This is a genomic window from Microbacterium sp. MTN4-26 (assembly GCF_042846595.1).
In the GTDB taxonomy this organism is placed as follows: Bacteria; Actinomycetota; Actinomycetes; order Actinomycetales; family Microbacteriaceae; genus Microbacterium; species Microbacterium luteum.
Map to the genome: position 1 here is coordinate 55,287 of NZ_BTGO01000010.1, position 95,006 is coordinate 150,292.

Genomic DNA, 95,006 nt, shown 5'->3' on the forward strand with positions numbered 1-95,006 from the left:
AGGCCGAGCCCGACGGCTCCGACCGTGGTGACCACGGCGACGATCGTGGAGTTGAGGACCTGGTTCCAGAACAGGCCGCTCGAGATCACGCTGAGGTAGTTCTCCAGCTGCCACGGCGAGGGGAAGCCGGCCGGGTCGACCGTGATCTGCGAGTTGGACCGGAAGCCGCCGATGATGATGTACGCGACGGGACCGAGCATGAGCGCGATCACGAGGAGCGCGATGAAGTACACGGAGGGCGGGCCCCACGGCAGCGAGGCGCGCGCGCTGCGGCCCCGGCGGCCGGGTACGCGCGTTGTGATGGCCATGGTGCTCACGCGGCACCCCTTTCCGTGATCGCGCCCGCGGTGTCCCGGCGCAGCACCCAGCGCTGATAGACCAGGGCGACGATCAGCGAGATGGCGAAGATGACGACGGCGACGGCGTTGCCGTATCCGAAGTTGCCGGCGTTCCGGCCGGTGGCGACCATGTAGATCGCCATCGTGTTGGTGCCCGCGACCGACGAGACGTACTGGCCCCAGATGATGTACACGAGATCGAACAGCTGCAGGGCTCCGATGATCGACAGGAAAGCCCAGATGCGCACGGTCGGCCCGAGTAGCGGGAGGGTGATGCGGCGCTGGATCTGCCAGTACGAGGCGCCGTCGATCGCCGCCGCCTCGTAGAGCTCCTCGGGGATGCTCTGCAGACCCGCGAGGAAGAGGATCACGGCGAAGCCGATGTACTTCCAGGTGAGGATGGCCATCAGCGTCCAGATCGCGATCTGCGGGTCGGCCAGCCAGTCCTGCGCGAGGAATCCGAGCCCGAGGTTCTCCAGAGCGGCGTTGGCGGCGCCGTTCGTGGCGAGCATGAGGCTGAACCCGGTGCCGACGACGACCTCCGCGATCACGTAGGGCACGAAGATGAGCACCCGGATGACGGACTGACCGCGCATCCGGCGATTGAGCAGCAGGGCCAGGAGGAAGGCGACCGGTCCCTGCAGGACGAGCGACATCACGACGATGAACGCGTTGTGCCCGAGCGCGGCCTGGAAATTCGGGTCGCTGAAGATCGTGACGTAGTTCTGCAGGCCCACGAAGTCGGTCGCGGGGCCGAAGCCCGACCAGCGGAAGAAGCCGTAGTACGCGGCCATCGCGACCGGCAGCAGCACGAACCCGGCGAAGAAGACCACCGCCGGGCCCGCCAGCAGCAGCACCTCGATGCGCCCGGCCCAGCTGAGGCCGCGGCGTCGCCCGCCCGCGCGTGGGGCCGACGGGGGCGGCGTGCTGCCGTCCCCGTCGGCCTGCGCGAGATCGGCCTCGACGGCGGACATCTCGCGAAGCGACATGATCAGCCCTGAGCGCCGGCGGTGTTGACGGTGTCGATGAACTGCTCGGGCGAGCTGTTGCCCGCCAGCATGTCGACGACCGCGACGTTCAGCGCGTTGCCGACGTTCTGACCGAGCACGGTGTCCAGCCACTGCGACACGAACGGCGCGCTGTTGTAGGCCTCCAGGATCTGCTGCAGGTACTCCTCCGTCACCGCTTCCTGCGCGACGGTGTTCACCGGCGGGGACTGATACGCCTCGTAGTACAGCTCCTGCTGCTCGGCACCGGCGATGAAATTGAGGAAGTCGGCGCACTGGTCCGGGGCCTGAGCCGAGCACGAGTAGCCGTCGACCCCGCCCATCATCGAGCCGGGCTCACCGTCGCCGCCCTCGATCTCGGGGAAGGGGAACCATGCCAGGTCGGGCAGGGGCTGCTCGTCCGGCGTGAGCGAGGCGATGACCCCGGGGTTCCAGGCGCCCATGAGCTCCATCGCCGCCTGCCGGTTGGCGATCAGACCTGCGGAGCTGCCGGCGCCCTGCTGCGCGGCGGTGGTGAGGAATCCCTCGTTGAAGGGGTCGATCGCGGCGAAGGACTCGAGGTCCTCGGCCGCGCGTAGCCAGCACTCGTCGCTGAAGTCCTTGCTGTCTCCTGTCGCCTCGATGACCTCGGGGCTGCACTCGCGGAGGGCGAAGAAGTAGTACCAGTGCGCGGCGGGCCAGGCGTCCTTGCCGCCGAGCGCGATCGGCGCGATGTCGGTCTGCTGCAGCTGCTCGACCGCGTCCTCGAGGTCGTCGATGGTCTCGGGCGTCGATTCGATGCCGGCCGCGGCGAAGGTATCCTCGCTGTACCAGAATCCTCCCGGCAGCACCGACAGCGGCATCGCCCAGACCGAGTCCTGGTAGGTCTCGGCGGCGAAGGATCCCTCCGGGATCTCCGCGCGGACCTCATCAGAGATGCGGTCGGTGAGATCCATCAGCTGGCCGGCGTTGACCATCGCGGTCATCTTGCCGCCGCCGCGCTGGAGGAAGAGGTCGGGCGGGTCGCCGGCGTTGAGGGCGGTCTGCAGCTTGCCGTCGAGGTCTTCGTTCTGCACCGCCTGGATCTCGATGGTGACGCCCGGGTTGGCCTCTTCGAAGGCCGCGGCCGCGTTCTCCCAGTACTCCTGACCGGGACCGGTCGTGGAGTTGTGCCACAGGGTGAGGGTGGTGGTGCCGTCGGCGGATCCGCCGTCGTCGCCGCTGCACGCCGCGAGCGTGACCGCTCCCAGGGCGAGTGCCGCGGTACCCGCGAGGACTCTCTTCGCGTTCATGTGATTCCTGTCTCTCTTCGTTGAGGGCGCCTCCGCCAGTGGGGGCGCGGGATGGGTGCGGGACCATGTTGTGACCGACGATAAAAAGTGTCAAACGTTTTCGAAATCATTTTCCATCTGGGTAAGCTCGCCCGTGTGAGCCGCCGTCCGACCATCCACGACGTCGCCCGCGAGGCGGGGGTGTCGGTGGCCACGGTGTCGAAGGCGATCAACGGTCGCTACGGCGTGAAGGCCGCCACCGCCGATCGGGTGCTCGAGGTCGTCCGCCGACTGGGATACGAGACGAGCCTCGTCGCCAGCAGCATGCGCGCGCGCACGACGGGCGTGATCGGCGTGCTCGTCGCCGACTTCGAGCCCTTCAGCGCTGAGGTGCTCAAGGGTGTCGGGGCGGCGCTCCGGGACGGTCCCTTCGACGTGCTCGCGTACAGCGGGGCGCGGCACGCCGGCGGCGAGGGATGGGAGCGGCGCTCACTCAGCCGGCTGAGCGGAACCCTCATCGACGGGGCGATCATCGTCACTCCCACGGTGACCAACATCTCCGCCGAGGTGCCGGTGGTCGCCATCGATCCGCACACCGGACCCGCCGATCTGCCGACGGTGGAATCCGACAGCTTCCGCGGCGCCCAGGAGGCGGTGCGGCACCTGGTGGAGCTCGGCCACCGGCGCATCGCGTTCGTCGCGGGACGCCCCGACCTCCGCTCGTCGATCGCACGCGATGCCGGCTACCGTCGCGCGCTCGCCGATGCGCAGCTGCCGTTCGATCCGTCGCTCGTCGGTGAGGGTAGCTACGAGGAGGACACGGTCCGGGGCGTCGCGGCGGCGCTGCTGCAGCGTCGCGACCGGCCGACGGCGATCTTCGCGGCCAACGACGTCTCGGCGATCGCCGTCACCGAGGTCGCCGCGGAACTCGGGCTCAGCATCCCGGGCGACCTCTCCGTGGTGGGGTTCGACGACATCCCCGACGCGTCGCAGCGCTCGCCCGCCCTCACGACCGTGCGGCAGCCCATGCAGCGGCTCGGCGGGGAGGGGGCGCGCCTCGTGCTGGCGCTCATGTCCGGGAGCGCGCCCGAGGCCACGCACCTGCGGCTTCCGACCCGCCTCGTGGCCCGCGCCACCACCGCTCCGCCGGCGCGCTGACCCCCGCCCGTCGAGCCGGCGTCAGCGGCGGCGCCACCAGCGGCGGCGACGGGGCGGAGCGGATGCGGCGCGTGCGGATGCCTCCGCCCGAGCGGCGCGGCGTTCCCGCCAACGGCCCACCTCCGCGTCGACGTCGCGGAGCGCCGTGACCACCGGCGGCCCGCCGAGCAGCTGCATCCGGGCATGCCGCACGCGGCGGTTGAAGTCCTCGAGGTGCTCGCGCACATCCTGCTCCGACCCCATCGCGTCGAGGCGGTCCTCGAGCTCGAGGTCTTCGACGCGCAGCATGATCGCCGGCGGCCCGAGGCCGGTCAGCCGCTCCGACTCGATCTTGCGGCGGATCCACCAGTCCGGATCGTTCGGGCGTCCGAGGTCGAGTGGCTTGCCGGCGCCGGGGAGGTCGTCGAAGTCGCCGCGACGGATCGCCTGCTGGATGGCGACCTCGACGAAGGCCGCCCGATCCGAAGCCGTCGGCGTGGCAGCGGAAGTCTCCGGCGCGGACTCGGCTGTCTCCGGCGTGGACTCGGTGCTCTCGCTCTCGCCCGAGATCCCCTGCTCGCGCGCCCACTTCTGCGTGCGGTAGCGCGCGGCATTCTCACGGGGGTCTTCGCTCACGATGTCACCTCGTCGACGCGACCCCCGCGGGGTCGGCCAGGAGCGGGGCGAAGGCCGCCTCGGCGGCGCCGATCAACAGGCGATCCTCGGCAAGGGCCGCGGTGCGGATCTCGACGTCGTCGGCCGTGGCCGGCATGCACTGCGCGCGCATCGCCTCATCGAGCGCGGCCGGGTCGCTGTCGGCCAGCGTCGCGAGGAATCCGCCGAGGATCACCACCGAGGGGTTCAAGACGTTGACGGCGTTTCCGAGGGCGGTCGCGAGGATGCCGCGCTGGCGCGCGATCTCGTCGCGCACATCCACCTCGGACGAGGCGGCGAGGGCTGCGGCGAGGGTCGGGTCGTCGGCGGAGGGGAGGCGTGCCGCGGCGAGCAGTCGCGCCCGGCTCACCTCGTCTTCGAGCACGCCGTCGTCGGCGCGGCGATGGGTCGCCGAGGCGATGCCCGGGCGATTCTGGCCGAACTCGCCGGCGTAGCCCGAGGCGCCGCCGAGGGGCATCCCGGCCACGATCACTCCGCCGCCGATGCCCGAGGCGCCGCCGTTGAGGTAGACGAGGTGATCCACACCCACACCCGCGCCGAAGCGGTGCTCGGCGATCGCGCCGAGCGTGGCGTCGTTGTCCACGGCCGTGGGAAGACCCGTTGCCTCTTCGACCAGCGCGCGCAGCGGCACATCCCGCCAGCGCAGGTGCGGGGCGTGGCGCACCACCCCGTCGGAGGCGCGCACGAGACCCGGCGTCGCGACGCCCACCCCGACGAAGCGCGCGCCGGACAGGTCGCCGTCGCCCCAGCGGTCGAGAGCCTCGGCGAGCTGGTCGACCGTCGCATCGGGCGTGGGGAGGTCGAGTGCGTCGATGCGCTCGCGTGCGACGACGGTGCCGTCGAGGGCGACGGCGGCGAGGGTCAGGGCATCGACCTCGGGGTTGGCGGCGAGCACCATGACGTCGGGGCTCGCGGCGACGACGGGCGACGGGCGCCCGACCCGCTTCGTGGGGTCGGGAGCGCGTTCGACGACGAGTCCGAGGTCGACGAGCTCCGCGGCCAGGGCGGCCACGGTGGAGCGGTTCAGGCCCGTCGCGGTCGTCAGCTGGGAGCGGGACAGGGCGCGTTCACGGTGCACGAGCTCGAGGAACCGGGCGAGGTTGCCGCGGCGCATGTCCTCGACGGTCGACACGGCGCTCAGCATGTCGATGAGCCTAGCCGCCTCGACAGGCGCGCCAGACGTTGACCCGCGGGCACGGGTGATATACGTTGTGACACGCAACATTTACCTCACTCGACGTGGAGACGACATGCCCACCCCCACTCCTGCCGACAAGTTCACCTTCGGCCTCTGGACCATCGGCTACAACGGCACCGACCCCTTCGGCGGCCCGACTCGTGGCCCGCTCGACGTCGTGCACGCCGTGGAGAAGCTCGCTGAGCTCGGCGCCTACGGCATGACCTTCCACGACGACGACCTGTTCGCCTTCGGCTCCACCGATGCCGAGCGGCAGGCGCAGATCGACCGGCTGAAGGGTGCGCTGGAAGCGACCGGGCTGACCATCCCGATGGTCACCACCAACCTCTTCTCCGCTCCGGTGTTCAAGGACGGCGGCTTCACCTCCAACGACCGTCAGGTGCGTCGCTTCGCCCTGCGCAAGGTGCTGCGCAACCTGGACCTGGCCGCCGAGCTCGGCGCGAAGACCTTCGTCATGTGGGGCGGCCGCGAGGGCGCCGAGTACGACACCGCGAAGGATGTGCGCGCCGCGCTGGAGCGCTACCGCGAGGCCGTCAACCTCCTCGGCGACTACGTCACCGACAAGGGCTACGACATCCGCTTCGCGATCGAGCCCAAGCCCAATGAGCCGCGCGGCGACATCCTGCTGCCCACGGTCGGTCACGCGCTGGCCTTCATCGAGTCGCTCGAGCGGCCCGAGCTCGTCGGCCTGAACCCCGAGGTCGGCCACGAGCAGATGGCGGGTCTGAACTTCACCGCCGGCATCGCGCAGGCGCTGTACCACGGCAAGCTCTACCACATCGATCTCAACGGGCAGCGGGGCATCAAGTACGACCAGGACCTCGTCTTCGGTCACGGCGACCTGCACAACGCCTTCTCGCTCGTCGACCTGCTCGAGAACGGCGGCGTGAACGGGGGCCCGGCCTACGACGGGCCGCGCCACTTCGACTACAAGCCCAGCCGCACCGAGGACGAGACCGGCGTCTGGGACTCCGCGGCCGCGAACATGCGCACCTATCTGCTGCTGAAGGAGCGCGCCGCCGCCTTCCGCGCCGACCCCGAGGTGCAGGCCGCGCTCCAGGACGCGAAGGTCGCCGAGCTGTCGCAGCCCACGCTGAACGCGGGCGAGACCTACGACGACCTGCTCGCCGACCGCTCGGCCTACGAGGACTTCGACGCCTCGGCCTATCTCGACGGCAAGGGCTTCGGGTTCGTCCGGTTGCAGCAGCTGGCGACCGAGCACCTGATGGGCGCCCGCGGCTGACACCCCCAAGGGGTGTCCCTTCCCCAAGGGGCCCCCTTTCCCAGGGGGTGTCCCTTTCCCAGGGGGTGTCCCTTCCCCAAGGGGCCCTTCTCCCAGGGGGGTGTCCCTTTCCCCAGGGGGTGTCCCTTTCCCAGGGGGCCCTTCTCCCAAGGGGGTGCCCCTTCACCTCTACACCCCGGGGTGTGTCCCACTTTCTGTCGCCAAGGCCTGCGAGAACAACGGAAATTGGGACATTGGATGGCGTTGGGACACAGGATGGCGTTGGGCGTTGGTAGTGGGGCGATGAAGACGGAGATGGAGCAGCGATGGCGCTTGTGATGGGAGTCGACTCGTCGACCCAGTCGTGCAAGGTGGTGGTGACGGATGCCGCCAGCGGGGCCGTCGTGCGCGAGGGGCGAGCGGCGCATCCTGACGGCACCGAGGTGGATCCCGCCGCGTGGTGGGACGCCCTGCGAGAGGCGATCGTCGCCGCCGGCGGCATGGGCGACGTGGATGCATGGAGCATCGGCGGGCAGCAGCACGGCATGGTCGCCCTCGACGCCGAGGGCCGGGTCATCCGTGATGCGCTGCTGTGGAACGACACGCGTTCGGCGGATGCCGCCGAGGCGCTCATCGACGAGCTCGGCGCCGATTCGCTCGCCGAGCGCACGGGGCTCGTGCCGGTCGCATCGTTCACGATCACGAAGCTGCGGTGGCTGCGCGACGCCGAGCCCGAGAACGCCGCGCGTGTCGCCGCGGTCGCGCTGCCGCACGACTGGCTGACGTGGCGCCTGCGCGGGTTCGGGCCCGCCGGCGAATCGGCGCAAGGCCCGGTGCTCGAGGAACTCGTGACCGATCGCTCGGATGCGTCCGGCACCGGGTACTGGAGCCCCGAGGCGTGGGCGCCGGCCGTCGACGGTTACGACCGCGACCTGTTCGTCTCGGCCCTCGGCCACGACGCCGTGCTCCCTCGGGTGCTCGGACCGGCCGAATGGGTCACCGACGCGGACGGGCGCCGCGTCGCTCCGGGGGCCGGTGACAACGCCGGTGCCGCCCTCGGGGTGGGCGCGGCCACCGGGGATGTCGTCGTCTCGATCGGCACCTCCGGCACGGTCTTCGCCGTCAGCGCCTCGCGCACCGTCGACTCCTCGGGGACCGTCGCGGGCTTCGCCGACGCAGACGGCGGCTTCCTGCCGATCGTGGTGACCCTCAACGCCGCACGGGTTCTGGATGCGATCGCCCGGCTGCTCGGCGTCGATCACGCGGAGTTGAGCGACCTCGCTCTGGCCGCGGAGTCCGGCGCCGGCGGACTGACGCTGCTGCCGTACTTCGAGGGCGAGCGAACCCCGAACCTGCCGGACGCGACCGCATCCCTCACCGGCATGACCCTCGCCTCGACGACGCGGGAGAACCTCGCCCGGGCGGCGGTGGAGGGCATGCTCGCCGGCCTCGGCGCGGGACTCGACGCGTTGCGCGCCCTGGATGTTCCGCTCGAGCGGGCCCTCCTCATCGGTGGCGCGGCGCAGTCCCCCGCGGTGCAGGCGATCGCGCCCGGGATCCTGGGTCTGCCGGTGGAGGTGCCGCCGCCGGGGGAGTACGTAGCGCTCGGCGCTGCGCGCCAGGCTGCTCGCGTCGCGGAAGTCTGACCGGGCGGGCGTTCGGGCGCCACCCCTCCCGCGGCTGTCACCCCGCGGAGTGGATCGTGTAGGCGCCGTCGACGGGATACACGCATCACCCGATGCCGGGACGCATCCGGCGCTCCTACCGTCGGGACCATGGACCTCGCGATGATCTCGGGCACGGTGTCGACCGTGCTGTTCGCGTGTGCCCATCTGCCGATGGTGTTCAAGGCGATCCGCTCGCGCGATATGCGCTCCTACAGCGCCGCGTCCCTCGCGGTGGGCAACGTCGCGAACCTCGTCCATACGGTCTACGTGCTGAGTCTGCCCGTGGGACCGGTGTGGTTCCTGCACGGCTTCTATCTCGTGACGATGGGTCTGATGCTCGTGATGTGGATGCGGTTCGGCCGTTCGAGCGCGGACCGGCCGACGGCGGTACCATTCGGCCATGACGGACACGAGCGCCGTTCTCACCGACGCCCGTCAGGCGTTCGCGCGTCGCGAGTGGCGGCGCGCGCGCGACGCGTTCGCCGCCGCCCGCGCCGATGACGCCCTCGGCGCGGCGGATCTGCGTGCGCTCGCGTCGAGCCAGTGGTGGCTCGGTCAGTGCGAGGACTGCATCGATCTTCTCGACGAGACGTTTCGGAATCAGCGCGCCGCACAGGATGCCATCGGCGCGGCGCACACCGCGCTGACTCTCGCGCTGCTGCGCATCACCCGCGGCGAGGTGACAGTGGGAACGGCGTGGTCGCGGCGCGCGGCTCGGCTGCTGGAGGACGTGCCGCCGCGCATGGAGCACGCCTACCTGGCGTACCTCGATGCGAGTCTGGGCATGTACGACGACGGCGAGCCGTGGTCGACCGGCAGCGTGGCGAGGCTGGCCGCGCTCATCGATCTCGTCGGCGATGACGACGTCGCAGGCGTCTCGGCTCTCGCCGCTGTCGTGGCCGGGATGCATGACCTGCGTCGCGGTGATCCGGAGTCCGGGTTCGCTCACCTCGACGAGGCGATGCTGTCGGTCACGTCGGGGGAGATCGAGCCGGAGTGGGCCGGGGACATGCTGTGCACCACCATCCACACCTGTCACGAGCTCGCCGACTTCGGGCGCATGGCGGACTGGACGCGCGCGACGGAACGGTGGAGCGCCGACTACGGCGCCGATGCGGTGTACGCCGGGGTCTGCCGCGTGCACCGGCTCGAGCTCCAGTCGGCCGAAGGGGACTGGGCGGGCGCCGAGGACGCGCTCGAGCGCGCATGTGCGGTGCTCGAGCGCACGGATCCGTGGGTGGCGGGCGAGGGGTGGTACGCACTCGGTGAACTGCGTCGCCTGCGCGGCGACGGCGAGGGAGCCAGGCGCGCGTTCGCGCTGTCCCGCGCGGCGGGTATCGACCCCTCCCCCGGGGAGGCGCTGCTGGAGCTCAGCGAGGGCCGCGTCGAACCGGCATGGGCATCGCTGTCCGCGTCCCTCGCCGGCCGGGACCGGCTCGCGCGCACACGGCTCTTGCGCGCGGGTGTTCAGATCGCGCTGGCGCGTCGAGACGCATCCACTGCCGATGACCTGGCCGACGAGCTCGAGCGCACGGCGCGCGAATACGGCACGGAGGGATTCCGCGCATGGTCGGCGCATGCGCGCGGGATGGTTCTTCTCGCCCGGGGGCGCCCGACGGAGGCCCTGGCGTCACTCCACGAGGCGCTCCACCTGTTCCGGCGCCTGCGACTGCGGTGGGAACAGGCGCACGTGCTGACATGGATCGCCGATGTCCACGCAGCGACGGGCGATGTCGCGGGAGCGCAGGCCAGGGCGGATGCGGAAGCGATCGTCGCGGAGATCGGGGCCCGGCCGATCGCCTCCCTGCTCGCACCGGAGACGTCGGGGCCTCCCGCTCCGCTCACGGTGCGGGAGGCCGAGATCCTCGCACTCGCCGCGCGGGGAGCGGCCAATCGCGACATCGCCGGGGAGCTCTTCATCAGCGAGAAGACCGTGGGCCGGCACCTCGCGAACATCTACCTGAAACTCGGCGTGAGCTCGCGCACGGCCGCGGCCGCTTGGTGGCACGAGCATCGCTGACGCCGTGCCCGGGGATCATGCAGACGGGCGCGGAACTGCATGATTCTGCCGATGAGGGGTGGGTACCGACGCTTCTAGATTCGACGCATCAATGGTCTCGATGACAGGAGGACACCATGTCCACAGCGGTGAAGGATGAGCGCAGCGTCTCATCGGAGGTCGATGCGTTCGCGGAGAAGGTGATGGCGGCGGCCCTGGGGTGGGTCGACCTGATGGCGATCCACCTCGGTTCGCAAGCCGGGTGGTACGACGCTCTCGCGAAGGCGGGGCCGATGGATGCCGAGGAGCTCGCCGTGGGGACCGGGACGAGTCGCCGATATGCCCAGGAGTGGCTCGAGCAGCAGAGCGCGGCGGGCATCCTCGAGGTGGACGACCCGGCAGGACCTCGTGTGCGGCTCGCGCCGGGGGCCGCGGAAGTGCTCACCAATCGCGGGAGCTTGTCGTATCTCGAGCCGCTGGCTCGCATGCTCGCCGCCTCCGGTGCTCAGATGCCGCGGCTCGTCGAGGCCTACCGCTCGGGCTCCGGGGTGAGCTGGGAGGAGTTCGGCGACCATGCGCGTCAGTCGCAGGCCGATATGAACCGGCCCTGGTTCGACGCTCTGCCTGAGGTGATCCGCTCCGTCGATGGGCTGCACGCGCTGCTCTCGCGCCCCGGTGCCCGGGTCGCTGACATCGGATCAGGGGCGGGCTGGTCTTCGCTGGCGCTTGCGCGTTCCTACCCGGAGGCGACCTTCGACGGCTTCGACGTGGACGACGCGTCGGTCGAGATGGCACGAGAGAACGCTGCCGAGGCGGGGCTGGGCGATCGGGTTCGCTTTCAGAGGGCCGATGCCGCCGATCTGGCCGCTCACGGCCCGTTCGATGTCATCTTCGCCTTCGAATGCCTGCACGATATGCCGCACCCGGTCGACGTGCTGTCCGCCGCTCGTGAGGCCGTCGCCCCGGGCGGTGCGGTCGTCATCATGGACGAGGCGGCCGCGGAGACCTTCTCCCCCGAGGCCGGCGACCTCGAGCGCCTCCTCTACGGGTTCAGCCTGTTCGTGTGCCTTCCGGATGGACTGAGTCATCCCGGAAGCGCCGGCACGGGCACCGTGATGCGCCCCGACACCCTTCGCGGGTATGCACGCGCGGCTGGTTGGGACGATGTCGAGATCATCGTCCCCGAGTTCGGCCTCTGGCGCTTCTATGCCCTCGGGTGAGAGCTAGGCGGTGGACCAGCGGGCCAGCCGCGCGACGAGGTCCCGGTGGCCGGTGGAGGAGTAGGAGCGGGCGTCGTGGCCGAGCACGTCGACGGCGACCCGGCTCGCGGCATGCGTGCGCACCCACGCCGCCGGCATCCGTTCCCCGTCCACGTCGAACTCCGCCACGACGTGGCGCTCGCCTATCGCCTGCAGGCGGGAGTAGCGCTCGTCGTACACGTCGAAGTCCTGCACCTCGCCGCCGTCGGGGAGCGACAGCATCCGCACCCGAACGTCGCCGATCGGCGGGTGCCACGACAGCTCCGGCACCCACATGCCGCCGACCGCCGCTGCCCAGTGCGGATAGTCCCGCATCGACGCAACCGCGCAGTGCAGCGCCAGCACCCCGATTCCGCGGTCGAGCGCCTGCGTGAAACCGTCGACGGATGCCGCTGACGCGGGCTGCCCGCCCTCGCCGCGCCACGGGTCGCCGGCGTTCACGACCAGCAGGTCCACACCCTCGAGGTGGGTCATCGCCCGATCGACATCGTCGTCGACGGAGACGTCGAAGCCGGCGTCCGTGAGGATCGCCGACAGCTCCGGAGTGGTCTCCGGGAAGGGGTGCCACGGATCGGCGTAGTCACCGCTGCCGCTGGCGATGAGCGCTTTCACGGATGCCTCCTGGTCGACGACGATGGGAGAGGGTTTTCCATCGTACGGCGGTGTTCCTGGGCATAGTGTGGTGCCGATGACTCCCGCTGAATCCGATTCCGCCCGCCCGTCCGTCCCGCGCCGCCGCGGAAAGCAGATCGTGCTGGAGGTGGTGCGGAGCGAACCGCTCACGCCTCACCTCGTACGCGTGCATCTCGGCGGCGAGGGCTTCGACGAGTTCATCGCCGAGGCCGATCCGGACAAGCTGGCGTGCACCGACACCTACGCGAAGCTGCTGCTGGCCAAGCCCTCGCTCGGGCTCACCCCTCCCTACGACCTCGAGGCGCTGCGGGCGGAGCTGCCCCGCGAGGACGTGCCGTCTCGCCGCACCTACACGATCCGTGACGTCGACGAGGCGGCGCGAACCATCGCCATCGACTTCGTGGTGCACGGCGATGAGGGTCTCGCCGGGCCCTGGGCGTCCGCGGCGCGCCCCGGCGACCGCCTGTCGCTGTCGCTTCCGGGCGGCGGATACGCGCCGGCCGACGGCGACGTCACCCACGTGATCGTCGGTGACGACTCGGCCCTCCCCGCGATCTCGCGCGCGGTCGAGGCCCTTCGCTCCGACGCGCGCGGCGTGGTGATCGTCGAGGTCGACGACGAGCAGTCGCAGCTGCCGCTGACCGCCCCCGCCGGCGTCGACGTGCGCTGGCTGCACCGCGCTGGTCCGAGCGGTTCGGCGCACCCCGGCACGCTCCTCGTCGCCGCGGTCGAGGCCATGGCCCGACCCGACGGGGCCGTCGACGTCTTCGCGCACGGCGAGCGCACGGCGATCAAGCGTCTCGGCGCGATCTTCCACGGCGAGTGGGGGATCGGCCGGCAGGAGATGTCGGTGTCGGCCTACTGGGCGCACGGACGCGCCGAAGACGCCTTCCAGGCCGAGAATCGCGAGGCCGTCGGGAAGATCTTCGCCGACTGACGCGTCGACAACACAGGAGATCGGCCGCCGCCGCGCCTCTCTCGGCCGGGAACACAGCAGTGTGGCCGGAATCTCCTGTGTTGTTCACCGGGGGAAGGCGAGCGTTCCGCCGGGGCGTGTGCCAACCGGGCACAATGGGGCCGTGCCGCACGACGAGATCGACGAGGTCGCGGCGGAGCTGTACGCCCTGCCGCCCGACGCCTTCACTGCGGCCCGAAACGCGCGGGCGGCTGCCGCGGGCGGGGAGGCCGGCCGCCGCATCAAGGCGCTGCGCAAGCCCACCGTCGCCGCGTGGGCGGTCGATCTGCTCTCCCGCGAGGGAGATCTCGGCGAGGCGCTCGAACTGGCCGCCGCCCTCCGCGAGGCGCAGGACGACCTCGACGCCGCGGAGCTGTCCCGCCTCGGCAAGCAGCGCAGGCAGCTCGTCGCCGCCCTCACCGCGCAGGCGGTCGCGCTCGCCGAAGACGCCGGCGTTTCCGTGAGCGCCGCCGCACGCGACGACGTCCAGAAGACCCTCAATGCCGCCGTGATGGATGCCGCCGCCGCCGCGGCGGTCAGCACCGCGCGGCTCGTGCGGCCGTTGGAGGCGACCGGGTTCGGCTCCGTCGAGCTCGCCGATGCCGTCGGAGGCTCGATTCCCGGTGCGGCTGCGAAGCCTCCCCGCGACGATCTCGCCGACCGCCGTGCGCGCAAGGCCGCGGAGAAGGCGGCCCGCGAGGCCGAGCGGGCGGCTGCCGACGCCGACCGCGAAGAGGCGAAGCTCACCGAACGGCGCGATCGCGCTCAGCAGAAGCTCGATCACGTGCGCGAGCGCCTCGATGATCTGCGTCGCGACATCGCGCGTCTCGAGCAGGACGAGACGGACGCCGACCGCACCCTCGCCGACCTCGAGGCGGAGCTTCGCGCGGCGACTGCCGCGGCGCGAAAGGCGACCGCCGCGGCAGAGAAGGCTCGTCGGTCCTTCCCAGAACTCTCGTAGTCGGCGCCCCTACGGTGAGGGCATGGCGACGCCCCGATCCGCAGCGGCCGACTCCGACGACCTCCCCGTGCTGCTGAGTCCGTCCGAACTCCGCACGGCGAGGGACGAGTTCCAGCAGTTCCTCATGGAGTACCGCTTCGGCATGCAGGAGATCGAGACGAAGATCGCCATTCTGCGCGACGAATTCCTGCAGCTGCACGACTACAACCCCATCGAGCACGTCTCGAGTCGCGTGAAGTCGCCCGACAGCCTGGTCGACAAGATCCGGCGCCGCGAGGTCTCGCAGGACTTCGCCTCGGTCCGCGAGCACATCACCGACATCGCCGGCGTGCGCATCACCTGCAGCTTCGTGACTGACGCCTATCGGCTGTTCGACCTGCTCGCCGCGCAGGACGACATCACCGTGCTGCACGTGAAGGACTACATCGCCGAACCCAAGGCGAACGGATACAAGAGCCTCCACGCCATCCTCCAGGTGCCGGTCTTCCTCTCCACCGGGCGCATCGACGTTCCCGTCGAGGTGCAGTTCCGCACCATCGCCATGGACTTCTGGGCGAGCCTGGAGCACAAGATCTACTACAAGTACGACCGCCGCGTTCCCGCGGAGCTGCTCGATGATCTGAAGGATGCCGCGGACACGGCCGCCGAGCTCGACACGCGCATGGAACGCCTGCACCGTGAAATCAGAGGGTCCGGGGAGATCCGAGGGTCCGGGGAGGTCCGTGGTGCCGTGGAAGAGTCGGACGCACCGCGCCCCGCCCGCCCTCCGATCCTCCGCCACGCTCCGGTGCTCGACGCCTGAAGCGCGCGGGCACGCGGCGAAGGGCGGGCGACTCGCTAGGGTGAGGCCGTGGACGACCTTCAGCCGCAGACCCTGGTGATCATCCCGCTGCTGGCGGTGCTGGCGCCGCTGTTCGCGCGGGGTCTCGGTCGCTGGGTGCGGGTGCCGGTGGTCGTGTTCGAGTTGCTGCTCGGCATCCTCATCGGGCCGGCCGTGCTCGGCTGGGTCGGGGAGTCCGCGTTCATCGAGCTCATGAGCGATTTCGGACTCGCGATGCTGTTCTTCGTGGCCGGCACCGAGATCGAGTTCGGTGCCTTCCGCGGGCGTCTGGGTCGCCGGGCAAGCCTCGGGTGGATCCTCAGCCTCGGCGCCGGCGTCTTCGCCGCACTCATCCTCAGCCCCTGGGAAGCGGCTGTCGTGATCGGCATCGCGCTGTCGTCGACCGCGCTCGGCACGCTCCTGCCGGTGCTGCGGGATGCGGGGGAGCTGAAGTCGCCGTTCGGTCAGGCGGTCGGCGCGGTCGGCGCGCTCGGCGAGTTCGGACCGCTGATCGCCATCTCGCTGTTCCTCGGCAGCCGCGACATCGGCCTGTCGACCCTGGTGCTGCTGCTGTTCATGCTCGTGGCGGGTGGGGCGATCTGGCTGGCCTTCCGCATCCCGCACGGCGCGATGCACCAGGCGGTCAGCGCGACGCTGCACACGTCGGGACAGTTCGCGATCCGGGTGATCCTGCTGATCCTCGGCGGTCTCATCTCGGTCAGCGTGCTGCTGGATCTGGACTTCCTGCTGGGGGCGTTCGCCGCCGGCATCGTGTGGCGCCTCATCATGCGCGACGCCGACGAGGCCGATCGAGAAGCGGTCGAGAGCAAGGTGGAGGCGGTCGCTTTCGGCTTCCTCGTGCCGATCTTCTTTCTCTACACCGGTGTCACCTTCGACCTCCAGGCGCTGCTGGCCGACCCGATCCTCTTCCTCGGCCTGCCCGTCGTGCTCCTCGCGCTCTTCGTCATCCGCGGTCTGCCGTCGATGCTCGCCGCGCCCGTCGGCTCGACCGGCAAGGATCGCCTCGCGATGGCGTTCATGGGTGCCACGGGCCTTCCGATCATCGTCGCCGTCACCGCCATCGGACTGGATGAGGGCCTCTTGACGACGGTGCACGCCGCGCTCCTCGTCGGCGGCGGCATGCTGTCGGTGCTGCTGTTCCCGCTCATCGCGATGCGGCTGCGCGGCGAGCGGGCTGCGCGGATCGCCCCGACCCTGGACGACATGGCGTGAGCACCAGCGCCCTGTTCGCCGACGCCCGCGACCGGCTCGCGGGACTGCCGCGCGAACAGCTCGGCGAGCTCGTCGAACCGCGTCGCGTGCTCGGGGTGCGCCGTGCCCCGCGGATCGCGCCCCGTGATCAGGCGTGGCACCTGGGGGTGCTGCTGGTCGCCGACGAGCACGTCTCGGCCACCGGCGAGATCGTGCGCTCCCGCGAGGAGGCACGGCGCGGATTCACCGCCGAGTCGCAGCGGGACCGCGCCGCGCTTCAGGCGGCGGCCTTCCGCGGCGGCTTCGAGGAGGGCATCGCCGTGCACGTCGGCTGGCGGGTGCTCGACCTCGCCGCGGTGGATGCCGGTGGGTCGTCGGGTCCGCTGGCGATGATCGGCGGTAAGCCGCACGTGCGGTGGAGCGCAGCGGCCGGATTCGTGCCGCTGGCCGGCTACCTCGACGAACGGATCGGGCTCCTGGCCGACCCGCCGCGCGGGGCATCATAGCGACGAGAGGCCGACTCCGGGAGGACCCGTTCGCGACGCACGCATCCTCTAGGGTTGAACTCCCGAACTCGAGGTGGTTTTTCGTGCAGACATGGCCCGGATCCGCATATCCGCTGGGTGCGACATTCGACGGTAACGGCACGAACTTCGCGCTGTTCAGCGAAGGTGCCGACAAAGTCGAACTGTGCCTGTTCGACGACGACGGCACCGAGACGTGCGTCGAGCTGCTCGACGTCGACGCGTTCGTCTGGCACGCGTACCTGCCGAACGTGCAGCCCGGGCAGCGCTACGGCTACCGTGTTCACGGCCCGTACGATCCGGCCAACGGGCAGCGCTACAACCCCAACAAGCTCCTGCTCGATCCGTACGCCAAGGCCGTCGACGGTCGGGTGAAGTGGGGACAGTCCGTCTTCAGCTACACCTTCGGCGACCCGGACTCGCGCAACGACGACGACTCGGCGGCCGACATGATGAAGGGCGTCGTCATCAACCCCTTCTTCGACTGGCAGGGTGACCGGTCGCCGAAGACGCCGCTGCACGAGACGTTCATCTACGAGGCGCACGTGAAGGGGCTGACGCAGCTGCACCCGTCGGTGCCGGAGGAGATGCGGGGAACCTACGCCGGGGTGGCGCATCCCGCGGTCATCGACCACCTGCAGAAGCTCAGCGTGACCGCGATCGAGCTCATGCCGGTGCACCAGTTCGTCAACGACTCGACCCTGCAGGAGAAGGGGCTGTCGAACTACTGGGGTTACAACACCATCGGCTTCTTCGCTCCCCATCACGGCTACGCCTCGACGGGCGTCAACGGCCAGCAGGTGCAGGAGTTCAAGGCGATGGTGCGCTCGCTGCACGAGGCGGGCATCGAGGTCATCCTGGATGTGGTCTACAACCACACCGCGGAGGGCAACCACCTGGGCCCGACCCTGTCGATGCGCGGCATCGACAACGAGGCGTACTACCGGCTCGAGCAGAACGACAAGCGCTACTACACCGACTACACCGGCACCGGCAACAGCATGAACGTCGGCAACCCCCACTCGCTGCAGCTGATCATGGATTCGCTGCGCTACTGGGTGCTGGAGATGCACGTCGACGGCTTCCGCTTCGATCTTGCCTCCACGCTCGCGCGCGAGTTCTACGATGTCGACCGCCTCTCGACCTTCTTCGAGATGGTGCAGCAGGACCCGGTGGTCTCGCAGGTGAAGCTCATCGCCGAGCCGTGGGACGTCGGCCCCGGCGGCTACCAGGTCGGCAACTTCCCGCCGCAGTGGACCGAGTGGAACGGCAAGTACCGCGACACCGTGCGCGACTTCTGGCGCGGCGAGCCGCAGGCCCTGGGCGAGTTCGCCTCGCGCCTGACCGGCTCCAGCGACCTGTATGAGCGGTCCGGGCGCGCGCCGGTCGCGTCGATCAACTTCGTCACCGCTCACGACGGCTTCACGCTGCGCGACCTCGTGTCGTACAACGACAAGCACAACGAGGCCAACGGCGAAGACAACCGAGACGGCGAATCGCACAACCGGTCCTACAACCACGGCGTCGAGGGCCCGACCGACGACCCGGAGATCCTCACGCTGCGCGCCCAGCAGCAGCGCAACTTCATCGCCACGATGATGCTGAGCCAGGGCGTGCCGATGCTCTCGCACGGCGACGAGCTCGGCCGCACGCAGTTCGGCAACAACAACGGCTACGCCCAGGACAACGAGCTCACCTGGATCGACTGGGATGCCGTCGACCAGCCGCTGGTCGAGTTCACCGCTGCGCTCGCGCGCCTGCGCAAGGACCATCCCACCTTCCGGCGCACACGCTTCTTCGACGGACGCCCGGTGAAGATGGAAGAGGGTCGGCCCATTCCCGATGTGGTGTGGCTGCGGCCCGACGGCACGCTCATGCAGCCGGAGGACTGGGAGTCCGGGTTCGGCCGCACGATCGGGATCTTCCTCAACGGTCGCGGCATCCGCGAGCGCGACAAGTGGGGCGAGGAGATCACCGACCGGCACTTCATCGTGCTGTTCAACGCCGGCGACGAGCCCGTCGACTTCAAGATCCCGGCCCCGCGCTACGGGCCGGAGTGGGATGTCATGGTCGACACGGCGGGGGAGTGGGCCAACACCGACCCGCTCGATCCCGGTTCGCGCATCCCGCTGCAGCCGAAGGCGCTCATCGTGCTGCGCGAGCACGACCTTCCCGACCCGGAGGTCGATCACTCGGTCGCGGCCTCGCTCAGCATGCTCGTGCATTCGCGCACCACCGAGATCCCCGTCGTCACCCCACCGTCACCGTCCGCGGCCGCCTCGGTCGACGACGAGGGTGACTGACGGATCGCACCGGACCGGAAGAGGACTGCCATGCCCGCGCATCCCGTGTCGACCTATCGGCTGCAGATCCGCGCCGGTTTCGATCTCGACGCCGCCGCGGCGGTGACCGGATACCTCGCCGACCTCGGGGTGGACACCGCCTACGTGTCGCCGTTGCTGCAGTCGACGCGGGGCAGTGACCACGGTTACGACGTGACCGACGTCACACGGGTCGACGCCGACCGCGGCGGACCCGAGGGGCTCGCCCGCTTCTCGGCGGCCGCCCGCGATGCCGGGCTCGGCGTGCTCGCCGACATCGTGCCCAACCACATGGGCATCTCGCAGCCACGCGAGAACCCGTGGTGGTGGGATGTGCTCACCCACGGACGCTCATCGGCGCACGCCGACGCGTTCGACATCGACTGGGAGGTCGGCGAGGGCCGCATCCGCGTACCCGTCCTCGGGGCGCCGTTGGATGAGGTGATCGGCGACATCCGCATCGATCCCGCGCCGGCGCCGGAATCGCCGACCGGGCTCGCACGGTACTTCGAGCACATCCTGCCCCTCGCACCCGGCTCCGTGGGCGAGGGCGACGACCTCGCCACGGCCGACGGGGTGCGATCCGTGCTCGAGCGGCAGCACTGGGAGCTGCGCTTCTGGCAGGACGAGGCCACGGACCTCAACTACCGCCGCTTCTTCGCCGTGACGACGCTCGCGGCGGTGCGGGTCGAGCGGCCGGAGATCTTCGACGCGACCCATGCCGAGGTGCTGCGGTGGGTGCGGGAGGGCCTGGTCGACGGCCTGCGCGTGGACCATCCCGACGGCCTCGCCGACCCGGGCGGCTACCTCGCGCGGCTGGCCGAGGCCACCGGCGGCGCCTACGTGCTCGTGGAGAAGATCCTCGAGCGCAGCGCCCACGAACCGGGCGCCGAGCCGTCCGAGGCGCTCCCGGCCTGGTGGGCCACCGCCGGGACGACCGGCTACGACGCGCTGGCCGAGATCGACCGGGTGCTCGTCGACCCGAACGGCGAGCAGCCTCTCACCGCCCTCGACGGCGTGCTGCGCGGCACCGTTCCGGTGTGGGGCGACATGATCCACGACACCAAGCGCATGATCGCCGACACGATCCAGGTCTCCGAGATCCGCCGCCTCGTGCGGGGCCTGCCCGAGCCGGTCGCCGACGCCGAAGACGCCCTCGCCGAGCTCCTGGCGTGCTTCCCGACCTACCGGTCCTACCTGCCGGCCGGGATCGAGGACCTCCACCACGCCGCTCGGGAGGCGGAGCGCCGTCGTCCCGACCTGGCCGACGCGATCCGCACCCTCGTCCCGGTCCTCTCCGACGCCACGCTCGAGGTCACTCGCCGCTTCGAGCAGACGACCGGCCCGGTCATGGCCAAGGGCGTCGAGGACACCGCGTTCTACCGCTACACGCGGCTGGGCTCTCTCACCGAGGTCGGCGGCGATCCCGTCGTGTTCGCGCTGTCGGTGCCGGGGTTCCACGCGGCGTGGCAGCGCCGTCAGGCGTCGTGGCCGCACGCGATGACGACGCTGTCGACCCACGACACCAAGCGCGGCGAAGATGTGCGCGCTCGCCTCGACGTGCTCGCCGAGGTGCCGGGGCGCTGGGGCGAGGTGCTGGATCGCCTGCGCGAGGTCGCCTCGACCGGGAACGGCCCCTTCGACAACCTGCTGTGGCAGGCGATCGTCGGATCCTGGCCGGCGACGCCCGAGCGGCTGCACGCCTACGCCGAGAAGGCGGCGCGCGAGGCCGCGGAGCAGACCGGCTGGTGGCGCCCCGACGAGATCTTCGAGCAGCGCATGCACGACCTCGTCGACGCCGCGTTCGGATCCGCCGGCGGTCTCGTCGAGGCCTTCGTCGACGAGATCGCCGAGGCCGGGTGGTCGAACTCCTTGTCGGCGAAGCTGCTGCAGCTCGCCGGTCCGGGTGTGCCCGACGTCTACCAGGGGTCGGAGCTGTGGGAGACCTCGCTGGTCGATCCCGACAACCGGCGTCCGGTGGACTTCGCGCGGCGAGCCCGGATGCTGGCCGAGCTCGACGCCGGGTTCTCGCGCGGCGAGCTGCCCGCGGTCGATGCCGGGGGTGCGGCGAAGCTGCTGGTCACCTCCCGGGCGCTGCGCCTGCGCCGGGAGCATCCGGAGCTGTACACGCGCTACACGCCGATGACGGTGGTGGGTGAGGCCGCCGACCACGCGATCGCGTTCGATCGCGGTGGTGCGATCGCCGTCGCGACGCGGCTGCCGGTAGGCCTCGCCGCCCGCGGCGGCTGGGGCGACACCGCCCTGATGCTGCCCGACGGCGCCTTCGTCGACGCGATCACGGGCCGGCGCATCGCGGGCGGCGCGAGCGCGCTCGCCGACCTGCTGTCGACGTACCCGGTCGCTCTCCTGGCTCGCGAGGTGTCCGGTGGCTGACATCGAGTGCACGAGAACTCGCCGAGTGCACGCCTTGTCTGCGCAGATATCTCGTGCTTTCGGCGAGAAGCCGTGCACTCGAGGGGGAATGAGATCATGAGCGTCGAGGTGTGGGGACCGCGGGTCGAGCGGATGCGGCTGCGCCGACCGGGAAGCGGCGACGTCGAGATGACCGCCGCCGCCGATGGCTGGTGGACGTGCGACGTCGACCTCGCCGACGGCGAACGGTACGGGTTCGTGCTCGGCGACGGGGATCATGTTCGCCCGGACCCGCGTTCGAGGCGTCAGCCCGACGGTGTGCACGGACTCTCTGCGCACGTCGATCACGAGGCGCTGACCGCCGCGGCACCGCACCTCACCGACGCGATGTGGACCGGGCGACAGCTTGCCGGAGGCCTGGTCTACGAGATGCACGTCGGCACCTTCACCCCCGAGGGCACCCTCGATGCCGCGGCCGGTCGCCTTTCGCACCTGGTCGACCTCGGGGTCTCGCATATCGAACTGCTGCCGGTCAACGGCTTCAATGGCGTGTGGAACTGGGGCTACGACGGCGTGCTCTGGTACACGGTGCACGAGGCCTACGGCGGGCCGGCGGCGTATGTGCGCTTCGTTCAGGCCGCCCACGCCGCCGGGCTCGCGGTCATCCAGGACGTCGTCTACAACCACCTCGGCCCGAGCGGCAACTACCTGCCCGAGTTCGGTCCGTATCTGCGCGACGCCGAGCGCAACACGTGGGGCTCCAGCGTCGACCTCGACGAGCCCGCCGTGCGCGCCTACATCGTCGAGAACACCCTGATGTGGATGCGCGACTACGGCGTCGACGGACTGCGGCTGGATGCGGTCCACGCGCTGAAGGACGCGCAGCCGGTGCACATCCTGCGCGAGCTCGCCGAGGCCGCCGACGCCCTCTCGGCCCATCGCGGCGTGCCGCTGACGCTGATCGCGGAATCGGACATGAACGACCCGACGCTGATCCTGCCGCGAGAAGCCGGCGGCTATGGCCTCCACGCGCAGTGGAGCGACGACTGGCACCACGCGGCGCACGTGGCACTCACCGGCGAGACGGTCGGATACTACGAGGACTTCGCGGCTGTCGACGCGCTGACCAAGGTGTGGACGCGCGGGTTCTTCCATGACGGCACGTACTCGTCGTTCCGGGGACGCGAGCACGGCCGGCCCGTTCCCGCGGAGATGCCGGCGTGGCGCCTGGTGACCTTCGCGCAGGACCACGACCAGATCGGCAACCGCGCCGCCGGCGACCGGCTCAGCCAGTCGCTGACGCCGGACCGCCTGGCCGTGGCCGCGGTACTGACCCTCACCGCTCCGGGCACCCCCATGCTCTTCATGGGCGAGGAGTGGGGCGCGTCGACTCCGTGGCAGTTCTTCACGTCGCATCCGGAGCCCGAGCTCGGGGAGGCCACCGCGAAAGGCCGTATCGAGGAGTTCGCCCGCATGGGGTGGGACCCGGCGACGGTGCCCGATCCGCAGGATCCCGAGACCTACCACCGCTCTCACCTCGCGTGGGAGGAGGCCGGCGACGGCGAGCACGCGCGCCTGCTCGCGCTCTACCGCCGCCTCGCGCGCCTGCGCCGCGAGCGACCGGAGCTCACCGATCCCGATCTCGCCGCGCTCGGCGCCGACCTCGTGGTCGACGAGGGCCCCGGCAGCCGCGCCTGGGAGCTGCGCCGTGGTGCGCTGCGCATCCTCGTGAACCTCGCCGGGAACCCGTGGACGACGCGAATGGAGGAAGGCGAGGTCGTGCTGCTGAGCACGTCGCCCGCCGTCACCGAGGAGTCCGGCGGCATCACCGTCCCCGCCGACGCGGCCGTCATCATCGGCCCGCACCGGCCGGGGGATGATCGCGCCTGACACAGCTGCGCGGGCGGCGCAAGCCTCTGAGCGGATTCCGGACGGGTTCCTACCGTAGGGGCATGACCTCGCCGCAGCCCGCATCCGAGACCACCGCGTCTGCCGCCGACCTCGTGCGGCAGATCGGGGTGATCGCGGCGACGGTGTTCATGCTGATCGCCGCAATGGTGGGCACGGGGCTCTTCGGCGGAACGCCCGTGCAGGACCTGCAGGGCGGCGCCCTCGACGCCGACGCGTCATATCTGGCGCCCGCCCGCCCGGCGTTCCAGATCTGGAGCGTCATCTACCTCGGACTCATCGCCTACGCGATCTGGCAGGCGCTGCCGTCGCAGCGGGCGAGCATGCGCCAGCGGTCGATGGGCTGGTGGATCGCGGTGACCGAAGTGCTCAACGGCCTGTGGCTGGTGACCGCTCAGTTCACGACGTTGCTGCTCACCGTCGTGATGATCGCCGTGCTGCTGGTCGCGCTCGGCTTCACCTTTCGGCGGTCGGTCGCGACCCGGCTTCCGCGCGGCGGGGTGCTGGATGCGGCCCTCATCGACGGCGTGACGGGCCTGCACCTGGGGTGGGTGACGCTCGCCACGGTCGCCAACCTCACCGCTTATTTCACCGCGAGCGGCGTGCGCGTGGACGCGCCCGATGTGTGGGGCATCGTGGTGCTGCTGGTGGTCGGTGTCATCGGTCTCGGGATCGCGTGGGCCAGCCGGTGGCGCATCGCGCCCGGTGTCGCCATCGCGTGGGGGTTGACGTGGCTGGCCGTGGCCCGCTTCACCGGCGAACCGTCGAGCGAGGCGATCGCGACGGCCGCCCTTCTCGTCGCCGCCGTGGTGCTGGTGGTACCCGCCATCATCGCGGGACTGCGGCTCCTGCGTCCCGAGCACGACTGACCGTGATCATCGTGACGCAAGGCCAGCCACGGACTTCCTGACAGACCGCGGCGTCGGCCGCCGCGCGGCTCAGAGGGCGATGCGCGTGGCGAAGGTCCGCAGCAGCGTCAACGGCGCGTCGAGCTCGGCCGGGCGCACGCGATCCGCGATGACATCGAAGTCGTCGGCGTCGAAGTAGCCGTCGTTGCGGTAGACGGTCATCCGCTCGATGAAGTCCGCCGGCGTGGGCTCGGGATGGAACTGCGTGGTGTAGACCCGCTCCCCGACGCGGTACGCCTGCACGGGGCACGCGGCGCCGGCGGCCAGATGCACGGCGCCCGGCGGCAGGGTCTCGGTGCCCTCCTTGTGGGCGGTGAGTGCGGTGAAGGTCTCGGGCAGGCCGTCGAAGAGCGGGTCGGCCGCGCCGGCATCGGTCACCTGCACGGGGGTCGGTCCGGTGTCTTCGGGGAAGGCGCGGCTCACGGTTCCCCCGAGCATGCGGGTGACCACGCCGATGCTGTAGCAGGTGAACAGCCCCACCGGTCCGCCGTCGGCCGAGGCGCCGACGATGCGCTCGAGGTCGGCCTCCACGCGCCGCTGCACGTCGGTCTTCGTGTCTTCAGGGTCGGTGACGTTGAACGGGCTGCCGCCGACGACGAGTCCGGCGTAGTCTCCGAGCATCGCCGCATCCAGCGAGGTGCGCACGAGGTCGAGCTCGTCGAGGGCTCCCGACTCGAGCCCCATGGCGCGGCCGAACGACCGCGATTCCGCCTCGGCGGCCTCGCGCTGCGGGCGCGCGCAGACATAGAGAATTCGCGCGTTCGACATCTGTCGATTCTCCCATGTATCACCGAGCGACTTTCGCCCTCTCCGGTGTTGTGGACACAATGGGCTTCATGACGCATGCGGGGTCTGGGGCCTCCGTCGAGTCCGTCGATCAGCCACGGTGGGAGAGAGCGGCCGCTTTCTTTCGGCGTTGGCGGGACGGCGACCGTCGGGCGATGGATGAACTGGTGGCGCTGATGACGCCGGTGCTGTGGCACGTGGTGCGCGCGTACGGGCTCGACGCCGCGCTCGCGCAGGACGTCGTGCAGACTACGTGGCTCACCCTCGTGCAGCGGCATTCCGCGATCGCCGATCCGAGTGCCGTGTCGGGTTGGCTGACCACGACGGCGCGCCGTGAGGCGTGGCGGGTGGGCAAGCAGCAGCGTCGCGCCGAGGCGACCGAGGCCGAGAACCTCGAGCCGCACCTTCCGGTCCACGAATCCGCGGAACAGACCGCGGCGACCGACGACGAGTCGCGTCGCCTGTGGCAGGCCGTGGCACAGCTCAATGAACGCTGCCAGCGGCTGCTGCGCATCGTCGCATTCGACGACCGCCCCGACTACGCCCGCATCGCCGCCGACATGGCGATGCCGGTCGGATCGATCGGACCGACTCGCCGGCGCTGCCTCGGCAAGCTCCGCACCCTCTTCGAGGGCGCCGGGGAAGAGGAAGACGCACATGGACACTGAAGACTTCGCCGCAGACGCGGCGCTGTTCGCGCGGCTGCGCGCGACATGGGATGACATCGACCCGATGCCGGCCGACATGATCGATCGGATGGTCGCCGCCGTGGCGGTCGCCGACCTGTCGCGGGAGTACGCGCTGCTGACCCTCGTGGAGGGGGCCGTCACCGGAGCGGTGCGCACGACGCCCGCAGAGACCGCGACCCTGCAATTCAGCCGCGGCGACACGACCGTGCTGCTGCACGTGAGCGTGACCGCCGCGGGCAATCGGCGCATCGACGGCTGGGTCGACGCCGAGACGCTCGCGATCCGGCTCGTGCAGGGCGACGCGGATTGGGCGGCCGACCCGGCCGAGCACGGCCGGTTCGCGTTCGAGGAGATCCCGCCCGGCATGACGCGTCTGCGGATGGCCGTGCGCGGCACGGACGGAGCCATGAAGGAGTTCGAGACGCCTCAGTTCGAGGCCTGAGAGCGGTGGATGCGCCCGCATCCGCCGAGTGAGATCGCCGTGCGCGGCGAGAGAGAGCAGGGGGACGCATGGCCGACACCGTCGATGAGCCCGGGTGGCGCGATCGGATCCAGGCCGGCAGGCCGCGCGGCGTGCCCCTCGACCCGGGCGTCGAGCAGGTCGAGGGCGTCGATCCCTATCCGACCACCTATGCCGCCGATCATGTGCTGCTGACGGAGGGCGCGCGGCTGCTCGAGATCCTCGAGATCCTCCGATCGGCCGGCGCCTACTTCGGGTGGGGCGTGCGCGTGGAGAGCATCCGGGGTGATCGCCAGACCGACGCCGAGGCGGAGGAGCGTGCGAGGGTCGCCGAGGAGGAGCTGGGGCTCCCCCTCGTGCTCCTCGGCGTCATCTTCCCCGACCCGAAGCCCGGCCGCGACGATCAGCCGGTGCCGCCGGTGGATGCGTGGCGTCTGCTCCAGCGTGCGCGGGCGATCTACGGCAAGGACCTCAGCGGCGTCGCTCTCGACCACGTCATCAGCGTCGACCCGTCCGGTTCGACGAACCCCTACGGCTCCACGAACCCCTACGGTTCGACGAACCCCTACGGCTCCACGAACCCCTACGGTTCGACGAACCCGTATGGCTCGACCAACCCCTACGGTTCCACCAACCCCTATGGGTCGACCAACGCTCCCGGTCCGGGGGCCTACGCCTACCCCGGGTCGGGTGGGCGTGAGGTCGTCAGCTACATCGGCGATCCGCCCCGGCGCGACGACGAGACCGTCCGCGGGCGTCGCCCGGTGGTGGCCTACATGGACACCGGCTGCGGAAAGCACGCGTGGCTGCCGCCGTCGATCGTCGATCGCGACCCCCACGTCAACGGTGTGCCGATCGGGATCACGAATCCCGCCGACGATCCCGAGGCGATCGGCGACGTCTCCGGACCCTACGACGGCTTCCTCGACGCGGCGGCCGGTCACGGCACGTTCGTCGCCGGGGTCGTGCGGCAGATCTGTCCCGACGCCGACCTCATCTCGATCCGCGTTGCCGACAGTCAGGGCACGTTGCTGGAGGGCGAGTTCCTCGAGGCGGTGCGCGCGGTGGCGGAGCTCGTCATCCGCGATGCCCGGGGTCTTCCGGGCGGCCGCCCCATCGATGTGCTCAACCTGTCGCTGAGCTACTACCACGAGACTCCGGAAGACGGTCAGTTCGACCAGACCCTCGTGCGCTACCTCGTCGCCGCGCGGCGGCACGGCTGCGCCGTGGTGTGCTCCGCCGGCAACGACGCGACCTCTCGCCCGGCCTTCCCGGCGGCGCTCTGGCGGTGGCCCGACGCCGAGTTCGTCGTCGATGATCCGTCCGATGCGGCACCGCACCTGTCGGTCGGCGCCCTCAATCCGAACGGCAAGACCGTGGCGCTGTTCAGCAACATCGGGCGCTGGGTGCGGGTCTACGCACCGGGCGCCGCGGTCGTGAGCTCCGCCCCGCCGTTGAACGGCGGAACCCAGGCCGGCACCCGGAACGACCGCTTCGGGCTGCGACGGGAGACGATCGATCCCGATGACTACACCGGCGGCTTCGTCATGTGGAGCGGCACGTCGTTCGCCGCGCCGTTCATCGCGGGGCTGCTCGCCGAGCGCATCGCCGACGGACTCATCGACGGCACCGCCGACACGTCGGTCGCCGCGCGCGTGAGCGCGCTCGAGAAGGCCGGATCCCGCGCCCTGCGGGAGTGGGACGGGCACCGCCGCGCGCCCGCCTGAGCCGCCCGGTCACCCCGCTCTCTGCCGGCGCGGTGACCGCGTCCGCCGCGACTACGGCATGATGTCGGCGTGGGCACGGACGCGACGCAGCTGCATCAGCGCGCCGTCGCGCAGTGCATCGACGGCCGCTTCGCGGCGGCGCAGCGCACGCTCGACCGGGCCGAGCGCCTGACCGGCGACCGCGACCTGCTCGCGCGCATCGCCGGAACCCGCGCCATCGCCCTGCAGCGCACCGGCCGCCCCGTCGCGGCAGAAGAGGTGCTGCAGAACGCTCTCGCCCAGCCGGGACTCAGCCCGCACACGGAGTCCATCCTGCTCGGCCAGCTCGGCGGTCTCGCCACCTACAACGGACGACTCGACGATGGCGAACGCTGGCTCGGCGATGCCATCGACCGGCTGAGCGACGATCCCGTCGCCGCGTCCCGCATCCGCATGAACCGCAGTCTGGTGCGCATGCAGCAGCGGCGTCTGGCCGAGGCGGCGGATGACCTGTCGGCGGCGGTGTCGGTGTTCGCCGAGCACGGGCTCGCCACCGACGCGGCGCAGGCGCGTCACAATCTCGGATACACCGCGCTGCTGCGCGGCGACCTGGTCCGCGCGCTGCGAGAGATGACAGACGCGCGATCGGATGCTGCGACCTCACCCGTCGCCGAAGCGATCGGCGACATGGACCGCGCCGAGGTGTTCCGGGACGCGGGGCTCACGACCGAGGCAGAGGAGCTGTTCCGGCACGCCGCGGCGATCTTCGGCGCGCGCCGCATGCCGCAGTCGCGAGCCGAGGCGGAGTTCCACCTCGCGAGATCGCTGCTCGCACACGACGGTGCGGCCTCAGCGCGGGTCGCCGCAGACGCCGCGCGACGGTTCCGGGCACTGGGTAACGACGCGTGGGCCGCCCGCGCCGAAGCGGTGCGCCTGCGGGCGCGCCTCGCGGAGAGACGGCCGGGCTCCGGGAATCAGCACCGGCCTCCCGCCCCGGCAGCGGCGGAAGATGTCGCGGCGTCGCTCGTCGTTCACGGCTTCCGCAGCGAGGCGGTCGCACTTCGCATCGCCGTCGCACGTGCCGCCGTGCGTGCGGGCGACCCGTCCGCCCCGGCGCCGCGGGTGCCGGCATCCGCTCCGATGGACCTGCGGCTGCTCTCCGACGAACTCAAGGCCACCCGCGCGGCCGCACGCGGACGCCCGACCGAAGCCCGCCGACACGCGGCGGCGGGGCTGGATCGCCTCGGAGCGTGGCAGAGCTCGTTCGGCAGCATCGATCTGCAGACCTCGGTCGCCATGCACGGGGCGAGCCTCGTCTTCGCCGGGCTGCGTTCGGCGGTGAGCTCGCGCGCGCCCGAGGTGGTCTTCGAATGGTCCGAGCGCGCACGGCATCTGAGCCAGCAGGTCGTTCCGCTGCGGCCGCCTCCGGACCCGCAGCTGGCCGACGCGCTCGCCGAGCTTCGCATGCTCCGTGCGGAGAATCCCGCCCGCGACTGGCTCTCCAGCCCTCGCGCGGCACAGTTGCGTGACCTCGCCCGCGAGCGGCAGTGGACATCTGTCGGCGCGTCTCGCATCGACGCGCGGGTCGACCTCGCGACGCTCTGCGACGGCCTCACCGCCGACACCGCGCTGCTCGCCTACGTCTACACGGGGCGCGAGATCGTCGCCGTCGTGTGCGATGGCTCCCACGCCGAGATCGTGTCCCTCGGCGACGGCGACGAGGTGCGCGACCTGCAGAAGGGGCTGCGCGCCGATCTCGATGTCGCTGCGGCGGTGCGCACGGGGCCGATGGCGGCGGTCGTGCGCCGGTCTCTCGACGCGCGACTGGCCGCCCTGTCGGCCGCCCTCCTCGACGGGCCGCTCCGGCAGACCTCCGCCCGCCGCCTCGTGGTCACCGCGCCGGGACTCCTGAACGCCATCCCGTGGGCGATGCTGCCCGGCATGCGCGGGCGTGTGTTCACCCTGGCCGCGTCGGCCTCGCAGTGGCTGCATCGGCGTGAGGCCGTGGAGCCCGCCGTCGCGCCGACCGTGGAGCCCGCCGTCGCTCCGGCGGCACCGCTGAGCGCGGGGTTCGCAGTCGGGCCACGCGTCGCGCGCGGCGGAGAGGAAGCCCGAGTGGGCGCCTCAGCCTGGTCCGGTGCCCCCGTCATCGACGGCGGCGCCGCCACCGTTCAGGCGATCACCGACCTGGCCGGCGAGGTCGACGTACTCCACGTCGCCGCGCACGGCCGTCACGCGGTGGACAACCCGATGTTCTCCGGTCTCGAACTCGCCGACGGCGCCCTCTTCGGCTACGACATCGATCAGGTCTCCCGTGTGCCCGCGACGGTCGTGCTGTCGGCGTGTGAGGTTGGTCGATCGTCCGTGCGATGGGGCGAGGAGGCGATCGGCATGGCGCGGGTGTGGCTCCACGCCGGGTCGGCATCCGTCATCGCCGCGCCCGTCGTCGTGGCTGACGACATCGCGTGCGAGCTGCTCGGCTCGATGCACGCCGAGCTCGCTAGCGGCCTCGCGCCGGCTGAAGCGCTCGCAGCCGCATCCGCTCGGCTCGACATGGTCTCGCCCTTCCAAGCGCACGGTACCGGATTCTGAGCTGAGACGGCGACGGCCCGCGACCGAGACCGCGACCGAGACTGCGATGGGTCGGCCGATTCGCGCGGAAAGAATTCTCACGGCGATGTATCAGCGATCGCCCAGGATGCTCTAGATATGCGAAGTGGTCGTGTTGGGTCGGCACCGGGGGGCGCCGACCACTGGGGGCACGAAGAGTTCCCCGCTTGTCGGGGCTCGCGGGGATTCACGCCATTTCCGGGGGATGCCGTTCGCACGTGTGGCGGCATCCCCTGTTCTCGTGCCCGGGCGCTTTTCGGTGTCGCCGTGCCACGGGTTGCGCTTGCCGTGGCGAGGTGCTTCGTGACGCTGCTCAGACCGGACGCTGTTCAGACCGGGGACGGTGCTCAGACCGGGGACGGTGCTCAGACCGGGGACGGTACTCAGTGGCCGGCCGCGGTTCTCAGCCGCGAAGCGATGCTCAGAGTCGGGGCGCTGCTGGGACGCGGGACGCTGCTGGGAGCGGGGACGCTGCTCGGACCGGGACGCGGTTCAGGCCCGGCCGCTGCTCAGCTGCGGGACGAGTTCGCCGTGCGGCCGCGCACGATTCCCACGAACGCGTCGACCAGCGGGGTCGTGCGGTCCGCCACCCATGCGAGGGCGACGGTCGATTCCGGTGCGCCCTCGAGCCGGCGGTGCGCGACGTCTTTGCGGTGATGCAGGCGCGCGAGCGACATGGGAACGATGACGATACCGACCCCGGTCGCCACCGTGGCGATGGCGTCCTCGGTGGTCGTGGGCGGATCGAAGGCGGGCGCCGCGACGCCCGGGAACATCTCCTGCCGGATGCCCAGCGCGTCATCGCCCGGGATGATCAGCACTTCGTCGACGAGGTCGTCCGGGGAGAGCACGTCGGCAGCAGTGAGGTGCGAGTCCGCCGATGTCGCGACGACGGGCACCTCGTCGTAGAGGGGGATCACGTGGAGGTCGGACCGGTCGATCGGCAGGCGCACGAGCGCCGCATCCACCCCGCCCGAGATCAGCGCGTCGCGCTGTTCGGCGACGTCGAGGGCGCGAAGCTCGAGCGGGTTCCGCGGCATGCGCTCCTGCCAGGCGTCGATCCACTTGCCGGGCGTCGCCCCGGGGATGGCGCCCAGCACGAACGGGCCGGGCGTGGGCGCGGGTGACCCTTCGTCGCGCCGCGCCGGTGCGGAGCTGCGCGCGGTCCGCTGCTTGGGCGACCGCGCGGAACGGGTGTTCGGTCCCGAGGGTCTCGCGCGTCTGGGCATGGAGCCACGCTAGCGCTCGCGCAACGCTAGGGTTCGATCATGATCGCGATCCTCGCCACGGTGTTCGGGGTTCTCGCCGCGCTGCTGCACGTGTACATCTTCGTCATGGAGTCGGTGCAGTGGACGCGGCCGCGCATCTGGAAGCGCTTCGGGGTGCGGGATCAGGCCAGCGCCGACGCGATGAAGGGCATGGCCTACAACCAGGGCTTCTACAACCTGTTCCTCGCCGTCGGTGCGGTCCTCGGCGTGGTGCTCTTCTGGACCGGAGCCGATGGCACGGCCGCCGACGTGGCGGGCCGCACGCTCGTGCTGTTCAGCCTCGGATCGATGACCGCGGCGGCCCTCATCCTGCTCAGCACCGGCCGCTCGTACCTCCGCGCGGCACTCGTGCAGGGCACCCTCCCGCTCCTCGGATTCGCCCTCTTCCTCTTCGCCTGACCCGTCGCCCGCGCCGCGCCTCCCGCGCCGCGCGTCCCGCCTCCCTCGCCTCCCGCGCCGCGCCTCCCGCGCCGTGTTCGCCTGCGCCTGACGCGCCGTGTCCCGCGTCCCGCGTCCCGCGTCCCGCCTCCCGCGCCGCGCCTCCCGCGCCGCGTTCGCCTGCGCCTGACGCGCCGTGTCCCGCGTCCCGCGTCCCGCGTCCCGCCTCCCGCCTCCCGCCGAGACGTTCGGTTGTCACGCGATGTCGCCATCTCGGGGGATGACGACATTCGGCGGCGACCGAACGCGATCGCGTCAGCGGCAGCGGGACCAGATGCCCGCGCCGGCCTCGATCGCGGCGGACTCGGCCTCCTGAAGGAGCGGCCAGTAGCGGTCGTTCGGGTGGATGCGCAGAGCCTCGCCGGCTCCGGTCGCCACGAGGTCGAGGTTCACGAACGTGCCCTCGCCGGTCCAGAGATACAGCAGCACCCGGTCGTAGGTGTCGCGCTCCTCGTCGTCACGCGTCGCCCACAGCGTGTCGCCCTCGGACGCCAGGGCGCGCAGCGCATCCGTCGCATCGTTCCCGCCGCACTCGAGGTCGGGGTACACCTCCGGGGTGTCTACGCCGATGAGGCGCACCGGCACCTCGTCGTCGGCCGAGCCCTCGGCGACCGTCCAGGGTGGGGATGTGCCCCCCGCCGGTCGCGCGCGGACGGTGTCGCCGTCGACGATATGCGTGATCTCGATCGCAACGGCCTCCTTCGGCGCCGTTTCTTCCGGTGAGGTGGACGGGATGCTCTCGGGCGCCGCCGGCGCGAGGCACCCCGCGAGGGTGGCGGCCAGTGCACACGCGAGCGCTCCCGTCGCAAGGCGGCGGGAGCGTCGGATCATCCTCCGACCCTATGCTGCGGGACCTCAAGGGGTCGGGGCGCGGACCCCGGGTCGCGCGACGGCGGATCGGTCACGCGCCTCTTGCCGCCGACGTGCATCAATTCAGGCCCGCGGGCCCGCCGAAACCCTTCCCGGGCCCGAATCAGCCTGGACTCACCCTCGCAGCCTGAGTTGCTGCACGGGCAGGGACGGACGCGGCCGACCGCCGGGTGGACGGCTGGACGGGACGAGGGGCGGCGGGGCTCGGGTGAGCGGCCCGATGCAGTCTGCGGCCGTGCCGTGCCGTGCCGTGGCCGTGCCGTGCCGTGCCGTGCCGTGCCGTGCCGTGGCGTGCGTGGCGACTCAGCCCAGCGGGGCCGAGCGGGCGGGTGGCCCTGCGACGCAGCGTGGCGACGCAGCGGAAAGCGGCGCACAGCGGGCGGGTGGACCGGCCGACGGTGCACCAATTCAGGCCGGCCGGTGCGGAAGTGGTCATTTCGTACCCGAATCGGCCGATATGGCTTCATCCAGCCTGAGTTGGTGCCAGGCAACGGGTAGCGAGAGCTCGGAAGCGCCAGGGGCTCGGAGGAGCCAGGGGCGCGAAGGGCGGCCACCGCGCATGCGAGACGCTCCCGTCGCGAGCGGCGGGAGCGTCGGATCATCCTCTGACCCTCGACCGTGGGAAGCCACGGGCAAGGGCCGGGGTCCGGTCAGGCGGCCAGGTGCAGTCCGCGGCGGTCGGTCGCGACGGTCTCGCCGTCGCCGATGCTCTCGTCGTCGCCGATGAGCGAGCCGACCGCGACGCGTGCACCGTTTCCGATGTGCGCGCGGATTCCGATCTTCGCGCCCGCGCCGATCGCGGCGCCGGGTCCGATGTGCGCTTGGGGGGCGATGTCGGCGTCGGGCCCAATGACCGCATCGGACTCGACCCACGCACCGCGGCCCACGTGGACGTTCGCGGCGATTCGGACTCCCGGTTCGACGTACGCACCCGACTCGACGATCGCGGTGGGGTGCACTTTGGCCCCGTGCGCGATCAGGCCCCGACCGTTGGCGTGCTTGCGGTAGCGCAGCGTCTCGCCGTGGTCGTTCTCGATGTCGACGTAGTTCTTACCCACAGTCCCCTCCTCTGATGCCGTTCGGCATCGGATACAGGTACAACTTCCTTGATTGTCTATTCATTCCCTCGAATCCACCGATTCGGATGCGCAGGGTTGACATCTGTTGTTCGTTGCGGCACGGAGAATGGATGGGCATGTCGGCGTCGGCGAGAATGGCGAGATGACGAGCGAACCGGTCGGCGATCCCGACCTGCCCGACGTGCCCGATGCGCTCGACGATCCCGGCCTGTCCGACGCACCCGATGCGACGGGTCCGTCGCTCGTCTTCGACGACCAGAGCATGGCCCACTCCGCGGTCGAGGACGTTCTCGGCATCCTCACCGGCACCTTCGTCGCGTCGCTGGGCCTCTACCTGCTGCAGACGGCCGGTTCGGTCACCGGCGGTACCGCCGGTCTCTCCCTCCTGCTCGGCTACGCGACGGCGTGGCCGTTCTGGCTGTTGTTCGCCGTCATCAACCTCCCGTTCGCGGTGCTCGCGGTGTGGCAGCGAGGGTGGAGTTTCACCGCGCGAACCGCGGTCGCCATCGGCCTCGTTTCGGGATGGTCGGTCGTGCATCAGGGGATGCTCGTAATCGACGACCTCGACCCGATCTACGGCACGCTCGGCGGGAACCTCCTGGCCGGCGTGGGCCTGCTCATCCTCTTCCGCCATCGCGCGAGTCTCGGCGGTGTGAACATCGTCGCCCTGATCGTGCAGGATCGCTGGGGCTTCCGCGCCGGGTGGACGATGATGATCTTCGACGTGCTGATCATCGGGGCGGCCCTGCTGGTGGTGCCCGTCTGGAGCGTGGTCTTGAGCGCGGCGGGAGCGGTGGTGCTGAACCTCGTGCTGGCCCTCAACCACCGGCCGGGAAGATACATCGGGCACTGACGGGAATCGGGCACCGACGTGGATGCGGGATCAGCTCTGGCAGCGCGGGCACCAGAAGGTGATGCGTTCGGAGGTCGGGTCGGCGCCCATCTCTCCTCCGCGGATCAGCGTGCCGCATCGACGGCACGGCCGACCCTCGCGACGGTAGACCCACGTGGATCGACCGGGGCGCGAGTCGCCGGTGAACGTGCGGCCGGATCGGTCGCGATTGGCGCGGATCATGCGCGTGCCGAGGTCGAGGAGTGCCGGCACGTCGACCTCTGGGGCGGGGGTGGTGGGCAGAACGCCGCGCACGAAGAGGATCTCGTTGGCGTACTCGTTTCCGAAACCGGCGACGTTGCGCTGATCGAGCAGCGCGACGTGCACCGCTCGCGGGTCGGCCGAGAGCCGACGGGCGGCCTCATCCGGATCCCACGACGCGCTCAGGGGATCGGGACCCAGGTGACCGACGAGCGCGCCCTCATCCTCCGTGCGCACCACCGAGATATCGGCGAGGTCGAAGCCGACGGTGTCATGGGTGGATGTGCCGAGCACGGCGCGCGCCTTGTAGCCGGGCTTGCGCCACCGCCCGCCGCGCTCGTAGACGTGCCATTCGCCCTCCATCTTCAGGTGGGTGTGCAGGGTCCACCCGTCGATGCGGTGCAGCAGGTGCTTGCCGCGGGGTACGACCTCCTGCACGGTCGCACCGGTCAGGTCGACGGTCGCGACCTGCGGCACCCGCAGATCGAAGCGGGCGAGCTCGCGTCCGTCGAGCACGTCGGCCAGGCGCCGCGCGGCGCGGAAGACGGTGTCGCCCTCAGGCACGGGCGGTTTCCCGCTGGGCGTCGCCGGCGGTCGTGCGCCGCAGCGTCAGTCCGCGCGGCGACTCGACGAAGCCGGCTTCGCGCAGGGCCCGGCCGAGGGGCGTGCCGTAGACGAACGCGCCGTTGACCTGCTCGATCGTGAGGGTGTCCAGCCGTCGTCGGCGCGCGGTGGCGGTGAGGTCGGCAGCAGCCGCCCGGAGCACCTCCTCGTCATCGGTGAAGGCCAGTGCCGTCTTGCCGCCGCGCTCGAGGTAGAGCGCGAGGTCGCCGTCGACGAGCACCACGAGCCCGCCGGCCTTGCGGCCGGGCCGGTGCGAGATCTCGGCCAGTGCCGGCCACGGCAGTGCGGCCCCGTACGGGTTCGCAGGGTCGGTGGCCGCAAGCGTCACGGCCGTGCGCGGCGGCGGATCGGCGAGACCGGCGAACTCGCGGATGCGGTCGACCGTCGCCGACGCCGCGAACTGCGCGGCCCCGAGCTTCTCGATGACATAGCCCCGCCGGCAGTGGCCGGCCTCCTCGAATCCAGCGAGCACGCGATAGACCTGGGCGAATCCGCCGGGAACGCCCTCGGACTGCACGGAGCCACGCGTCACGACGCCGTAGCGGTCCAGCAGCAGGCTCGCCGCGGCGGTGGCGCGCAGCGCCGCATCCGGTTCGGCGTCGGGAACGAGAGACCAGCGGCCCCCGATGGCGGGCGGACGAGGCGGAGCAGACGCGGACACCCGCGGCAGCGTTGCCCCGCGATACATGCGGGAACGCGGCGTCTTGCGGGCGACCCGATGCGCCTGGGAACCCCCGCCCACGAGCGTTCGGACGGGCGCGAAGGTGTCGTTGGTCACGCGTCCCGCCCAGGTGAGGCGCCACAGGGCGTCGACGACGGACTGCTCGTTCTCCGCGCCGGCGAGCGACTTCAGCTGGGCGGCGAAGTACGCCCCACCGGCCGCAAGCACCTCGATGACGCGAGCGTCGAGGGAGTCCGCGGCGATCTCGACGTCGTCGCGCGTGAGGGTGAGCGGCGCTGCGTCAGCCGAGTGGAAGGCGATCCACCCGTCTCGGCCCGGGAGCGACCCGTGGCCGGTCCAGACGACCTCTCCCGACGCGGTGAGCTCGTCGAGCATCGCGGGGGCGTAGTCCCGCACGCGAGAGGGCAGGATGAGCGACTCCCACGCGCTCGCCGGCGCCGGAATGCCCGCGAGCTGCTCGATGACCGCCGCGAGGCCGTCGATGCCGTCGAGCGGACGCGTGACGTGCTGCCAGACCGGCAGGAAGCGAGCGAACGCCTCGGGTGGCACCGGTTCCACGCTGCCGCGGATCGCGGCCAGCGACCGCATCCGCAGTCGGCGCAGCACCTCGCTGTCGCACCATTCCGTGTCATCGCGCGATCCGCCGGCGTTCTCCACCGGGAGGAAGAATCCGCTCGAGATGCGCCCCTGACCCTCGAGCCGCTGCAGCGTGTGACGCGCGACCGCGACCCCCACGCCGAGGCGCTCGGCGACCGCATCGACCGTGAAGGGTCCGTGCGTCCGTGCGTAGCGGGCCACCAGGTCGCCCACCGGATCGGGGAGAGGTTCGAGGAAGGCGAGCGGAATGCCCACCGGCAGCGCCGCCCCGAGGCCGTCGCGCAGCCGGCCGGCGTCTTCGATCGCCGCCACCCGGGACGCCCCGGCGATCGTCACGCGAATCGCCCGTCGCGCATCGACCAGCTCGTCGAGCAGCTGCGCGGCGCTCGCTTCGGAGGCGGCAGCGGCCGGGCCGGTCGGGTCCTGCAGGCGCACGGCGACCTCGCCGGCATCCAGCGGACCGAGCACGCGCAGCAGGTCGGCGACCCCCTCGACCCCGCGAGCGCGACGGTCGGGATCGAGCTTCTGCGCCTCGCGTTCGAACTGGGCGATGACGTCGGGATCGAGCAGCTCGCGCATCTCGACCTTGCCGAGCAGCTCCGACAGCAGCGCCGGGTCGACCGACAGCGCCGCAGCCCGACGCTCGGCCAGCGGCGAGTCGCCCTCGTACATGAACGCGCCGACATATCCGAACAGCAGGTCGCGGGCGTACGGGGACGGCTGGCTCGTGGTCGTCTCGACGAGGCGGATGCTGCGGTCGCCGATGCGGCGGGCCACGCGCAGCAGGGCGGGCACGTCGTAGACGTCCTGCAGCACCTCGCGCAGGGTCTCGAGGATGATCGGGAACGTGGGGTAGCGGCGCGCGACCTCCAGCAGCTGCGCGGAGCGCTGACGCTGCTGCCACAGCGGACTGCGTCTGCTCGGGTTCATCCGCGGCATCAGCAGGGCGCGGGCGGCGCATTCGCGGAAGCGCGAGGCGAACAGCGCCGATCCGCCCACCTCGTCGGTGACGAGCTGCTCGAGCTCGTCGGGCTCGAACACGAACAGGTCGGCGCCGGGAGGTTCGGCTGCCGCATCAGGGACGCGCGCGATGATCCCGTCGTCGCTGGCGACCGCCGCTCCCTCGACGCCGAGGCGCTCGCGGATGCGGGCGTTGACGGCGAGAGCCCACGGCGCATGCACTTTCATGCCGTACGGTGAATGCAAGATGACGCGCCAGTCGCCGACCTCGTCGCGGCTGCGCTCGACGGTCAGCGTGCGGTCGGTGGGCACGGTCCCGGTCGCTTCGCGCTGCTCGGCGAGGTAGGTCAGCAGGTTCTCGATCGCGAACCCGTCGAGACCGGCGTCGCCCAGGCGTGCCTCGGCCTTCTCCCGAGAGGCTCCGGAGAGCTGGCGAGCCATCGTGCCGAGCGCCTCGCCGAGTTCGGCCGGGCGGCCGAGGCCGTCGCCGTGCCAGAACGGCAGCTTGCCCGGCTGCCCGAACGCCGGGAGCACGTTGACGCGGTCGTGCGTGATCTCGACGATGCGCCAGCTCGTCGTGCCGAGCGTGAAGACGTCGTTGACCCGCGACTCGTAGACCATCTCCTCGTCGAGCTCACCGACGCGGGCATTGCGGGTCTCGCCGGCGACGAAGACGCCGAACAGGCCCCGGTCGGGGATGGTGCCGCCGCTTGTGACGGCGATGCGCTGGGCGCCGGGCCGGCCGGTCAGGGTTCCCGCGTCGCGATCCCACACGACGCGAGGACGGAGCTCCGCGAACTCGTCGGAGGGGAACCGGCCCGCGAGCAGATCGAGCGTTGCCTCGTACGCCGAGCGCGGCAGGGTGCGGAACGGCGCGCTGCGGCGCACCGTCTCGAACCAGCCCTCGACGTCGATCTCGCCTTGGGCGGCCGCAGCCACGGTCTGCTGGGCGAGGATGTCGAGCGGGTTCTGCGGCACCGCGATCGCCTCGATCTGCCCCGCGAGCATCCGTTCGGTCACGATCGCGGTGTGGAGCACATCGGCCCGGTGCTTCGGGAAGAGGGCCGCCCGGCTCACCTCGCCCACCTGGTGCCCGGCGCGGCCCACACGCTGCAGTCCGGATGCCGCGGACGGCGGCGCCTCGACCTGGATCACGAGGTCGACGGCGCCCATGTCGATGCCGAGCTCGAGGCTGCTGGTGGCCACGACGCAGCGGAGGACGCCGGACTTCAGCTCCTCCTCGACCTGCGCGCGCTGTTCCTTCGAGACGGACCCGTGGTGGGCTTTGGCGAGTGCGGGCGCCGCCCCCGAGGACACTCCCGCCTGTGCCATCATCTCGGCCGGCATCCGGCTCGATGTGGCCGAGTCCGGTGGGCCGGACGGCGGCGCATCCGGCGACGGTGCCTCGAGCCCGAGCCGGTCGGCGTAGATCTCGTTGAGGCGTCCGGTGAGGCGTTCGCCGAGGCGGCGGGAGTTGACGAAGACGATGGTCGAACGGTGTTCGAGGATGCGGTCGACGATCGCCTCTTCGACGTGCGGCCACACCGATCCTGTCATCTCGGTGTTCTCGGCGCCCGCCGAGCCGTCGCCGAACCAGTCCTCGTCGAGGGGTGTGCCGTCGAGGTCGTCGACGGTTCCCGGATCGGCTGATGCCGGCGCGGCACCGGGTGCGCCACGCGCGGAGGTCGGCGGCGGGGGCGGATTCAGCATGTCGTCGACGGGCACGACGACCTTCAGCTCGAACTGCTTGGATGCGCGCGGCGCGACGATCTCGACCGGTTCGGCGCCGCCGAGGAACCGGGCGACCTCGTCGATCGGGCGTACGGTCGCCGACAGGCCGATCCGCTGCGCGGGACCCGCATCCGGATCGTGCTCGCGGCGCAGGGCGTCGAGCCGCTCGAGACTGACGGCCAGGTGTGCGCCGCGCTTGGTGGCCGCGACCGCGTGCACTTCGTCGACGATGACCGTGTGCACGTCGCGCAGCGTCTGCCCGGCCTGGCTCGTGAGCATCAGGTAGAGCGACTCCGGGGTGGTGATGAGGATGTCCGGGGGCGCTGCGACGAGCTTACGCCGGTCGGCGGACGACGTGTCGCCCGAGCGTACGCCGACCGAGACATCGGGCACGCGGATGCCGAGGCGCCGCGCGGACTGCCCGATCCCGACGAGCGGGGAGCGCAGGTTGCGCTCGACGTCGACGCCGTGGGCCTTCAGCGGCGAGATGTAGAGGATGCGGGTGCCGCGCGCAGGCTCCTTGGCCGCCCGCTTCCGCCCACGCACGGGCGCGGCATCGGGTCGATCGGCCGCGACGCTCTCGCGGAACACGCGGTCGATGGCCCACAGGAACGCCGACAGGGTCTTGCCGGACCCGGTGGGAGCGACGACGAGGGCGTGCTTGCCGTGCGAGATCGCCTCCCATGCGCCGCGCTGGGCGTCGGTGGGGCGTGCAAAGGCTCCGCGGAACCAGTCCTGCGTGGCAGGGCCGAACCGCTCGAGCACGTCGCCGGAGCCAGCCATCCTCCCATCATGCTCGCTGCCGCCGACATCGGCTCCGGCTTACGCCCGCCCGCGCGCACAACTCCTCACATCCCGAGCGCGGAACGCCCCCGCGCGTCCGCATCCGGGCGACAGGGCGCGAACGTGAGGAGTTATGAACCGACGCCGTGTCGGCCGAACGCGGCACGCCCCGTGCCGGTCACACCTCGCGCAGAGAGCCCTGGCGCAGAGCGCCCTCGCGCAGGGAGCCACCGCGCAGCTCCAGGGTGAGGCCGACGCCGATGCGGGCGAGGAAGGCGTCGTCGTGGCTGACCACCAGTACGGCACCGCGGTACGCCCGGAGGGCGTCGACCAGCTGATCGACGGTGTCGAGGTCGAGGTTGTTCGTGGGCTCGTCGAGCACCAGCAGCTGCTGGGGTGGATCGGCCAGCAGCAGACGCGCGAGGGCGACGCGGAATCTCTCTCCGCCCGAGAGCGTCGACACGGGTCGCTCGACCGCCGCGCCGCGGATGAGGAACCGCGCGAGCCGGTTCCGCACCTCGGCCGGAGACACGTTCGCGGCTGCATCGCGCACGTTCTGCAGAACCGTCGCGTCCTCGTCGAGGCCGTCCACCCGCTGCGGCAGATAGCCGATCCGGTCGGTGAGCGCCTCCGCGCGTACGCAACTCCTCAGATCCGGGCTCTTACGCCCGGAATCCGTCGGATCAGGCCCCTCGAACGCCGTTCGTGAGGAGTTGTGAACGGCGGGCGAGACGATCTGCTCCAGCAGCGTGGTCTTGCCGGCGCCGTTCGGACCGATGAGCGCGACGCGCTCGGGCCCCTGCACGACCCACGTGCGATCGCCGTCGTTGAGGGTGGCGATGCGCCGGCCGGCGGGAACGCCGGGGTCGGGCAGGTCGATTCGGATGGCGTCGTCGTCGCGCACGCGCCGTTCGGCCTCATCGAGGGCCGCGCGGGCTCTCGCCTCCTTCTCCCGGCTCTCGGTGCGAAGTCGACCGGCCGAGACCTGGGCGGCGCGTTTGCGGTTGCCGGCGACGATCGGCGGCACGCGCTTCTCGCGCTCGGCCTTGGCGCCCACCGCCCGCCGACGCGCGATGGTCGTCTCGGCCTCGATGCGCTGCCGCTTCTCGCGACGCACATCCGGATGCGGGGGCGATCTCGCCCGCGATCAGGCGCAGCAGTGTCGACTTGCCCGACCCGTTGCGCCCGACGAGTCCGGTGCGGCCCTCGCCGATCGCTCCGGAGACGTCGTCGAGCGCGGGGGAGCCGTCTGACCAGGTGAAGCAGAGGCGGTCGAGGACGACCGCGGAGGTGTGCGGATGCGCGGGCATGAGGCCCCTTCGAGTGTCGGCGGAACGCACTGACACACGGCGCCGCGGAATGCGGCGGTCCACGGCTCCTGTGGGAATGGCCCGCCGAAGGGCGGGCGCGGGCGACGGTCAGCGCGAGATGGTCGCGAGATCGTCGAGGGTCTTCACCGGTCGTCCAGACGTCGGGAACAGGGACGCCATGACGATAGCGGGGTCGGCCGCACCCCGGCAAGCCCCGGGTCGGAGACGCCCCGCCCGGCGTCGGATGCGTCTCCCGCGCAGGGGGGATGTGCGCCGGGCGCGCGCCTCGTAGCGTCGTGATCATGACGGATCAGCAGAAGCCGCAGGACGACGGCGGGCGCTCCTTCCCGCCGTTCAACGCCGCCGGTCTCGCGATCGGCATCGGGCTCGGTATCGCCTTCGGCGTCGCGCTCGACAACATCGGCGCGGGTCTTGCGATCGGCATCGGGATCGGCGTCGCCTTCTCGCTCGCGTTCGGCGCGGCGGAGGCGGACCGCCGGAAGAAGCGCGATCGCGACGATGACGGGGACCGCGGCGCGTCGGACTGACCGACTCGCTCAGTCCGACAGCGACTCGAGCTGCTTCTCGAGGAAGACCCGCACGTCGGCCATCTCCTGCTCGGAGACGCTGTGCGTCAGCCCCGGGTACACGCGACCGCTGAGGTCGCTGTGACCGGGCAGCCACTGCGTGGTGTGGTCGACGAGGAAGCCGGGGATCACCTCGTCGGCCGCCCCGCGCCCCCAGAACACCGGCGGCCGGTTCTCGGCCATGACGGCGTCTCCGGCGAGCTCGCCCGGAGTGGCATAGCCGGAGAGGTTGACCGCGAAGGCGAAGCGCTCGGGCTGCAGCCGCAGCGCCTGCAGCGAGACGGCGCCGCCCTGGGAGAAGCCCAGCAGCCCGACCGGCGCATCCGGAGCGACCCGATCGACCCACGAGACGAGAGCGGATGCGGCGGCGGTCACGTGGGCCGGGTCTCGGCCGTCGAGACCCTCGATGGGGTACCACGAGTGCCCGGGGGTGGGCCATGGCGGCGCAAGCGGGGCGCGCACAGCGGCGTAGGCGAATCCATCGGGCAGGTAGGGCACGAGGCCGAACAGGTCGCCCTCGTGCGAGCCGTAGCCGTGGAGGAGGACCAGCAGCGGGCGTCCGGCGCGCGCGGACTCGTCGGCCGACCACAGCACGACGTCGTGGTCGAGCACGGGCGTGTTCGGGCTCTCGGCGGTCATCCGGATATTGTTGCAGGCCGTCCCGACACGCGCCGCGACGGACGGTGGGGTATACAGGAGGCATGCCGGTCCGCACGCCTGATCCCGACCCGAACGACCGGGACGACGACGGCACGCTGCGCGATCCGCTGCGCGATCTGGGCGGCGATGCGGGCAGCGCCTCGAATCCCGGATGGCTGAGCGAGGTCGAACTCGCCGAGGCGCGTCGCCGCCTGCCGATGCTCTACGTCGAGGCGGTGCCGGTGCGCACCGACGGCATGGGGGCGGTCACCGAGATCGGCATCCTCCTGCGCGCGACGCCGGTCGGTGAGATCACCCGGTCCATCGTGAGCGGCCGGGTGCGCTACGGCGAGACCGTCCGCGACGCGCTCTTCCGCCATCTCGAGAACGATCTCGGACCGATGGCCTTCCCCCTCCTCCCGCCGCAGCCGGTGCCGTTCACCGTGGCCGAGTACTTCCCGATCCCCGGGGTGAGCGCCTTCCACGACGATCGCCAGCACGCGGTCTCGCTCGCGTTCGTCGTGCCCGTCACCGGCACGTGCGAACCGCGCCAGGACGCCCTCGAGGTCACGTGGATGAGTCCCGAGGAAGCGGCCTCCGACGCGCTCGCCGACGAGATGGAGGGCGGCCGGGCCACCCTCATCCGTCAGGCGCTCGCGAGCGTCGGCTGCCTGCGCTGACCCGGGACGCGACGGATGCCGTACAGCCCGCTGCTGGTCGATTTCGCCGTGGCGATCCCCATCGTCCTGGGTCTCGCCTATGTGATCGCCCGGGTCATGCGTCGGCTCTTCGGCCGGCGGCTGCGCCTGGAGATCCGCACGATGACGATCGTGTCGCTCATGGGCCTGAGCGTCGGGATCTTCATCGCCGGATGGCTCTTCGCGGGTCTGCGGCTGTGGATGCCGACGACCATCCTGCTCGCGTTCGGCACGAGCCTCGGGCTGTCGTTCGTCGTCGCCGCCGTCGCGACGGCGTGGGGGCGCGGGCTGCGCGACGTCGACGTTCCCGCGCTGCTCGCCTCGGGTGAGTCCGATCGCGTCGAGTTCAAGGAGACCGCGCGCTGGAACGTGCGCGAGGACAAGAAGGACGCGCGCATGGAGCTCGCGATCGCCAAGACGGTCGCGGCATTCCTCAACAGCTCGGGTGGCGTGCTGTTGATCGGGGCGAACGACGACGGTCACGCCGTGGGGCTGGATCGCGACCTGGCCACCCTGCGCACCCCGGATCACGACCGCTTCGAGCTGTGGCTGCGCGACCTGCTGTCCACGCTCCTCGGTCGAAACGCCGCGGCGCTGCCGCACATCCAGTTCGCCCCGGTGGGGGATGCGGGCGCCGCCGTGTGCGCGGTGAGCTGCCCGCCCTCGCCGAAGCCGGTCTTCCTCGTGCGCGCGAAGGACGGCGGCTCGACGGACCTGTGGGTTCGCGTGGGGAACTCGACCCGCTCACTGGGCGTCGACGAGGCCGTGCAGTACGTGGCGGATCACTGGCGCCCGTCGGTGTGGTCCTGGCTGTCCGGCAAGCCCGCCCGCGGCTGACGGGTACCCGGTACATCCGCGCCGGTTGTCCCGGCGTCTCGGACCGGCGTCTGCGCGTGGGGTCAGGCCGCGGAGGTCTCCCGCGCGATCGCGGCCACGAACGCGTCGACGTCGGCTTCGGTCGTGTCGAAGGAGCACATCCAGCGCACTTCGCTTCGCGCGGCATCCCAGTCGTAGAAGCGGAAGGACTCGCGCAGTCGATCGGCAACGCCGGCCGGCAGCGTCGCGAACACGCCGTTCGCCTGCGTCCGCTGCGTGAACCCGACTCCGCGGATCGAGCCGTCGGCGAGGCCCGCCTCGACGCCGGAGCGCAGGCGCTGCGCCATCGCGTTGGAGTGCCGGGCGTTCCGCAGCCACAGGTCGTCCTCGAGCAGCGCGATCAGCTGTGCCGACACGAAGCGCATCTTCGACGACAGCTGCATGTTCAGCTTGCGCAGGTACGGCAGGCCGCTCGAGGCCTCGGGGTCGAGCACGACGATCGCCTCGCCGAGCATCGCCCCGTTCTTGGTGCCGCCGAAGCTCAGCACGTCCACCCCCGCGTCGCGGGTGAAGGCGCGCAGGGGCACGTCGAGGGCGGCCGCTGCGTTGGCGATGCGGGCCCCGTCCATGTGCAGGCGCATGCCGTGGCTGTGCGCGTGGTCGGCGATCGCCCGCACCTCGTCGGGCGTGTAGAGCGTGCCGAGCTCGGTGGACTGCGTGATCGAGACCGCCAGCGGCTGCGATCGGTGCTCGTCGCCCCACCCCCAGGCCTCGAGGTCGATGAGGTCGGCGGTGAGCTTGCCGTCGTCGGTCGGCACGTTCAGGATCTTCACGCCCGCGACCTTCTCGGGCGCTCCGCCCTCGTCGACGTTGATGTGGGCGGTGGATGCCGCGATCACCGCACCCCACCGGGGCAGCATCGACTGCAGGCCCACGACGTTGGCGCCGGTGCCGTTGAAGACGGGGTAGGCCTCGACCCCGTCGCCGAGGTGGGTGCGGAAGACCTCCTGCAGCCGCGTGGTGTAGCGGTCCTCGCCGTAGGCGATCTGGTGACCCTCGTTCGCGGCGGCGATGGCCGCCAGCACCTCCGGATGCACGCCGGAGTAGTTGTCGGAGGCGAAGCCGCGCACGGCGGTGTCGTGGAGGGGAGTCACGGAGATCCAGCGTACGCGTCCGGTGCCGGTGGTCGTCGGCCGGAGGTCTGTCGGATGTCGGTGCCCGGGTCTACCCTCACCCCATGACCCCTGATCCGGCGTCGAGCGCCCCGGCGACGGTCGTGCCGCCGCCGAACGGCATGCGCACGTTCCTGCACGTGCTCGTGAACACGGCGTTCGCCAACATCACCACGAGCTTCCTGTGGTTCGCGCTGACGTTCTGGGTCTACCTCGAGACGCGCTCGGTGCTCGCCACGGGCATCATCGGTGGCGCGTACATGCTCTTCATCGCCTTCTTCGCGATGATCTTCGGCACCCTGGTCGATCGGCATCGCAAGCATCGCGTCATGATCCTGTCGAGTCTGATCACCCTGGCGTCCTTCCTCGTCGCCGGCGCCTTGTATCTCGCTCAGCCGGAGTCCGCCCTGGTCGACCTCGGCGGACCGTGGTTCTGGCTCTTCGCGGGGATCATCCTCTTCGGATCCGTCGTCGAGCACATGCGCAACATCGCCCTGTCGACCACGGTCACGCTGCTCACCCCGGTCGAGCGGCACGCGAACGCCAACGGCCTCGTGGGCACCGTGCAGGGGATCGCCTTCATCATCACGAGCGTGTTCTCGGGACTTGCGATCGGCTTCCTCGGCATGGGATGGACGCTCGTGATCGCCCTGGTCGCCACCGCGGCCGCCCTCGCGCACCTGCTTTTCCTGCGTATTCCCGAGGAGCAGCCGGTGGTGGAGCCGGGGCGCACCTCGCTCATCGATCTCGCCGGCAGCATCGCCGCCGTCCGCGCCGCGCAGGGCCTGTTCGCCCTCATCATCTTCTCCACCTTCAACAACCTCATCGGCGGGGTCTACATGGCTCTGATGGACCCGTACGGGCTAACCCTGTTCGAGGTGGAGATCTGGGGCGTCGTGTTCGGCGTCGCCGCCACCGGATTCATCATCGGCGGACTCGTCATCGCGAAATTCGGCCTCGGTCGCAATCCGATCCGCACGATGCTGCTGGTCGTGGTGGCGATGGGCGTGCTCGGCGCCCTCTTCACCATCCGGGACTGGTGGTGGCTGTACGCGCTCGGCATCTGGGTCTACATGATGCTGATCCCCGCCGTCGAGGCGGCCGAGCAGACCGTCATCCAGAAGGTCGTCCCCTACGCGCGCCAGGGTCGTGTGTTCGGGTTCGCGGCCGCGTTCGAGTCGGCGGCGGCTCCGGTCACGGCGTTCCTCATCGCCCCCATCGCCGAGTTCGCGATCATCCCCTACATGGATTCGCCGGCGGGCATCGCCGCGTGGGGATGGCTGCTGGGTGACGGGCAGGCGCGCGGCATCGCGATGGTGTTCTTCTTCGCCGGGTTGGCGATGGTGGTCATCGCGCTCCTGGCCTTCACGACCCGGTCCTATCGAACGCTCTCGGCGGAGTACGCCGGCGCGCAGGAATCGGTGCCGGTGGCAGCGGATCCGTCCCCGCCCACGGGTCCGGTGCCGCAGCCCGGCACGTGAGCGAGGGCGCCTGTCACGCTGCCGTCACGCGCACGCTGCCGTCACGCGCACGGTTCCGTCACGCCGCCGTCACGCATCCGTGCCGCGGATTCCGCTCGTGGATGCGATGACGGGCCGCATCTTCTTCTCGAGCGCCTCGTAGAACATCGACAGGGGGAACTCGTCTTCGAGCACCGCGTCGGTGTAGCCGCGCGGCGGACCCGCGAGGATCTCGTCCGAAAGCCCGCGTGCCCACCGTGAGGCGGGGTTCGGCGTGAGGACCGAGCTCACGAGGTCGTAGGCGGCGAGCCAGTGAGCGGTCTTCGGGCGGTCGATCGAGCGCCAGTACAGGTCGTCGACGGCGTCTCCCAGTGCGAGCACGGCGGCGGCGACCTCTTCCCACTCGACGGTGAGGGCGGTGTCGGTCCAGTGCAGCACGCGGCGCTGGTGCAGCCACGCGAACAGCAGCTGTCCGCCCAGTCCGTCGTAGTTGCGCACGCGAGAGCCGGTCACGGCGAATCGGAAGATGCGGTCGAAGATCACGGCGTACTGCACGAGCCGGGCGTGTTCGAGCAGCCGTCTTTCGGTGTCGTCGAGGTCGTCGCGCTTCGCGTAGCGGGCTTCGAGCGCGACGCACTCCCGGAAGGCGGTGAGGTCGCACCGCAGCTCCTCCAGGGAGTAGAGGAAGTACGGCATGCGCTGTTTGATCATGAACGGATCGAATGGCAGGTCGCCGCGCATGTGCGTGCGGTCGTGGATGAGGTCCCACATCACGAACGTGAGTTCGGTGAGCTCCTGGTCATCGAGCATGCGCGCGGCCTCCGGGGGGAGCTCCAGCTTCGTGATCTCGGCCGCCGACCGGGTGACCCGTCGGAAGCGCGCCGCCTCGCGGTCCTGGAAGATCGCGCCCCACGTGAAGGCCGGGATCTCGCGCATGGCGATCGTCTCGGGGAACAGCACCGCGGAGTTGGTGTCGTATCCGGGCGTGAAGTCGATCAGGCGCAGCGACACGAACAGCCGGTTGGTGTAGTCGGCCTCCAGCCGCGCGATCGCCTCGGGCCAGATCGCCTCGACGATCAGCGCCTCGAGATGGCGGTCCGGCGAGCCGTTCTGGGTGTACATCGGAAACACCACGAGGTGGCGCACGCCGTCGATGCGATGCCGCTGCGGCTGGAATGCGACGAGGGAGTCGAGGAAGTCCGGCACGCCGAAGTTCTCACCGGCCCACCGTCGCGCGTCCAGCGCCGAGGCGGCGAGGTAGTCGGCGTCGTGGGGGAAAGCAGGCGCGAGAGCCTCGATAGCGCACACGATCGTCTCGAGGTGGGCGTGGGCGGTGGCATGCTGCGACGCATCAGGGATGGAACCGTCGGTCGCCTGCAGCGTCTGCAGGGCGGTCGCGGCGTCTCTCAGAGCGAGCCAGGCAGCCGACATCTCGGCACGGTCGGCCCGGTCGACGGGGGTGAAGCGAGGGGCGAGCGTGGGCGCGGACAACGGAGCCTCCGATCATCGATGTGCCGCGAGTCTAGATTTGCTTCCGCAATATCGTTCATGAACCGGAAATTTTCCTGCTGCATACCGCTTCGACGCGTACCATTGCGGGATGGCAGCAGACGTTCCTCCGGTCGGCGTCCGGCTCGATGACGAGACGGATGCGCGCGTCGTGCGTGCTGTCTCCCTCGACCCGCGAGGTACCTTGGCCGATCTGTCGGCCGCGGTCGGTCTGTCGGTCTCGGCGGTGCAGGCGCGTGTACGCAAGCTGGAGGCGCGGGGTGTGATCGCCGGCTATCGCGCGGTCGTCGACCCGGAGGCGGTGGGTCGGCCCCTGGCGGCGTTCATCGAGATCACCCCGGTGGATCCGGCCCAGCCCGACAACGCGCCGGAGCTGCTGGAGCACCTCGACGAGATCGAGGCGTGCCATTCGATCGCAGGTGCCGCCAGCTACATGCTGTTCGTGCGGGTCGCCACGCCGCGTCATCTCGAGACGCTCGTGCGCGAGATCCGCCTCGCCGCCTCGGTGAGCACCCGCACGACGGTGGTGCTCCAGACGTTCTACGAGGGCCGCCCCCTGCTCCCCGGGTGAAACCGTCATGACCCCGTCAACCCCCGCGGCGCACCCGACCCGGGGGAGTAGCGTCGCCGACGTGACGACCGACACCCTCCCCGGTCGCGGCCTCCTGATCGTGCTGAACCCGAAGTCCGGCCGCGACCGCTCTCACGACGACCCGCGCCCCCTCATCGAGCGGCACGTGCCCGGCGCGACCGTGCACGACCTGGCCGACGGTGAAGACCTCGCCCGGGTGGTGGATGCCGCAATGGCCTGCGAGGACCCGCCGACGGCCGTCGCGATGCACGGCGGAGACGGGTCGGTCTCGACGATGGCGCACACGGCGCGCCGCCACGACATTCCGCTGCTCGTGCTCCCTGCCGGCACCTTCAATCACTTCTCGCGGGCGATCGGCATCGAGACGGTCGACGACGCCCTCGCCGCCTACCTCGCCGGGCGGCGCCGCCGTGTCGCGGTGGCCGAGGTGCGGGCGGACGACGACGAGCCGATCACCGTGCTCGATGCGGTCACGCTCGGGCTGCATCCCGGTTTCGTCGCCGAGCGCAAGCGACGCGTCGACCGGCTCGGCACCTGGATCGGCGGGGCCGCGGCCGCGTGGCGCGAGCTGCGTGACGCGCAGCCGATCCGGGTGGGGCGCGGCGGGCGGCACGCGCGCGTGTGGTCGGTCTTCGTCAGCGTCGGCGCGAACGACGAAGCGCGCATCGCGACGCTGCAGCGCATCACGCTCGGCGACGACCGGCTCGACGTGCGCTTCCACCACGCACGCGGGTCGCATACGCGCGCCGTGGCATCGCTCGCCTTCGGCCGCAAGACCACCGCGGTGCTGCGCTTCCTCCGTCTGCTGCCGCCGGAGTCCGACATCGAGCGGATGCTGCTGGACGACCTCGACCTCACGGTGCATCGCGCCGCGGGCGGCGAGCTGTCGTTCGTGCACGACGGCGAGCTCGTACAGCGCGACGGCGATGCCTTCCGGCTGCGGGTGAAGGGCATCGCCGACGCGCTCGAGGTGTACACCCCGGAGTGATCCGGTACGCCTCGGCGCCCGGGCGAGAGTGTCAGGTGTGCTGGGGGAACCCGAGGTCGACCCCGCCGTGCGACGGGTCGAGCCATCGTGAGGTGACCGCCTTCTCGGCCATGTAGAACTCGAATCCGTGCACACCGTACGCCTTCGCATCGCCGAACAGCGACGCCTTCCAGCCACCGAAGGAGTGATACGCGACGGGGACCGGGATCGGCACGTTGATGCCGATCATGCCCACCTGCACGTCTCGCTGGAAGCGGCGGGCCGCACCGCCGTCGTTGGTGAAGATCGCGGTGCCGTTGCCGTACGGGCTGGCGTTGATGAGATCGAGTCCCTCTTCGTAGCCGCCGACGCGGACCACCGACAGGACGGGACCGAAGATCTCCTCACGATAGGCGGCGGATGCGGTCGGCACACGATCGAGCAGGGTCGGACCCAGCCAGAAGCCGTTCGGGTCGCCGTCGACCTCGATACCGCGTCCGTCGACGACGACGGATGCGCCGTCCTGTTCGGCGACCGCGACATAGCCGGTGACCTTGTCGCGGTGCTCCGCGGTGATGAGCGGTCCCATGTCGCAGCCGCGCGTGCCGTCACCGGTGCGCAGCGCCGCCATCCGCTGCGCGATCCGCTCGACGAGGGCGTCGGCGATCGTGTCGACCGCGAGCACGACCGAGATGGCCATGCACCGTTCGCCCGCCGACCCGAACCCGGCGCTCACCGCCGCGTCCGCGGCCAGGTCGAGGTCGGCGTCCGGCAGCACGAGCATCTGATTCTTGGCGCCGCCGAGCGCTTGGACGCGCTTGCCGTGGCGCGTTCCCGTTTCGTACACGTATCTCGCGATCGGCGTCGACCCGACGAAGGAGACCGCCTGGATGTCGGGATGCTCGAGGAGCCCGTCGACCGCGGTCTTGTCGCCGTGGAGCACCGTGAAGACCCCCGCCGGAAGACCCGCCTCCGCCCACGCCGCTGCCAGCCAGTTGGCCGCGCTCGGGTCCTTCTCGCTCGGCTTGAGGATCACGGCGTTCCCGGTGGCGATGGCGATGGAGAAGAACCACATGGGCACCATCGCGGGGAAATTGAACGGACTGATGACGGCGACCACGCCGAGCGGCTGACGGAGCGAGTAGACATCGATGCCGCTCGAGGCGTTCTCGCTGTACGCCCCCTTCGTGTGGTGTCCGAGTCCGCACGCGAACTCCACGACCTCCAGGCCGCGGGCGATCTCACCGTGCGCGTCGGAGACGACCTTCCCGTGCTCGCTGGTCAGGATGCGGGCAAGCTCGTCTCGACGGGTGTGGACGATCTGCCGAAACGCGAACAGCACCTGCTGACGCCTCGCGATGCTGGCATCGCGCCAGGTCTCGGCGGCCTCCCGGGCAACGCGCACCGCGTGATCGACGTCACCGGGTGCGGCGAAGCGCACGAGCTTCTGCACCTCTCCGGTCGCGGGATCGAAAACGGGCCCCGAGCGCTCCGAGGCTCCGGACCACGGGCCGCCGGCGACCCAGTGCTCGATGATCGGCCTCTCGGTCGAGCCGGCGGGGGCGGACAGGGTGGTGGTGTCTGTCATCGTTCTCTCTCCCTCGAGTGGCCCCTCGTGGGGGCTTTCATCCAGTCTGCGTGGCGCCGCCCGGCGCGCAACCCCTCACGCCGCGACCGCCGCGAGCGCGCCATCGAGCGCCACCATCCCCTGGGTCATGTCGTCGGCGGTGACCACACAGGGTGGGACGACATGGATGCGGTTCTCCACGGTCATCGCCATCACCCCGCGTACGCTGAGCTCCTGCTTGAGCGCTGCCATCGTGGTCGCGGCCACCGGGACGCGAGTGCCGCGGTCGGCCACGAGCTCCACCGCCCAGAACACGCCCTCGCCGCGCACCTCGCCGATGAGGTCGTGGTCGTCCGCGAGCGCGCGCAGTGACGGTCCGATCACGTCGGCTCCCACCGTGCGGGCGTGTTCGACGATCCCCTCCGTGGTCATCGCGTCGATCGACGCGATGATCGAGGCCGCCGCAAGCGGGTGCCCGGAGTACGTGAGACCGCCGGGGAAGACGCGGTCGTCGAAGGCCGCCGCGATCGCCTCGCTGATGATCACGCCGCCGACGGGGACGTAACCCGAATTGACCCCCTTGGCGAAGGTGATGAGGTCGGGCACGATGTCGTGACGCTCGAAGGCGAACCACTGGCCGGTGCGTCCGAATCCGGCCATGACCTCGTCGAGGATGAGCACGATTCCGTGCTCGTCGCACAGGTGGCGGACCCCCGCGAGGTAGCCGGCCGGAGGCACGAGGATGCCGGCCGTGCCCGGGACCGATTCCAGCAGCACGGCGGCGATCGTCTGCGGTCCCTCCGACTCGATGACCCGCCGCAGGTGGTGAAGCGCACGCTCGCACTCCTCCTCGGGAGTCGTCGCCCAGAACTCGCTGCGATACAGGTACGGCCCGAAGAAGTGCACGTGACCTCGTGCGTACTGGTTGGGCATCCGCCGCCAGTCGCCGGTGGCGACGATCGCGCCGCCGGTGTTGCCGTGGTACGAGCGGTAGGTCGACAGCACCGTGTCGCGGCCGGTGGTCAGGCGCGCCATGCGCACGGCGTTCTCGTTCGCGTCGGCTCCGCCGTTGGTGAAGAAGACCTTGGCGAAGCCATCGGGAGCCTTGTCGAGGATGCGAGCGGCTGCCTCGCCTCGGTGGAGATTCGCGGTGGCGGGGCCGATGGTCGCGAGCCGCCCCGCCTGCTCCTGGATCGCCGCGACGACCGCGGGATGCTGATGGCCGATGTTCACGTTGACGAGTTGGCTGCTGAGATCAAGCATCCGCTCGCCGGCGTGATTCCAGACCCACGCCCCGGATCCGCCGGCGATCACCGGCAGATCGAGCCCCTCCTGCGCGGACCACGAGTGGAAGACGTGGGCCCGGTCGAGTTCCTTCGCGCGGGCATCGAGTTCGTGCGTCATGCCGTCACCCTCCTGGGTCGGGGTCGTCGGGTCAAGCGGTCCGGTGGCGACGAGCTCGCCACCTCGGATGTCCCGCGCCGGCCATCGACGCGGGACACCCCGGGGTCACCTCACATGCCGCCTTCGGTGAGCTCGACCTCGATCGGCGTGTACTCGCCGGTCACCTCGACACCCTCGTCGGCGAGTTCGGCGAGCGCCTGCTCCATGTACTCGTTCGAGTAGGCCGTCTCGGGCGGTTCGGTGGTGATGAGGTTCAGCCCGTCCTGGTTGACCGCGGCCAGCGCTCCCGCCACGGTCTGATCCCATGCGGCGGCGTCGACGACACCGAAGTCGGCGCCGGTCCAGATGAGCTTGTTGACCTCGTTCATCTGCCACAGCTGGTGCACCGGTCCGACGGGGAAGGCGGCCTCCGCGTTCGAGGCGATGTCGTAGACGATGTCGGCGGCATCCTCCGGGTTGTCACGCGCGTAGAGCCACCCCTTGGTGATCGCCTTGAGGAACCGCACCGCCGCGTCGGCATAGGCGGGGTCGCTCTCGAGCCGTTCGGTGTCCGCCCAGATCGCATCCTGCAGCATGGCTCCCTGCGTGTCGGCATAGGAGACGACGTTGAAGTCCTCGGGCTGATACAGCTCGCCGGTTTCGGGATCGATGACCTCGAGGATCTGCGCCCACTCGTTGTAGGTCATCGCCTGGGCCGCGTCGACGTCGCGGTCCAGGAGCGCGTTCATACTGAAGTCCTGTGTCGTGATCGACACCGATGTGGCGTCGAGGTCGTCCTCGGCCATCGCGGCGAAGATCTCCCACTCGTTCCCGAACCCCCATGAGCCGATGCGCTGGCCCTCGAAGTCCGCGACCGAGGTGATGCCGTCGTCGGCCCACGACACCTGGAGGGTGCCGGACTCCTGGAAGACCTGCGCGATGTCGGTGAGCTCCACGCCCGAGGCTTCCAGCGTGCCGAGCACCTTGGGCACCCAGGCGATGGCGAAGTCGACGTCTCCGGCCACGAGCGCGTCCTGCGGGACGATGTCGCCGCCGGACGGAACAATCTCGACAGAGTCGAACCCCTCCTCCTCGAAGTAGCCCATCTCCTGCGCGAGGTAGTACCCGGCGAACTGCGCCTGCGGCAGCCACTGCAGCTGGAGGCTGATCTCGGTCAGCGGTTCGACGTCGGAGGAGTCGGTGTCGGCGGCAGTGTCGGCGTCGGACCCCGAGCACGCCGCGAGTGCCAGGGCGGTGATGGCGATGGTGGACGCGGTGAACATTCCGCGTCGGATGCTGTGTCTCATGATTGCGTCCGTTCTCTGTTGAAAGAAGTGATGCGGGGTTGTACGGGTGATGCGAGCGGTGCGGTGTTGCGGGTGGTGCGGTGATTCGGGCGGATGGGTCGGTGCGGGCGGTCCCTCGTCGGTCGTGCTCAGGGGTGTGGCCCCCTCGTCACGATGCGCTCGAGGAGGGTGGTGGCGAGGTAGAAGCCGAGCCCGATGAGGATTCCGCCCACGACGTACGCCCACGCCAGCGCCGCCCGGCCCGACTTGGCGTACGTGGCGATGGACGTGCCGACGCCGTCGGCGGGGCCGCCGAAGTACTCGGCGACCAGGGCGGCGATGACCGCGAGGGAGGCGGCGATGCGCAGTCCCGTCATCAGGTACGGCACCGCGGTGGGGAGGGTGAGGTAGCGGAAGGTCTGCGCACCGGTGGCGGCGGATGCGCGCAGCAGGTCGCGATGGACCGGTCGCGTCTGTCGGAGGCCGCGCACCACGTTGACGAACACCGGGACGAACGCCGCGATCGTCGCGACCGCCTGCCGGCCGAACTGACTCGAGGCGCCGAACATCGTGTTCAGCAGCGGGGTGAGGGCGACGATCGGGATCACCGCCAGCGCCGCGACGAGCGGAGCGAGCATCCCGTCGATCGGGCGCACAGCGGTCGCGAGGCCGGCGAGCAGCACGGCCAGGACCGTGCCGGCGACCAGCCCGACGGCGGCGTTGGTGGCGGTGACGATCATGTCGTCGGCGATGATCTGCCACCGCGTGACGAACTCGACGGCGATCGCCACAGGGCTCGGCAGCATGCGCGGGGCGGTGCCGAGCACGTCGACCCAGAGGGTCCAGAGCACCGCGCCGATCACGCCGACCGCGACCGGTGCGACGATGCGCAGCCACGGCGGCAGGGGCCGTTCGCGTGGCGCGCGGGCCACGGGTGCGGCGCGGGTGAGCTCGTCCGCGGCGGTCATCGTTCGTTCGCTCTCTCGACGCGCGTGCCGTGAAGGGCCTCCCGCACGGCGGTGACGCGGTCGAAGTAGGCCGGCGACTCGCGCAGCGCCTCGTCGCGTCCGCCGCCGAGGTGCGTCGGGACGATCTCGGCGATGCGGCCCGGACGGGGACTCATCACGACGACCCGATCGGAGAGGAAGACGGCCTCGGGAATGGAGTGGGTGACGAAGACCACGGCAGCTCCGGTCTCGGCGGCGATCCCGGAGAGCTCGACCTGCAGGTACTCGCGCGTCATCTCGTCCAAGGCGCCGAACGGCTCGTCCATCAGCAGCAGCTTCGGACGGGCCGCGAGGGCCCGGGCGATCGCGACGCGCTGCTGCATGCCACCCGACAGCTCGTCGGGATAGCGCTCCGTGAACTCCTGCAGGCCGACGAGGTGCGTGAGCTCGCGCACGCGGGCATCCCGCTCCGTGCGGCCCTGTCCATGAACCTCGAGCGGCAGCGCGATGTTGGCCGCGACGGTGCGCCAGGGGAGGAGGCCTGCCTGCTGGAAGGCGATGCCGTAGTCCTGCGCGACCCGTGCCCGCTCCGGCGTCTTTCCGAAGATCTCCAGCGTGCCCTCGGTCGGGGTGTCGAGGTCGGCGATGAGCCGCATGAGGGTGGACTTTCCGCATCCGGACGGACCGATCAGCGAGACGAACTCGCCGGCAGCCACCTCGAGGTCGACCCCGGTGAGCGCGTGCACGTCGTCGCCCGCCGTCGAGAACGTCTTCCCGATGCCGGCGGCGCGCACCGCGAGGGGAGTGGTCGGTGGGGAAACGCTCATGCTGCGGCCTCTCCTCGGCGGTAGTTCTTCAACCCCACGCCGATGACGGCGACGGTGCCGGCGGCGATGAGTCCCAGGGCGATCGAGCCGAAGGTGGGTGCCCAGGGTGCCGCCGGGTCGGACGACGCCTGGCCGGCGAGCTGGATGAGCATGCGGCCGATGCCGCCGCGCATCCCGATCGAGACCTCCGCGACCACGGCGCCGAGCACCGCGTTGGCCGCGGCGAGCCGCAGCGCGGGCAACAGGTGCGGAACCGCCGCGGGCAGGCGGAGCCGCCACAGCGTCGACCAGTAGCCGGCGGAGTAGCTCCGCATGAGGTCGACGTGGATGGGGTCGGGCGCGGCGAGTCCGCGCAGCATCCCGACGGCGACGGGAAAGAAGGCGAGGTACGAGGCGATCACCGCGACGGACAGCCACTGCGGCCAGGGCATGACGTCGCGGTCGATCTGATTCCCGATGGCATTGACGACCGGCGCGAAGGCGATGAGGGGGACGATCTGGCTGAGGACGATCCAGGGCAGAAGGCCCCACTCGGCCAGACGTGACCGCTGCATGATCAGGCCGAGCGCGGCGCCGACGATCACCCCGATCATCCATCCCACTGCGGCGATTCCGAGGGTGACTCCGGCCGCGGCGACCACCGACATCCACAGCGGCGGTGTGTCCCCGCCGCTCGTCGGGGCGAACAGGCGCACGATCATGTCCCACACGTGCGGCATCGCGCGATCGTGCGTGCGCGGCAGGATCATCACGCCGGAGCCCGTCTCGCCGTCGACGGCGCCGACCACGACGCCCTCGGCGGGTCCCGTCGCCTTGTAGAGCTCCCACGATCCGATGACGACGAGGATGCCGATGACGCCCCATCCGACCGCCAGCCAGCGTGCCGTCGTCATGCCTTCGCCGTCACGTGCTCGCGCAGCGCGGGGATGACCGTCTCGCCGTAGACGCGCATCGTCTCCTCTTTGTTGTCGTGCTGGAGGTAGCCGGCGAACTGGGTCACGCCCAGATCGCGGAGTGCCGCGAGCTTGGCGATGTGCTGCTCGGCGGTGCCGAGCACGCAGAACCGGTCGACGATCTCATCGGGCACGAAGTCGACGTGGTCGTTCTCCGCGCGTCCATGGGTGTTGTAGTCGTAGCCGCTGCGGCCGGCGATGTAGTCGGTGAGCGCTTCGGGCACGCCATCGCCGTGATGGCCGTACTTGGCGACGATGTCGGCGACGTGGTTTCCCACCATCCCGCCGAACCAGCGGCACTGATCGCGCATGTGGGCGACGTCGTCACCGATGTACATCGGTGCCGCCACGCAGAAGGCGATCGCGTCGGGGTCGCGCCCGGCGGCCTCGGCGGCCTCCTTCACGGTGCGGATCATCCACGCTGCGATATCGAGGTCGGCCAGCTGCAGGATGAACCCGTCCCCGACCTCGCCGGTCAGCTTCAGGGCCATCGGGCCGTAGGCGGCGACCCACACATCCAGTGCCGATCCGGAACTCCACGGGAATCGCAGCGTCGAGCCCTTGTACTCGACGGGGCGGGAGTTCGCGAGTTCGCGGATGACGTGGATCGATTCGCGCAGTTCCGCCATGGAGGACGGTCTGCCGTTGGTCACGCGCACCGCGGAGTCTCCGCGCCCGATGCCGCAGATGGTGCGGTTGCCGTACATCTCGTTGAGGGTCGCGAACAGCGAGGCCGTCACGGTCCAGTCCCGCGTGGCGGGGTTGGTGACGAACGGTCCGACGGTGAGCTTCCGGGTTTCGGCGAGGATGGCGGCGTAGATGACGTACGGCTCCTCCCACAGCAGGTGGGAGTCGAAGGTCCACGCGTGGCTGAAGCCGTGTGCTTCGGCGAGCTTGGCGAGCTGCACCGTGCGGGAGGCGGGAGGGTTGGTCTGGAGGACCACTCCGAAGTCCATGAGCGCTCACTCCGTCCGGTCGTGGGGGCGGGCGGGAGGCGCGGCGATGACGGGCTGCATGCTCACACCAGGTACTGCGACAGACCGCGCTTGAGGTACTGACCGTCTCCGGCCGTGCCGAGGTAGCGGTCGTCGTCGACGATGATCCGGCCCCGCGAGATGACCGTGTCGACGTGTCCGTCGATCTCGTACCCCTCCCACGCGGAGTGATCCATGTTCATGTGGTGGGTTCTGCCCGTAGGCGACCCGTCCGGGTTCTCGTGGTAGCCGATGGAGGTGTGCCCCCGGGGGTCGTAGACGACGATGTCGGCGTCGGCTCCCGGCTGGATGACGCCCTTGCGTCCGTAGAGACCGAACATGCGCGCGGGCGTCGTCGAGGTCAGCTCCACGAACCTCTCCAGGGTGAGGCGCCCGGTGACGACTCCCTGGTACATCAGGTTCATGCGATGCTCGACCGAGCCGATCCCGTTCGGGATCGCGCGGAAGTCTTGGCTGCCGAGCTCCTTCTGACCCTTCATGCAGAACGGGCAGTGGTCGGTGGAGACCATCTGGAGGTCGTTCGTGCGCAGGGCCTGCCACATGTGATCCTGATGGCCCTCCGCATGGGAGCGCAGCGGCGTCGAGCACACCCATTTGGCGCCTTCGAAGTCGCCCCACTCCTCGCTCGTGGCGCCGAGCTGCTCCTCGAGCGACAGGTACAGGTACTGGGGGCACGTCTCGCCGAACACGTTCTGTCCGTTGTCGCGCGCCCACGCGAGCTGCTCGACGGCCTGCTTGGCGCTCACGTGCACCACATAGAGCGGCGCGCCGGTGAGGTGCGAGAGCATGATCGCCCGGTGGGTGGCCTCCTCCTCCATCTGCCACGCGCGGGCCTTGCCGTGGAAGAACGGGCTGGTGTTCCCCGCGGCGACGAGCTGCTCGGCCAGCACGTCGATGGCGGGCCCGTTCTCGGCGTGCATCATGGTGAGCAGGCCCGTATCGGCGGAGACCTGCATCGCCTTGAGGATCTGCGCGTCGTCGGAATAGAACACGCCGGGATAGGCCATGAAGAGCTTGAAGCTCGTGATCCCCTCGTCGATGAGGGCCGGCATCGCGGCGAGGGAGTCGTCGTCGACACCGCCGATGATCTGGTGGAAGCCGTAGTCGATCGCGCAGTTGCCGGCGGCGAGGTCGTGCCAGCGGGTAAGACCGTCCTGGACGCGCTCGCCGTACTTCTGCACCGCGAAGTCGATGATCGTGGTGGTGCCGCCCCAGGCGGCGGCGCGGGTTCCCGTCTCGAACGTGTCCGACGCGAAGGTTCCGCCGAAGGGCAGCTGCATGTGCGTGTGCGCGTCGATCCCGCCGGGGATGACGTACTTTCCGGTGGCATCGACGACCGTGTCGACGGAACCGGCCAGGTCCGTGCCGAGGAGCACCGATCCCGGCGCGAGGACGGCGATGATCCTCTCGCCGTCGATGAGCACGTCGGCTTCGCCCCGGCCGGTCGCCGAGACCACGGTCCCGCCCGTGATGAGTGTGGTTGCCATGTCGCTGTCTCCTTGTGTTCCAGGTCGTTGCGCGAGCGAAGCGAGACGAACGTCAGGGAGCGACGATGTCTCCGTACGTATCCGGCCGGCGGTCTCGGAAGAACTGCCAGTCGTCCCGCATCTGCTGGACCATGTCCATGTCGAGATCGCGCACGAGGAGTTCCTCCTCGGTGCCGGAGCCGCGGTCGCCGACGAAGTTCCCTCGGGGGTCGATGATCTGGCTCGTGCCGTAGAAGTCGACGGCTTCCTCGCCGTACTCGTTGTCTTCACGCCCGACGCGGTTGGGCTGCAGCACGAAGTATCCGTTCGCCACGGCCGCCGCCGGTCCCTCGATCTCCCACAGGCGGTTCGAGAGCCCCGGCTTGGTCGCGTTCGGGTTGAACACGATGTGAGCGCCGTTCAGGCCGAGTTCGCGCCAGCCCTCGGGGAAGTGACGGTCGTAGCAGATGTACATGCCGACCTTCCCGATCGCCGTGTCGAAGACCGGGTACCCGCGGTTGCCGGGACGGAAGTAGAACTTCTCCCAGAACTTCTCGACGTGGGGGAGGTGGTTCTTGCGGTAGCTGCCGACCACCCGGCCGTCGGCGTCGACGAGCACCGACGTGTTGTAGTAGACCCCCGTCTGCGCCTCCTCGTAGATGGGCAGCACCATGACCATCCCGAGCTCCTTGGCGACGGCGGCGAATCGCTGCACGATCGGCCCATCGACGGGCTCGGCGAGCCGGTAGTACTTCTTCTCCTGCGTGATTCCGAAGTACGGGCCGTAGAACAGCTCCTGGAAGCACATGACATCCGCGCCCTGAGCGGCCGCTTCGCGAGCGAAACTCTCGTGCCGGTCGAGCATGGATGCGACGTCGCCCGTCCAGGTCGTCTGAGATATGGCTGCGCGTACCGTCGTCATCGTCTTCCCCCGGGTCGAGTCCTGCGTCGTCGTCACGGGACCGGGTCGGGATGCCGGCAATGAGCCCCGTTACCCGATCCTTCTGCGCGCACGTTTCGTCACGATTTCCGCCTGTGACGAGGCAGTAAACGCTCGTGGGCCGGGCGTGAGCACACGACCGCCGGGGTGCGCTCGTGCCGCTGGCTCGGTCGCGTCCACAACTCCTCAAGAACTGTTCACGTGCGGCCGTTTGGAGGCTCATCGGCGTTGTCGGCGACGGCCTTGAGGAGTTGTGAACGAGATCGAGCCGAGCTGCTCCGGTCAGGAGAGCTCGGGACGTGCGCCGGGATCAGGCGTTCGGGATCAGGCGACGAGTGCGCCGCGGGCGGCGTGGACGAGTTCGAGCGTCTGGACCCGGCCGGGGGAGGTCTCCAGCGGCTCCGACTCGTAGGCACCGGCGATGGGCGAGATCATGACCTCATCCACATCGTGGCGCACCGCGAGGCTCTGCAGTTCTCCCGCGACCTCGTCGCCCGTGCCGACGATCCACGTCGCGCGGGCGGCGGCCATGATGGTCTCGCCCATGCCGGCGAACTCGTCGGCCGTCGCCTTCGCGTGCTCCACCGTCTCGTTCGCCACCAGGGGCTTGTTCATGCGCAGGCGCGCCATCATCCGCTGGTTGGGCAGCGACCGCTCCTCGGCCTCCTCCCGCGTCGGGGCGGCGATGACGTTCACCGTGAGGAACGTGCGCGGCGCATCCAGGTGCTCCGAGGGCTGGAACTGCGTGCGATACACCTCCAGCGCACGCTCGAGCCCCTGGCCCGAGAAGTGGTTGGCGAAGACGTAGGGCAGTCCGCGCGCGGCGGCCAGCTGCGCCGAGTAGTCGCTCGACCCGAGCAGCCACACCTCCGGCGCACCGGTCGCCGCCGGCGTCGCGTGCACGTCGTACGTGCCGCCGGAGGTGAAGCGCAGCGCGGCGCCATCGGGTGAGACGAGGTTGAGGATGTCGCGCACGTGCTCGGGGAACCGCTCCACGTCGCTCGTCGTCCCGCTCTGACGCAGCAGCTGCGTGATCACCGGATCCGAACCGGGCGCCCGGCCGATGCCGAGGTCGACGCGTCCGGGCGCCAGGGCCTCGAGCGCGGCGAACTGCTCGGCCACCACGAGGGGGGAGTGGTTGGGCAGCATGACGCCGCCGGATCCGATCCGGATGCGCTCGGTGCGCGCCGCGGCGGCAGCAGCCAGCACGGGCGGTGTCGTCGAGGCGACGGCGGGCATGTTGTGGTGCTCGGCGAACCAGTAGCGCCGGTAGCCGAGTTCCTCGGCGCGTGACACCAGGTGCAGGCTCGCGGCGATCGCCTCGGAGGAGGTCTGGCCGGTGCGGACCGGGACGAGATCGAGCACCGAGAGGGCGGGGCTGGTCATCCGATGGTTCCCACGGTCGTCATACCCAGGGGCAACGGAGGACGACGGTGAGACATTCCCCGCCCCCGAGGCGCGTTCAGCGGGAGCGCTTGACCACGTCGAACGCGTCGAGCGCCCTCTTGCGCGTCTCCTTGAGGTCGACCATCGGTTCGGCCGGCTCGTCGTCCGTGTCATCGGCGTACTCCGGCGCCCACTCGCGCACGTACTGCCCGGTCTTGTCGAACTTGTCCGCCTGCAGTTCGGGGTTGAACACCCGGAAGAACGGTGCCGCATCAGCCCCGGATCCGGCCACCCACTGCCAGTTGAACGGGTTGTTGGCCGCATCCGCGTCGACGAGGGTGTCCCAGAACCACTCCTCGCCGTGTCGCCAGTCGATGAGCAGGTTCTTGATGAGGAAGGATGCGGTCACCATGCGCACGCGGTTGTGCATGTATCCCGACGCCCACAGCTCCTTCATGCCGGCGTCGACCATGCGGAATCCCGTACGGCCCTGCTGCCACGCTTCGAGATTCGTCGGCTTCAGGCGAGGCCAGGGGAACGCGTCGTACTCCGATCGCAGGTTCTTGTCGGCGAGTTTCGGGAAGTGGTAGAGCGTGTGCCACGCGAACTCCCGCCATCCCACCTCCGACAGGAACCCGTGAGCCGATGCGGCGTGCGCACCCGAGCCGGCGTTCTCGAGCGTGTCGTGCCAGATCGTGTAGGGACTCAGCTCTCCCCATCTCAGCCGCGGAGACAGCAGCGACGTCGCGCCGGCGGCCGGCTCGTCGCGGGCGGCGTCGTAGGATCCGAGATCGTCGTCGAGGAACTCGCGCAGCCGTCGTCTCGCCGCCAGCTCGCCCGGCTCCCACCGCTCGCGCAGGCCACCCGCCCAGTCCGGCCGCGTGGGGAGGAGCTCCCAGTCGTCGAGATCGTCGGATGCCGGGGCGCGGCCCGGTCCTGGCACGTCGCGCGGCTCCGGGAGCGGCTTGCGCGGCGCGGGCATCTCCTGACACGCGTTCCAGAACGGCGTGTAGACGGAGAAGTGCTTTCCGGCCCCCGTCGTCACCGTCCACGGCTCGAACAGCACGTTCGCCGCGAATGACGCGACCTCCACGCCGCCGTCGCGCAGGTCGGCCTTGAGGTCGGCGTCGATGTCCCGTTCCGGGCCGCCGTAGCGCCGGTTCCAGAACACCGCACCGGCTCCGATCTCGTCGACCAGGTCGCGGATCACGCGACCGGCCGCTCCGCGACGGAGGATGAGTCCCGACCCCCGGTCGGCGAGGCGGTCCCGAAGCTCCGCGAGGCTGTGATGCAGCCACCATCGGGCCGCGCCGCCGAGAGGCCTGACCCCGTCGGACTCCTCGTCGAGCACGTAGACGCACACGATCGGTTCGTCGCGGTCGAGGGCCGCGCGCAGAGCCGGGTGATCGGCGAGACGCAGATCGTCACGGAACCAGACGAGGGAGGGGCTTGCCATGCCCCGACGCTAGCGTCGCCGGGCGAATCGCTCCGGCGTCTTGACAGCCCGCAGGTTCGGGCCCTGCCGGAGCGCTGCTGACCGCCGTGCCTTTCGACGCGCGTCAGAGGCGGGAGGTGTCGTGGCCGGCCGGCACGACGATGGTCAGGGCACCGGCGTCGATGCGCACATCCGCCCGCACGGCGTCGCCGAACTCGTCGCCGTCGAGCTGCACCGGATGCGCGGCACCGGCGCCGACGTGCAGTCCGACGCCCCGCGAGTAGCGCACCGCGCTGTCCTTCGTGCGCAGTTGGAGCACCCGGCGCCCGGCGCGGAACCGTCGCAGCACGCTGTTGTCCCACGCGACGCGGCGCCACACGAGCAGCCATCCGAGCGGCCCCTTGGGCTGGAACACGACGATGTCGAGCGCGCCGTCGTTGATCGACGCCTCGGGGATGAGGTCGAGACCCGCCGGCAGGCGACCGCAGTTGGCGAAGAGCACCGACTGCACGCGCGTAGCGTGCAGCTTGTGACCGGGGATCTCGTACATCACCCGGAACGGCTTGGCGCTCGCGAGGGACCGGGCCGCGCCGTCGACGTAAGCGACCCACCCGACGGTCTTCTTCAGGTCGGGGTTCGTGTTGGCGATCATCGCCGCGTCGAGGCCCATTCCCCCCATGACCACGAAGCCGTGCTCGCTCGTGGACCCGTCGTCGCGGGTGAGCACCGCGAAGCCGATGTCCATGGCGACCTGCGTTCCGGTGAACGCGGCGCGGATCATCGGCTCGGGTCGGTCGAGGGGGAGGCGGAGGTTCCGGGCGAGCAGGTTTCCGGTGCCGCTCGGGATGATCGCCATCGGCACCCCCGTGCCCGCCATGGCTTCGGAGACGGCGCGAACGGTGCCGTCCCCTCCCGCGACGAGCACCGTCGTCGCGCCGGCCTTCAGTGCCTGCCGGGTGACGTCGTCGCCGAGGTCGTCGACGGTCGTCTCGTAGAACAGCGGCTCCGACCAGCCGGCCTTCTCGGACTCGTGGGCGACGGCCTTGCGCAGACGATCCTGGTCGACCTTGATGGGGTTGTACACGAGGGCCGCCTTCGGGGCCGGGCGCTCCGCACCACCGCCCATGGGCTCGGTGGCGCCCTCTTCGTCGACGCGGCGCGCTTCGCCTTCGCCGTCGGCGGTGTCGGGCGCGATGTCCTCGGGCTCCCGCGCGACGTCGTCCGGTTTCGCGGCTTCGACGATGTCGGGCGCGCCGGATGCAGGATCGTCGTGCTCTCGGGGCGTGTCCGAAGCCTGGGCCATGGGCACCACACTAGGGGGCGCGGATGCGCGTGCCGCGCTGTCGGGCTGAGGATCACCGCGGTCGGTCGGTCGTCGGCGGCTGATTAGACTGGGCGCGTGATCGATCCGGTGCTGCTGCGTGAGAACCCCGACCTGGTCAAGCGCTCGCAGGAAGCCCGTGGCTCCTCGGCAGACACGGTGGATGCGGCGCTCGAAGCCGATCGGGTGCGGCGAACGGCCATCGCCACCTTCGAGCAGCTCCGCGCCGAGCAGAACGCCCACGGCAAGGCCGTCGCGCAGGCGCCCAAGGACGAGAAGGCGGGCCTCGTCGCTCAGGCCAAGGAGCTGAGCGAGAAGGTCAAGCAGGCGCAGCGGGCCGTCACCGAGGCTGAGCAGCAGGCTGACGAAGCACTTGCCGCCGTCGAGAACATCATCATCGACGGGGTTCCGGCCGGTGGTGAAGACGACTTCGTCACGCTGCGGACGCACAGTGAGCCGCCGACCTTCGACTTCACGCCGCGGGACCACCTCGAACTCGGCGAGAAGCTCGGCGCGATCGACATGGAGCGCGGCACCAAGGTGTCGGGGAGTCGTTTCTACTTCCTCACCGGCATCGGCGCGCGCCTCGAGATGGCGCTGATGAACCTCGCGCTGGACCGGGCGCTGCAGGCGGGTTTCATCCCGCTCATCCCGCCGACTCTCGTGCGGCCCGAGGTGATGCGCGGCACCGGATTCCTCGGCCAGCACGCCGCCGAGGTCTACCACCTCGAGGAGGACGACCTCTACCTCGTCGGCACGAGCGAGGTTCCGCTGGCCGGCTACCACATGGACGAGATCCTCGATCTGACCGCGGGCGCCAAGCGCTACGCCGGCTGGTCGACGTGCTACCGCCGCGAGGCCGGGTCGTACGGCAAGGACACCCGCGGCATCATCCGGGTGCACCAGTTCAACAAGCTCGAGATGTTCATCTACACGACACCGGATGCTGCCGAGGCCGAGCATGATCGTCTCGTGCAGATGCAGGAGGCGATGCTGCAGGACCTCGGTCTCAGCTACCGCGTGATCGACGTCGCGGCCGGCGACCTGGGCTCGAGCGCGGCGCGCAAGTTCGACGTCGAGGCGTGGGTGCCCACCCAAGACGCGTACCGCGAGCTGACGTCGACCTCGAACTGCACGACGTATCAGGCGCGTCGCCTCAATATCCGCCACCGCCTTCCGGTCGATGAGGGCGGCAAGACGCAGACGGTCGCAACGCTGAACGGCACGCTGGCGACCACGCGGTGGATCGTCGCGCTGCTGGAGACACATCAGCGCGAGGACGGATCGGTGACCGTGCCCGAGGTGCTGAGACCCTTCCTCGGCGGCCTCGAGGTCATGGAGCCGATCGCGTGAGTTCGGACGCGCTGCCCGAGCCCGGCGGGGTCGAGGTCGAGCCGGAATCCGATGCGGCGGCGACGGTCGAAGAGCTCGCGCGCGCAGGCGTGTGGGGTGAGGGCACTCCGGAGCGTGTCCTCATCGCTCTCGACATCGACGGCACGGTGATCCTCGAAGACGAGTCGATGAGTCCGGGGGTCGTGGATGCGGTCGCCCACGCGGTCGCCGCGGGGCACGAGGTGATGCTGTCGACCGGACGCAGCTGGGACGCGACGAAGCCGATTCTCCGAAGGCTTGACATCGCGCCGGACTTCGTGGTGTGCGCGAACGGGGCGGCGATCCTTCGCCGGGTGGATGCCGCCACCCACGAGTATGCGCTGCACCACACCGAGTCCTTCGACGCGCACGAGGTGCTGACCCTGCTGCGCGAGCACCTGCCCGACGCGCACTACATGGTCGAACTGCCCGACGGGCATCGGCTGTACACCGACTACGTCGACGACTGGAACCTGGGGAAGGCGGATCGGGTGCCGTTCGAGGAACTCGCCGCGAAGCCGGTGAGTCGGGTGGTCGTGATCTCGCCGGACAACACCGACGGCGACTTCCTGGAGCTCGTGCAGCGCATCGGCCTGAACGAGGTGTCGTACGCCGTGGGCTGGACCGCGTGGCTCGACATCGCGCCGCAGGGTGTCGACAAGGGGACCGCGCTGGAGATGGTGCGCACGGAGCTCGGGTTCGATCCGGCGCACGTGCTCGTCATCGGTGACGGTCGCAATGACATCGGCATGTTCGAGTGGGCGGTGCGCAACGGTGGCCGCGCGATCGCGATGGGGCAGAGCCCCGAGGAGGTGCGTGCGGCCGCGAACGGCTCGACGGATCCCGTGCACGAGGGCGGCGTCGCCGCCGCCCTGCGCGCGCTGTAGCCGGCGCGTTCGCTCGGCGCGTTTCGTCTCGTCGCTTCGCTCCTCGCTCAACGACCAGGGGAGCTCCTCCCTCCGCGCCCCTGGGTCCTTGAGCGAGCGGAGCGAGACGAAACGCAGCACGCGTGGCCGCCCTTGGGTCGTTGAGCGAGCGGAGCGAGACGAAACGCGGGTCAGAAGGGCGCGGCGAGAGGCCCGGGTGGCTCGGGGTCGGGGCGGAAGATCGGCACGCGCCGTTCCGGTCTGACTCGGTATCTTCGCCCGGTCGGCGAGGTCCAGATCACGTCGCCGTCGTCGCAGTGGTGCAGGTTCCATCCGCCGTGGTGTTTGAGGGTGTGGTGGCCTTTGCACAGCGGATGAAGGTTGGCCAGCTCGGTCGACCCGCCGTCTTCCCACGCGATCGAGTGGTCGATCTCGCATCGCTCTGCCGGCATCCCGCAACCGGGACCCATGCATCGCCCGGCGCGCCATCTCACGATGTCGCGAAGGACTTTCGGCGGCCGGTACCGATCGCGGCCGAAGGACAGCACCGCCCCTGTCTCAGGGTGGGTGAGCACGCGCATCCATTCGCGTGCCCCGCCGCAGAGCTCGCGAGCCTTGGAATGGGGGATCGGCCCGAGGCCCTCGACGACGGCGGGCTCGGACCCAGCCGGTTGCTCGTCTTCCAGCAGGGAGAGGGCCGGCACCGTGACGACCACCGTCGCGCGGATGCCGCGCGCTTCTGATGGCACGTGATCCGTCGTGCCGTCGATGAGGAGGTCTCCGAACACGTCTGCGCGTACCTGGTCGAGCGTGCGTTCTTCGCCCTCGGCGGCGGTGATCGCCTTGCCCATCGCGGTGAGGCGCTGGTGAATCGCCTGTGCCTCGACCGCGGGAATGTGGGCTCCGAGCCACGCCATTCCGTCGCCGAGCGTTTCCAGCACGACACGGCGCTGCTCAAGCGCCTGTTCGTGACGTTCCTCGAGGGTGCTCGCGCGGTGGGTCTCGATGAGCCGGCGCAACATGCGCCGGAAGGGACCTATCTGCAGGTTCTCGGCGGCGTCCAGCGCCTCGGGGAGAAGAAGCGCGGCAGCCTCGGCGCCGATCTCGTCGAGCCCCGCGACCAGCACGTGGCTCTTGTCGTCGTCGATGCGCCCGGCGTGAAGCGAATGCCACACCTCGGGATAGCGATGCACCAGGGCCTCGGCGTGGACGAGCATCGCCTCCGCGACGTACTCCGAGACGCGCAGCGCGGCGGCCAGCTCGAGACGCACGGATCGGAACGCGACCGAGGCCAGATCGACGCTGAACGCCGTCGCCTCGTCGACGGCGCGCCGCCGCATCCCATCGATCGCGGAATACCGTTGGGCGACGAACTGCATCATCGTCTGGGTGAGGTCGAGAACGTCGTCGAGCTCGTCGGGCTGTTCCGCCGCTGCCGCCATGAGCACCGAGAGGGGGATGTCGACGGGCGGCATGTCGCCTTCGTCGAACCACTCGTCGGGGTCGCTGTCCATGCTCAAGACTTTAGAACATACCTCCGACATCGCTTCGGAGGCGGTCGACGGCGGTGGATATCGCGCACCGTCCACATCCGCGTGCCGTTCAGTGCATCCACAGAACCCGTTGCGAGAATATCGGCAAAGCGCCGTCGGCTAGACTCGACGCCGTTCGACGGATGCCGCTGCGGCGGCCTCGTCGGGAGGGTTGTCCGAGCGGCCGATGGAGCTGGTCTTGAAAACCAGTGGGCAGCGATGTCCCGTGGGTTCGAATCCCACACCCTCCGCCACAGCATCGTGGTCGGCGCGATCCGCACCCGGGAGCGCGCCGACGAGCGGTGGGCGACACCCGAGAGGATCCGAGTGAGTCAGAGCAAGCGTGGTCGGCGCACCGTCGCACGACACGGCGAGCTGAAGTCGCCGCATCCCGCCGGTCTGCTGGCGAAGATCATCGGTATCGTCGCCGCCGTCGTCTTCGTCGCGGGTGCGGGCGTCGCTGCTTACACCGCCTACGACATCACGGCGAGCTTCGCCGACGAGGCGGTCGCTCTCGAGGGTCAGGATGCCGTGCCGCCCGACATCGGTGCGATCGAAGGTGGCGTCAACATGCTCGTCGTCGGCACGGACGAGTGCGAGGCGGAGTATGCCTACCTGTTCGGCGATCGCTGCACGGGAGCCGATGCCGAGGGGCAGCTCAACGACGTCAATCTCCTGGTCCACATCTCCGATGAGCCGCGACGTGTCACAGTCATCTCCTTCCCGCGTGACCTGATGGTGCCCATCCCCGAGTGCACGGATGAGGACGGCTCGGTGTCGTCGGCGATGAGCAGGCAGCAGATCAACAGCGCGTACTCCTACGGCGGCCTCAACTGTGTCGCGAAGACCATCTCCGAGCTCAGTGGCATGAACATCCCGTTCGCCGCCAAGGTGAGCTTCGGCAACGTGATCAACATCACCGATGCGATCGGGGGAGTCGACGTCTGCATCGGCAACGGTGGCATCCAGGACCGGTATACCGGCATCGACTGGCCGGCGGGAACCCGCAACATCCAGGGTGTGGAGGCGCTGCAGTTCCTGCGCACTCGTCACGGACTCGAGAATGGCAGCGACCTGGCGCGCATCAGCAACCAGCAGCAGTACATGTCGTCGCTCGCGCGCAAGCTCGTCAGCGACGAGGTGCTGTCGAACCCGTCGACGCTGCTGCAGCTCGCGACCACCGCGGTCGACAACGTGACCCCCAGCCAGAGCCTCACGAACCCGATGACGCTCGTGCAGATCGCGCTCGCGGTGAAAGATGTGCCCTTCGACGAGATGGTCTTCGTGCAGTACCCCGTGTACGACGACCCGTCTGACCCCAACCGCGTCGTGCCGAACTATGAGGCCGCCGATGCGCTGTGGGCCGCGCTCGAGGCGAATCAGTCGCTCACGCTGACGAGCGACCCAAACGACACCGGTGGTGTGATCATCGAGGAGCCGGTCACTGAGGAGACCGAGGCGCCCGCAGAGCCCACGGAGGAGCCGACCACAGAGTCGTCGGGTGAGCCGACGCCCGACCCGACCGAGACCTCCGCGGTTCTTCCGGACTCGATCCCCGGTTCGACCGCTGCGCAGGAGACGTGCTCGGCCGGTAACGTCTTCGGCTGATCGTTTCGTCGACGCCCGCGGTTCGTCACCGCGCGCGTCAGCGGTTATGATTGCCGGGTGCATTCAGGCGCTTCGGTGCCGTGGATGCCTGGAGACGTCGCATAGTCAGGCCTAGTGCACCACCCTGCTAAGGTGGAGTCCTCGCAAGGGGACCGAGGGTTCAAATCCCTCCGTCTCCGCCGAAAAACCCCTGGTCAGAGGTGAGTGATTCTCCTTCTGCCACGAAATCTGCCACGTTTGCGCGGCGTTGCGTACTGCGCGGTGCGCGCGGCGCTGCGGCCGCATCCTGATCAATCTGCTTGAGCTCAGCTTGATTAAGCGCTCAGTCGGTGCCGCCTCCGGCGAGACCGGGAGCGCTTATCCCTCGGTCTCCAGGGGTGGGGCCATGCGAAGGCCTCCGTTCCTCCACAGCGGCGGATTCGGGGCGCGTTCTCCCCACCGCGTCGGATGCGGTGATCGTGGCAACGCCTGCGTCGGGATGCTGGCCGCATGGGAATCCGCTACTACGCATATGCCTTCGATGCCGACCGCGCTCAGCAGGCGGTCGATGACCCGCACAGCATTCTCTCCAGCGACCCGCTCGCTGACGCATGGGGCCTGGAGCCGCACGTGAGCGTGAGTGTCGCGACGTTCGAGCAGGTCTCGCTGAAGCGCGACATGCTCTATCTCGACAAGGCATGGTCTGCTCTGCAGTCCCTCACGCGCTCGGGGCCCGGAGGTCCCGCCGCCGGCTCGTGCTGCCGAATGTTCGAGGGGAACGTGACGATGCACGACATGGGTTGGGACCCGTGGGTGAGGACCATCCTTCCGGAGGAGGTGCCGGCGATTCGGGACGACCTCTGTGCGATCGACGAGTCTCAGGTGCGAACGTGGGCGCGCACTTGGCGCAGCCGGCACGGAGCCGACGATGACGACGAGCTGCGCTACGTCCTCGACTACCTCACGCGGGCACAGGAGTTCGTCGAGGCGCTCGCGACAGACGGTCGCGGGATGGTCTACCTCATCGGGTGACGCAGTCCGAGCTATCCGCCGCCGCTGCGTCAACGGATGTCGGTGTGTTCCTTCAGAATGGACGCGTGCCCGCCGTCGCCCAGGTTCTCGAGCTCGCCCAGCTCGCGCAGCGCGATGCGGCGTGGAAGCTGCTTCGAGCCGACAGTGCACCCGTGGTCGCCGGTCTTCTCGGTACCCATCTGGGTGGAGACGAGCGCCGAGTCGACGCTGAGGAGCTGTACGAGCGGATCGATGCCGACCTCGAGCGGCTCCGTGCGCAGGGGCTGGTCTTGCCGCTGACTGCGAAGGGGTACTGCGGGGAGTGGCGATCGGCCGGCTTCCTGGTGCGTCGGCCGTCATCGGAAGCGCGGGGTGAGACGCTCGAGCTTTCCCCGGATGCGATCGCCGGGATCCGCTTCTTGCAGGGGCGTGCCGCCCCGCGTTCGAGTGTGACCGAGTCTCGGCTTGCGAGTCTTGCGGCGCAGGTCCGTCGCCTCGCGATCGACACCGATCCTGACGTGTCAGCGCGCATCGCGCTGCTCGAGGAAGAGATCGAGTCGATTGAGCGGCGGATCGAGAGCCTGCGTTCCGGTGACGAGTCCGCGATCGATGAAGACCGGGCGCTCGAACGCGTTCGCGACGTGCTGGCGCAGGCTGCGGACGTGCCGGACGACTTTGCTCGGGTGCGTGCTGAGTTCGAGATGCTGAATGCTTCGCTGCGGGCGAAGATCGTCGAGTCAGATGTATCTCAGGCGGCTGTCGTCGACGAAGTCTTCCGCGGAATCGACCACATCTCCGACTCGGATGCAGGCCGCAGTTTCGCTGCATTCTCCCAGCTCGTCCTTGACCCTGCACTCGGTGCGGCGTTCGAGGCCGACATCCGCCGCATCCTCGACCGCGGATTCGCTCGCGACCTCACCTCGGATGAGCGCCGGGCACTGCGCGCCTTCCTCACCACGCTCAAGGGGCGAAGCGCGGAGATCCACGACGTCATCACATTGTTCGCCCGGGCGCTCCGTCGCTACGTGCAGTCGCAGGACTACCAGCGCGACCGGGCGCTGAGAACTCTTCTACGGGAGGCTCAGCACGCGGGGGTGGAAGCCGCCGCGCACACGCGCCCCTGGTATCCGACGTCTCTCACGCTGGATCTCTCGGCTGTCGCGCTGTCGAGCGTCGGGGGAATCGACCTTCACGACCCTGCCGAATTCGCCGCCACCGAAGAGGTCGTCACGCAGACGGCATCCCTCGCGAGCCTCGAGGAGCTGCGGGCGATCGCTCGCGAGACCGAGATCGACTTCGACGAACTCACCCGGAACGTCAACGACCTGCTCGCCGAGGTGCCCTCGTGCACCGTCGCAGATGTCCTTGCTCGATACCCCGCGACGCAGGGGGTCGGCAGCGTGATCGGACTTCTCTCGATCGCGGCCGAGCAGGGCACCGTTGACGATGAGCCCGAGGTACTCGCTTGGCAAGGCGCCGACGGAGTTCCGCGTGCGGCGATTGTGGCCGCGCACCGATTCACAGGAGCGGTGGCATGACCGAATCGACCACGGCGGATGTCGCCCCCGACGAGCACGGAGGCCTCTGGCGTGGCGACGCCGGCGAACTCCCTGATCGCACGCGGCGGGTCTTGCTGCGTCTGGTGCGTGGACCGTATCTTTCCGGAGCGCGCGAGGCGCAGCTGTGGGCGGTGCTGCTCACCGACGAGGCTGTCCTCCGCTCCCGGCTTGCCGACCTGTTCCTCGAATTGGTCATCGATCGGGACAACGAGTTCGCCTTCGTCCGCAACGCTCCGTCCGAGGACGCCCCGAAGGCAGTGCGGTCTGAGGCGTTGACGTTCCTCGACACCGCAATGCTGCTTGTCTTGCGCCAGACGCTGCTGAGCGAGGAGGGTCGCGGTCGGGTGATCGTCGGGCAGGCGGAGGTGTTCGAGCAGCTCGCCGTGTTCCGCACCCCGGACCGTGATGAGAAGGACTTCGCGAGCCGCGTCAACTCGTCGTGGAACAAGATGCAGAACAAGCTCCGCGTGTTGCACGCCGTTGGCGATGACCGTGCCGAGATCTCGCCCGTGCTCCGATTGCTCGTCGATGCCGACCAGATCCGCGCGATCACATCGGAGTACCACCGGATCGCCCGAGAGGGCGGAGGAGAGTCCGCTGCCCCGTCGACGGATGCCGAGGATGACACCGAATGACGATGCTGAGCTTCCCCACCGACGAGCCGGAGGTCGATCCGACCAGGCCCGGCCAGTGGCGACTCGCCCAAATCGAACTCGTCAACTGGGGCACGTTTGCCGGCCACGTCTCCGTGGATGTCGCGCGCGCCGGCCACCTGTTCACGGGCGCATCCGGATCGGGCAAGTCGTCGCTACTCGACGCGATTGCCGCCGTCCTCACCCCCGATAGATGGTTGCGTCTCAACGCGGCGGCTCAGGATGGCGCTTCCCGGCAGAGCGATCGAACGCTGATGAGCTATGTGCGTGGCGCCTGGAGCAGGGAAGCTGACGAGACTGCCGATCGGGCCACCACGACCTACCTGCGCTCGAAGGCAACCTGGAGCGGCATCCTGCTGCGCTACGAGAATCTCCGCGATGAACCGGTCGTCCTGCTGCGGGTGTTCCACGCACCGGGCACGCGCACCGAACCGACCGCGTTGAAGGACGCACGGATCTTCACCCGCGGTCACGTGAAGCTTCTCGAAGTGAAGCCGCACGTCGAAGGCGGAATCGACGCGCGTCGCATGTCGAAGGCGTTCCCCGACGCGCTGATCACCACCGGCGGGAGACACGGACGCTTTCACGAACGGGTCATCCGTCAGTTCGGCTTCCGCGGAGATGCGACGCTTCAGCTTCTCCACAAGACACAGTCAGCGAAGAACCTCGGCACCCTCGACGCGTTGTTCCGCGGGTTCATGCTCGACCAGCCGGGGACCTTCGCGCGGGCCGAGACCGCCGTTGAGCAGTTCACGGAGCTCGATGCCGCGCACAAGCACGTGGTCGACCTGAGGAAGCAGGCTGATGCGCTCCGCAAGGTCGACGAGGCGATCACCGCGTTCGACCTGGCCGGCGCTGAGATGGCGGCGATCTCCGATCTGCACGACGGGGTCGAGCCCTTCACAGCGGAACTCAAGTTGCGGCTCGCGAAGGAAGCCGCGGGCCCCGCACGCGCCGCGCTGGCGCGCGCCGAGAGCGACATGAGCGACGCCGTGCGAGAGCAACGGTTGGCGGCAGAGGCGCTGGAAACCGCGAAGGCGCGGGTCCGGGACGAGAGCGGCGCGCGCGTAGAGCTTCTGCAGGAGCGGATCGACAGTGCGCAGCGTGCCGAGGACGTCACTAGGCAATATCGAGCTCAGTTGACCGCAGAGCTGATGCGCATCGGTGCACCAATGCCCGAAGACCCCGAGCAGTTTGCGGAGCTCCTTGCCGCGGCCGTCACCGAGGTTGCGCGCGACATCCCCGCTGTGTCGTATGAGGTGCGTGACGCCGCGAGTCAGGCGCGTAAGGCGCTGGACGAAGTCACCAGGCAGATTCAGGCGCTGAGAGATCACCGGAGCAACCTCGACGAGAAGCTTCTGAGCGCACGACGATTCCTCGCGGACGCTGTCGGTGTGCCGGCATCGACATTCCCCTTTGCGGGCGAGCTGATCTCGGTCACCGAGCAGCACTCCGCCTGGCGAGGCGCGGCAGAGCGAGTGCTCGCTCCGTTTGCGTCGACGCTCCTCGTGCGGGACGAACATCTTGTCGCCGCACGTCGGGCAGCCGACTCGCGGACACTCGGTGTCCGGCTCGTCATCGAAGCGGTCCCGCACGCCGTCGACGAGCCGCGTCGCCCCAAGGATGCCCGCTCGCTCGTTCATCGCCTCGCGGTGAGCGATGGGCCCTTCGCGTCCTACGTCCGCAAGCGCATGGCCTCCGAGTTCGACTACGCCTGCGTTTCGCACCCCGACGAGCTCGATGACGTCGAGCGTGGCGTCACGATCGGCGGCCTGGTCAAGCGCAACTCACGCAGGTATGAGAAGGACGACCGTCACGAGGTCGGTGATGCCACTCGATGGGTGCTGGGCGGCGACACCCACGCGCGGCTCGAGGCATTGCTTCAGCGTCGGCGGGACGCGATGACGGCGATGGAGGAAGCATCCGCCCGCGACGCCGAGGCCGACTCGTTTCGTCAGGACGCTGTCAGTCGGCGCGACGTCTTCACACGCGTATCGACGTTCAGCTGGGACCAAGTGGACCTCGCATCCGCGATGGCGGTCACCGCGGCCCAGCGCGACGATCTCCGGGTGCTCACCAGCGAGTCGGGGACTCTCCGCGAAGCACAGGAGGCCGCGGAGCGAGCGACCCAGCGACTGGACGAAACGAACGCGAAGCACGCACGGGCGCTCGGAGCCCACGCTGTCGCCCGCAATCACGTCGAAAGCATCGCGGCACACGGCGCCGAACTCGAGGCCACCCCATATGCACCGGTCGAGGAGCGGATCGCCGACGCCCTCGCAGGCCGGTTCCGAGCCGAGCGACGCTCCGTGAGCCTGGAGACGGTGGACGAAGTCGCGCGAAAGGTGCAGTCGGCACTCTCGAAGGAGAAGGACGCCGCAGCCAGCCGCGCAGCGGATGCTGAGGCCAGCTTCGCCGGGCGCGCCGCCGAGTTTCGGCTCGGGTGGCCCGCTGCATCCGCAGAGCTGACTGCTGACATCCGCGACCGCTACGGCTACCGGGAACTGCGCGAAGGCATCATCGCCCGCGGCTTGCCCGAGAAGGAATCCGAGTTCCGCAAGCTGTTGCGGGAACGATCGCAGGACGTCGTCGCACACTTGCTCAGCGACCTCCGCGACGCCCCGGGTCTCATCCGTGAGCGAATCCTCCCCGTCAACGTATCCCTGGGGCGGTCCCCGTTCGAGGGAGCGGACCGCTTCCTTGAGATCGATGTGAAGACGACGCGGACCCCGGAGGTCGACGAGTTCCTCACCGACCTCCGCCGCATCGTTGAAGGCAACTGGGCCGACGAGTCGGTCGCCGGTGCCGAGCAACGATTCGCCGTGCTGCAGCGCGTAATCGGTCGACTCGGATCCAAGGACCGCGTCGACATCGACTGGCGTAACCGGGTGCTCGACACGAGGCTTCACGTGAGCTTCCTCGCGCGGGAGAAGGACGTCGCCGGCCGCGTTGTGCGGGTGTATGACTCCGCAGAGGGCTTGTCGGGTGGTCAGCGGCAGAAGCTCGTCATCTTCTGCCTCGCGGCAGCGCTGCGGTACCAGCTGACCGAAGAAGAGGACGAGGTTCCGAGGTTCGGGTCGATCGTGCTCGATGAGGCGTTCGATAAGGCTGACAGCCGATACACGCGCAACGCGATGGAGGTGTTCCGCGAGTTCGGATTCCACATGATCCTCGCGACACCGCAGAAGCTGCTGCAGACGCTCGAGCCGTACGTGGGCGCGATCACGTCGGTATCGAACCCCGACCGCGACGCTTCACGGCTGGCGAACGTGGTGTTCTCGGTCGATGAGGCTGAGGTTGCCACCCCGCCGCACGCGGAGTCGCGCGCGTGAGCACGCTTGTCACACCGTCTGACCTGCGCGCGCGAGCGAAGAAGCTCTTCGACCGCGATGCACGCACCTGGGCCGCCGAGCAGCAGACCGATGTCGTGCTCGACGTTCCGCTCCGCCCGCCAACGGAGCGGGAGGCGCTGGACGATCTCGATCGGGTTCGACAGTGGGTCGACGCATGGCGCGGCGTGAGCGAGGGCTCGGGTATCGAGCTTGAGTGGGTCATCCGCCATTGGTCACGCATCGGGTCGCAGGAAGTCCCCGTTCGCGCGGTGCTGCGCGGTTCGGATTCGATCGCTCGAGCGGCGGGCGAGACGGATGGCTGGCGACTTCTGGTGGCGCGACTTGACGAGTTGAGAGGCCTGGCCGGTTCCGACGCCAGCAGTTTGCTCCGCGCCCATGCCGGCGCGATCGCTGATCTCGATGGCGCCGATTTCGACAGGCTCGTCCATGTGCTGGCCTGGTTGCGCGAGAACCCGGGATCGGGCCACCTGGTGCGGGAACTGCCGATCCGCGGCATCCACACCAAATGGATCGAATCTCGCCGCGGACTCGTCGAGGCGTTGCATCGGGCGGGAACCGGTGCGACCGGACTGGGCCTTCGCGAGCCGTCACCGCTCATACGGATCCGCGTTCTCGATCCGTCGCTCTCGTTCCAGGGGCTCACCGATCTGTCGGCGCCCGTCGACGACCTTGCGGCGAGCACGATCCGACCCGAGCGCGTGTTCGTGTTCGAGAACCTCGCCACCCTGCTCGCGATGCCGGATGTGCCCCGAGCAGTAGCAGTGCACGGTGGCGGTCACCGCGTCGATCTCGTCGCCCGCCTCCCCTGGGCGCAAACGGTCACCTACTGGGGTGATCTCGATTCGCACGGATTCGCCATTCTCAACCGACTTCGAGCGAGGGGAGTGAACGCAACGTCAGCATTGATGGATATGGATACTCTGTTCGACCACGGTGATCTGTGGGGGATCGATCCCGATCCGAACGTCGGCGTGTTCGAGCTGCTCACGCCCGATGAGCGCGCGACTCTCCAGTCGCTGAGCGCGGAGGGCAACATACGCCTCGAGCAGGAGCGCATTCCGTGGAGCTATTCGCTCGCGCGGCTCGGGGTGTGTTGACGACGCATCGGATCGTGGCCCCAGCACGCTCCAATCGACCTATCGGTGACGCGCGGTCGAGGGAGGCGGTTGTGGCGAGGCGGGCTGCCAGTCGCAAGTAAGCCGGCTGGCTTGGGAAGCTCATCCAATTCGCACTTGTGCCCTAGAATCATAACTATCCGTTCAAGCGAAGGGTTACGAATGTCTGAGGTGACGACGGCGGATGCTGCACGGCGCCTCGGTCTTTCGCAGGAGCGGGTGAGTCAGATGCTGCGGTCCGGCGAACTCGTCGGGCGACGGATCAGCGCGCGAGGCTGGCTCGTCGACCTCGCCTCCGTCGGTGAACGCGCGCGCATCGCCACCGACGGTGGACGGCCCTGGTCCGAGGACCGGGTGCGATCGGTCATCGATGCGCTGTCGACGGGTGAGGCCACCGACGCGAGAACGCGGGAGCTGATCCGCACGACGGAGACCGAAGTGTTGTGGCGCAGACTGGCGCAGTCGGTGACGGTGCGACGCTTCACTGCCCGGCACCCGGAGGTCGCGCGCGACGCTCTGGCACTTACGGGCGAGTCCGCGGTCGATGTGTTCGGGGAGCGGCTCGTCGGGCAGTCGGAAACGGTCCACGGGTACATTCGCGTGGGCGAGCTCGACGACCTCATCGACGACGCCGGAATGGTGGAGCACGGCGAGGGTCGGGTTGCGATCCACGCGTTCCGATCCGGCGACCGTTTCTGGATCTCGGGCGAAACGGCGCCGCGCGCGCTCGTCGCTGTGGACTGCGCTCGGTCTGCGGTGTCCCGAGTCCGTTCGATCGGAGTACGCGCGCTTGACGAGATGAGGCAGGCGTGGCTGACGCGGAACACCTGATCGTCGCGGACAACGAGCGTCCCTGGAGCCTGCTGTTCGAGATCGCCGAGGTCACGACCCCGGGCGAGTGGGTGTTGGTCGGCGGGCTCATGGTGCACGCGCACGCGTTGCGTGCCGGCGTCACCGCTTCGCGCCCGACCGAGGATGTTGACCTGCTGCTGAACATCGCCGCAGCAAGCGTCGGCGCAGTCGCTGGACCGTTGCAGGACATCGGGCTCCGCCCGGCGGAGTCTCTCGGTCGCAGTGTGCTGCACCGATTCCGACGGGGTGACGAGTTCGTCGACGTCATGGTGGAACGAGGCGCATCCGCACGATGGGCGCGGCGAGCGATCTTTCAGGACCCCGCCGCCCGGCAGGCGATTGATCGCCGAGACTGGTACGACCTGCAGGGGGCAGACCGCACCGTTCGCATCGCCGTGCCGGATGCCCTCGGCGCGATTGTCGCGAAGGCCGCCGCATACGCCGTCGACCAGCGCGACAGAGGCCGACATCTCGATGATCTCGCGGTATTGCTCGCCGCCGCGGGTGGTCGGCGGGGGCTCGGCTTGGACAGACTCACCCGACGCGACAAGCAGCACCTGCGTCCTGCATTTGACCAACTCGCCGACAGCGGCCACGACGCCTGGTTGCTGCTGGATGCCAACGACCGCGCCATCGGGCAACGTGCTGCGGATACGGTCATCACAGCCATCTCCGCGACCTGAGCGAGGCTCTCAGGAGCGCCAGAGTGCCGCCACATTCCTGCCACGAATTGAACCCGGCCGACCTGATCCAGGAGTACGTCCGCGACGTCAGAATCCGCGGAATCATGCGATTTGAGTTGGGCTGGATTGTCATCGGCGCGATTTCAAATCCCTCCGTCTCCGCCAAGCTTTCCGGCCCGCGATCCCTTGTAAACACTGGGATCGCGGGCCATTGGTTTTTCATAGGAACACGATTTGCGTAAGGAATGCGTAAAGTCGCGCGACGGGTCGCTTCCGCGGTCGTGTTTCGGCACATCGCGGTTCGATGCAGCTACGCGGCCCTGACGGGCGGTCCGCCGACTCGATCTCGGAGTCGGCGTTGGGCAGTGCCGTCGCGCTCGACCGCGAAGGAGTTGTCGTGGGTCGCGAACAGCGGACTCGCTAGGGTTCGAGCGACTCTGAACGATTGGCGCGCGCGGCGGTATCAAGCGCGATCGCGACGGCGTCCAAGTCGTCTTCGAACAGGTCGGAGTACACGTCAAGCGTCATGGCCGCGGAAGTGTGCCCGAGCATCCGTTGGATCGTCTTCACATTCGCGCCTGACTGCACCGCGAGCGATGCGGCTGTATGCCGCAGATCGTGGACCGTCATGATTGGCAGATCAGCGTTCGCGAGCGCGGTCTTGAACCATGATCTCGAGCCATCGCTGGTGCGCGTCCGGCGCATGAAGCCGCCGTCGGGTGCGGAGAACACCAGGGCGTCTCGGGAGGCACCGACGGTCGCCGTCACCAACTCCTCGATGAGAAACGCCGGCACCGGAACGAGTCGCCCCTTGTGAGACTTGGTCGTGCCGACGTGGATCTCGCCGTGAACCTCGACGGCGTTGGCATGGATGTGGAGCCGGCCTCTGGTGATGTCGATGTCCTTTACGCGCAGTGCTGTCGCCTCGCCCCAGCGAATGCCTGTGTACGCGAGGAGCAACACGAGGAGCGCGCGGTCGCCTGAGTGCCGCGCGAGCCGCATGACCTCCTCGTGAGTGAGGTAACCGTGGCGGCCGCGGCTCTTCTTCGGGAGTCCGATCCGGCCCATGCGTGCGGGGTTCGTTACGATTCGTCCGTCGTAGACAGCGTCGTCGAGGATGCTGGCGAGCACCCCAAAGGTGCGGATTGTCACCGTCGCGCCGACCTCGCTTGAAAGCCTCGCCACCCATGCGCGCACGTCGGTGTGGCGGATGTCAGCCACCTCCCACCGGCCCCACGTCGGCTTCACACGCAGGCGCCACGCTGTCTCAATCGGCGCGAATGACGATGGCTTCATCGACGAGCGCTTCGCCTCCAACCAAGTCGGGCCGAGCGTTTCGACCGTCACCTTGGCTGCCTGCGGGTCGATGTACGCGCCTTTCGCCCGCGATGTCTCGATCTCAGCCAACCAGACTTCGGCATCCCGCTTTCGCGTGAAGCCGCGCTTGCCCCCGTGTGATCCGTCGGGCTTCTTGTAGCGGACCTCGTACCGCTTGCCCTTCGCCGTCGTGTAGGGCAGAACGCTACCCACCCGCCGGTCGACCGGCGTTGTACTTCATGCCCTCGAGGCGGCCCGCCCTCTGACGACTGCCTATCGACGCCTCGGGGTCAGTACTGATGCGTCGTCGACAAGCCCTGCTCGGCGACGAACCACAGGATCGACCTGCTGATACTCGGGCATATCTTTCGGGGAATCGAAGATGCGCACCACGTGAGGTAGGCCCTCGCCGCTGCGCTGCGGTTGGCTATGCCACATCTCGAGAACTTGCCCATTGATGACAGGGGCATCCGGCCCGTCGATGACCACGGTCGATTCCGTTGCAACCTCGATCACGAGAGAGCGGGCGATCTGCGTCGCATACTCACTGCTGATCTCTCTGTCACTGAACGCGACCAACTGATCAGGAGACAGGGGCAGCGCGAGGAATGATTTCGCCGACAACTTCCCGGCACCGAGAGTGAAGGCCTGGATGGCCGCGTCGCCGAGCAGCAGCGGACCAACCTTGAAAAACTGCATCACGCGAGGCAGCGTTCGCGCGAGTATTGGCAGGAGCTGCAGGCGCGCTTTCTTGAGCTCCTCACGATCCATCGTCGTGGCAACGCTGTGCAGCGGGTCTGTAGCGCTAGCCCCAGACCGCCCGATACGACCGCGAGAGTGACCCACTCGCGACGGGTCGCCGCGGTCTCAACCCCCGCGGAAGCGGCGGTCATGACTGGGTGGTGCGGGGGCCTGCGGTTGCGGCGCTCGGGAGGCTGTCCACGGTCTTCCCGTCGACGAGGGTGACGACACCATGCATCCGGGGAAGGTGCACGAGGTCGTGGGTGACCAGCAGGGTGGACGTGTTCAACTCGTCGGTGAGTCGCAGGATCAGTTCGATGATGCTGGCGCCTCGTTCCTGATCGAGCGCGCTCGTCGGCTCGTCGACCAGGAGCACGCTGGGGTCATTCATCAGTGCCCGGGCGATGTTCACACGCTGGCGTTGTCCACCGGAGAGCTGGTGAGGGCGCTTGACCGCGTGGGCGGCGAGGTCCACTGCATCTAAGAGCGCCCCGGCCCGTTCTGCGGCGGCACGGCGATTTCGTCGACTGTGCCGCGCGCCGAGCTCGTTCATCACTGACAGCTGTTCCAGCGCTGTAAGCGAGGGGACCAGGTTGGACTGTTGGAAAACGATGCCGATCTTATCGCGACGCATCTTGGTCGCCTCACCGGCGGTGAGGCCGGTGGTGTTGATGTCGTCGATGAGGACCTGCCCGGAGTCCGGCCGGATGAGGGTCGCGGCGACGGCGAGGAGGCTGGATTTTCCGGAGCCGCTGGGTCCGGTGATCCCGGTGACCGTTCCCGGGTGGGCAGCCAGGGTGACGTGGTCCACAGCGGTGACGCGGCTATCGCCGTCGGGGAAGGTGAGGGTGATGTTGTTCAGGCGGATCATCGGTTGCTCCCAAGGGCGGTGAGGGGATCGGCAGAGGTGACGGAACGGAGCGCGAATGCAGCCCCAGCTAGGCCCAGCACGATCATGATCACCCCGGGCAGGAGTGTGGTGATCGGACTGAGGAGGAACGGCAGGGCAGTGCCGGCCAGCGCACCGAACAGCGTCACCAACCCGAGCCCGATGCCGATGCCGAGGACGAGGACGATCAACGCTTGGCCGAGAGCATCGCGGACCAGCGAGGGAGTGCTGGCGCCGAGGGCTTTGAGGACGGCAATATCGCCCTTACGCTGCATGGTCCAGACCGTGAAGAATGCTCCGATCACCAGTCCCGAGATGCCGAACAGCATGGCCACCATCAGCAGCAGCGACCCAATCTCAGAGCGGAACGCACTCAACGCGGTCAACGAACCCAGCGTGGTCTCGGAGACGGTCGTGTTCGCGGAGTCTGCGGCAGCCCAATCCGGCGACCCGGTAACGGCAAGTACGGTGGCATAGGCATCGGGACTACCAGTCGCGGCGGAGTACGCCTGCCAGTCCTCCAGTGTCATTTCCACAACGGGGGTGTGGCTGTACCAGCCATCGCCTCCGATGGTCTCGACGGTGTACGAGGTTCCGGCGATCGTAACCTTGTCGCCGGTGGTCACGTCGAGGTCCTTCGCTGCGGGGGCGGACAGCCCCAGGCGACCGTTCTCGGATGGAGCGGTGGCGTCGTAGCCGGGCTGCACTCCGAAAGCCGCGATAGCGATCCGGGTGTCACCGGCCTCAGCGCGGGTCTGACTGATTCCGATCGGTTCAGTAGCGGTGACACCTTCGGTGGAGGCCCACGCGGTGGCCTGCTGCTCGGTGATTGCGGAATCCGCGAAGCTAGCGCTACTTCCTGTCGTGGGCGCCGAAAAGACGATCCGGTCACCCGGGATCGATAGGACCGCGGAGATGTTCTGGGTCGCGAGCCCGCCCGTGAGGCCACTGAGGAAGCCAACGAGAACGGTGATTAGGGCGACCACGGAGCCGATCAAGATGAACCGGCCTCGAGCGAAGCGCAGGTCGCGGAGCGCGACGAACATTGGGAATCCTTTCCTGCCACCGGTGCGGTGACAACCCCTACTCTTCCCATTCCGCTAACCCAATCCATCCCTCGGCAGCACACCCTTTCCTGACCAAATGATGAGCCGGTAGATCGTCCTTTTGGACGATGCCTACCCCCGAGGGCCGCGTAAAATTCGGTCCATGCTCCACACGGCGCTCACCCCCGTTTTCGTGGGTCTGCGCACCGGCCTGCACATCCTGTTCGCCGCGCTCACGATCCTCGTCATCGCCCGCGCCGTCCTGGTGCCAACGGACACCAGCATCGCGGCCATCAGCCTCGCGATCGTGCTTCTCGCCACCTATGCAGTCGGCGCCATCGCCGCCCGGGCAACCCGCCGGCCACGGACCGCGGGGGCTCTGTGGCTGGGCGCGCTCACTCTTGAGTGGGTGGTGCTGTTGTGGCTGACCCCCGAGGCCGCCTACCTCGTCTTCCCGCTGTTCTTCCTCTACTTGCACCTCCTCGGCCAATGGTGGGGCTCGGCTGCCATCGTGGTCTCAACCCTCATCGCGATCTGCGCCCTCGGAATCCACAGCGGCTGGAGCGTGGGAGGAGTCGTCGGCCCGATCGTGGGGGCCGGGGTCGCACTCCTCATTGGCCTCGGATATCAGGCGCTGGCCCGCGAGGCACAGCAACGCGAAGCGCTCATGCAAGAACTGCTCGCTACCCGCGGGCAGCTCGCCGCGACCGAGCATGAATCGGGGGTACTTGCCGAACGCGCCCGCCTCGCCCGCGAGATCCACGACACCGTCGCTCAAGGGCTTTCCAGCATCCAGATGCTCCTACACGCCGCCGAACGCGCCGACCCAGACCGGGCGGGCGTCGAACACATCCGGCTCGCCCGCGAAACCGCGGCCGTCAACCTCGCCGACGCCCGACGATTCATCCGCGAACTCACGCCACCCGACCTCGATGGCAGAGGCCTCGGCGGGGCGCTCCGCCGGCTCGCGTCCACCCAGTGGGCGGCCCAAGGACTATCCGTGAACGTGCGTGTGTCTGACACCGTCGAACTGCCGATGCACGTCCAGACCGCGCTCCTGCGGATCGCACAAGGCGCAATCGCTAATGTCATTCAGCACGCCGCCGCCCGCAGTGCAACGATCACCCTCGCCGTGGACCAGAACCGATTGCAGTTCGCCATCACCGATGACGGCATAGGCTTCGACCCTGAACAGTTCTCGGAGAACCCGACCGGTCGATCCGATTCGTTCGGACTCCAAGCAACCCGCGAACGCGTCAATCAACTGGGAGGCACCCTCACGGTCGAATCCGCGCCGCACGAGGGAACTGCGCTGACCATCGGACTCACCGTCGGGGAGGCCGCATGATTCGGATCGTCGTTGCCGATGACCACCCCATCGTCCGCGCAGGCATCACCGCCCTGTTCGCGCTCGAGGACGACATCGAAGTGATCGCAGAAGCATCCACCCCCGACGAAGCCGTGGCTGCCGCGGAACGAGAGAACCCCGATGTGGTACTGATGGACCTCCAGTTTGGTGCATCCGTCGACATCACCGGAGCGGACGCCACTCGCCGAATCCGCGCTCTCGACGCCGCCCCTTATGTGCTCGTGCTGACCAACTACGACTCCGACGCCGACATCCTTGGCGCCGTCGAAGCAGGTGCCAGCGGCTATCTCCTCAAAGACGCCCCACCGCACGAGCTCACCGCTGCGGTCCGCGCCGCCGCCGCCGGTGAAAGTGCTCTGGCACCCATCATCGCCTCGCGACTACTCGATCGCATGCGTACTCCACAAGCCAGCCTGAGCGCCCGGGAAATGCAGATCCTCGACCTCGTCGCCGCCGGACAGTCAAATGTCGAGATCGCGGCCGAGCTGTTCATCAGCGAGACGACGGTGAAATCCCACCTCGCTCGCATCTTCACCAAACTCGGAGTCACTACCCGAACTGCCGCAGTTTCCGTCGCGAGACAACGCGGCATCCTACGGTGACCCCACAATGATCAACTACTGAGAAAGTCAGTCCTGCTCGTCCACCAACTGGTAATCGAAGAAATCGGAAGCATCCTGACTGTCCATCAGCCGATAAATCCTGCCTTGGTGATCCACGACAGGTTTGGGGCTCCCATCCGGCTGAAACGGGCAAAGAACGGGCTCTCCTACCGCGGTGGGCGTGACACCATCGTGCATTACGGCACTGTATGTCTTGGTGGTCATATTTCGACGTCACCCGGGATATTGCAGCGACGCTCAGCGCTCTCGGCGGTGCTATCAATAACGATCGTCTACGGCGGAGCGCCTCGTGATCGCCGAAAAAGTCGGCGCATCGTTCCGCTACCCACGATGCACTATCCATGGGACGAGCGGCCGTATGAGTACCCCGATCATCGCCATCGTCTGCGCCCTCGGAGTCATTGTTCCACTGGCGCTCGGCTTCCAGCCCAGCCAGCGCAAGCGGCGCGCAACTCGCCGCTGATTCGCACAGCCGCGTTGGTTGGCACAGGGCCGCGCTGACGACCGCGGTCGTGACGCTTGCCCCTTTGCGGTGCCGGCTCATCATCAGAACCGCTGTCAACGTCACGATGAGAACGAGCACAAGGACGAATGGCGCGACCACCGCAAGCGTGTACAGAGCGTATGCCCTGGGATCGAGCAACGGAACCGGGGATTATCCCGGCTCGATCGCTACACGTCAACTCAAGGCGAGCCCCTTGTCACGTGGTTCCTGGGGCCGTTTGCTGTCTAGCGATGGGGCCGGCGTCGGAGAGGCCTTGCGAGTAAGACATCGAGCAACACGATCGGATCGGAGTAGACATGAAAGCAGTGGTGTACGAGGGACCCCGTCAGGTCAGCACGAAGGACGTCCCGGACGCGAAGATCGAGCGACCCACCGATGTCCTGGTCAGGATAACGACGACGAACATCTGCGGCTCGGACCTCCACATGTACGAGGGGCGGACCTCCTTCGAAGTAGGCCGGACGTTCGGTCACGAGAACATGGGGGAGGTCATCGAAGTCGGTAGTGGCGTGGAGAAGGTCAGGGTCGGAGACCGGGTTGTGCTCCCGTTCAACATCTCGTGCGGATTCTGTAAGAACTGCGAACGCGGCCTGACCAACTACTGCCTCACCACCCAGCCCGAACCATCATTCGCCGGAGCGGCCTACGGGTTCGCCGACATGGGTCCCTACGGCGGTGGCCAAGCGGAGCTGCTCCGCGTGCCTTTCGGTGACCACAACGCGCTGCGCCTGGGCGAGGATGCGGAGGAGAGGGAGAACGATTACGTCATGCTCTCTGACATCTTCCCCACCGGCTACCACGCCACCGAGATGGCCGGCGTGATACCCGGCGACAGCGTTGTGATCGCTGGGGCGGGTCCGGTCGGATTGATGGCCGCCCTGTCCGCGATGATCAAGGGCGCAGCAAAGGTGATGGTGGTCGATCGCCACCCTGACCGGCTCGCGCTGGCCGAGCAGATCGGTGCGATTGCCATCGACGACTCCAAGGTCGACCCCGTGCAAGCTGTGCTGGACGAGACGATGGGGCTCGGAGCTGACCGTGGTTGCGAATGCGTGGGCTACCAGGCCCACGATCCCCAGGGCAACGAGGACACCGCCGCAACGCTGAACATGCTCATCAACTCGGTCCGCTTCACCGGACGAATCGGCACCGTCGGCGTGTTCGTCCCCCAGGACCCCGGAGCCAAGGATGACCTCGCCAAGCAGGGAAAGGCGGCCATCGATTTCGGCACTCACTGGTTCAAGGGGCAGACCATGGGCAACGGTCAAGCCCCGGTCAAGCGGTACAACCGCCAGCTGCGAGACTTGATCGCCGCCGGCAAGGCGACCCCTTCCTGGATCGTCTCCCACGAGATCTCGCTGGACCAAGCCGCCGATGCTTACAAGAACTTCGACGCCCGGTCCAAGGGTTGGACCAAGGTCCTCATCAAGCCCGGCATGTCAAACGGAAAGAAGGAAAACTGAGATGGCAGCAGATCTTCAGGGCAAGAGGGTCGCGATCCTCGCCGCCGACGGAGTCGAACGCGTTGAGCTCGAGCAACCCCGCGAAGCACTGGAACGGGCCGGCGCTCAGACCGAGGTCCTCTCGATCCACGACGGTGAGATCAAGGCCCGTGAGAACGACCTGGATGAAGCGGGCACGTTCACCGTCGACGGGTTGGTCGCCGGCGCCTCGGTGGGCGCCTACGACGCCCTGCTGCTTCCCGGCGGCACGGTCAACCCCGACCAGCTCCGGGTCGACAAGGACGCCGTTTCCTTCGTCCGCGAGTTCGTCGAGAGTGGCAAGCCCGTGGCGGCGATCTGTCACGGGCCGTGGACGATGATCGAGGCGGGTGTGGTCGGAGGTCGCACGTTGACGTCCTTCCCGAGCATCCGCACGGATCTGCGCAACGCCGGTGCGGAGGTCGTTGACCAGGATGTCGTGGTGGACGGGAACTTGATCACCAGCCGCTCGCCCGATGACCTGCCTGCGTTCTGCGATACGATCGTGGCGAAATTTGCGAGCAATTCGACCCAGGGAGAGGTGATGTCATGAGCGTGACGAAGGGACTGCTTGTCAGGCTGGAGGCCCTGCCCGGTAAGGAAGACGAGGTCCAGGAATTTCTCGGCATCGGGCGAGGGCTCGTCGAGGAGGAACCGGCCACCGTCGCGTGGTTCGCGATCCGTCTCGGCCCGTCCTCATTCGGGATCTTCGACGTGTTCCCCGATGACGCTGGCCGCGACGCGCACCTGTCCGGCGCAGTTTCGACCGCTCTCGGCGAGCAGACGGGCAAACTGTTCAGCGAACCGACGATCGAGAAGCTCGACGTCCTGGGCTCCAAGCTCCCCGCCTGACACTACAGACCGGGAGTACTGGCACAGAAAGGAGGGGTCGCTGCGCGCGGGTGACTTCGGGCTTACACAGCCCGTTGACGTCGTGGCAGCGGCCCCTTCTCTTGCGGCCTATGGCTATTCACCAACAGTTCGGGGAACCGTGATGACAGGAACTGAGGACGGCGTTGCCACGACGCGTTCACCCGAGGTAGCAGTGATCGGGGGCGGGATCGTCGGTCTGTCGACGGCGTACGCGCTGCGGGATCAGGGCGTGCCGGTGCGCTTGTACGAGGCTGGTCTGCCCGGGACGGGTCAGTCCGCAGGCGAGTCGCGGATCTTCCGGCATGCCCACGACGACCCGCGACTCGTCGCTTTCGCGCGCGAAAGCCGGGGCGTATGGGATGAGTGGGCCGAACACTTCGACGTCGAGCTGGTCTCATCAGACGGTGTCCTGGCGATCGGAGACAGCGCCCTGGCGCGGCTGCGGGTGCTCGACCAGGTCGGCGGCGTGGAAGCGCACGAGATCGACGCGGTCGAGGTCGCCCAGCGGATGCCGTTGCTCGCTGGGTACTCGGGGCCAGCGGTGCTCGACGAGTCGGGCGGCGCGATCCGTACCCGAGCCGCGATCACGGCACTCACGGGTGCCCTCGCAGATGCGGTCACCACCGGTGAGGTCATCTCCATCGATTCCCGCGCCGACGGGACGGTCGAGGTGCGCAGCGTCACCGACCGGGCTGTTTACTCCAAGGTGGTCGTGTGCGCCGGCCGCGAAACCGCCCGCCTGGCACGCAGCGTCGGCCTGTCGCTGCCGGTTCGCCTTGCCGCACACGTCAGGCTGACCTTCGACGTGAAAGCCGCCGCCCCGGCACGAGTCGCGTGCCTGCAGGACAGCAGCGGCGTCTTCGGCGAAATCGGCGTCTACGCGACGCCGCTACCGGGCAACAGCAGCTATTCGGTCGGACTCAGCGACACCGTCGGCGTCCGCGACGACGGAACTTTCATCGACCCGGCGGCGATTCGATCGCTGGACGAACGCGCACGCGAATACGTGACACGGGCGCTGCCCGGTCTCCACCCAGAGCCGCGCGACTTCCTTCACTGCTGGGTGACCGACCTCCCGTGGAGTGAGGACGGCGTGGCCGTGTGGGAGGCAGGCTCTGTCCTTTTTGTAGCCGGTCACAATTTGTTCAAGCAGGCACCTGCGCTGGGTCGCGCTCTTGCCCGGGCTGCGACCGGCGGCGGTCTCCGCGCCGAGCTCACGCCCGAAGCGCGCCTCGGCGAGGCCCAGAGCTAGGGCATGTCTGACAAAGGTTGAGGGCTTCGGCTGAGAGTCTCGATCGGTGTCGCGGTTTCAGGTGCTTTCGGATGCTCAGTGGTCTTTGATCGAGGGGATGCTGCCGCGTCCGACGGGGCGGCCGGGGCGGAGATTCTCTGACGCTCGGACCATGGTCGAGGGCATCGTCTACCGGTACCGGACGGGGATCGCGTGGCGGGATCTGCCGGAGGTGTTCGGTCCGTGGCAGACGGTGTGGACCTGGCATCGCCGGATGGCGTTCGATGGGACGTGGGATCGCGTGGCGGCGAAGATCACGGCGGCGGCAGACGCTGCGGGCATGGTCGACTGGTCGCTGTCGGTGGACTCGACCATTGCCCGCGCACATCAGCACGCGACGAACACGACCCGGCTCACAGGGGGCTGGATCGAATTACACGGATCTGACGCTCGAGCCGCCTGATCACGGCATCGGCCGCTCCAGAGGCGGCCTGTCGACGAAGATCCATCAGCTCGTCGACGGCAACGGGCTCCCCCTGGTGACACTGATCACGCCGGGGCAGGCGGGCGACTCGCCGATGTTCCTGCCGCTGATGGCGCAGCTGCGAGTCGGGCGTGGCAGCGGGCGGCCCAGAACTCGGCCCGACGCGGTCCGGGCCGACAAGGCCTACTCGTCGCGCGCGATTCGCGGGCATCTGCGTTCCCGCGGGATCAAGGCCGTCATCCCCGAACCCGATGATCAGAAGGGACACCGCGAACGACGCGGGTCACGCGGCGGTCGCCCGGTCGGACTCGACACCGCCGACTACAAGAACAGGAACGTCATCGAACGCGGCTACTGCCGAATCAAGCAGTGGCGAGGAATCGCGACCCGCTACGACAAGCACGCCGTGATCTACCGCGCCGCCGTCGTCCTCAACGCCATCATCGCCTGGACCAAAGCTTTGTCAGACATGCCCTAGGTGTGATGTCCAGGCAGGTTGTTGAGTCTGCTGATGGGCGGGGCTCCGATTGCGGAGTGGCGCCTGTGGTGATTGTAGAAGTGGACCCAGCCTGGTAGCGCTTCGTGACGCTCAGAATCGGATCGGTAGAACCGGGGGTATGCCCAGCCCTCGGCGAGGGTTGAATCGCCTCGTGGCTGATGCGCATGGAATCATCATCCGGGAAGTCGATGCGGATCCGGTTCGCGATCTGTTCCGGACTCCATGCCCATGACCACGGCCGGTCCTTTCGATGCGGCTTGTTCCGGCCAGTGAACTTCGGCGACTGAGGACCAGACACGACGACACCGTCGGGCATCACAATCTGCCCGGAGAGGCGCTCCTCGACGTAGTCCCGCAACCTCGGGTTCGCGACGAGCTTGGCGATCTTCGGTCGCTTCGCGGCGATGTCCGACTTCCACTGCGCGACCGAGGCTCGGTAGTCGAGCTTGCTCCCTCGTGTTGCTGCGTTGCGACGCAGCTCGCGGGAGATGGTGCCCGGATCTCGCCCGGTGCGACGAGCGATCTCACGCACGCCGTAGCGTTGCGCGTTGAGGATCGTGATCTCCGCGCGTTCAGCGAACGACAGATATCTGCCCGAGGGCGGCTTACTCAGATCGAACGGCGGCATGCCGCCAGCGTTGTGGAACCAGCGGCCGCCGACCGGCTGCGACACCCCGACCCGTGCGGCAGCCTCCTCCGGCAACAACCGCGTGGCGATCTCGACCCAGAACCGATGCTGCACCTCCCGAGAAATCGGCGGCGTACCCGGCGATCGCACCTTCGGCCGCGCCGCCCGATCCGATGCCTGCTGCCGACGAACCATCCCGCACCTCCATCAATGTGAGGTGTTGTGACGACCAGTTGAATCCGCCCTGGCTGCCCCTATCGGCGTCCTCGCCGCGGCCGTCGACGGCGTTGCGGACGGCGTCGACGGCGAGCTTCGCGGTCATCGATCGCTGATGGAGTACCCCACGATGCGGTTGGAGAACACGTCCTTGATCGCGCAGCAGTAGATCTTGCCTTCGCTCGTCCAATGCTCCGTGATGTCCGTGAGCCAGAGCCGGTTCGGCGCGTCAGCGCGGAACACGCGCTGGACGTGGTCGTCGAACACCGGCGGGCCGGCCTTCTTTCCCTTCCCGCGGCGCCGACGTTGCGCGGACGAGAGGATCCCGGCCTGCGAGCACAGCTTCCACGCCGTCCGCCGGCTCATCCGCCACCCTGCCCGACGCGAGGTATCGGTATCCGAACGTCGGGTCGTCGTGGTGCGCGTCGTGCAGCGCGTTGATCCGATACGCGCGGAGCACGTCCGCGTCGCGGACGGGGTCGTTTCGCCACCGGTAGTAGGGCTGGCGGGCGAGCTTGAGGACCCGGCACGACACCGTCACGGGAATCGCCGCGTCGGCGAGCTCAGCAACGAGCGGGTACGTCATTTTGGGGAGCCACCGAGTTTCAGGTTCGCCTGCGACAGATACGCCGCCGCACGGCGAAGGACCTCGTTCTCCTGCTCGAGCAACCGGATCCGCTTCTTCAGCTCCCGAGCCTCGGCAGCGTCCGCGGCGGTCTGACCGGGACGGTTGCCTTCTTCGACGTCGGCTTGGCGGAGCCAGTTCTGCAGCGTTGCTTCGCTGATGCCGAAGTCGGTGGCGATCTGTTTGATGGTGACGCCGCTCTCGCGGCGCCTCGCGACCGCGACGACGTCTTCGCGGAACTCTCTGGGATAGGGACCGGGCATGATGACATCCTCCCCGCCAGCGCCTCCCGGCACTAACGATCAGTCGTCACCGATCCGTTCCTCACGCCCCGTCGTCGTGGCATCACACTGTACTCGTCGGCCCGGTTGGTGTATGTCGTCCGGTTGAGGCTTCCCCGTACCGTGGATGTCGCCGGGCACGCGTCGGAATGGAGCCAGCACGTGGCGCGCTTCATTACGAAACGGGTTCATGCGCGGGCAGTGTGATGGTTACGCGTGTGCCATGTGGTTCTCGTGGGGTGAGGTGAATTGTCCCGTTCAGGTTGGTGATGAGATCGCGGACGATCGTCAGGCCGAGTCCTGTTCCCGCGATCCCCGCTCGAGTCGCAGAGGGGCTTCGGTAGAAAGGATCGAAGAGGCGGTCTATCTCGCTCTCGCTGATTCCGACTCCTTCGTCTTCGACAGTGAGCTTCGCGTGGTTGTCTTCGCGTCGGGCGCGGATGGTGATCGTGCCGTTGCGCGGGGAGAATTTCAGCGCGTTGCTGAGGATGTTGGAGAGGATGCGGGTGAGTTCAGCGGGTATGGCTGATACGAGGACACGCCCATCGACGTGAATGTCGATTCCCATCTCCTTCGCGCGGCGCTCGTGTTCGCTGTCTTGCACGGCATCGAGGATGAAGCGGCCAAGATCGCAGGGAACACGTGGCCCGGATGGGGCGTGCGTCTGGGCTCGGCCGGAGAGGGTGAGGACGTTGTTGACGAGTTCGAGAAGCCGGTTCGCGTTACGGCGGATCGTTACCACGAATTCTTTCTCGGCCCCGTCTAGAACTTCGTCGAGTTCCTCGGCGTACCCAAGGATCGAGGTGAGGGGTGTTCGTAGTTCGTGAGTAACGCTGGCGACGAAGTCGTCTTTCTCTTGGTTCGCGTCGCGTAGCGCTTGGGCTGTTTGTCGTTCTCGTTCCAGTCGCTGCTGAAGTTCGCGTTGTTGCTCTCGCATGTCGGTGAGATCTTGCGCATCGACCAGGAAGACCTGGCCAATTTCTGCTCTCCGAGAAGAAGTAGCGGTCACCTCGAACGCACGTTGAACGCCGTCCACCTCTGCGCGCCATTCTGCTGCGACGGGGAGCCCTGACCGGGCGCGAGTGAGCGTGTTGTCGAGGTCACTGTGTGGGATCACCGTCCACGCACCGGCGTGATGCTGCGCGAGCTGGCCTGCCAGAACGGCTGCCGCTACTGGGTTGATGTCAACGACGGCGATCGAACGATCGAGGTTTTCCTGCAGGACGGCGAACCCGTTCTTTGTCCGCGAGAACGCTTCGGTGACCAGTGATTGGAATGCAGCTTGTTGTGTTTCGGACCGGCGTCGTTCGTTGCGCAGGGCCGAGATTGCGAGTGTCATCGCCACAAGTGAGAGCGCGTATAGCTGCAACAGGTTTTCGGTTGTCAGTACACCGTCGGGGTGCGCGAAGGGCCCGCCGCCAAGAAACGTCAATACGCTCGCGAGGACGCTCGCGGTGACCGCCTGCAGGTGCACGGTGTACATCGATTCCGTGAACGCAGCCCACACTAGGAAGGGAGCAGGTAGAAACGCCAGGGGACTCTGATTCCACGGGGAGAAGGCGACACACACTGCCCCGACCGACGCGAGCGTCAATAAGATCACGCGCCGAGGTGAAGCCACCGCACGCCGTAGACGATTCATCAGAGCGAGCGGAACCAAGAGCAGCAAAGCAGAAGGGACTGCTGCACGAGTAGGTGACATCTGATCTGGCTTGCCCTTGGGGTGGGCCTGGAAGGATGTTGCTGTGCCCAAGCCCTACCCGAGCGAGTTCCGTGACGATGTGGTCCGCGTCGCGAGGAACCGCGAGCCCGGAGTGACGATCGAGCAGATCGCGAAAGACTTCGGTGTTCACCCGATGACGCTGCAGAAGTGGTTGCGTCGCGCCGGCATCGACGAGGGCGCCAAGCCCGGGGAGACGCGGACTGAGTCCGCGAAGCTGCGGGAGGCGCGCAAGCGGATCCGGCTTCTCGAGCAGGAGAACGAGGTGCTGCGTCGTGCGGCGGCGTATCTGTCGCAGGCGCATCTGCCGGGAAAAGGCTCTACCCGCTCGTGACCGAGCTCGCCGCCGACGGTATCCCCGTCGCGGTGACGTGCCGGGTGCTCAAGCTCTCCCGCCAGCCGTACTACCGGTGGCTGAGGGACCCCGTCACCGCCAGCGAGGTGGTGCGGGCGTACCGCGCAAACGCACTGTTCGACGCGCACCGCGACGACCCCGAGTTCGGGCACCGGTTGCTCGCCGACGAGGCCCGTCAGGTCGGCGAGGGCATGTCGGACCGGACGGCGTGGAAGATCGTATCGCAGAACGGCTGGTGGAGTGCGTTCGGGAAGAAGCGGGGCCGTGGCAGCGGGAAGAAGGCTGGTCCGCCCGTCCATGACGATCTCGTCGGCCGGGACTTCACCGCGACCGGACCGAACCAGCTGTGGCTGACCGACATCACTGAGCATCGCACCGCGGAGGGGAAGCTGTATCTCTGCGCGATCAAGAACGTGTTCGCGAACAAGATCGTCGGGTACTCGATCGACTCCCGGATGAAGTCGAGCCTGGCCGTCAACGCGTTGAACAACGCCGTCGCGATCCGCGGCGATATCGCCGGCTGCGTGGTGCACAGCGACAGA

Annotated in this window: 83 protein-coding genes, 2 tRNA genes and 3 pseudogenes (1 of these 88 only partly in view); 48 read left to right on the forward strand and 40 right to left on the reverse strand. The window is 69.1% G+C overall.

Features of this window, described 5'->3' with window-relative positions:
• The 3 genes in view from ACGG9C_RS10120 to ACGG9C_RS10130 are tightly spaced (at most 5 nt apart) and all read right to left on the reverse strand, a layout consistent with a single transcriptional unit that may run on beyond the window.
• A protein-coding gene (locus tag ACGG9C_RS10120) for a carbohydrate ABC transporter permease (protein WP_071045158.1) crosses the window boundary here: on the reverse strand, positions 1–308 show its 5' end (the start). Its footprint begins 562 nt before the window's first position; the window shows 308 of its 870 coding nt (coding positions 1–308); its start codon is at positions 306–308; its stop codon lies beyond the left edge, outside the window.
• Between the two features lie 5 nt (positions 309–313).
• Positions 314–1,327 carry a carbohydrate ABC transporter permease gene (locus tag ACGG9C_RS10125; protein WP_194384486.1) on the reverse strand — a complete coding sequence of 338 codons (1,014 nt, stop codon included), beginning with the start codon at positions 1,325–1,327 and terminating at the stop codon, positions 314–316.
• A gap of 2 nt (positions 1,328–1,329) precedes the next feature.
• Positions 1,330–2,616, reverse strand: coding sequence for an ABC transporter substrate-binding protein (locus ACGG9C_RS10130; protein WP_390178609.1), 1,287 nt, complete (start codon positions 2,614–2,616; stop codon positions 1,330–1,332).
• 135 nt (positions 2,617–2,751) lie between these two features.
• Here ACGG9C_RS10130 and ACGG9C_RS10135 point away from each other — a divergent pair, with 135 nt between their 5' ends.
• Positions 2,752–3,753, forward strand: coding sequence for a LacI family DNA-binding transcriptional regulator (locus ACGG9C_RS10135; RefSeq protein ID WP_071045069.1), 1,002 nt, complete (start codon positions 2,752–2,754; stop codon positions 3,751–3,753).
• A 21-nt stretch (positions 3,754–3,774) separates the two neighbouring features.
• Here ACGG9C_RS10135 and ACGG9C_RS10140 read toward each other — a convergent pair whose 3' ends face one another.
• A complete protein-coding gene (locus ACGG9C_RS10140; protein ID WP_390178610.1) occupies positions 3,775–4,368 on the reverse strand; it encodes a DUF1992 domain-containing protein in 594 nt (197 codons plus the stop codon).
• A gap of 4 nt (positions 4,369–4,372) precedes the next feature.
• Positions 4,373–5,551, reverse strand: coding sequence for an ROK family protein (locus tag ACGG9C_RS10145; RefSeq protein WP_390178611.1), 1,179 nt, complete (start codon positions 5,549–5,551; stop codon positions 4,373–4,375).
• A 106-nt stretch (positions 5,552–5,657) separates the two neighbouring features.
• Here ACGG9C_RS10145 and xylA point away from each other — a divergent pair, with 106 nt between their 5' ends.
• The 5 genes from xylA (at position 5,658) to ACGG9C_RS10170 (ending at position 11,713) form a co-directional block, all read left to right on the forward strand.
• Positions 5,658–6,848: a xylose isomerase gene (xylA, locus tag ACGG9C_RS10150; RefSeq protein WP_194384490.1), complete on the forward strand. Its 1,191-nt coding sequence runs from the start codon at positions 5,658–5,660 to the stop codon at positions 6,846–6,848.
• Between the two features lie 305 nt (positions 6,849–7,153).
• Positions 7,154–8,473 (forward strand): xylulokinase, encoded by a 1,320-nt coding sequence (locus tag ACGG9C_RS10155; RefSeq protein WP_286718265.1) that lies wholly within the window; start codon positions 7,154–7,156, stop codon positions 8,471–8,473.
• Between the two features lie 129 nt (positions 8,474–8,602).
• A complete protein-coding gene (locus ACGG9C_RS10160) occupies positions 8,603–8,995 on the forward strand; it encodes a hypothetical protein (RefSeq protein ID WP_194384492.1) in 393 nt (130 codons plus the stop codon).
• Complete coding sequence (locus ACGG9C_RS10165) at positions 8,895–10,514, forward strand: LuxR family transcriptional regulator (RefSeq protein ID WP_272872943.1); 1,620 nt, start codon at positions 8,895–8,897, stop codon at positions 10,512–10,514. The genes ACGG9C_RS10160 and ACGG9C_RS10165 overlap by 101 nt, the downstream gene beginning before the upstream one ends.
• A gap of 116 nt (positions 10,515–10,630) precedes the next feature.
• The gene (locus ACGG9C_RS10170; protein WP_194384493.1) at positions 10,631–11,713 is read left to right on the forward strand and encodes a trans-aconitate 2-methyltransferase; all 1,083 of its coding nucleotides are present in this window, start codon (positions 10,631–10,633) and stop codon (positions 11,711–11,713) included.
• A gap of 3 nt (positions 11,714–11,716) precedes the next feature.
• On the opposite strand, the gene ACGG9C_RS10175 is transcribed toward ACGG9C_RS10170, so the two are convergent.
• Positions 11,717–12,364 carry a ThuA domain-containing protein gene (locus ACGG9C_RS10175; RefSeq protein ID WP_286718271.1) on the reverse strand — a complete coding sequence of 216 codons (648 nt, stop codon included), beginning with the start codon at positions 12,362–12,364 and terminating at the stop codon, positions 11,717–11,719.
• A gap of 76 nt (positions 12,365–12,440) precedes the next feature.
• Between ACGG9C_RS10175 and ACGG9C_RS10180 the strand changes: the two genes are divergently transcribed.
• The 9 genes from ACGG9C_RS10180 to ACGG9C_RS10220 all read left to right on the forward strand — a co-directional run bounded on the left by ACGG9C_RS10180 (position 12,441) and on the right by ACGG9C_RS10220 (position 24,328).
• Positions 12,441–13,322, forward strand: coding sequence for a siderophore-interacting protein (locus ACGG9C_RS10180; protein ID WP_390178612.1), 882 nt, complete (start codon positions 12,441–12,443; stop codon positions 13,320–13,322).
• Between the two features lie 142 nt (positions 13,323–13,464).
• Complete coding sequence (locus ACGG9C_RS10185) at positions 13,465–14,301, forward strand: transposase (RefSeq protein ID WP_286718275.1); 837 nt, start codon at positions 13,465–13,467, stop codon at positions 14,299–14,301.
• A 22-nt stretch (positions 14,302–14,323) separates the two neighbouring features.
• The gene (locus ACGG9C_RS10190) at positions 14,324–15,103 is read left to right on the forward strand and encodes a GTP pyrophosphokinase family protein (RefSeq protein ID WP_390178613.1); all 780 of its coding nucleotides are present in this window, start codon (positions 14,324–14,326) and stop codon (positions 15,101–15,103) included.
• A gap of 48 nt (positions 15,104–15,151) precedes the next feature.
• The gene (locus tag ACGG9C_RS10195; protein WP_286718279.1) at positions 15,152–16,354 is read left to right on the forward strand and encodes a cation:proton antiporter; all 1,203 of its coding nucleotides are present in this window, start codon (positions 15,152–15,154) and stop codon (positions 16,352–16,354) included.
• Entirely contained in the window at positions 16,351–16,839 is a 489-nt protein-coding gene (locus ACGG9C_RS10200) for a glutaminase (protein ID WP_194384496.1), read from the forward strand. Before ACGG9C_RS10195 ends, ACGG9C_RS10200 begins: the two co-directional genes overlap by 4 nt.
• Positions 16,840–16,922: 83 nt before the next feature.
• On the forward strand, positions 16,923–19,160 hold the full coding sequence (gene glgX, locus ACGG9C_RS10205; RefSeq protein ID WP_194384497.1) for a glycogen debranching protein GlgX: 2,238 nt from the start codon (positions 16,923–16,925) through the stop codon (positions 19,158–19,160).
• Between the two features lie 30 nt (positions 19,161–19,190).
• A complete protein-coding gene (gene treY / locus ACGG9C_RS10210; RefSeq protein WP_194384498.1) occupies positions 19,191–21,572 on the forward strand; it encodes a malto-oligosyltrehalose synthase in 2,382 nt (793 codons plus the stop codon).
• Between the two features lie 96 nt (positions 21,573–21,668).
• Entirely contained in the window at positions 21,669–23,441 is a 1,773-nt protein-coding gene (gene treZ, locus ACGG9C_RS10215) for a malto-oligosyltrehalose trehalohydrolase (RefSeq protein ID WP_194384499.1), read from the forward strand.
• Between the two features lie 62 nt (positions 23,442–23,503).
• Entirely contained in the window at positions 23,504–24,328 is an 825-nt protein-coding gene (locus ACGG9C_RS10220; RefSeq protein ID WP_194384500.1) for a tryptophan-rich sensory protein, read from the forward strand.
• Positions 24,329–24,397: 69 nt separating this feature from the next.
• Here ACGG9C_RS10220 and ACGG9C_RS10225 read toward each other — a convergent pair whose 3' ends face one another.
• Entirely contained in the window at positions 24,398–25,135 is a 738-nt protein-coding gene (locus tag ACGG9C_RS10225; RefSeq protein ID WP_286718287.1) for a GMP synthase, read from the reverse strand.
• Positions 25,136–25,308: 173 nt separating this feature from the next.
• Between ACGG9C_RS10225 and ACGG9C_RS10230 the strand changes: the two genes are divergently transcribed.
• The 4 genes from ACGG9C_RS10230 to ACGG9C_RS10245 all read left to right on the forward strand — a co-directional run bounded on the left by ACGG9C_RS10230 (position 25,309) and on the right by ACGG9C_RS10245 (position 30,600).
• Complete coding sequence (locus ACGG9C_RS10230) at positions 25,309–25,821, forward strand: RNA polymerase sigma factor (protein WP_228480915.1); 513 nt, start codon at positions 25,309–25,311, stop codon at positions 25,819–25,821.
• Positions 25,811–26,284 carry a hypothetical protein gene (locus ACGG9C_RS10235; protein ID WP_194384503.1) on the forward strand — a complete coding sequence of 158 codons (474 nt, stop codon included), beginning with the start codon at positions 25,811–25,813 and terminating at the stop codon, positions 26,282–26,284. The genes ACGG9C_RS10230 and ACGG9C_RS10235 overlap by 11 nt, the downstream gene beginning before the upstream one ends.
• Before the next feature lie 68 nt (positions 26,285–26,352).
• Positions 26,353–28,029, forward strand: coding sequence for a S8/S53 family peptidase (locus ACGG9C_RS10240; protein ID WP_194384504.1), 1,677 nt, complete (start codon positions 26,353–26,355; stop codon positions 28,027–28,029).
• 69 nt (positions 28,030–28,098) lie between these two features.
• A complete protein-coding gene (locus ACGG9C_RS10245) occupies positions 28,099–30,600 on the forward strand; it encodes a CHAT domain-containing protein (protein WP_228480916.1) in 2,502 nt (833 codons plus the stop codon).
• Between the two features lie 527 nt (positions 30,601–31,127).
• Here ACGG9C_RS10245 and ACGG9C_RS10250 read toward each other — a convergent pair.
• Positions 31,128–31,847 carry a LysR family substrate-binding domain-containing protein gene (locus ACGG9C_RS10250; RefSeq protein WP_286718294.1) on the reverse strand — a complete coding sequence of 240 codons (720 nt, stop codon included), beginning with the start codon at positions 31,845–31,847 and terminating at the stop codon, positions 31,128–31,130.
• A 39-nt stretch (positions 31,848–31,886) separates the two neighbouring features.
• On the opposite strand from ACGG9C_RS10250, the gene ACGG9C_RS10255 reads away from it, so the two are divergent.
• The gene (locus tag ACGG9C_RS10255) at positions 31,887–32,285 is read left to right on the forward strand and encodes a DUF1304 domain-containing protein (RefSeq protein ID WP_176759432.1); all 399 of its coding nucleotides are present in this window, start codon (positions 31,887–31,889) and stop codon (positions 32,283–32,285) included.
• A gap of 294 nt (positions 32,286–32,579) precedes the next feature.
• On the opposite strand, the gene ACGG9C_RS10260 is transcribed toward ACGG9C_RS10255, so the two are convergent.
• Both ACGG9C_RS10260 and ACGG9C_RS10265 read right to left on the reverse strand, forming a co-directional pair.
• Positions 32,580–33,155 (reverse strand): thermonuclease family protein, encoded by a 576-nt coding sequence (locus ACGG9C_RS10260; RefSeq protein WP_071044089.1) that lies wholly within the window; start codon positions 33,153–33,155, stop codon positions 32,580–32,582.
• Positions 33,156–33,844: 689 nt separating this feature from the next.
• The gene (locus ACGG9C_RS10265) at positions 33,845–34,252 is read right to left on the reverse strand and encodes a transferase (RefSeq protein WP_071044088.1); all 408 of its coding nucleotides are present in this window, start codon (positions 34,250–34,252) and stop codon (positions 33,845–33,847) included.
• A 283-nt stretch (positions 34,253–34,535) separates the two neighbouring features.
• On the opposite strand from ACGG9C_RS10265, the gene ACGG9C_RS10270 reads away from it, so the two are divergent.
• Positions 34,536–35,126, forward strand: coding sequence for a YitT family protein (locus ACGG9C_RS10270; RefSeq protein ID WP_228481200.1), 591 nt, complete (start codon positions 34,536–34,538; stop codon positions 35,124–35,126).
• Between the two features lie 30 nt (positions 35,127–35,156).
• Here ACGG9C_RS10270 and ACGG9C_RS10275 read toward each other — a convergent pair whose 3' ends face one another.
• From ACGG9C_RS10275 to ACGG9C_RS10290, 4 genes and pseudogenes are all read right to left on the reverse strand, one after another.
• The gene (locus ACGG9C_RS10275) at positions 35,157–35,930 is read right to left on the reverse strand and encodes an Fpg/Nei family DNA glycosylase (RefSeq protein ID WP_194384507.1); all 774 of its coding nucleotides are present in this window, start codon (positions 35,928–35,930) and stop codon (positions 35,157–35,159) included.
• Positions 35,923–40,743, reverse strand: a complete 4,821-nt coding sequence (locus ACGG9C_RS10280; protein WP_390178614.1) for a DEAD/DEAH box helicase — start codon at positions 40,741–40,743, stop codon at positions 35,923–35,925. The genes ACGG9C_RS10275 and ACGG9C_RS10280 overlap by 8 nt, the downstream gene beginning before the upstream one ends.
• A 178-nt stretch (positions 40,744–40,921) precedes the next feature.
• On the reverse strand, positions 40,922–41,860 hold the full coding sequence (locus ACGG9C_RS10285) for an ATP-binding cassette domain-containing protein (protein ID WP_390178615.1): 939 nt from the start codon (positions 41,858–41,860) through the stop codon (positions 40,922–40,924).
• A 40-nt stretch (positions 41,861–41,900) separates the two neighbouring features.
• A pseudogene (locus tag ACGG9C_RS10290) lies at positions 41,901–42,053 on the reverse strand (hypothetical protein); the annotation flags it as partial.
• A gap of 302 nt (positions 42,054–42,355) precedes the next feature.
• Between ACGG9C_RS10290 and ACGG9C_RS10295 the strand changes: the two are divergent.
• Complete coding sequence (locus ACGG9C_RS10295) at positions 42,356–42,601, forward strand: hypothetical protein (RefSeq protein ID WP_194384509.1); 246 nt, start codon at positions 42,356–42,358, stop codon at positions 42,599–42,601.
• A gap of 9 nt (positions 42,602–42,610) precedes the next feature.
• On the opposite strand, the gene ACGG9C_RS10300 is transcribed toward ACGG9C_RS10295, so the two are convergent.
• A complete protein-coding gene (locus ACGG9C_RS10300) occupies positions 42,611–43,279 on the reverse strand; it encodes an alpha/beta hydrolase (protein WP_194384510.1) in 669 nt (222 codons plus the stop codon).
• A 62-nt stretch (positions 43,280–43,341) separates the two neighbouring features.
• On the opposite strand from ACGG9C_RS10300, the gene ACGG9C_RS10305 reads away from it, so the two are divergent.
• Positions 43,342–43,959, forward strand: coding sequence for an NUDIX hydrolase family protein (locus tag ACGG9C_RS10305; protein WP_194384511.1), 618 nt, complete (start codon positions 43,342–43,344; stop codon positions 43,957–43,959).
• Positions 43,960–43,974: 15 nt separating this feature from the next.
• A complete protein-coding gene (locus ACGG9C_RS10310; protein WP_228480917.1) occupies positions 43,975–44,814 on the forward strand; it encodes a helix-turn-helix domain-containing protein in 840 nt (279 codons plus the stop codon).
• Positions 44,815–44,876: 62 nt separating this feature from the next.
• Here the strand turns inward: ACGG9C_RS10310 and ACGG9C_RS10315 are convergent, their stop codons facing one another.
• On the reverse strand, positions 44,877–45,947 hold the full coding sequence (locus tag ACGG9C_RS10315; RefSeq protein ID WP_194384512.1) for a low specificity L-threonine aldolase: 1,071 nt from the start codon (positions 45,945–45,947) through the stop codon (positions 44,877–44,879).
• A gap of 83 nt (positions 45,948–46,030) precedes the next feature.
• Here ACGG9C_RS10315 and ACGG9C_RS10320 point away from each other — a divergent pair, with 83 nt between their 5' ends.
• Positions 46,031–47,446 (forward strand): MFS transporter, encoded by a 1,416-nt coding sequence (locus ACGG9C_RS10320; protein WP_272872944.1) that lies wholly within the window; start codon positions 46,031–46,033, stop codon positions 47,444–47,446.
• Between the two features lie 69 nt (positions 47,447–47,515).
• Here the strand turns inward: ACGG9C_RS10320 and ACGG9C_RS10325 are convergent, their stop codons facing one another.
• The gene (locus ACGG9C_RS10325) at positions 47,516–48,856 is read right to left on the reverse strand and encodes a DUF6421 family protein (protein ID WP_228481203.1); all 1,341 of its coding nucleotides are present in this window, start codon (positions 48,854–48,856) and stop codon (positions 47,516–47,518) included.
• Between the two features lie 169 nt (positions 48,857–49,025).
• On the opposite strand from ACGG9C_RS10325, the gene ACGG9C_RS10330 reads away from it, so the two are divergent.
• Both ACGG9C_RS10330 and ACGG9C_RS10335 read left to right on the forward strand, forming a co-directional pair.
• Positions 49,026–49,505 carry an Lrp/AsnC family transcriptional regulator gene (locus tag ACGG9C_RS10330; protein ID WP_390178616.1) on the forward strand — a complete coding sequence of 160 codons (480 nt, stop codon included), beginning with the start codon at positions 49,026–49,028 and terminating at the stop codon, positions 49,503–49,505.
• A 61-nt stretch (positions 49,506–49,566) separates the two neighbouring features.
• Positions 49,567–50,514: a diacylglycerol kinase family protein gene (locus ACGG9C_RS10335; RefSeq protein ID WP_288420068.1), complete on the forward strand. Its 948-nt coding sequence runs from the start codon at positions 49,567–49,569 to the stop codon at positions 50,512–50,514.
• A 31-nt stretch (positions 50,515–50,545) separates the two neighbouring features.
• On the opposite strand, the gene ACGG9C_RS10340 is transcribed toward ACGG9C_RS10335, so the two are convergent.
• The 12 genes from ACGG9C_RS10340 to ACGG9C_RS10395 all read right to left on the reverse strand — a co-directional run bounded on the left by ACGG9C_RS10340 (position 50,546) and on the right by ACGG9C_RS10395 (position 64,981).
• Entirely contained in the window at positions 50,546–52,081 is a 1,536-nt protein-coding gene (locus tag ACGG9C_RS10340; protein WP_286795891.1) for a CoA-acylating methylmalonate-semialdehyde dehydrogenase, read from the reverse strand.
• A gap of 75 nt (positions 52,082–52,156) precedes the next feature.
• On the reverse strand, positions 52,157–53,464 hold the full coding sequence (locus ACGG9C_RS10345) for an aspartate aminotransferase family protein (protein ID WP_286795893.1): 1,308 nt from the start codon (positions 53,462–53,464) through the stop codon (positions 52,157–52,159).
• A gap of 110 nt (positions 53,465–53,574) precedes the next feature.
• Complete coding sequence (locus ACGG9C_RS10350) at positions 53,575–54,750, reverse strand: ABC transporter substrate-binding protein (protein WP_286718326.1); 1,176 nt, start codon at positions 54,748–54,750, stop codon at positions 53,575–53,577.
• Positions 54,751–54,878: 128 nt separating this feature from the next.
• Positions 54,879–55,697, reverse strand: a complete 819-nt coding sequence (locus ACGG9C_RS10355) for an ABC transporter permease (protein WP_390178617.1) — start codon at positions 55,695–55,697, stop codon at positions 54,879–54,881.
• Complete coding sequence (locus ACGG9C_RS10360) at positions 55,694–56,503, reverse strand: ABC transporter ATP-binding protein (protein ID WP_071044075.1); 810 nt, start codon at positions 56,501–56,503, stop codon at positions 55,694–55,696. Before ACGG9C_RS10360 ends, ACGG9C_RS10355 begins: the two co-directional genes overlap by 4 nt.
• The gene (locus tag ACGG9C_RS10365; RefSeq protein ID WP_390178618.1) at positions 56,500–57,396 is read right to left on the reverse strand and encodes an ABC transporter permease; all 897 of its coding nucleotides are present in this window, start codon (positions 57,394–57,396) and stop codon (positions 56,500–56,502) included. The genes ACGG9C_RS10360 and ACGG9C_RS10365 overlap by 4 nt, the downstream gene beginning before the upstream one ends.
• Positions 57,393–58,412 (reverse strand): TIGR03842 family LLM class F420-dependent oxidoreductase, encoded by a 1,020-nt coding sequence (locus tag ACGG9C_RS10370; protein ID WP_286795896.1) that lies wholly within the window; start codon positions 58,410–58,412, stop codon positions 57,393–57,395. Before ACGG9C_RS10370 ends, ACGG9C_RS10365 begins: the two co-directional genes overlap by 4 nt.
• Before the next feature lie 62 nt (positions 58,413–58,474).
• Entirely contained in the window at positions 58,475–59,938 is a 1,464-nt protein-coding gene (hydA, locus tag ACGG9C_RS10375; protein WP_390178619.1) for a dihydropyrimidinase, read from the reverse strand.
• 52 nt (positions 59,939–59,990) lie between these two features.
• The gene (locus ACGG9C_RS10380; protein WP_194384522.1) at positions 59,991–60,839 is read right to left on the reverse strand and encodes a nitrilase-related carbon-nitrogen hydrolase; all 849 of its coding nucleotides are present in this window, start codon (positions 60,837–60,839) and stop codon (positions 59,991–59,993) included.
• Positions 60,840–61,181: 342 nt separating this feature from the next.
• Complete coding sequence (locus ACGG9C_RS10385; RefSeq protein WP_194384523.1) at positions 61,182–62,243, reverse strand: LLM class flavin-dependent oxidoreductase; 1,062 nt, start codon at positions 62,241–62,243, stop codon at positions 61,182–61,184.
• A gap of 76 nt (positions 62,244–62,319) precedes the next feature.
• Entirely contained in the window at positions 62,320–63,699 is a 1,380-nt protein-coding gene (locus ACGG9C_RS10390; protein ID WP_194384524.1) for a deoxyribodipyrimidine photo-lyase, read from the reverse strand.
• A gap of 103 nt (positions 63,700–63,802) precedes the next feature.
• Positions 63,803–64,981 (reverse strand): diacylglycerol kinase family protein, encoded by a 1,179-nt coding sequence (locus ACGG9C_RS10395; RefSeq protein ID WP_194384525.1) that lies wholly within the window; start codon positions 64,979–64,981, stop codon positions 63,803–63,805.
• A gap of 96 nt (positions 64,982–65,077) precedes the next feature.
• Here ACGG9C_RS10395 and serS point away from each other — a divergent pair, with 96 nt between their 5' ends.
• A complete protein-coding gene (gene serS, locus ACGG9C_RS10400; protein ID WP_194384526.1) occupies positions 65,078–66,352 on the forward strand; it encodes a serine--tRNA ligase in 1,275 nt (424 codons plus the stop codon).
• Positions 66,349–67,257: an HAD family hydrolase gene (locus tag ACGG9C_RS10405; protein ID WP_194384527.1), complete on the forward strand. Its 909-nt coding sequence runs from the start codon at positions 66,349–66,351 to the stop codon at positions 67,255–67,257. The genes serS and ACGG9C_RS10405 overlap by 4 nt, the downstream gene beginning before the upstream one ends.
• A gap of 170 nt (positions 67,258–67,427) precedes the next feature.
• On the opposite strand, the gene ACGG9C_RS10410 is transcribed toward ACGG9C_RS10405, so the two are convergent.
• On the reverse strand, positions 67,428–68,750 hold the full coding sequence (locus tag ACGG9C_RS10410; protein ID WP_390178620.1) for a DUF222 domain-containing protein: 1,323 nt from the start codon (positions 68,748–68,750) through the stop codon (positions 67,428–67,430).
• A 184-nt stretch (positions 68,751–68,934) separates the two neighbouring features.
• On the opposite strand from ACGG9C_RS10410, the gene ACGG9C_RS10415 reads away from it, so the two are divergent.
• From ACGG9C_RS10415 to ACGG9C_RS10460, 10 genes are all read left to right on the forward strand, one after another.
• Positions 68,935–69,022: transfer RNA gene (locus tag ACGG9C_RS10415), tRNA-Ser, on the forward strand.
• 73 nt (positions 69,023–69,095) lie between these two features.
• On the forward strand, positions 69,096–70,376 hold the full coding sequence (locus ACGG9C_RS10420) for an LCP family protein (protein WP_286720822.1): 1,281 nt from the start codon (positions 69,096–69,098) through the stop codon (positions 70,374–70,376).
• Between the two features lie 90 nt (positions 70,377–70,466).
• Positions 70,467–70,555: transfer RNA gene (locus ACGG9C_RS10425), tRNA-Ser, on the forward strand.
• Positions 70,556–70,865: 310 nt separating this feature from the next.
• Complete coding sequence (locus ACGG9C_RS10430) at positions 70,866–71,387, forward strand: DUF1877 family protein (RefSeq protein ID WP_390178621.1); 522 nt, start codon at positions 70,866–70,868, stop codon at positions 71,385–71,387.
• A gap of 65 nt (positions 71,388–71,452) precedes the next feature.
• Entirely contained in the window at positions 71,453–72,904 is a 1,452-nt protein-coding gene (locus ACGG9C_RS10435; RefSeq protein WP_390178622.1) for a DUF3375 domain-containing protein, read from the forward strand.
• Entirely contained in the window at positions 72,901–73,560 is a 660-nt protein-coding gene (locus tag ACGG9C_RS10440) for a DUF4194 domain-containing protein (RefSeq protein WP_053547123.1), read from the forward strand. Before ACGG9C_RS10435 ends, ACGG9C_RS10440 begins: the two co-directional genes overlap by 4 nt.
• Positions 73,557–76,910: an ATP-binding protein gene (locus ACGG9C_RS10445; protein ID WP_390178623.1), complete on the forward strand. Its 3,354-nt coding sequence runs from the start codon at positions 73,557–73,559 to the stop codon at positions 76,908–76,910. The genes ACGG9C_RS10440 and ACGG9C_RS10445 overlap by 4 nt, the downstream gene beginning before the upstream one ends.
• The gene (locus ACGG9C_RS10450; protein ID WP_390178624.1) at positions 76,907–78,028 is read left to right on the forward strand and encodes a DUF3322 domain-containing protein; all 1,122 of its coding nucleotides are present in this window, start codon (positions 76,907–76,909) and stop codon (positions 78,026–78,028) included. The genes ACGG9C_RS10445 and ACGG9C_RS10450 overlap by 4 nt, the downstream gene beginning before the upstream one ends.
• Before the next feature lie 180 nt (positions 78,029–78,208).
• The gene (locus ACGG9C_RS10455; protein ID WP_143003656.1) at positions 78,209–78,877 is read left to right on the forward strand and encodes a hypothetical protein; all 669 of its coding nucleotides are present in this window, start codon (positions 78,209–78,211) and stop codon (positions 78,875–78,877) included.
• Positions 78,856–79,581, forward strand: a complete 726-nt coding sequence (locus ACGG9C_RS10460) for a nucleotidyl transferase AbiEii/AbiGii toxin family protein (protein ID WP_390178625.1) — start codon at positions 78,856–78,858, stop codon at positions 79,579–79,581. The genes ACGG9C_RS10455 and ACGG9C_RS10460 overlap by 22 nt, the downstream gene beginning before the upstream one ends.
• Positions 79,582–80,001: 420 nt before the next feature.
• Here the strand turns inward: ACGG9C_RS10460 and ACGG9C_RS10465 are convergent, their stop codons facing one another.
• The 4 genes from ACGG9C_RS10465 to ACGG9C_RS10480 form a co-directional block, all read right to left on the reverse strand.
• A complete protein-coding gene (locus ACGG9C_RS10465; protein ID WP_390178626.1) occupies positions 80,002–80,988 on the reverse strand; it encodes a tyrosine-type recombinase/integrase in 987 nt (328 codons plus the stop codon).
• A 183-nt stretch (positions 80,989–81,171) separates the two neighbouring features.
• Positions 81,172–81,669: a hypothetical protein gene (locus tag ACGG9C_RS10470; RefSeq protein WP_390178627.1), complete on the reverse strand. Its 498-nt coding sequence runs from the start codon at positions 81,667–81,669 to the stop codon at positions 81,172–81,174.
• 118 nt (positions 81,670–81,787) lie between these two features.
• Entirely contained in the window at positions 81,788–82,510 is a 723-nt protein-coding gene (locus ACGG9C_RS10475) for an ABC transporter ATP-binding protein (protein ID WP_390178628.1), read from the reverse strand.
• Complete coding sequence (locus ACGG9C_RS10480) at positions 82,507–83,574, reverse strand: ABC transporter permease (protein ID WP_390178629.1); 1,068 nt, start codon at positions 83,572–83,574, stop codon at positions 82,507–82,509. The genes ACGG9C_RS10475 and ACGG9C_RS10480 overlap by 4 nt, the downstream gene beginning before the upstream one ends.
• Positions 83,575–83,737: 163 nt before the next feature.
• Here ACGG9C_RS10480 and ACGG9C_RS10485 point away from each other — a divergent pair, with 163 nt between their 5' ends.
• Both ACGG9C_RS10485 and ACGG9C_RS10490 read left to right on the forward strand, forming a co-directional pair.
• Positions 83,738–84,922, forward strand: a complete 1,185-nt coding sequence (locus ACGG9C_RS10485) for a sensor histidine kinase (protein WP_390178630.1) — start codon at positions 83,738–83,740, stop codon at positions 84,920–84,922.
• Positions 84,919–85,545: a response regulator gene (locus tag ACGG9C_RS10490; protein WP_390178631.1), complete on the forward strand. Its 627-nt coding sequence runs from the start codon at positions 84,919–84,921 to the stop codon at positions 85,543–85,545. Before ACGG9C_RS10485 ends, ACGG9C_RS10490 begins: the two co-directional genes overlap by 4 nt.
• A gap of 27 nt (positions 85,546–85,572) precedes the next feature.
• Here ACGG9C_RS10490 and ACGG9C_RS10495 read toward each other — a convergent pair whose 3' ends face one another.
• Entirely contained in the window at positions 85,573–85,743 is a 171-nt protein-coding gene (locus tag ACGG9C_RS10495) for a hypothetical protein (RefSeq protein ID WP_390178632.1), read from the reverse strand.
• A 624-nt stretch (positions 85,744–86,367) separates the two neighbouring features.
• Here ACGG9C_RS10495 and ACGG9C_RS10500 point away from each other — a divergent pair.
• From ACGG9C_RS10500 to ACGG9C_RS10520, 5 genes are all read left to right on the forward strand, one after another.
• Complete coding sequence (locus tag ACGG9C_RS10500; protein ID WP_390178633.1) at positions 86,368–87,534, forward strand: glutathione-independent formaldehyde dehydrogenase; 1,167 nt, start codon at positions 86,368–86,370, stop codon at positions 87,532–87,534.
• 1 nt (position 87,535) lies between these two features.
• Positions 87,536–88,105 (forward strand): type 1 glutamine amidotransferase domain-containing protein, encoded by a 570-nt coding sequence (locus ACGG9C_RS10505; protein WP_390178634.1) that lies wholly within the window; start codon positions 87,536–87,538, stop codon positions 88,103–88,105.
• On the forward strand, positions 88,102–88,404 hold the full coding sequence (locus tag ACGG9C_RS10510) for a putative quinol monooxygenase (protein ID WP_390178635.1): 303 nt from the start codon (positions 88,102–88,104) through the stop codon (positions 88,402–88,404). Before ACGG9C_RS10505 ends, ACGG9C_RS10510 begins: the two co-directional genes overlap by 4 nt.
• Positions 88,405–88,546: 142 nt before the next feature.
• Positions 88,547–89,677: an NAD(P)/FAD-dependent oxidoreductase gene (locus ACGG9C_RS10515; protein ID WP_390178636.1), complete on the forward strand. Its 1,131-nt coding sequence runs from the start codon at positions 88,547–88,549 to the stop codon at positions 89,675–89,677.
• Between the two features lie 46 nt (positions 89,678–89,723).
• A protein-coding gene (locus tag ACGG9C_RS10520; RefSeq protein ID WP_390178637.1) for an IS5 family transposase occupies positions 89,724–90,618 on the forward strand; the annotation gives its coding sequence in 2 pieces (ribosomal slippage) (positions 89,724–90,074 and positions 90,076–90,618; 894 coding nt in all).
• Here the strand turns inward: ACGG9C_RS10520 and ACGG9C_RS10525 are convergent.
• The 5 genes and pseudogenes from ACGG9C_RS10525 to ACGG9C_RS10545 form a co-directional block, all read right to left on the reverse strand.
• Positions 90,615–90,779 (reverse strand): annotated as a pseudogene (locus ACGG9C_RS10525) (IS481 family transposase); the annotation flags it as partial. The gene ACGG9C_RS10520 and the pseudogene ACGG9C_RS10525 overlap by 4 nt on opposite strands.
• Positions 90,773–91,267 (reverse strand): annotated as a pseudogene (locus tag ACGG9C_RS10530) (transposase); the annotation flags it as partial. The pseudogenes ACGG9C_RS10530 and ACGG9C_RS10525, both read right to left, overlap by 7 nt.
• A 318-nt stretch (positions 91,268–91,585) precedes the next feature.
• Entirely contained in the window at positions 91,586–91,849 is a 264-nt protein-coding gene (locus ACGG9C_RS10535; protein WP_390178638.1) for a DDE-type integrase/transposase/recombinase, read from the reverse strand.
• Between the two features lie 216 nt (positions 91,850–92,065).
• Entirely contained in the window at positions 92,066–92,371 is a 306-nt protein-coding gene (locus tag ACGG9C_RS10540) for an IS3 family transposase (protein WP_046453732.1), read from the reverse strand.
• A 193-nt stretch (positions 92,372–92,564) separates the two neighbouring features.
• On the reverse strand, positions 92,565–93,872 hold the full coding sequence (locus ACGG9C_RS10545; protein WP_390178639.1) for a sensor histidine kinase: 1,308 nt from the start codon (positions 93,870–93,872) through the stop codon (positions 92,565–92,567).
• A 262-nt stretch (positions 93,873–94,134) separates the two neighbouring features.
• Between ACGG9C_RS10545 and ACGG9C_RS10550 the strand changes: the two genes are divergently transcribed.
• Together ACGG9C_RS10550 and ACGG9C_RS10555 are read left to right on the forward strand one after the other, a co-directional pair.
• Complete coding sequence (locus tag ACGG9C_RS10550) at positions 94,135–94,443, forward strand: transposase (protein WP_286793162.1); 309 nt, start codon at positions 94,135–94,137, stop codon at positions 94,441–94,443.
• A partial coding sequence (locus ACGG9C_RS10555) for a DDE-type integrase/transposase/recombinase (RefSeq protein WP_390178640.1) occupies positions 94,440–95,006 on the forward strand: 567 nt, incomplete at its 3' end. The genes ACGG9C_RS10550 and ACGG9C_RS10555, both read left to right, overlap by 4 nt.

Coding starts and splice junctions, on each gene's coding strand:
- ACGG9C_RS10125 (WP_194384486.1), bottom strand. CDS start 1,327: ATGTCGCTTCGCGAGATGTCCGCCGTCGAGGCCGATCTCGCGCAGGCC.
- ACGG9C_RS10130 (WP_390178609.1), bottom strand. CDS start 2,616: ATGAACGCGAAGAGAGTCCTCGCGGGTACCGCGGCACTCGCCCTGGGA.
- ACGG9C_RS10145 (WP_390178611.1), bottom strand. CDS start 5,551: ATGCTGAGCGCCGTGTCGACCGTCGAGGACATGCGCCGCGGCAACCTC.
- xylA (WP_194384490.1), top strand. CDS start 5,658: ATGCCCACCCCCACTCCTGCCGACAAGTTCACCTTCGGCCTCTGGACC.
- ACGG9C_RS10155 (WP_286718265.1), top strand. CDS start 7,154: ATGGCGCTTGTGATGGGAGTCGACTCGTCGACCCAGTCGTGCAAGGTG.
- ACGG9C_RS10160 (WP_194384492.1), top strand. CDS start 8,603: ATGGACCTCGCGATGATCTCGGGCACGGTGTCGACCGTGCTGTTCGCG.
- ACGG9C_RS10165 (WP_272872943.1), top strand. CDS start 8,895: ATGACGGACACGAGCGCCGTTCTCACCGACGCCCGTCAGGCGTTCGCG.
- ACGG9C_RS10170 (WP_194384493.1), top strand. CDS start 10,631: ATGTCCACAGCGGTGAAGGATGAGCGCAGCGTCTCATCGGAGGTCGAT.
- ACGG9C_RS10180 (WP_390178612.1), top strand. CDS start 12,441: ATGACTCCCGCTGAATCCGATTCCGCCCGCCCGTCCGTCCCGCGCCGC.
- ACGG9C_RS10190 (WP_390178613.1), top strand. CDS start 14,324: ATGGCGACGCCCCGATCCGCAGCGGCCGACTCCGACGACCTCCCCGTG.
- treY (WP_194384498.1), top strand. CDS start 19,191: ATGCCCGCGCATCCCGTGTCGACCTATCGGCTGCAGATCCGCGCCGGT.
- treZ (WP_194384499.1), top strand. CDS start 21,669: ATGAGCGTCGAGGTGTGGGGACCGCGGGTCGAGCGGATGCGGCTGCGC.
- ACGG9C_RS10220 (WP_194384500.1), top strand. CDS start 23,504: ATGACCTCGCCGCAGCCCGCATCCGAGACCACCGCGTCTGCCGCCGAC.
- ACGG9C_RS10225 (WP_286718287.1), bottom strand. CDS start 25,135: ATGTCGAACGCGCGAATTCTCTATGTCTGCGCGCGCCCGCAGCGCGAG.
- ACGG9C_RS10230 (WP_228480915.1), top strand. CDS start 25,309: ATGGATGAACTGGTGGCGCTGATGACGCCGGTGCTGTGGCACGTGGTG.
- ACGG9C_RS10235 (WP_194384503.1), top strand. CDS start 25,811: ATGGACACTGAAGACTTCGCCGCAGACGCGGCGCTGTTCGCGCGGCTG.
- ACGG9C_RS10240 (WP_194384504.1), top strand. CDS start 26,353: ATGGCCGACACCGTCGATGAGCCCGGGTGGCGCGATCGGATCCAGGCC.
- ACGG9C_RS10250 (WP_286718294.1), bottom strand. CDS start 31,847: ATGCCCAGACGCGCGAGACCCTCGGGACCGAACACCCGTTCCGCGCGG.
- ACGG9C_RS10255 (WP_176759432.1), top strand. CDS start 31,887: ATGATCGCGATCCTCGCCACGGTGTTCGGGGTTCTCGCCGCGCTGCTG.
- ACGG9C_RS10260 (WP_071044089.1), bottom strand. CDS start 33,155: ATGATCCGACGCTCCCGCCGCCTTGCGACGGGAGCGCTCGCGTGTGCA.
- ACGG9C_RS10270 (WP_228481200.1), top strand. CDS start 34,536: ATGGCCCACTCCGCGGTCGAGGACGTTCTCGGCATCCTCACCGGCACC.
- ACGG9C_RS10280 (WP_390178614.1), bottom strand. CDS start 40,743: ATGGCTGGCTCCGGCGACGTGCTCGAGCGGTTCGGCCCTGCCACGCAG.
- ACGG9C_RS10295 (WP_194384509.1), top strand. CDS start 42,356: ATGACGGATCAGCAGAAGCCGCAGGACGACGGCGGGCGCTCCTTCCCG.
- ACGG9C_RS10300 (WP_194384510.1), bottom strand. CDS start 43,279: ATGACCGCCGAGAGCCCGAACACGCCCGTGCTCGACCACGACGTCGTG.
- ACGG9C_RS10305 (WP_194384511.1), top strand. CDS start 43,342: ATGCCGGTCCGCACGCCTGATCCCGACCCGAACGACCGGGACGACGAC.
- ACGG9C_RS10310 (WP_228480917.1), top strand. CDS start 43,975: ATGCCGTACAGCCCGCTGCTGGTCGATTTCGCCGTGGCGATCCCCATC.
- ACGG9C_RS10320 (WP_272872944.1), top strand. CDS start 46,031: ATGACCCCTGATCCGGCGTCGAGCGCCCCGGCGACGGTCGTGCCGCCG.
- ACGG9C_RS10325 (WP_228481203.1), bottom strand. CDS start 48,856: ATGTCGGCTGCCTGGCTCGCTCTGAGAGACGCCGCGACCGCCCTGCAG.
- ACGG9C_RS10330 (WP_390178616.1), top strand. CDS start 49,026: ATGGCAGCAGACGTTCCTCCGGTCGGCGTCCGGCTCGATGACGAGACG.
- ACGG9C_RS10340 (WP_286795891.1), bottom strand. CDS start 52,081: ATGACAGACACCACCACCCTGTCCGCCCCCGCCGGCTCGACCGAGAGG.
- ACGG9C_RS10345 (WP_286795893.1), bottom strand. CDS start 53,464: ATGACGCACGAACTCGATGCCCGCGCGAAGGAACTCGACCGGGCCCAC.
- ACGG9C_RS10350 (WP_286718326.1), bottom strand. CDS start 54,750: ATGAGACACAGCATCCGACGCGGAATGTTCACCGCGTCCACCATCGCC.
- ACGG9C_RS10355 (WP_390178617.1), bottom strand. CDS start 55,697: ATGACCGCCGCGGACGAGCTCACCCGCGCCGCACCCGTGGCCCGCGCG.
- ACGG9C_RS10360 (WP_071044075.1), bottom strand. CDS start 56,503: ATGAGCGTTTCCCCACCGACCACTCCCCTCGCGGTGCGCGCCGCCGGC.
- ACGG9C_RS10365 (WP_390178618.1), bottom strand. CDS start 57,396: ATGACGACGGCACGCTGGCTGGCGGTCGGATGGGGCGTCATCGGCATC.
- ACGG9C_RS10370 (WP_286795896.1), bottom strand. CDS start 58,412: ATGGACTTCGGAGTGGTCCTCCAGACCAACCCTCCCGCCTCCCGCACG.
- hydA (WP_390178619.1), bottom strand. CDS start 59,938: ATGGCAACCACACTCATCACGGGCGGGACCGTGGTCTCGGCGACCGGC.
- ACGG9C_RS10380 (WP_194384522.1), bottom strand. CDS start 60,839: ATGACGACGGTACGCGCAGCCATATCTCAGACGACCTGGACGGGCGAC.
- ACGG9C_RS10385 (WP_194384523.1), bottom strand. CDS start 62,243: ATGACCAGCCCCGCCCTCTCGGTGCTCGATCTCGTCCCGGTCCGCACC.
- ACGG9C_RS10390 (WP_194384524.1), bottom strand. CDS start 63,699: ATGGCAAGCCCCTCCCTCGTCTGGTTCCGTGACGATCTGCGTCTCGCC.
- ACGG9C_RS10395 (WP_194384525.1), bottom strand. CDS start 64,981: ATGGCCCAGGCTTCGGACACGCCCCGAGAGCACGACGATCCTGCATCC.
- ACGG9C_RS10410 (WP_390178620.1), bottom strand. CDS start 68,750: ATGGACAGCGACCCCGACGAGTGGTTCGACGAAGGCGACATGCCGCCC.
- ACGG9C_RS10430 (WP_390178621.1), top strand. CDS start 70,866: ATGGGAATCCGCTACTACGCATATGCCTTCGATGCCGACCGCGCTCAG.
- ACGG9C_RS10440 (WP_053547123.1), top strand. CDS start 72,901: ATGACCGAATCGACCACGGCGGATGTCGCCCCCGACGAGCACGGAGGC.
- ACGG9C_RS10445 (WP_390178623.1), top strand. CDS start 73,557: ATGACGATGCTGAGCTTCCCCACCGACGAGCCGGAGGTCGATCCGACC.
- ACGG9C_RS10455 (WP_143003656.1), top strand. CDS start 78,209: ATGTCTGAGGTGACGACGGCGGATGCTGCACGGCGCCTCGGTCTTTCG.
- ACGG9C_RS10470 (WP_390178627.1), bottom strand. CDS start 81,669: ATGGATCGTGAGGAGCTCAAGAAAGCGCGCCTGCAGCTCCTGCCAATA.
- ACGG9C_RS10475 (WP_390178628.1), bottom strand. CDS start 82,510: ATGATCCGCCTGAACAACATCACCCTCACCTTCCCCGACGGCGATAGC.
- ACGG9C_RS10480 (WP_390178629.1), bottom strand. CDS start 83,574: ATGTTCGTCGCGCTCCGCGACCTGCGCTTCGCTCGAGGCCGGTTCATC.
- ACGG9C_RS10485 (WP_390178630.1), top strand. CDS start 83,738: ATGCTCCACACGGCGCTCACCCCCGTTTTCGTGGGTCTGCGCACCGGC.
- ACGG9C_RS10490 (WP_390178631.1), top strand. CDS start 84,919: ATGATTCGGATCGTCGTTGCCGATGACCACCCCATCGTCCGCGCAGGC.
- ACGG9C_RS10495 (WP_390178632.1), bottom strand. CDS start 85,743: ATGCACGATGGTGTCACGCCCACCGCGGTAGGAGAGCCCGTTCTTTGC.
- ACGG9C_RS10500 (WP_390178633.1), top strand. CDS start 86,368: ATGAAAGCAGTGGTGTACGAGGGACCCCGTCAGGTCAGCACGAAGGAC.
- ACGG9C_RS10505 (WP_390178634.1), top strand. CDS start 87,536: ATGGCAGCAGATCTTCAGGGCAAGAGGGTCGCGATCCTCGCCGCCGAC.
- ACGG9C_RS10510 (WP_390178635.1), top strand. CDS start 88,102: ATGAGCGTGACGAAGGGACTGCTTGTCAGGCTGGAGGCCCTGCCCGGT.
- ACGG9C_RS10515 (WP_390178636.1), top strand. CDS start 88,547: ATGACAGGAACTGAGGACGGCGTTGCCACGACGCGTTCACCCGAGGTA.
- ACGG9C_RS10535 (WP_390178638.1), bottom strand. CDS start 91,849: ATGAGCCGGCGGACGGCGTGGAAGCTGTGCTCGCAGGCCGGGATCCTC.
- ACGG9C_RS10540 (WP_046453732.1), bottom strand. CDS start 92,371: ATGCCCGGTCCCTATCCCAGAGAGTTCCGCGAAGACGTCGTCGCGGTC.
- ACGG9C_RS10545 (WP_390178639.1), bottom strand. CDS start 93,872: ATGTACACCGTGCACCTGCAGGCGGTCACCGCGAGCGTCCTCGCGAGC.